Source organism: Actinobacillus lignieresii (assembly GCF_900444945.1).
Lineage (GTDB): Bacteria > Pseudomonadota > Gammaproteobacteria > Enterobacterales > Pasteurellaceae > Actinobacillus > Actinobacillus lignieresii.
Map to the genome: position 1 here is coordinate 245,514 of NZ_UFRM01000001.1, position 115,343 is coordinate 360,856.

At 40.1% G+C, this 115,343-nt stretch carries 95 protein-coding genes and 3 pseudogenes (2 of these 98 cut by a window edge); 69 read left to right on the forward strand and 29 right to left on the reverse strand.

Translation table 11 applies throughout. The annotated features are described in order from the left end of the window. From DY200_RS01125 to DY200_RS01155, 7 genes are all read left to right on the forward strand, one after another. On the forward strand, nucleotides 1-1,515 hold the 3' portion of the coding sequence (locus DY200_RS01125) for a monovalent cation:proton antiporter-2 (CPA2) family protein (RefSeq protein WP_115586588.1). It extends 351 nt beyond the left edge of the window; only the last 1,515 of its 1,866 coding nucleotides appear in the window; the start codon falls outside the window, past its left edge; its stop codon occupies nucleotides 1,513-1,515. A 170-nt stretch (nucleotides 1,516-1,685) separates the two neighbouring features. Continuing rightward, nucleotides 1,686-3,602, forward strand: coding sequence for a heme lyase NrfEFG subunit NrfE (nrfE, locus tag DY200_RS01130; RefSeq protein ID WP_115586589.1), 1,917 nt, complete (start codon nucleotides 1,686-1,688; stop codon nucleotides 3,600-3,602). 1 nt (nucleotide 3,603) lies between these two features. Then, on the forward strand, nucleotides 3,604-4,137 hold the full coding sequence (locus DY200_RS01135; protein ID WP_115586590.1) for a redoxin family protein: 534 nt from the start codon (nucleotides 3,604-3,606) through the stop codon (nucleotides 4,135-4,137). Next, complete coding sequence (gene nrfF, locus DY200_RS01140) at nucleotides 4,137-4,535, forward strand: heme lyase NrfEFG subunit NrfF (RefSeq protein ID WP_115586591.1); 399 nt, start codon at nucleotides 4,137-4,139, stop codon at nucleotides 4,533-4,535. The genes DY200_RS01135 and nrfF overlap by 1 nt, the downstream gene beginning before the upstream one ends. 14 nt (nucleotides 4,536-4,549) lie before the next feature. Continuing rightward, on the forward strand, nucleotides 4,550-5,296 hold the full coding sequence (locus DY200_RS01145; protein ID WP_115586592.1) for a TPR domain-containing protein: 747 nt from the start codon (nucleotides 4,550-4,552) through the stop codon (nucleotides 5,294-5,296). Between the two features lie 203 nt (nucleotides 5,297-5,499). After that, nucleotides 5,500-6,021, forward strand: coding sequence for a heme utilization protein HutZ (hutZ, locus tag DY200_RS01150; protein WP_005597856.1), 522 nt, complete (start codon nucleotides 5,500-5,502; stop codon nucleotides 6,019-6,021). Nucleotides 6,022-6,080: 59 nt separating this feature from the next. After that, the gene (locus tag DY200_RS01155) at nucleotides 6,081-8,927 is read left to right on the forward strand and encodes a TonB-dependent hemoglobin/transferrin/lactoferrin family receptor (protein WP_115586593.1); all 2,847 of its coding nucleotides are present in this window, start codon (nucleotides 6,081-6,083) and stop codon (nucleotides 8,925-8,927) included. A gap of 79 nt (nucleotides 8,928-9,006) precedes the next feature. Here DY200_RS01155 and DY200_RS01160 read toward each other — a convergent pair whose 3' ends face one another. Genes DY200_RS01160 through DY200_RS01175 form a run of 4 tightly spaced genes read right to left on the reverse strand, consistent with a single transcriptional unit; the run spans nucleotide 9,007 to nucleotide 12,642 of the window. Then, nucleotides 9,007-9,624 (reverse strand): LysE family translocator, encoded by a 618-nt coding sequence (locus DY200_RS01160; RefSeq protein WP_115586594.1) that lies wholly within the window; start codon nucleotides 9,622-9,624, stop codon nucleotides 9,007-9,009. Continuing rightward, nucleotides 9,621-10,487 carry an EamA family transporter RarD gene (gene rarD / locus DY200_RS01165; protein WP_115586595.1) on the reverse strand — a complete coding sequence of 289 codons (867 nt, stop codon included), beginning with the start codon at nucleotides 10,485-10,487 and terminating at the stop codon, nucleotides 9,621-9,623. Before rarD (DY200_RS01165) ends, DY200_RS01160 begins: the two co-directional genes overlap by 4 nt. Then, nucleotides 10,488-11,381, reverse strand: coding sequence for an EamA family transporter RarD (rarD, locus tag DY200_RS01170; protein ID WP_115586596.1), 894 nt, complete (start codon nucleotides 11,379-11,381; stop codon nucleotides 10,488-10,490). It abuts the gene before it with no gap. 43 nt (nucleotides 11,382-11,424) lie between these two features. Continuing rightward, nucleotides 11,425-12,642, reverse strand: a complete 1,218-nt coding sequence (locus tag DY200_RS01175; protein WP_115586597.1) for a pyridoxal phosphate-dependent aminotransferase — start codon at nucleotides 12,640-12,642, stop codon at nucleotides 11,425-11,427. Nucleotides 12,643-12,805: 163 nt separating this feature from the next. On the opposite strand from DY200_RS01175, the gene DY200_RS01180 reads away from it, so the two are divergent. Beyond that, nucleotides 12,806-14,086, forward strand: a complete 1,281-nt coding sequence (locus DY200_RS01180; protein WP_115586598.1) for an isochorismate synthase — start codon at nucleotides 12,806-12,808, stop codon at nucleotides 14,084-14,086. 38 nt (nucleotides 14,087-14,124) lie between these two features. Here DY200_RS01180 and DY200_RS01185 read toward each other — a convergent pair whose 3' ends face one another. After that, the gene (locus DY200_RS01185) at nucleotides 14,125-15,033 is read right to left on the reverse strand and encodes a LysO family transporter (RefSeq protein WP_115586599.1); all 909 of its coding nucleotides are present in this window, start codon (nucleotides 15,031-15,033) and stop codon (nucleotides 14,125-14,127) included. Between the two features lie 106 nt (nucleotides 15,034-15,139). On the opposite strand from DY200_RS01185, the gene dinB reads away from it, so the two are divergent. Then, the gene (gene dinB / locus DY200_RS01190; RefSeq protein ID WP_115587955.1) at nucleotides 15,140-16,210 is read left to right on the forward strand and encodes a DNA polymerase IV; all 1,071 of its coding nucleotides are present in this window, start codon (nucleotides 15,140-15,142) and stop codon (nucleotides 16,208-16,210) included. An 87-nt stretch (nucleotides 16,211-16,297) separates the two neighbouring features. After that, on the forward strand, nucleotides 16,298-17,167 hold the full coding sequence (htpX, locus tag DY200_RS01195) for a protease HtpX (RefSeq protein ID WP_115586600.1): 870 nt from the start codon (nucleotides 16,298-16,300) through the stop codon (nucleotides 17,165-17,167). 58 nt (nucleotides 17,168-17,225) lie between these two features. On the opposite strand, the gene DY200_RS01200 is transcribed toward htpX, so the two are convergent. Continuing rightward, a complete protein-coding gene (locus DY200_RS01200; RefSeq protein WP_115586601.1) occupies nucleotides 17,226-17,708 on the reverse strand; it encodes a YqaA family protein in 483 nt (160 codons plus the stop codon). A 205-nt stretch (nucleotides 17,709-17,913) separates the two neighbouring features. Between DY200_RS01200 and focA the strand changes: the two genes are divergently transcribed. From focA to priA, 8 genes are all read left to right on the forward strand, one after another. After that, nucleotides 17,914-18,738, forward strand: a complete 825-nt coding sequence (gene focA, locus DY200_RS01205; protein ID WP_115586602.1) for a formate transporter FocA — start codon at nucleotides 17,914-17,916, stop codon at nucleotides 18,736-18,738. Nucleotides 18,739-18,830: 92 nt separating this feature from the next. Beyond that, on the forward strand, nucleotides 18,831-21,143 hold the full coding sequence (gene pflB, locus DY200_RS01210; protein WP_115586603.1) for a formate C-acetyltransferase: 2,313 nt from the start codon (nucleotides 18,831-18,833) through the stop codon (nucleotides 21,141-21,143). Nucleotides 21,144-21,269: 126 nt separating this feature from the next. Beyond that, entirely contained in the window at nucleotides 21,270-22,007 is a 738-nt protein-coding gene (gene pflA / locus DY200_RS01215) for a pyruvate formate lyase 1-activating protein (protein ID WP_005597829.1), read from the forward strand. Between the two features lie 142 nt (nucleotides 22,008-22,149). Beyond that, complete coding sequence (prlC, locus tag DY200_RS01220) at nucleotides 22,150-24,183, forward strand: oligopeptidase A (protein WP_115586604.1); 2,034 nt, start codon at nucleotides 22,150-22,152, stop codon at nucleotides 24,181-24,183. A gap of 122 nt (nucleotides 24,184-24,305) precedes the next feature. Next, entirely contained in the window at nucleotides 24,306-25,463 is a 1,158-nt protein-coding gene (locus tag DY200_RS01225; RefSeq protein ID WP_115586605.1) for a chorismate mutase, read from the forward strand. A 67-nt stretch (nucleotides 25,464-25,530) separates the two neighbouring features. Next, on the forward strand, nucleotides 25,531-25,971 hold the full coding sequence (locus DY200_RS01230) for an HI0074 family nucleotidyltransferase substrate-binding subunit (RefSeq protein ID WP_115586606.1): 441 nt from the start codon (nucleotides 25,531-25,533) through the stop codon (nucleotides 25,969-25,971). Further along, on the forward strand, nucleotides 25,961-26,269 hold the full coding sequence (locus DY200_RS01235; RefSeq protein ID WP_115586607.1) for a nucleotidyltransferase family protein: 309 nt from the start codon (nucleotides 25,961-25,963) through the stop codon (nucleotides 26,267-26,269). The genes DY200_RS01230 and DY200_RS01235 overlap by 11 nt, the downstream gene beginning before the upstream one ends. A gap of 58 nt (nucleotides 26,270-26,327) precedes the next feature. Continuing rightward, nucleotides 26,328-28,544 (forward strand): primosomal protein N', encoded by a 2,217-nt coding sequence (priA, locus tag DY200_RS01240; protein ID WP_244924165.1) that lies wholly within the window; start codon nucleotides 26,328-26,330, stop codon nucleotides 28,542-28,544. A gap of 82 nt (nucleotides 28,545-28,626) precedes the next feature. Here the strand turns inward: priA and DY200_RS01245 are convergent, their stop codons facing one another. Beyond that, nucleotides 28,627-29,367, reverse strand: a complete 741-nt coding sequence (locus tag DY200_RS01245) for a YdcF family protein (RefSeq protein ID WP_115586609.1) — start codon at nucleotides 29,365-29,367, stop codon at nucleotides 28,627-28,629. A gap of 155 nt (nucleotides 29,368-29,522) precedes the next feature. Here DY200_RS01245 and DY200_RS01250 point away from each other — a divergent pair, with 155 nt between their 5' ends. Genes DY200_RS01250 through DY200_RS01275 form a run of 6 tightly spaced genes read left to right on the forward strand, consistent with a single transcriptional unit; the run spans nucleotide 29,523 to nucleotide 35,315 of the window. Continuing rightward, nucleotides 29,523-30,488, forward strand: a complete 966-nt coding sequence (locus DY200_RS01250) for a polysaccharide pyruvyl transferase family protein (protein WP_012263070.1) — start codon at nucleotides 29,523-29,525, stop codon at nucleotides 30,486-30,488. Then, a complete protein-coding gene (locus tag DY200_RS01255) occupies nucleotides 30,466-31,674 on the forward strand; it encodes a lipopolysaccharide biosynthesis protein (RefSeq protein ID WP_115586610.1) in 1,209 nt (402 codons plus the stop codon). Before DY200_RS01250 ends, DY200_RS01255 begins: the two co-directional genes overlap by 23 nt. Further along, nucleotides 31,671-32,441, forward strand: a complete 771-nt coding sequence (locus tag DY200_RS01260; protein ID WP_115586611.1) for a glycosyltransferase family 25 protein — start codon at nucleotides 31,671-31,673, stop codon at nucleotides 32,439-32,441. Before DY200_RS01255 ends, DY200_RS01260 begins: the two co-directional genes overlap by 4 nt. Beyond that, nucleotides 32,442-33,641, forward strand: a complete 1,200-nt coding sequence (locus tag DY200_RS01265; protein ID WP_115586612.1) for a hypothetical protein — start codon at nucleotides 32,442-32,444, stop codon at nucleotides 33,639-33,641. It begins immediately after the preceding gene. After that, complete coding sequence (locus DY200_RS01270; RefSeq protein ID WP_115586613.1) at nucleotides 33,634-34,515, forward strand: glycosyltransferase family 2 protein; 882 nt, start codon at nucleotides 33,634-33,636, stop codon at nucleotides 34,513-34,515. Before DY200_RS01265 ends, DY200_RS01270 begins: the two co-directional genes overlap by 8 nt. Continuing rightward, on the forward strand, nucleotides 34,515-35,315 hold the full coding sequence (locus DY200_RS01275; protein WP_115586614.1) for a glycosyltransferase family 2 protein: 801 nt from the start codon (nucleotides 34,515-34,517) through the stop codon (nucleotides 35,313-35,315). Before DY200_RS01270 ends, DY200_RS01275 begins: the two co-directional genes overlap by 1 nt. A 34-nt stretch (nucleotides 35,316-35,349) precedes the next feature. Here the strand turns inward: DY200_RS01275 and msrA are convergent, their stop codons facing one another. Next, a complete protein-coding gene (gene msrA, locus DY200_RS01280; RefSeq protein WP_115586615.1) occupies nucleotides 35,350-35,856 on the reverse strand; it encodes a peptide-methionine (S)-S-oxide reductase MsrA in 507 nt (168 codons plus the stop codon). A gap of 514 nt (nucleotides 35,857-36,370) precedes the next feature. Between msrA and kduI the strand changes: the two genes are divergently transcribed. From kduI to DY200_RS01300, 4 genes are read left to right on the forward strand one after another with little or no spacing between them, the layout of a single operon-like run. Further along, nucleotides 36,371-37,204 (forward strand): 5-dehydro-4-deoxy-D-glucuronate isomerase, encoded by an 834-nt coding sequence (gene kduI, locus DY200_RS01285; RefSeq protein WP_115586616.1) that lies wholly within the window; start codon nucleotides 36,371-36,373, stop codon nucleotides 37,202-37,204. Between the two features lie 22 nt (nucleotides 37,205-37,226). Further along, complete coding sequence (locus DY200_RS01290) at nucleotides 37,227-38,219, forward strand: TRAP transporter substrate-binding protein (RefSeq protein ID WP_115586617.1); 993 nt, start codon at nucleotides 37,227-37,229, stop codon at nucleotides 38,217-38,219. Between the two features lie 58 nt (nucleotides 38,220-38,277). Continuing rightward, the gene (locus DY200_RS01295) at nucleotides 38,278-38,796 is read left to right on the forward strand and encodes a TRAP transporter small permease (RefSeq protein ID WP_115586618.1); all 519 of its coding nucleotides are present in this window, start codon (nucleotides 38,278-38,280) and stop codon (nucleotides 38,794-38,796) included. A gap of 19 nt (nucleotides 38,797-38,815) precedes the next feature. Beyond that, on the forward strand, nucleotides 38,816-40,123 hold the full coding sequence (locus tag DY200_RS01300) for a TRAP transporter large permease (protein WP_115586619.1): 1,308 nt from the start codon (nucleotides 38,816-38,818) through the stop codon (nucleotides 40,121-40,123). A gap of 69 nt (nucleotides 40,124-40,192) precedes the next feature. Here DY200_RS01300 and kdgR read toward each other — a convergent pair whose 3' ends face one another. Continuing rightward, nucleotides 40,193-40,978, reverse strand: coding sequence for a DNA-binding transcriptional regulator KdgR (gene kdgR / locus DY200_RS01305; RefSeq protein ID WP_115586620.1), 786 nt, complete (start codon nucleotides 40,976-40,978; stop codon nucleotides 40,193-40,195). Between the two features lie 182 nt (nucleotides 40,979-41,160). Between kdgR and kduD the strand changes: the two genes are divergently transcribed. From kduD to DY200_RS01325, 4 genes are read left to right on the forward strand one after another with little or no spacing between them, the layout of a single operon-like run. Continuing rightward, the gene (kduD, locus tag DY200_RS01310) at nucleotides 41,161-41,916 is read left to right on the forward strand and encodes a 2-dehydro-3-deoxy-D-gluconate 5-dehydrogenase KduD (RefSeq protein ID WP_115586621.1); all 756 of its coding nucleotides are present in this window, start codon (nucleotides 41,161-41,163) and stop codon (nucleotides 41,914-41,916) included. Between the two features lie 40 nt (nucleotides 41,917-41,956). Continuing rightward, on the forward strand, nucleotides 41,957-42,598 hold the full coding sequence (locus DY200_RS01315) for an RpiB/LacA/LacB family sugar-phosphate isomerase (protein WP_115586622.1): 642 nt from the start codon (nucleotides 41,957-41,959) through the stop codon (nucleotides 42,596-42,598). A 25-nt stretch (nucleotides 42,599-42,623) separates the two neighbouring features. Then, nucleotides 42,624-43,568, forward strand: a complete 945-nt coding sequence (locus tag DY200_RS01320; RefSeq protein WP_115586623.1) for a sugar kinase — start codon at nucleotides 42,624-42,626, stop codon at nucleotides 43,566-43,568. A gap of 14 nt (nucleotides 43,569-43,582) precedes the next feature. Then, nucleotides 43,583-44,224 (forward strand): bifunctional 4-hydroxy-2-oxoglutarate aldolase/2-dehydro-3-deoxy-phosphogluconate aldolase, encoded by a 642-nt coding sequence (locus DY200_RS01325; RefSeq protein ID WP_115586624.1) that lies wholly within the window; start codon nucleotides 43,583-43,585, stop codon nucleotides 44,222-44,224. Between the two features lie 51 nt (nucleotides 44,225-44,275). Here the strand turns inward: DY200_RS01325 and yczE are convergent, their stop codons facing one another. Continuing rightward, a complete protein-coding gene (gene yczE, locus DY200_RS01330; RefSeq protein WP_115586625.1) occupies nucleotides 44,276-44,920 on the reverse strand; it encodes a membrane protein YczE in 645 nt (214 codons plus the stop codon). Nucleotides 44,921-45,132: 212 nt separating this feature from the next. Here yczE and DY200_RS01335 point away from each other — a divergent pair, with 212 nt between their 5' ends. The 5 genes from DY200_RS01335 to groL all read left to right on the forward strand — a co-directional run bounded on the left by DY200_RS01335 (nucleotide 45,133) and on the right by groL (nucleotide 50,304). Beyond that, complete coding sequence (locus DY200_RS01335; RefSeq protein WP_005610291.1) at nucleotides 45,133-46,401, forward strand: NupC/NupG family nucleoside CNT transporter; 1,269 nt, start codon at nucleotides 45,133-45,135, stop codon at nucleotides 46,399-46,401. A gap of 136 nt (nucleotides 46,402-46,537) precedes the next feature. Beyond that, a complete protein-coding gene (gene deoC / locus DY200_RS01340; protein ID WP_115586626.1) occupies nucleotides 46,538-47,314 on the forward strand; it encodes a deoxyribose-phosphate aldolase in 777 nt (258 codons plus the stop codon). Between the two features lie 58 nt (nucleotides 47,315-47,372). Continuing rightward, nucleotides 47,373-48,095 carry a purine-nucleoside phosphorylase gene (gene deoD / locus DY200_RS01345; protein WP_115586627.1) on the forward strand — a complete coding sequence of 241 codons (723 nt, stop codon included), beginning with the start codon at nucleotides 47,373-47,375 and terminating at the stop codon, nucleotides 48,093-48,095. 211 nt (nucleotides 48,096-48,306) lie between these two features. Continuing rightward, the gene (locus DY200_RS01350; RefSeq protein WP_005597793.1) at nucleotides 48,307-48,597 is read left to right on the forward strand and encodes a co-chaperone GroES; all 291 of its coding nucleotides are present in this window, start codon (nucleotides 48,307-48,309) and stop codon (nucleotides 48,595-48,597) included. A 63-nt stretch (nucleotides 48,598-48,660) separates the two neighbouring features. Beyond that, on the forward strand, nucleotides 48,661-50,304 hold the full coding sequence (gene groL / locus DY200_RS01355) for a chaperonin GroEL (protein ID WP_115586628.1): 1,644 nt from the start codon (nucleotides 48,661-48,663) through the stop codon (nucleotides 50,302-50,304). A gap of 158 nt (nucleotides 50,305-50,462) precedes the next feature. Here groL and adhE read toward each other — a convergent pair whose 3' ends face one another. Then, nucleotides 50,463-53,078, reverse strand: coding sequence for a bifunctional acetaldehyde-CoA/alcohol dehydrogenase (adhE, locus tag DY200_RS01360; RefSeq protein WP_115586629.1), 2,616 nt, complete (start codon nucleotides 53,076-53,078; stop codon nucleotides 50,463-50,465). A gap of 268 nt (nucleotides 53,079-53,346) precedes the next feature. Between adhE and hemC the strand changes: the two genes are divergently transcribed. Genes hemC through DY200_RS01380 form a run of 4 tightly spaced genes read left to right on the forward strand, consistent with a single transcriptional unit; the run spans nucleotide 53,347 to nucleotide 57,661 of the window. Beyond that, entirely contained in the window at nucleotides 53,347-54,276 is a 930-nt protein-coding gene (hemC, locus tag DY200_RS01365) for a hydroxymethylbilane synthase (protein ID WP_115587956.1), read from the forward strand. A gap of 8 nt (nucleotides 54,277-54,284) precedes the next feature. After that, nucleotides 54,285-55,049: a uroporphyrinogen-III synthase gene (locus tag DY200_RS01370; protein ID WP_115586630.1), complete on the forward strand. Its 765-nt coding sequence runs from the start codon at nucleotides 54,285-54,287 to the stop codon at nucleotides 55,047-55,049. A 9-nt stretch (nucleotides 55,050-55,058) separates the two neighbouring features. Then, nucleotides 55,059-56,399 (forward strand): uroporphyrinogen-III C-methyltransferase, encoded by a 1,341-nt coding sequence (locus tag DY200_RS01375; RefSeq protein WP_115586631.1) that lies wholly within the window; start codon nucleotides 55,059-55,061, stop codon nucleotides 56,397-56,399. An 11-nt stretch (nucleotides 56,400-56,410) separates the two neighbouring features. Continuing rightward, on the forward strand, nucleotides 56,411-57,661 hold the full coding sequence (locus DY200_RS01380) for a heme biosynthesis protein HemY (RefSeq protein ID WP_115586632.1): 1,251 nt from the start codon (nucleotides 56,411-56,413) through the stop codon (nucleotides 57,659-57,661). A gap of 57 nt (nucleotides 57,662-57,718) precedes the next feature. Here DY200_RS01380 and DY200_RS01385 read toward each other — a convergent pair whose 3' ends face one another. The 3 genes from DY200_RS01385 to DY200_RS01395 all read right to left on the reverse strand — a co-directional run bounded on the left by DY200_RS01385 (nucleotide 57,719) and on the right by DY200_RS01395 (nucleotide 60,370). Then, nucleotides 57,719-58,588, reverse strand: a complete 870-nt coding sequence (locus tag DY200_RS01385) for a DUF808 domain-containing protein (RefSeq protein ID WP_009874830.1) — start codon at nucleotides 58,586-58,588, stop codon at nucleotides 57,719-57,721. A 77-nt stretch (nucleotides 58,589-58,665) separates the two neighbouring features. Continuing rightward, nucleotides 58,666-58,935 carry a 30S ribosomal protein S15 gene (gene rpsO, locus DY200_RS01390; RefSeq protein WP_005597777.1) on the reverse strand — a complete coding sequence of 90 codons (270 nt, stop codon included), beginning with the start codon at nucleotides 58,933-58,935 and terminating at the stop codon, nucleotides 58,666-58,668. A gap of 121 nt (nucleotides 58,936-59,056) precedes the next feature. Further along, the gene (locus DY200_RS01395) at nucleotides 59,057-60,370 is read right to left on the reverse strand and encodes a cation:proton antiporter (protein WP_115586633.1); all 1,314 of its coding nucleotides are present in this window, start codon (nucleotides 60,368-60,370) and stop codon (nucleotides 59,057-59,059) included. Between the two features lie 228 nt (nucleotides 60,371-60,598). Between DY200_RS01395 and DY200_RS01400 the strand changes: the two genes are divergently transcribed. The 8 genes from DY200_RS01400 to DY200_RS10755 all read left to right on the forward strand — a co-directional run bounded on the left by DY200_RS01400 (nucleotide 60,599) and on the right by DY200_RS10755 (nucleotide 71,148). Further along, the gene (locus DY200_RS01400; RefSeq protein ID WP_115586634.1) at nucleotides 60,599-62,476 is read left to right on the forward strand and encodes a SurA N-terminal domain-containing protein; all 1,878 of its coding nucleotides are present in this window, start codon (nucleotides 60,599-60,601) and stop codon (nucleotides 62,474-62,476) included. A 121-nt stretch (nucleotides 62,477-62,597) separates the two neighbouring features. After that, nucleotides 62,598-63,251 (forward strand): YchE family NAAT transporter, encoded by a 654-nt coding sequence (locus DY200_RS01405; RefSeq protein ID WP_005597750.1) that lies wholly within the window; start codon nucleotides 62,598-62,600, stop codon nucleotides 63,249-63,251. A 14-nt stretch (nucleotides 63,252-63,265) separates the two neighbouring features. After that, nucleotides 63,266-64,816 carry a peptide ABC transporter substrate-binding protein gene (locus tag DY200_RS01410; RefSeq protein ID WP_115586635.1) on the forward strand — a complete coding sequence of 517 codons (1,551 nt, stop codon included), beginning with the start codon at nucleotides 63,266-63,268 and terminating at the stop codon, nucleotides 64,814-64,816. Nucleotides 64,817-64,819: 3 nt separating this feature from the next. Continuing rightward, nucleotides 64,820-65,917 carry an iron-sulfur cluster carrier protein ApbC gene (gene apbC / locus DY200_RS01415; protein ID WP_115586636.1) on the forward strand — a complete coding sequence of 366 codons (1,098 nt, stop codon included), beginning with the start codon at nucleotides 64,820-64,822 and terminating at the stop codon, nucleotides 65,915-65,917. A 188-nt stretch (nucleotides 65,918-66,105) separates the two neighbouring features. Next, nucleotides 66,106-66,585, forward strand: coding sequence for a hypothetical protein (locus DY200_RS01420; protein WP_115586637.1), 480 nt, complete (start codon nucleotides 66,106-66,108; stop codon nucleotides 66,583-66,585). Between the two features lie 23 nt (nucleotides 66,586-66,608). Beyond that, a complete protein-coding gene (locus DY200_RS10745; RefSeq protein ID WP_244924166.1) occupies nucleotides 66,609-68,126 on the forward strand; it encodes a hypothetical protein in 1,518 nt (505 codons plus the stop codon). Then, entirely contained in the window at nucleotides 68,068-70,854 is a 2,787-nt protein-coding gene (locus DY200_RS10750) for a calcium-binding protein (RefSeq protein WP_244924167.1), read from the forward strand. The genes DY200_RS10745 and DY200_RS10750 overlap by 59 nt, the downstream gene beginning before the upstream one ends. 54 nt (nucleotides 70,855-70,908) lie before the next feature. Beyond that, nucleotides 70,909-71,148, forward strand: coding sequence for a calcium-binding protein (locus DY200_RS10755; protein WP_244924168.1), 240 nt, complete (start codon nucleotides 70,909-70,911; stop codon nucleotides 71,146-71,148). 109 nt (nucleotides 71,149-71,257) lie between these two features. Here the strand turns inward: DY200_RS10755 and DY200_RS01430 are convergent, their stop codons facing one another. From DY200_RS01430 to DY200_RS01465, 8 genes are all read right to left on the reverse strand, one after another. Next, complete coding sequence (locus tag DY200_RS01430; RefSeq protein WP_115586638.1) at nucleotides 71,258-74,263, reverse strand: glycoside hydrolase family 2 TIM barrel-domain containing protein; 3,006 nt, start codon at nucleotides 74,261-74,263, stop codon at nucleotides 71,258-71,260. 24 nt (nucleotides 74,264-74,287) lie between these two features. Next, entirely contained in the window at nucleotides 74,288-75,256 is a 969-nt protein-coding gene (locus tag DY200_RS01435; RefSeq protein ID WP_115586639.1) for a galactose-1-epimerase, read from the reverse strand. A gap of 57 nt (nucleotides 75,257-75,313) precedes the next feature. Beyond that, nucleotides 75,314-76,468, reverse strand: coding sequence for a galactokinase (gene galK, locus DY200_RS01440; protein ID WP_115586640.1), 1,155 nt, complete (start codon nucleotides 76,466-76,468; stop codon nucleotides 75,314-75,316). Between the two features lie 27 nt (nucleotides 76,469-76,495). Next, entirely contained in the window at nucleotides 76,496-77,545 is a 1,050-nt protein-coding gene (galT, locus tag DY200_RS01445) for a galactose-1-phosphate uridylyltransferase (protein ID WP_115586641.1), read from the reverse strand. Between the two features lie 260 nt (nucleotides 77,546-77,805). Then, nucleotides 77,806-78,936: a class Ia ribonucleoside-diphosphate reductase subunit beta gene (gene nrdB / locus DY200_RS01450; protein WP_115586642.1), complete on the reverse strand. Its 1,131-nt coding sequence runs from the start codon at nucleotides 78,934-78,936 to the stop codon at nucleotides 77,806-77,808. A 200-nt stretch (nucleotides 78,937-79,136) separates the two neighbouring features. After that, nucleotides 79,137-81,407 carry a class 1a ribonucleoside-diphosphate reductase subunit alpha gene (gene nrdA / locus DY200_RS01455; RefSeq protein ID WP_115586643.1) on the reverse strand — a complete coding sequence of 757 codons (2,271 nt, stop codon included), beginning with the start codon at nucleotides 81,405-81,407 and terminating at the stop codon, nucleotides 79,137-79,139. Between the two features lie 213 nt (nucleotides 81,408-81,620). Continuing rightward, the gene (locus tag DY200_RS01460; RefSeq protein ID WP_115586644.1) at nucleotides 81,621-82,700 is read right to left on the reverse strand and encodes a metallophosphoesterase; all 1,080 of its coding nucleotides are present in this window, start codon (nucleotides 82,698-82,700) and stop codon (nucleotides 81,621-81,623) included. A 188-nt stretch (nucleotides 82,701-82,888) separates the two neighbouring features. Continuing rightward, complete coding sequence (locus DY200_RS01465; protein ID WP_115586645.1) at nucleotides 82,889-84,415, reverse strand: catalase; 1,527 nt, start codon at nucleotides 84,413-84,415, stop codon at nucleotides 82,889-82,891. Nucleotides 84,416-84,643: 228 nt separating this feature from the next. Between DY200_RS01465 and htpG the strand changes: the two genes are divergently transcribed. Continuing rightward, complete coding sequence (gene htpG, locus DY200_RS01475) at nucleotides 84,644-86,521, forward strand: molecular chaperone HtpG (RefSeq protein WP_115586647.1); 1,878 nt, start codon at nucleotides 84,644-84,646, stop codon at nucleotides 86,519-86,521. Nucleotides 86,522-86,607: 86 nt separating this feature from the next. Further along, a pseudogene (locus DY200_RS01480) lies at nucleotides 86,608-87,941 on the forward strand (IS3 family transposase). A 135-nt stretch (nucleotides 87,942-88,076) separates the two neighbouring features. Here the strand turns inward: DY200_RS01480 and tkt are convergent. Next, a complete protein-coding gene (gene tkt / locus DY200_RS01485) occupies nucleotides 88,077-90,083 on the reverse strand; it encodes a transketolase (protein ID WP_115586648.1) in 2,007 nt (668 codons plus the stop codon). Between the two features lie 379 nt (nucleotides 90,084-90,462). Here tkt and rpmE point away from each other — a divergent pair, with 379 nt between their 5' ends. Then, entirely contained in the window at nucleotides 90,463-90,675 is a 213-nt protein-coding gene (gene rpmE, locus DY200_RS01490; protein ID WP_005597698.1) for a 50S ribosomal protein L31, read from the forward strand. 61 nt (nucleotides 90,676-90,736) lie between these two features. Here the strand turns inward: rpmE and DY200_RS01495 are convergent, their stop codons facing one another. After that, nucleotides 90,737-91,798 (reverse strand): heptosyltransferase, encoded by a 1,062-nt coding sequence (locus DY200_RS01495; protein WP_115586649.1) that lies wholly within the window; start codon nucleotides 91,796-91,798, stop codon nucleotides 90,737-90,739. A gap of 108 nt (nucleotides 91,799-91,906) precedes the next feature. Between DY200_RS01495 and DY200_RS01500 the strand changes: the two genes are divergently transcribed. The 3 genes from DY200_RS01500 to ilvY are packed head-to-tail and all read left to right on the forward strand — an operon-like array spanning nucleotide 91,907 to nucleotide 94,508. Beyond that, nucleotides 91,907-92,590 (forward strand): glycosyltransferase family 25 protein, encoded by a 684-nt coding sequence (locus DY200_RS01500; RefSeq protein WP_115586650.1) that lies wholly within the window; start codon nucleotides 91,907-91,909, stop codon nucleotides 92,588-92,590. 1 nt (nucleotide 92,591) lies between these two features. Continuing rightward, a complete protein-coding gene (locus tag DY200_RS01505; protein WP_172539904.1) occupies nucleotides 92,592-93,623 on the forward strand; it encodes a glycosyltransferase family 9 protein in 1,032 nt (343 codons plus the stop codon). Then, nucleotides 93,624-94,508, forward strand: a complete 885-nt coding sequence (ilvY, locus tag DY200_RS01510) for an HTH-type transcriptional activator IlvY (protein WP_115586652.1) — start codon at nucleotides 93,624-93,626, stop codon at nucleotides 94,506-94,508. It begins immediately after the preceding gene. Nucleotides 94,509-94,573: 65 nt separating this feature from the next. On the opposite strand, the gene xthA is transcribed toward ilvY, so the two are convergent. The 4 genes from xthA to yfbV form a co-directional block, all read right to left on the reverse strand. Further along, a complete protein-coding gene (gene xthA / locus DY200_RS01515; protein ID WP_115587957.1) occupies nucleotides 94,574-95,377 on the reverse strand; it encodes an exodeoxyribonuclease III in 804 nt (267 codons plus the stop codon). Nucleotides 95,378-95,467: 90 nt separating this feature from the next. After that, the gene (locus DY200_RS01520; protein WP_115586653.1) at nucleotides 95,468-96,844 is read right to left on the reverse strand and encodes a Na+/H+ antiporter family protein; all 1,377 of its coding nucleotides are present in this window, start codon (nucleotides 96,842-96,844) and stop codon (nucleotides 95,468-95,470) included. 206 nt (nucleotides 96,845-97,050) lie between these two features. Further along, on the reverse strand, nucleotides 97,051-98,007 hold the full coding sequence (ttcA, locus tag DY200_RS01525; protein WP_115586654.1) for a tRNA 2-thiocytidine(32) synthetase TtcA: 957 nt from the start codon (nucleotides 98,005-98,007) through the stop codon (nucleotides 97,051-97,053). Between the two features lie 167 nt (nucleotides 98,008-98,174). Further along, on the reverse strand, nucleotides 98,175-98,609 hold the full coding sequence (yfbV, locus tag DY200_RS01530) for a terminus macrodomain insulation protein YfbV (protein ID WP_115586655.1): 435 nt from the start codon (nucleotides 98,607-98,609) through the stop codon (nucleotides 98,175-98,177). A gap of 158 nt (nucleotides 98,610-98,767) precedes the next feature. On the opposite strand from yfbV, the gene DY200_RS01535 reads away from it, so the two are divergent. From DY200_RS01535 to DY200_RS01560, 6 genes are all read left to right on the forward strand, one after another. Then, nucleotides 98,768-99,505, forward strand: coding sequence for a hypothetical protein (locus tag DY200_RS01535; protein WP_115586656.1), 738 nt, complete (start codon nucleotides 98,768-98,770; stop codon nucleotides 99,503-99,505). Between the two features lies 1 nt (nucleotide 99,506). Further along, the gene (locus DY200_RS01540; RefSeq protein WP_115586657.1) at nucleotides 99,507-100,058 is read left to right on the forward strand and encodes a septation protein A; all 552 of its coding nucleotides are present in this window, start codon (nucleotides 99,507-99,509) and stop codon (nucleotides 100,056-100,058) included. Continuing rightward, nucleotides 100,045-100,536, forward strand: coding sequence for an acyl-CoA thioester hydrolase YciA (yciA, locus tag DY200_RS01545; RefSeq protein ID WP_005597679.1), 492 nt, complete (start codon nucleotides 100,045-100,047; stop codon nucleotides 100,534-100,536). Before DY200_RS01540 ends, yciA begins: the two co-directional genes overlap by 14 nt. 10 nt (nucleotides 100,537-100,546) lie before the next feature. Further along, nucleotides 100,547-100,828 carry a YciI family protein gene (locus DY200_RS01550; RefSeq protein ID WP_115586658.1) on the forward strand — a complete coding sequence of 94 codons (282 nt, stop codon included), beginning with the start codon at nucleotides 100,547-100,549 and terminating at the stop codon, nucleotides 100,826-100,828. A 73-nt stretch (nucleotides 100,829-100,901) separates the two neighbouring features. Next, complete coding sequence (glnE, locus tag DY200_RS01555; protein WP_115586659.1) at nucleotides 100,902-103,781, forward strand: bifunctional [glutamate--ammonia ligase]-adenylyl-L-tyrosine phosphorylase/[glutamate--ammonia-ligase] adenylyltransferase; 2,880 nt, start codon at nucleotides 100,902-100,904, stop codon at nucleotides 103,779-103,781. A gap of 96 nt (nucleotides 103,782-103,877) precedes the next feature. Then, nucleotides 103,878-104,255 (forward strand): YacL family protein, encoded by a 378-nt coding sequence (locus tag DY200_RS01560; protein ID WP_005597676.1) that lies wholly within the window; start codon nucleotides 103,878-103,880, stop codon nucleotides 104,253-104,255. Nucleotides 104,256-104,324: 69 nt separating this feature from the next. Here the strand turns inward: DY200_RS01560 and gltS are convergent, their stop codons facing one another. Further along, a complete protein-coding gene (gene gltS / locus DY200_RS01565) occupies nucleotides 104,325-105,542 on the reverse strand; it encodes a sodium/glutamate symporter (protein ID WP_115586660.1) in 1,218 nt (405 codons plus the stop codon). Nucleotides 105,543-105,804: 262 nt separating this feature from the next. Between gltS and DY200_RS01570 the strand changes: the two genes are divergently transcribed. The 8 genes and pseudogenes from DY200_RS01570 to DY200_RS01605 form a co-directional block, all read left to right on the forward strand. Continuing rightward, nucleotides 105,805-107,463 (forward strand): putative transporter, encoded by a 1,659-nt coding sequence (locus tag DY200_RS01570; RefSeq protein ID WP_115586661.1) that lies wholly within the window; start codon nucleotides 105,805-105,807, stop codon nucleotides 107,461-107,463. 148 nt (nucleotides 107,464-107,611) lie between these two features. Beyond that, nucleotides 107,612-108,190 carry a Der GTPase-activating protein YihI gene (gene yihI, locus DY200_RS01575; protein WP_115586662.1) on the forward strand — a complete coding sequence of 193 codons (579 nt, stop codon included), beginning with the start codon at nucleotides 107,612-107,614 and terminating at the stop codon, nucleotides 108,188-108,190. 15 nt (nucleotides 108,191-108,205) lie between these two features. After that, a complete protein-coding gene (locus tag DY200_RS01580) occupies nucleotides 108,206-108,673 on the forward strand; it encodes a DUF2489 domain-containing protein (RefSeq protein ID WP_115586663.1) in 468 nt (155 codons plus the stop codon). Nucleotides 108,674-108,702: 29 nt separating this feature from the next. Then, complete coding sequence (gene hemN, locus DY200_RS01585) at nucleotides 108,703-110,070, forward strand: oxygen-independent coproporphyrinogen III oxidase (protein WP_115586664.1); 1,368 nt, start codon at nucleotides 108,703-108,705, stop codon at nucleotides 110,068-110,070. Between the two features lie 56 nt (nucleotides 110,071-110,126). Next, nucleotides 110,127-112,463 carry an LPS assembly protein LptD gene (lptD, locus tag DY200_RS01590; RefSeq protein WP_115586665.1) on the forward strand — a complete coding sequence of 779 codons (2,337 nt, stop codon included), beginning with the start codon at nucleotides 110,127-110,129 and terminating at the stop codon, nucleotides 112,461-112,463. A 188-nt stretch (nucleotides 112,464-112,651) separates the two neighbouring features. Then, nucleotides 112,652-114,419: pseudogene (locus DY200_RS01595) on the forward strand (ShlB/FhaC/HecB family hemolysin secretion/activation protein). A gap of 47 nt (nucleotides 114,420-114,466) precedes the next feature. Beyond that, nucleotides 114,467-115,114: pseudogene (locus DY200_RS01600) on the forward strand (two-partner secretion domain-containing protein); the annotation flags it as partial. A gap of 109 nt (nucleotides 115,115-115,223) precedes the next feature. Next, a protein-coding gene (locus DY200_RS01605; RefSeq protein WP_244924170.1) for a hemagglutinin repeat-containing protein crosses the window boundary here: on the forward strand, nucleotides 115,224-115,343 show its 5' end (the start). It continues 477 nt past the right edge of the window; only the first 120 of its 597 coding nucleotides appear in the window; the start codon lies at nucleotides 115,224-115,226; its stop codon lies off the right edge, out of view.

Consider the following 115,343-nt stretch of genomic DNA (forward strand, 5'->3'; position numbering starts at 1 on the left):
TTAACTAAAGAAGTGGCGTTTATCGCCAGTGCGGGTTTTACCCTGTCTTCCACCGCGATTGTGATGCAAGTGCTTGAAGATAAAGGGATTGCCAGCACGCAAAAAGGACAGCGCATCGTTTCGACTTTATTATTTGAAGATTTGGCTATCGTGCCTTTGTTGGCGACGATTGCCTTTTTGGCGCCGGAACAAGCGAATGAAGAAAAAACATCCAGCTTAACTTCTATCGGTATTGCGATTGTCGGCATTATTATTTTAGTTGTCGGCAGTAAATGGGTAATGAATCCGCTATTTAGAATGATCTCGAAAGCGAAAGTACGTGAAATGATGACGGCTGCGGCATTATTAGTGGTTCTCGGTGCGGCGTTATTGATGGAAATGAGCGGGCTTTCGATGGCAATGGGAGCGTTCGTTGCCGGAGTTGTTCTGTCCGAATCTTCTTTCCGTCACCAATTGGAAGCGGATATCGAGCCGTTCAGGGGCTTATTGCTCGGGCTGTTTTTTATGGGCGTAGGGATGTCGCTTGATCTGAATTTCGTATTTAACGATTTAATTTGGTTATTAAGTATCGTAGCGGTCTGTGTGTTAGGGAAAGCGTTCGGCGTTTATATCATCGCTTTAATTACACGATTGCCTCATCGCGAAGCCTTGATGCGTACTTCGATTATGAGCCATGGAGGCGAATTTGCATTCGTCCTGTTTTCCGCAGCGGCGGCGGCAGGCTTGTTGGATCAAGATCAACAGGCGACTTTTACCGCAGCGGTGATTGTGTCGATGTTGATTTCTCCGTTAGTGATGTTGCTGATGCAGCGTATGATTGCACGTAAAGCGAGTGCCGAAGCGCCGAATATGATGGAGATTGAAGTGGCGGAAGATCTGGAGAACAGTGTGATTGTGATTGGTTTCGGTCGTTTCAGTCAGATTGTTTGTCAAGCGTTATTGGCGAGAGGTATTACGGTAACGGTGATCGATTCGAGTACCGATCGTATTCGTGCGGCGGCTACCTTCGGCTTTAAAGTGTATTATGGGGACGGTACTCGACTGGACGTGTTGCGAGCAAGCGGATTGGAAAAAGCCGATTGTGTCGTATTGGGTATCAATAATCCGGCGCGTAGCGCATTAATTGTAGAACAAATCAAAAACGAATATCCGCTCACGCCGGTCTTTGCACGAACTTATGACCGCCATAGTGCGATTGAATTAACGAAATTACATGTAGATTTCCAAATTCGTGAAACCTTGGAATCCGCATTGGTATTGAGTAAAGCGGCAATGATGAAATTAGGGGTGGACGAAGTGGAAGCAACCGAAATTGTGGAGAATGTGCGTTTGCTGGATAGAGAGCGTTTTAAAGAAGAACTGATTTACGGCACTTCGGCGGAATTGATTCGTAAATATTTTACGCCGAAGCCGTTTGTTAAGCCGCAACAAGAAGCGGAAGCCTTAAATGAAGATGCGGCGGAAATCTTAGCGGAAGAAGCGGTCGAGTCAAATGCGGAAAGCAAAGAGAAGTAAACGTCTGAAAAATTCGTATTTGATCAAATATCTTAACAACAAAGGGCGAGTTATCGCCCTTTTCGTTTACATAAAGGTAACAAATCTTTATGATTAGCCTTAGTAAAACAAGCGGTTATTTTTAAGATTTTCTTTGTAAAATCAGATGTTATTTATTGAAGTGGGTTCTTATGCTTCCTGAGTTGGGTTATTTTGCGTTAATTTTTGCAGCGGTTGCCGCTGTTTGCCAAGTAGGGCTGTCCTTGTGGGGAGAGATCACTAAGAAAACGGATTTTCTTCGATACAATACGTTGTTGAGCAGCCTGCAAACGGTAGGTTGTTTGTCGTCGTTCGGGATATTGGCTTATGCTTTTTTGAGTGATGATTTTTCGGTGATTTATGTCGCCCAACATTCCAACAGCCAATTACCGGATTTCTTTAAATTTGCGGCGACTTGGGGCGGACACGAAGGCTCAATGCTGTTTTGGCTGACCGCACTGACACTATGGACCAGCGTTTTTTGCATTTTTTCGGATAAATCTGACCGCTTGTTTAATCAGCGAACCTTGGCGGTATTAGGCTTGATTAGCCTAGGATTTATGCTGTTTATTCTTTTGGTTTCCAATCCGTTTGAGCGTAGTTTTCCGCCTCCGCCGGAGGGCAGAGATCTTAACCCGATGTTGCAAGACGTAGGGCTTATCTTCCATCCGCCTTTACTTTATTTAGGTTATGTCGGTTTTGCGGTAAGCTTTGCAATGGTCGTGGCGGCATTAATGGAAGGTATGCTGGATGCCGCAGTAGTGCGTTGGATTCGACCTTGGACAATGATCTCTTGGGGCTTTCTTACCGCAGGGATTATTCTCGGTGCATGGTGGGCGTATTATGAACTGGGCTGGGGCGGCTGGTGGTTCTGGGATCCGGTTGAAAACGCTTCGTTAATGCCGTGGCTATTGGGAACCGCATTAGTGCATAGCTTGGTTGTGAGCGAGCAGCGCGGTATTTTTAACTATTGGACGATTTTACTGGCGATTTTTGCTTTTGCATTGAGCTTACTCGGGACTTTTATCGTGCGTTCCGGCGTACTCACTTCGGTACATGCGTTTGCAGTTGATCCGGATAGAGGAATGGCACTGCTTATTCTGTTTTTCAGTTTAAGTTTTATTGCGTTAGCCTTGTTCGCTTTTAGAGTGAATTTGTGGCAGGGCGAAGTGCGTTTCCAACCGCTATCCAAAGAAACCGCTTTATTATTAGTAAACGGCTTATTGAGCGTAGCGACTTCGGTTGTCCTACTCGGGACTTTTTACCCGATGATTTTTACGGCGATGAATTGGGGCTCGATTTCGGTTGGCGCACCTTATTTCAATAATGTTTTTGCACCGTTGGCATTATTATTAATGACGGTAATGGGATTTGCCGTCGTATTGCGTTGGAAGCAAATTCCGTCAAAACAAATTCTGATGAAATTATGGCTGTTACCGGTAGCGGTAGGATTGAGTTTCCTATTGATTCAACAAACGATTTCGCAAACAAAGTTGTATCAATTTGGCGTCTTACCGACGGTATTCGTCAGCCTTGCCGTTTGGATTATTCTGACGCATTTGCCTTATTCGGCGAAATTTCTGAAAATCCGACCGCTTGCTATGCGTTTGGCGCATATCGGTTTTGCGATTTGTGTTATCGGTGCCATGATGAACAGTTATTACGGCGATGAAATCGGCGTACGTTTAAAACCGCAGCAACAGGCGGATCTTGCCGGGTTTACCTTTAAATATGAAGATTATCAGGACGGTATCGGTGCGAACTACACGTCCGAAAATGCGCTATTTAGCATAAGCAAAGCGGGAAAAACGCTTGCGACGGTAGTGGCGGAGCGCCGCTATTACGATATTCGCACCATGACGATGTCGGAAGTCGGGCTTTATCATCACGGCTTGGACGATATTTATATTGTGATGGGCGATAAGTTCGGCAATTTGGAATATGCTTTCCGTTTGCATTATAAGCCTTATGTCGGCGCACTATGGCTTGGCGGTATTATTATGGTGATAGCTTCCATACTTGCCTTATTCGGTTATCGTCGAAAATCGGATATTACAGCGGATAAATAATATGAAAAAAACCTTTTTATTTTTACCTTTATTATTGTTGATTGCACTGGTAGCGTTTTTAACCGTGCCGTTAATGAATAAGGATGCCCTTTCGCCGACCGAAGATTGGCGAGATAAACCTTTTCCGGAATTTGTCGGTAAAAATTTACTCGATCATAATGCGCATATTAATAATAACAGTTTGCCGAAAGAGCCTTATATTTTAAACGTGTGGGCAAGTTGGTGTATTTGGTGTATTAAAGAATTTCCGATTTTACTCAAATTGAAAGAACAAGGCGTGCCGATTGTCGGGCTTACCTATTCCGATCAACCGAAGGATGCGCGCGAAGCCTTGGTTCGTTGGGGTAATCCGTTCGATTTGGTTATTGATGATTATGAAAAAGGGTTTCTAATTCAGACGCTGAAAGTTTCGTCCGCACCTTCCAGTTATTTAATTGATAAACACGGTGTGGTACGTTACCAACAAAAAGGATATAACCCGGATTTCGAGCAGGATTTTCTCCCTCGTTTAAAAGCGTTACAAGAGGAAAAATAATGACGAAACTATTGCAAAAAATCGCGTTTATTTTACCGCTTGTCTTCAGTTTGGTTGCTAAAGCGGAAATGGTGGATACTTTTCAGTTTCAGAACGAAACCGATCGTGTGCGAGCGGTCGCTTTGGCAAAATCTTTGCGTTGTCCGCAGTGCCAAAACCAAAATTTAGTCGAATCGAACGCAACCACGGCGTATAAACTGCGTTTAGAAGTGTATGAAATGGTGAATCAAGGTAAAACGGACGAAGAAATTATTAAGATAATGACCGAACGTTTCGGACACTTCGTCAATTATAAACCGCCGTTTAATGCGCAAACCTGGTTATTATGGGGAATGCCGGTCGGGTTATTTCTCATACTGTTCGGCGCAATTGTATGGCGTACCAAAAAACGTAAATAGCAATGTAAATAAAGATGAAAACAAGACAACAACTTAACCAAGATAATTATCAACAAGCGGTTAAATTTGCCGATAATTTTAGCGAGGATCTGAAAGCGGAATATCTTGCCGAAGCGCAGGAACGTTATCAATTCGAGCGGCAACAAATTTCCGAACATTTGCAAAATGTTAAACAAAAACGACCGCTTGTTTTATCTCTTTTATTATTGGTTATCTTATCGGTTTCCGGTGTGACGTATTGGCAGACGGGACGTTATCAAATCGTACAAACCGGAAATCAAATGCACCAAGCCTTTCAAGTACAAACGCAATTGGAAGACAAAGAGCAGAAAAATTATCGTTATATTACGAATCTGCAGGATCGTTTGCGAGCAACACCGAATGACGGCGATCTCTGGTATGAATTAGGGCAAGCTTATACCTTGAGTAACGAATTCGAGTCCGCATTGGTTTGTTACGACAATGCTTTAAAAGTTCTCGGTGAAAAGGCGGCAATCCTCGGAGCAATGGCTGCCGCCGAATACTACGCCAATCAGAATAAGATTTCGGCGAGAGCGCAGCAATGGATTGACAGAGCATTACGTTTAGATCAGAAAGAAAGTTCAAGTTTATTGTTATTGGCTTCGGACGCTTATGCGAAAAAGGATTACCAACAAGCGATAGATTTATGGCGTAAAGTATTGGATAGTGATAACGAGTCGATAAACCGTCGTGCAATTATTCAGAGTATGCAAGCGGCACGAGAAATGATAAATCAATAATTTTCAAGTGATGAGAGAGGGGCAATCTTAACGGATTGCTCCTTTTTTATGCTCCAAATAACGAGTAACTCCTCGATTTCTTAAATAAACGTCAAAATTTACATTTTTAGGATTGCGCAAATTAATGGGATTAATATAATTAATAATCGTTTTTATTATCAATAACTTTGATAGAAATTTGAATGAAAAATTAAGGAGATCTTATGACAGCGAAAAATCGCCAAGAAGTATTACAAAATCGTTTAGGACCGGAAATTCAAGAATTAAAAAAAAATATTCAAACTATTGTACTTTCGACGGTAGATAAAGACGGTAATCCGAACGTAAGCTACGCCCCTTTTGTGATTAATAACGGCGAATATCAAGTACTTATTTCAACCATTGCACGTCACGCCCGTAATTTAACGGAAGTACCGAAAGTATCGTTAATGCTGATTGACGATGAAACGAAAAGCCGTCAAATTTTTGCTCGCCGCCGTTTAACGTTTGATGCGACTTCACGTTTAATTGAACGTGAAGGTGAAGAGTGGGAAAGTGGTTTAAAAGCATTAAAAGCACGCCATGGTGATCTTATTGATGAGCTTTCAAAAATGAAAGATTTCAACTTATTCAGTTTTAAACCGACACAAGGCCTTTTCGTAAAAGGCTTTGGTAAAGCTTTCGAAGTAAGCTCGGATGATCTAGTGAATATCGTTCACCTAGATGAAGGTCATAAAACAGAATAATTAAACATTTACTGTGCTAGTTTTGGCTAGCACAGTTTTTTTATCTTGTCTAAAGGAGAATGATTGTGATTAAGCTTCGTTTTAATCTATCTATTGCAGCACTTTGTGTTTTGCAATACAACAGTGCATTGGCACAAGAGCAAATGCAACTCGACACCGTGATTGTAAAGGACGGTATTCAGCAACAAAAAATTTCTGAAATCAAAAAATCTGCAAAACAACTGGCAAAACAGCAAGTACAAGACTCACGAGATCTCGTACGTTATGAAACCGGTGTGACGGTAGTTGAAACCGGACGTATGGGGAGCAGCGGTTATGCGGTGCGAGGGGTAGATGAGAACCGTGTTGCAATTACAGTAGATGGTTTACATCAAGCGGAAACACTTTCATCTCAGGGTTTTAAAGAATTATTTGAAGGGTATGGCAATTTTAATAATACCCGTAACTCGGTAGAAATTGAAACACTGAAACAAGCGACGATTCGTAAAGGTGCGGATTCCGTTCGTGTCGGTAGCGGTGCTTTAGGCGGCGCAGTAATGTTTGAAACCAAAGATGCTCGTGATTTTTTAACGGAAAAAGATTACCACTTTGGTTATAAAACCGGTTATTCAAGTGCAGATAATCAAAAAGCCAACTCACTGACCTTTGCCGGTCGTTATAAAAATTTTGATATTTTAGCGTTAAAAACTTGGCGTGACGGTCATGAATTGGAAAACTATGATTACAAGACGGCTGACGGTAGTGTACAAGGGAAAGAACGAGAAAAAGCCGACCCTTATTCAATTAAGAAAGACAGTACTTTAATTAAATTCGGTTATTCACCTTCGGATAATCACCGTTTTAGTGTTGTTGCGGATTTGTATGAGAAGAAAAATAGAGGCCATGACTTTTCTTACAACTTAAAACCGACAACTTATATTAACGTTGACGAATATGAGTTACGTCATACGAATGATAAAAGTAAACGCCAGAATTATGCTTTTGTGTATGAGAATTTTAGTGCGAATCCATTATGGGATACATTAAAGCTTACCTATTCAACACAAAAAATTAAAAATCGTGCTAGGACAGATGATTATTGTGATGGTTCGCATTGTAAGGAAGCCGAGAATTTAGCCGGTTTACAGCTAAAAGATGGTAAAGTGGTTGATAGAGACGGTAATCAACCGAACTTAGGCGTGGATGAATTAGGTTTAACCACAATTACCGATTCAAAAGGCACTTATACTGAGGGAGTAAATCTCGTTAGAGCTTATTGGTTTGATTGTAGTGTTTTTGATTGTAATAAATCTGTCACAGCATATTATAAAGATTATTCAAATAATATAACCTCGGAAGAGGTTGCACTTACAAAAACGTATACGGACGAAAAAGGACGTAAGTTTGCAACTTTAGATCCAAAGAGTAAATTTAAAAGCATCCTATTACCAGGAAGTAAAGGCTATACGGAAAATATTTATACTGAAAGAGATTTAGACACGGATACGAAGCAACTTAACCTTGATCTGACAAAATCACTTTCTTTATTTGGTCAAGAACATTCGCTGGAATACGGTGGTAGTTACAACCATACTGAGAAAAAAATGGTTAACCGTAGTGGTTTCGGTGCAACGAGTAATACTCAATGGTGGGCAAAGCGTTTCCTTGGTATGAGGAATAACTTCCTTAAAGGAACGGAAGAAGTCATTACTTGTAAAAATGCGACCGGTAGCGATCAATGGAATGGCTTAATTTGCCCGAATGAAGATACGTTTTCGTTCTTAATTCCGGTTGAAGCGAAAAATGGTTCATTATATTTTGCGGATAATTTGAAAGCGAATGACTATTTAAGTTTTGATATCGGCTACCGCTATGATGATATTAGCTATAAGCCTAAATATGTTGCGGGACAAACGGCAAAGATTCCGGATGATATGTTGCAAGGCTTATTTGTGCCGTTACCGGAACGGCCGTCAAAAGAGCAGATTCGCCAAAATGCGGAAGAAAATATTAAATATTTATCACGTAATGTTAAATATCAAAAACATTCTTATTCATTAGCGGCAACAGCGGATCCGTTTAGCTTCTTGCGCGTACAAGTTAAATACGCAAATGGATTTAGAGCACCGACTTCTGATGAGCTTTATTTTACCTTTAAGCACCCGGATTTTACCGTATTGCCTAATGTGGATCTTAAATCTGAGCGTGCTGAGACGAAAGAAGCCGCATTAACTTTACATGGTGATTTAGGCTTTATCACGACCAGTTACTTTAAAACGGATTATGATAATTTTATTGATTTAAAATATCTTGGCCCTAAAAATCTAATGAATGCTTTCGGCGGCAGTGCTACGGCGAGACCTTATCAAATTTATCAAAATGTAAACCGTCAAGATGCGAAAGTGAATGGTTTGGAAATTAGTTCTAAGCTGAATTTTGGTCAATTATGGCAAGCTTTAGAAGGTTTTAACGCAAGTTATAAATACACTTATCAAAAAGGTAAGATGGAGGGGAATTTACCGCTTAACGCGATTCAGCCGAGAACATCTGTGTTTGCTCTAGGCTATGTACATCCGGAAGATAAATTCGGTGTAGATGTTTATGTTACCCGTGTAAGTGCGAAGAAGGCGGAAGATACTTACAATATGTATCACAGCGAAGAAAAAGCAAAAGACAGCTACTTAAAATGGCGCAGCGGTGCTTATACTTTATTAGATATGATTGCTTATGTTAAACCGTGGAAAAACGTCACCTTACAAGCAGGTGTTTATAATTTACAGAATCGAAAATATCTGACTTGGGAATCAGTTCGTTCAATTCGTCCGTTTGGTACGAGTAACTTGATTAACCAAGCAACAGGTAAAGGCTTAAATCGTTTCACTGCTCCGGGAAGAAACTTTAAGTTAACTGCAGAGGTAACTTTCTAATAAAAAAATCCCCGAAAGTGGACAAATTCTCGGGGATTTTTTACAAAAAAACGGAAAATTTAACCGCTTGCATATATCGCTATTCCAAGCCTATTTTAATTGCCAAGGCAATGAAGATCGCTCCGCAGATTTTATTCATCGACGCGCCTATTTTCGGATTGCTTCGTAGTAGATTACCAAGCGGATAAGCCGCCAAAACCAATATGATGACCCAAATCGTTGTGGTAGAAAGTGAAGTCAGTCCAAGTAAGAAAAAAGGTAAAAAGGTATTTTCTACATTCGTCGCAACAAACTGAGGTAATAAGGCTAAAAAGAATAAAATTACTTTCGGATTCAATAAATTAGTGATTAGACCTTGGCGATAAATTTGCCATAACGACAATTTATCCAGATTGACTTGATGGACTAAAAACGGTTGTTTCCACATTTTAATCCCGAGCCAACCTAAATATCCGGCGCCGGCATATTTTAGTACGGCAAATAGAGTCGGCGAATGTGCGATAATCTGTGCTAAGCCGACCGATACCGCTAAAATATGCACAAAAAATCCGGTTAAAATGCCGAATGAAGACATTAAACCGGCTTTTTTCCCCTCCGCAATCGTACGGGTAAGAATATAAATCGTATCGGAACCCGGAGTTAGGTTCAGTAAAATACAAGCGGTCAAAAATCCCCAATAATTGACAATATCGTTCATCTACGAGTCAGTCTAAAATTATCAATGGTTAATAAAATAATTGCCAAGGCTAAACAAATCATTAATAGATATGATTTGGAATCCAACACTTCGCCAATCATAAACGAAACGCAAAGCATTACCAGAGGTTCTACATAGCCGAGCAAACCGAGAACGTTTACCGGTAATAAATTACTGGAGGCGATATATAAAATAAAAGCTGCTCCGTTTACCAAACCGAACAGAGCAAGGAAGTAATAAATATGCTGATTGTTAGCCAAAATCGGCTGCATATCGGTTTGAGCGATAAAATAACCGGCAAACGGCATAACCAACAGTAACTCAACAAAAAAGGTGGCAAGCGTGTTAATTTCAAAATAGCGGCGCAGCGTAATGTAAAGCGGATAACCGATACCGGCAACAATTGTCGCCCATGAAAACGAACCGGTCAGCCAAATATTCGAAGCTACTCCGATTACCGCACAGCAGAGGGATAACCATTTTAATAGAGTAAAATGCTCTTTAAACACAATTTTACCTAACGCCACAGCAACAATCGGTAGTAACAAATAACCGATCGAAACTTCAATCGCTTGTCCGTTATTCGGCGCCCATAAAAACAACCAAAGCTGAATGCCGGTATTCAAAGCGAGCAATAACAACACTAAAACAAGCGGTGGATTTTGTTTGATTTTTTGCCAAAGTTGCTGAAATTTATTTGTTTGCTTAAACAGTAAAATCGCTAATAGGATAAACGGTGCTAATACTACGATACGATAGCCGAACATACTTTCGCCGTTTAGCGGTCGTAATAAAATTGCAAAGTAGTATCCTAGCCCGAATAAGAAATTCGCACTCATACAGCATATTATGCCCTTTAACATTTAGTTCTCCGTTATCATCTTTTTACGCTGTTTTCGAATGCTAAAAATACCGTCCAGAATTAAGAAAAATACCGCTATCACTAGACACATCATCAGAAAATAGGAATTAGGATCCAATCTCTCACCGATTAAAAATGAAATCATCATCATAAAAGTCGGCTCTAAGTAGCCCAATAGCCCAAGCACATTAAACGGTAATATGGTACTGGCTAACGTATAAGAAAGTAGTGCCGAACCGCTTACTACACTTAAAATCGCAATAAAGTAGTAAATATTCGGATTCTGTGCATGAATAAAATCCATATCGGTATTCCAAATAAAATACAGCGAAATTGGAATCAGGCACATAATTTCAAAGACGAAACTATAGATATTACTTAATTGGAATTTTCTGCGAATATGGAAATAAGCCGGATAACCGACAAAGACGAAAACGCCTTCCCAAGAAATACCGCCGGCAAAAATCACACTATTTAACACGCCCAATGTTGCAAAAATAATTGCTAACCACTTCACTCGAGATAAACTTTCTTTATAAACCAAACGCCCGAAAGCGACCATCACAATCGGCATCAGCAAATAACCCATAGACACTTCCAATGCCTTACCGCTGTTCGGCGCCCAAAGGAAAAGCCACATTTGCGAACCGACAATGGCGGAAGTAATCAATATGACCAAAATTAAATGCGGCTGTTGTTTTAAACGTTTGGCAAACGCAAAAAATTCGTGTTGTTTCTTTAACACGAAAATCGCAAAAAATAGGAAGGGCAGAGTGACGACCATACGAATGCCGAATAAGCTCTCGCCGGAAAGCGGGCGCAATAATGTCGCAAGATAATACATTCCGCCGAATAGTGCGGAAGCGGAAAGCGAATAAATAATACCGAGTTGCATAATAGGTAAGACGTAATCCGCCCCAACAGGGGCGGAGAAAAGATTAAGATTGTTTATAGGTTTTTAAGAAGTTGGCAAGACGCCCTAATGCTTCTTCAATTTGGTGCGCATAAGGCAAGGTTACGACACGGAAGTGATCCGGTTTGTGCCAGTTAAAGCCGGAACCTTGTACTAACAGCACTCTTTCCGCCTGTAATAAGTCATAAATAAATTTGGCATCGTCTTTGATACTGTACATTTCCGTGTCAATTTTCGGGAACATATACAGCGCACCTTTCGCTTTCACACAAGAAATTCCCGGAATTTGTACCAACAACTCATACATTTTATTACGTTGTTCGAGCAAACGACCGCCTGGCAATACGAATTCGTTGATACTTTGATAACCGCCTAATGCCGTTTGAATCGCGTGCTGCATCGGGGTTGTCGCACATAAACGCATGGAAGCGAGCATATCCAAACCTTCAATAAAACCTTTCGCTTGGTTTTTCGGACCGCTTAATACCATCCAACCTTGACGGAAACCGGCGACACGGTAGGCTTTCGATAAGCCGTTATAGGTTACGCATAATAAGTCCGGCGCAAGTGCGGCAATATGATGATGTACCGCTCCGTCATAAATAATTTTCTCGTAAATTTCGTCCGCAAAAATCATTAAATTGTGCTGGCGAGCGATTTCCGCAATCTCAAGTAACATCGAGCGGCTGTAAACCGCACCGGTCGGATTATTCGGGTTAATGACTAAAATCCCTTTGGTGCGAGGGGTAATTTTCGCTTTAATATCCTCAATATCCGGCATCCATTCATTGTTTTCATCACATAAATAATGCACCGCTTTACCGCCGGCAAGGGTTGCCGCCGCAGTCCAAAGCGGGTAATCCGGCATCGGAATTAACATTTCGTCGCCGTCATTCAGCAAGGCTTGCATCGACATTGTAATTAATTCCGATACGCCGTTACCGATATAGACATCATTGACATCGACGTTACGAATACCTTTCGATTGATAATATTGTACGACCGCTTTACGTGCCGAATATAAGCCTTTGGAGTCGCAATAACCCTGCGATTTCGGTAAATTGCGAATGACATCGACAACTATTTCGTCCGGGGCTTCAAAACCAAACGGGGCGGGATTACCGATATTCAATTTTAAAATTTTATTACCTTCTTCTTCTAAACGAAGAGCTTCTTTATGTATTGCGCCACGAATATCGTAACGAACGTTTGCGAGCTTGTCTGATTTAGGGAAACGTTCCATGGTGTTTGTCCTGTTTGGTTTGAAAGAAAATCGTTATTAGAGTGAGAAAATTGTTAAACTTTACTCTGATTTAGTAGGAATTTAAAGAGGAAATGAGCTAAAATAATGACCTTTTTTCACAATAGCTAAAATTTAGCGGTCGAATTCTTCAGAAATTTTGCAAATGTCTATTTTTAATCAATTAAAACAACAACTTAGCAAGCAATTAATAGAGTCTGGAACTCATTTCGGTTTGGTGGAGTATCAAGCCGAGGTTGTTTTGTCTGAAGAAAATATTGCGTTATTAAGTTGGTTAAAGGCACAAAATCATTATCCGCATTTTTTTTGGCAGGCGAGAGAGACTGATCAGACCATTGCAAGTATCGGTGTAGTTCGCTCGTTTTTCAGTGTTGATGAAGCGCAGCAATTTGTAAAACAAACGCAATTCGGCTTAGTCGGCGGCGTACGGTTTGAGGGCGGTTGTCAATTCATTCTGCCTCGTTTGCTATTGGTAAAAAATCAGCAAAATTTAACCGCTTATTTCTACTTGAATGAAGCTGAATTAGCCCAACAAGCGGTCATTTTTGAACGATTTTTTGCAAATTTCTGCCAAACCCTACCGCTTGAATTAACGGAAAATAATCTGCTTGCTCAGACTTCCGTTTACGATTTTGATGGCTGGCAACAAAATATTGAGCGAGCGATTAGTCATATTCAGCAAAAAGACTTTAATAAAGTGGTACTGGCTAACGCCAAAACGTTACAATTTGAAAATGAGCTATCCGCTTATGATTTACTTGCCGCCAGCCAAACCACTAATTTAGGTTGTTACCATTTTATTTGGGCGGAAAATGTCGAATCGGCATTTGTCGGCTCAAGCCCGGAACGTTTATATCACCGAAAAGGCAATCAATTTCATACGGAAGCATTAGCGGGTACCGCACCGGTAACGGAAAGTATGGTGCAGACGGAGCTAAATGCGCAGTGGTTACTTACCGATCCGAAAAATATCTATGAAAATCAGTTGGTTGTAGATGATATTCAAGCACAATTAACCGATTGCGTAACCGAATTGCAAATCAGCCAAGCAGAAATTAAACGTTTGCATAACGTGCAACATTTACGCCGTAAAATTTCCGCGGTATTAAAACCGGAGATGAGTGATGCGGATTGTCTTGCCCGTATGCATCCGACCGCAGCGGTTGCTGGCTTGCCTCGCCAAGCTGCAAAACAATTTATTGCCGAATATGAGCAGTTCACTCGTTGTTGGTATGCCGGTACATTAGGCTATTTACAACCGGATGAAGCGGAATTTTGCGTTGCTTTGCGTTCCGCGCAAATCGAACGAAACCGTATTACGCTCTATGCCGGTGCAGGTATTGTTGAAGAGTCGGAACCGCAATCGGAATGGCAGGAAATTGAACGGAAGTCGTTGGCATTAGCCAAATTACTAAAAGTGGATTAAGAAACAAAAAATGGCAGGTATAACCCTGCCATTTTGTTTTATCCGGCTAAGCCGATAAATAATGCTAATAATAACGGTGCAACCAAATTCACAATAAAGCCGAAACTGATTGCCAGCGGCACAACTTGCGTCCCACCCGATTTTTGAATTACCGGCAACATACAATCTAATGATGTCGCCCCGCCTAGTCCGACTGCGGTAGAGGGAAACGCTCGCATAAAAAACGGAATGGTAAATAAGCAGAAAATTTCACGAGAAAGATCGTTAAAGAAAGCGATACTACCGTATATCGGCCCCCAAGCGTCATTGACTAATACGCTGGATAACGAATACCAACCGAATGCCGAAGCAAAAGTAAGCCCTTGTATAATGCTTAAATCCAGTGCCAAAGCGGCAATGACCCCTCCGATAAGACTGCTGACAATCATCACTAAAGAAGTATAAATGCCTCGTTTGTTAAAAAAGACTTCTCGTAACGGAATCCCACTATTACGCAACTGAATCCCGACACCGAAAATCATTACTTCCAACACATAGGTACTGGCGTGTAGCGGGAAATCCAACGTACCTTTTGTGACAAAGCCGATTAATCCGCCGGCAATGGTAGTACCGATTAATTTAAACGAATCGAATAACATCACCCAACGAGATGGGATTTCTTGCGGATTCACTTGTTCACGAACCATCGGTTGCCATTTATCGTAAATCGCTAAACCGATAATATTCGACAATTGAATAATTAAGCTCAAACCGAGCGCAATCCCACCGATTTGCGGCAACTTGCTGCCAATATCGTCTAATTGCCCGAGCGAGATCCCCATCACAAATAAAATCAAATATAAGCAAATATTTACGACCTGATTAACAATCTGTAATTTGCCTTTGCCGACTTTAAACAAATAACCGAAAAACAGGGGGATTAGCACAATTGCCAAACCGTATAACATTTCATCTTCCTTATCATTATTTATTTTTGGGTTGAAATTTTAACGGTAACCACATAAAATGAAACTGTTTTTATATACAGTTAATTTTATTTATAAGCAATCAAAAATGGCAACGCAACGCAAAATAATTCACATTGATATGGACTGCTTTTATGCTGCGATTGAAATGCGAGAAAATCCGGCGTTAATAGGCAAGCCGGTCGCAGTCGGCGGTCCTGTTGAAGGTCGAGGCGTGCTGACCACTTGCAATTACGAAGCCAGAAAATTCGGTTTACACAGTGCAATGCCGACTGCGCAGGCGTTAAAACGCTGTCCGAATCTGATTCTAGTACCGGTAAATATGCCGTTATACAAAGCGGTTTCCGAGCAGATTCATCAAATATTCCGCCGTTATACCGATATCGTCGAACCGCTTTCATTAGATGAGGCTTATTTAGATGTGACGGATTGCCGGCAATGTTCCGGCTCAGCCACTTGGATTGCCCAAGAAATTCGAGATGCAATTTGGAACGAGCTGCATTTAACCGCTTCCGCCGGCATTGCCCCGCTCAAGTTTTTGGCAAAAATCGCTTCGGATCAAAATAAGCCTAACGGGCAATTTGTCATTTCGCCGGAAAATATGACCGCTTTTATTTATGGTTTGCCGCTCAAAAAGATCCCGAGAGTCGGTAAGGTAACCAATGAAAAATTAGCACAGCTGGGATTACATACTTGCGGCGATATTCAGCATAGCGATAAAGCTTTTATTTACAAGACGTTTGGCAAATTCGGGCAACGACTTTGGGAGTTCAGTCACGCAATTGATAATCGAAAAATCGAAGCGAATCGACCTCGTAAATCTTTAGCGGTCGAAAATACGTTACCGACTGATATTTGGCATTTAGCGGAAGCGGAGCAAATCGTTGATGAGCTGTTTAAAAAACTGGTTTTTCGGCTACAACGAAATTGGGGCGAACGTTCATTACAAGAATTTAAAAAATTAGCGATTAAACTAAAGTTCGGCGATTTCACGCAAACCACTTTGGAACGTACTACCGACGGGCTTTCGCGAGAGCGTTTTATCGAGTTGCTTCAACAGGTGTGGCAGCGGACAAATCGGCGTTCGGTGCGTTTAATCGGGCTTTCGGTGCATTACCCGACGGAAAAAGTTAAAAAACAGTTAAATTTGTGGGAATAATTATTGTCAAACGCTTGAATTCTTATAGAATTACCCCTATTTAGTGACTAGTTTTTCCTCACGATTTCTTTGGAGATTTATTTACCTATGGCAAAAAGAATTGTCTTATTTTTATTAACTAACTTAGCGATTACCTTCGTACTCGGTATTGTATTAAATATCATTTTCCAAGTGACCGGCATTCAAGGCGGTAGTACCGGCGGTATTTTATTAATGTCGCTCGTATTCGGTTTCGCCGGTTCTTTAATTTCTTTATTTATGTCAAAAAGTATGGCGTTACGTTCCGTCGGTGCGGAAGTGATTCAACAACCGCGTAATCATGCGGAACAATGGTTATTCGATACCGTACAACGTCAATCGCAACAAGCGAATATTCCGATGCCGGATATTGCGATTTATCATTCTGCCGATGTCAATGCGTTTGCAACCGGTGCGACGAAAAATAATTCGTTAGTGGCGGTAAGTACCGGTTTATTGGATAACATGACCGAAGACGAAGCCGAAGCGGTGGTTGCGCATGAAATCGCACATATTGCGAACGGCGATATGGTGACAATGACTTTACTACAAGGCGTATTGAATACCTTTGTTATCTTCTTATCTCGTATTATTTCGACAGCGGCTTCAAGCGGTAAAGACGAAAACGGTAACGCTACTCAAAACACCTTAGTTTTCTGGATCGTCGATATTGCGTTACAAATGATCTTCGGTGTCATCGCAACTATGATCACAATGTGGTTCTCACGTTATCGTGAATACCGTGCGGACGCCGGTTCGGCACAATTAGTCGGTAAAGAGAAAATGATTGCGGCGCTACAACGTTTACAGCACGTACACGAACCGCAAGAAATGCAAGGTTCTCTTGCGGCATTTATGATTAACGGCGCACGTTCTAAAGAATTGTTTATGAGCCACCCGCCACTTGAAAAACGTATCGAAGCGTTAAGAAACTTATAATCGACAAGCGGTCTGATTTTGCAAAAACTTGCAAGAACAGACCGCTTTTTTACTGGTCTTAAAACCAAGGCGAGAGAGCAAAAAGTAAAATTAAATAACGTATAAATTTTCCCAAACAGATAAAAATTAAGGATTGCCATAAGTTAAAGCGTAACCAACCGGCAATACCGCATAGCAGATCGCCGATAATCGGTAAGCTACTTAACAATAACGCAAATACACCGTATTTTTCGCATAACGCTAATGCCCATCGAGCGGATTTATTTTTTAAATCCAGCGGTTTCGGAATCAGTAAGCCCATCGCATAAGTAACGGAACTGCCAAGGCTGTTACCGAGCGTGGCGACACTCAGTAGCCAAAGCATCTGAGCGGAAAATAAATCGCTGTTTGTTAGACTGATTTGCGTTGCCAAAGTGGTAAAAATAATTTCGGAATTACCCGGTAACACCGTCGCACTTAAAAATGCGCTTAGAAACATTGTGAACATTTGATTTTCTTCCGAAAAGAATAAACTCAATAAAGAAGTTATGTAATCCGCCATACTGGTTTTTTGTAATTTTTTTGTTAAATATCCGAACTAATTATTTTAACAAAAGTTTGAGGTTTAGTTTCAATTTGATCTGTATCAAAAAGTGCTTTTGATTTACCTCAATATAATGACAATTTTGTTTTGAGGGATTGAGGTAACAGGTCTATAATTCTCAACAATTTCTGTAATTTTTCAAATTTATATTTAAGGGTTATAAATGTTTTCTCCTGCTGAAATGGCAAAAATCGCTGAAGACGGTGCAGTTTATAAAGCGACTAAACATCAATTATATTCTTTCATCTCCGCAATTTTAGCAGGCGGTTTTATCGGACTTGCATTCGTATTTTACACTACAACGCAAACCGGTTCGGCGGATATGCCGTGGGGGATGGCGAAATTGGTCGGCGGTACGGTTTTCTCATTAGGCGTTATCCTATGCGTGGTATTCGGTGCGGAATTATTTACCTCATCGACATTAACCGCAGTAGCGAAAGCGACGCATCGTATTACTTGGTTTCAAATGTTTAAAAACTGGTGCATTGTGTACGGCGGTAATTTTATCGGCGGTTTAAGCGTAGTGGTTTTGATTTGGCTTTCCGGTCAAATTATGGCGGCGAACGGTCAATGGGGCTTAACCATTCTTAAAACGGCACAACATAAAATCCATCATACTTGGATGGAGGCTTTTACCCTCGGCATTTTATGTAACATGATGGTGTGTCTTGCGGTATGGATGGCAAATGCAGGAAAAAGCCTAACGGACAAAGCGTTTATTATGATTATGCCGATTGCATTATTCGTTTCATCAGGTTTCGAACACTGCGTGGCAAATATGTTTATGATCCCGATGGGGATGATGATTGCACATTTTGCCTCACCTGAATTTTGGACGGCAATTAACGTTGATCCGGCACAATTCGCAGATTTAGATTTATATCATTTTATTGTGAAAAATTTAATTCCGGTGACATTCGGTAATATTGTCGGCGGGGTATTTTTCATCGGCTTAGTGCAGTGGTTCTTATATATCCGTAAGCACTAACATAATTTCAATTTAAGCGGTTTTATTTGGGGAATTTTTTGCAAAAACGACCGCTTGTACAGCTTAATTTACTAACAAATAGAGGACTTAAAATGACTCAACTAACTGAAGCTCAACAAAAAGCATGGGCAGGGTTTACTGGTGGCGACTGGCAAACTGAAGTAAACGTACGTGATTTTATCCAAAAAAACTATACTCCGTATGAAGGCGACGAGTCTTTCTTAGCTGGCGCAACCGCTGCGACAACTAAGTTATGGGAAGAAGTGATGGAAAAAATTAAAGTTGAGAACAAAACTCACGAACCGTACGATATTGATTGCGACATTCCATCAACGATTACTTCTCACAAAGCGGGTTATATCGATCAAGCTTTAGAGAAAATCGTAGGTCTTCAAACTGATGCGCCGTTAAAACGTGCGATCATCCCGTTCGGCGGTATCAAAATGGTTAAAGGTTCTTGCGATGTTTATCGTCGTACCTTAAACCCTGAAGTAGAAAAAATCTTTACCGAATATCGTAAAACACATAACCAAGGTGTGTTCGATGTTTATACGCCGGATATTTTACGTTGCCGTAAATCAGGTGTAATTACCGGTCTTCCGGATGCTTACGGTCGTGGTCGTATTATCGGTGACTACCGTCGTTTAGCCGTGTACGGTGCGGATTTCTTAATGAAAGACAAGCAAAAACAATTTGCTTCATTACAACCTCGTTTAGAAGCGGGTGAAGATATCCAAGCCACAATTCAATTACGTGAAGAAATCGCAGAACAACACCGTGCATTAGGTCAAATCAAACAAATGGCCGCATCATACGGTTTCGACGTTTCTCGTCCGGCGGAAACCGCACAAGAAGCGGTTCAATGGACTTACTTCGCATACCTTGCTGCGGTTAAATCACAAAACGGTGCGGCAATGTCATTCGGTCGTGTATCTTCATTCTTAGATATCTATATCGAACGTGACTTAAAAGCAGGTAAAATCACAGAAGAAGAAGCACAAGAGTTAATCGACCATTTAGTAATGAAATTACGTATGGTTCGTTTCTTACGTACACCTGAATACGATCAATTATTCTCAGGCGACCCAATGTGGGCAACTGAAACGTTAGCAGGTATGGGCTTAGACGGTCGTACATTAGTAACCAAAAACAGCTTCCGTATCTTAAATACCCTTTACACAATGGGTCCGTCACCGGAACCGAACTTAACTATCCTTTGGTCTGAACAATTACCGGACGGTTTCAAACGTTATTGTGCGAAAGTATCAATCGATACTTCATCAGTACAATACGAAAACGATGACTTAATGCGTCCTGATTTCGATAACGACGACTATGCAATCGCATGTTGCGTATCTCCGATGGTTGTCGGTAAACAAATGCAATTCTTCGGTGCGCGTGCAAACTTAGCGAAAACAATGTTATACGCAATCAACGGCGGTATCGATGAAAAATCAGGTATGCAAGTCGGTCCGAAAACAGCACCGATTACAGACGAATACTTAAACTTCGACGATGTAATGGCTCGTATGGATCACTTCATGGATTGGTTAGCGACACAATATGTGACCGCATTAAATATCATCCACTTTATGCACGATAAATACAGCTATGAAGCCGCATTAATGGCATTCCACGATCGTGACGTATTCCGTACAATGGCGTGCGGTATCGCAGGTCTTTCCGTTGCGGCTGACTCATTATCTGCAATCAAATATGCAAAAGTGAAACCGGTTCGCGGCGATATCAAAGATAAAGACGGTAACGTAGTCGCTACAAACGTCGCGTTAGACTTCGAAATCGAAGGCGAATATCCGCAATTCGGTAACAACGATAACCGTGTAGATGAAATCGCTTGTGACTTAGTTGAACGTTTCATGAAAAAAATCCAAACGCACAAAACTTACCGCAATGCGACTCCGACACAATCAGTACTTACTATCACTTCTAACGTGGTTTACGGTAAGAAAACCGGTAATACGCCTGATGGTCGTCGTGCTGGTGCGCCGTTCGGCCCGGGTGCAAACCCAATGCACGGTCGTGACCAAAAAGGTGCGGTTGCGTCATTAACTTCTGTTGCAAAACTTCCGTTTGCGTATGCGAAAGACGGTATTTCATATACCTTCTCAATCGTACCAAACGCATTAGGTAAAGATTACGAAGCACAAAAACGTAACCTTGCAGGTCTAATGGACGGTTACTTCCACCACGAAGCAACTGTTGAAGGCGGTCAGCACTTAAACGTAAACGTATTAAACCGTGAAACATTATTAGATGCGGTTGAGCATCCGGAAAAATATCCGCAATTAACCATTCGTGTATCCGGATATGCGGTACGTTTCAACTCTTTAACTAAAGAGCAACAAATGGACGTAATTACTCGTACATTTACCGAATCAATGTAATCCCTCACATTGACCTTTTAAAGCGGTCGGATTTTGCAAAAATTTTGCGGAATCCGACCGCTTCTTTATTGATATTCTGTTAAAATAATTACAACGAATTTATATTTGCTACTGAAGGAATCATATATGTCTATTGCTCGCTATCACTCATACGAATCTTGCGGCACGGTTGATGGTCCGGGAATCCGCTTTATTCTATTTTTACAAGGTTGTTTAATGCGTTGTAAATACTGCCATAATCGTGATACGTGGGATCTTGACGGCGGTAAAGAAATCAGTGTCGAAGATCTGATGAAAGAAGTGGTAACCTACAAGCATTTTATGAAAGCGACCGGCGGCGGTGTAACTGCATCCGGCGGCGAAGCCGTGTTACAAATGGAGTTTGTGCGAGATTGGTTTAGAGCCTGTAAAGCGGAAGGCATTGACACTTGTTTGGATACTAACGGTTTTGTTCGTCACTATAGCCCGGTAGTTGATGAAATGCTTGAAGTGACGGATTTAGTGATGCTCGACTTAAAACAGCTAAATGATGAAATCCACCAAGATTTAATCGGCGTATCCAATAAACGTACGCTTGATTTTGCTCGTTACCTACAAAAATTAAATAAACGCACTTGGATTCGTTATGTTGTTGTGCCGGGCTATACCGATGACGATGATTCCGCACACCGCTTAGGACAATTTATCCAAGGTATGCAAAATATTGAGAAAGTCGAGTTACTGCCATATCACCGTTTAGGCGCGCATAAATGGGAAACGCTCGGTTATAAATATGAATTGGAAGGCGTATTACCGCCGCCGAAAGAAACGATGGATCGCTTAAAAGCGATTATTGAAAGTTACGGTCATACCGTAAAATACTAATCGTACAAGCGGTCGAATTTAATCTGTTTTTTGTAAAAAATAGGCTGAATTCGACCGCTTTTTACTTGAAAGACTTGATCTTTTCCTTCCTTAACCCAATCATAAGAGAACTTTTTGACTAAACAAAAGGAATTAATAAACAATGTCTAATCCTCTTTTAAATTACACCGGTTTACCTGCATTTTCACAAATTAAACCGGAACATATCCAGCCTGCGGTAGAAGCAGTAATCAAAGAATGTCGTGATACCATTGAACAAGTTGCCCGAATCGAAAACCCGACTTGGGAAAATTTCTATATGCCGCAAGCGATTGCCGGCGATAAATTTGCGCGTGCGTGGTCGCCTGTCGGTCATTTAAACGGCGTGAAAAACTCACCGGAATTGCGTGAAGCATACCAAGCCTGCTTGCCGCTACTTTCTGAATACAGCACTTGGGCGGGACAACACCAAGGTTTGTATCAAGGTTATGTAAAACTGAAAAACTCACCGGAATTCGAGAGCTATTCGCTTGTACAGAAAAAAGCGATTGAAAACAGCCTACGTGATTTTGAGCTTTCGGGGATTTCATTACCGGCGGATAAACAAAAACGCTATGGCGAAGTGTCCGCTCGTTTATCGGAACTCAGCTCACAATTCAGTAACAATGTATTGGATGCGACCATGGGTTGGGATATCGTGATCACAGACGAAGCACAGCTCAAAGGCTTACCTGAATCCGCTTTAGAAGCGGCAAAACTTTCTGCAGAAAGCAAAGGTCAAAAAGGCTATCGTTTTACTTTGGAGTTCCCAAGTTACTATCCGGTACTCACTTACTGCGAAAACCGTGAATTACGTGCGGCAATTTATAAAGAATATGCAACTCGTGCTTCCGATCAAGGTTCAAATGCGGGTAAATGGGACAACTCGGCAAATATTGATGAAAAACTCAAATTACGCTTAGAAATGGCGCAGTTATTAGGGTTTGAAACTTACGCTGATCTTTCTCTTGCTACGAAAATGGCGGAAAATCCGCAGCAAGTGGTGGATTTCTTAGAAGATTTAGCCAAACGTTCAAAAGCACAAGGCGAAAAAGAATTAGCGGAATTACACGCTTTTGTTGAGCAGGAATACGGTGTAACCGAACTTCAGCCGTGGGATATTGCATTCTATAGCGAAAAACAAAAACAAGCGTTATATGCGATCAATGATGAAGAACTTCGCCCGTATTTCCCGGAAGATCGCGTACTTTCAGGCTTATTTGAATTAATGAAACGTATTTTCGGCTTACGTATCGAAGAAAAATTTGGGATTGATACTTGGCATGAAGACGTGCGATTCTTCCAAATTTACGATGAGCAAAACGAAGAACGCGGTTCATTCTATTTAGATTTATACGCACGTGAAAATAAACGTGGCGGTGCATGGATGGACGATTGTATCAACCAAAAACGTTTAGCGGACGGTTCGTTACAAAAACCGGTAGCATACTTAACTTGTAACTTTAATAAACCAATTGGTGATAAGCCGGCGCTGTTTACGCATGATGAAGTTACTACCTTATTCCATGAGTTTGGTCACGGTATCCACCATATGCTCACTCAAATTGATATTGGTGATGTTGCCGGAATCAACGGTGTACCGTGGGATGCAGTGGAATTACCAAGCCAATTCTTAGAAAACTGGTGTTGGGAAGCGGAAGCGCTTGAATTTATTTCGGGGCATTATCAAACCGGTGAACCGTTACCGAAAGATAAATTAACTCAGTTACTCAAAGCGAAAAACTTCCAAGCGGCAATGTTTGTACTAAGACAGCTAGAATTCGGTTTATTCGATTTCCGCTTGCATTTGGCACAGCCTCGTGAAGACCTGGTATTAGATACCTTAAAAGCAGTAAAAGCGGATGTTGCCGTGGTTCGCACACCTGAATGGGTACGTACACCGCATAGCTTTAGCCATATTTTCGCAGGTGGCTATGCAGCAGGTTATTACAGCTACTTATGGGCGGAAGTATTATCGGCGGATGCCTTTGCTAAATTTGAAGAAGACGGTATTTTCAACCGAGTTACCGGTCAATCTTATTTAGATAATATTCTGACTCGCGGCGGTTCGGAAGAACCGATGGTATTGTTTGAACGCTTCCGCGGTCGCAAGCCAACCTTAGACGCTTTATTACGCCATAAAGGTATTGCGAACTAACCCCGCTCCATTCTTACAAGCGGTCAAATTTGCAAAAAATCTTGCAAATTCGACCGCTTATCTTTTTTTTATCGACTAAATCGCTATAATCTTGATAAATCAAATAATTAAGAGAAAACACAATGTCTTTAGATTTATCCGATATCCGCCAACAAATTACCCAACTTGACCGCCATTTACTCAAATTACTTGCCGAGCGTCATCGTCTCGCTTTTGATGTGGTGCGTAGCAAAGAAATCACACAAAAGCCGTTACGTGATATCGAACGGGAAAAAGCGTTATTACAAGCATTGGTGAGCCATGCCGAAGCGGAAAATTATCAATTAGATCCGCAATATGTCACACAAATATTCCAGCGTATTATCGAAGATTCGGTGCTGACTCAGCAAAATTATCTGCAAAATAAATTAAACGCGCAAAAAGAACAAAATGTATCGATTGCCTTCCTAGGTATGCGCGGTTCTTATTCCAATATGGCGTCTCGTCAATTTGCGAAAAAATATCAAGGTTCTTTAATTGAATTGAGCTGTGATTCGTTCCAACAAGTGTTTGATAAGGTGAGTGAGGGTGAAGCCGAATTCGGTGTACTTCCGCTTGAAAACACCACATCAGGTTCAATCAATGACGTATATGATTTACTGCAACATACCGATTTGGCGGTGGTCGGTGAATTGGCTTATCCGATTAAACATTGCGTACTGGCAAACGGCAATATTGATCTTGCTGAAATTGATACTTTGTACAGTCACCCGCAAGTGATTCAACAATGCAGCCAGTTTATTCAAAGTCTGAATAAAGTCCATATCAAATATTGTGAAAGCAGCTCGCACGCCATGCAGATGGTCGCTCGTTTGAATAAGCCGAATATTGTCGCATTAGGCAATGAGGACGGCGGAAAGCTCTACGGTTTAACCAATATCAAAACCGATATTGCCAACCAACAGAATAATATCACGCGCTTTATCGTAGTGGCAAAACAAGCGATTAACGTTTCGCCGCAAGTACAAACAAAAACGTTATTACTGATGACCACATCTCAACAAGCCGGTGCATTAGCGGATGCGTTGATGGTGTTTAAACAGCATCAAATCCGCATGACCAAATTGGAATCTCGTCCGATTTACGGTAAGCCTTGGGAAGAGATGTTCTATATAGAATTACAAGCGAATATTCATTCCGAAAATACGCAACAAGCGTTAAAAGCATTGGAAAACGTAACCAGCTATATCAAAGTATTAGGCTGTTACCCGAGTGAAATTATTGAGCCGGTAAAGCTGTAACAAGCGGTTAAATTTTAAGATTTTTTTGCAAATTCTTAGCGGAATAAATGGTTAAGGAGAGATTGTTATGGTAGATCGTTTAAAGATAGATACGTTGGAAGATGCATTTTATTCATTAGAAGAAACCATTAAACAGCTTTCGGATTTAGCGTGGTTTACTCAACAAAAATGGATTGTTCAAGATACCTTAATTGCCGGTGCGATTCAGAAATTCGAATTCGTTTATGAACTCAGTTTAAAAATGATGAAACGCCAATTACAACAAGAAGCGATTAATAACGATGATGTCGGTGGATACGGTTTCAAAGATATTTTACGTGAAGCGTTACGTTTAGGAATAATCAATGATATGAGCAAGTGGGTGGAGTATCGAGATATGCACAATATCACTTCGCACACTTATGACCAGCAAAAAGCGGATGCCGTTTATAGCCGAATAAGTGATTTTCTTGAACAAAGCCGTTTTTTAGTAGAGCAATTACGCCGGAGAAACCAAGATGATAAGTGATTACAGCCTTGATATTCAGCCTGAAGAATTACGCATCGTAAAAGAAATTCTACAAAAATATGTACCGAATTTAGCGGTATGGGCGTTCGGTTCACGAGTCAAGGGCACTGCTAAAAAATATTCCGATCTTGATCTTGCCATTATTACGGATACACCCTTAACTTTTTTAGAAAGTGATCATTTGCGAGAAGCCTTTTCAAAATCGGATTTAGTGTGGAAAGTCGATATTGTCGATTGGGCAAACACAAGCGAAAGCTTCAGGAAGATTATTCAGCAACGTTATGTTGTGATTCAATAAACCCATAACCTACGAGAGTGATAGATTTTAATCTATTGCTCTCTCATTTTTTAGTTTTATGTCGAAGTTAGTTAGAGTGGCATTACCCGTGCCGTTACATCGTTATTTTGATTATTTACTGCCGCCTTTTTTGTCGGCGGTCAAAGGCGTGCGTGTTGAAGTGCCTTTCGGTAATCAAACGAAAATCGGCGTGGCGGTGGATTTCCCTGAAACAAGCGATGTGCCTGAAGATAAGCTAAAACCGATTAAAGCGGTATTAGATTTAGAACCGATCTTTGACGAAGAAATTTGGACACTGCTTCGTTGGGCGGCTCGTTATTATCATGCGCCTATCGGCGAAGTGGCGATCAATGCTTTGCCGGTTAAATTACGTAACGGCGATAGTACCGAAAGATCGCAACCGGATTACTTTACTGTTACTGAGGCAGGGCGAGCAGCATTGCTCTCGGGTGAGAACAAGCGGGCCAAAAAACAGCAAGATTTACTGGCGAAACTGGCAGAAATTGCAAATTTTTTTGAAAAACCGGCCGCTTGTAGTCAATCGGCTTGGAAAGGGCTATTGGAAAAAAACTATATCGAACCGGTTAATGTGCCGTTTGAGCCGCAACATTGGCAAAAAAAATTGCAAAATCGACCGCTTGTAAACTTACATAATCGATTAGTGTTGAATAAACAGCAAAGCTTAGTGGTGAGCCGTTTAACGGTACAAAACGGTTTCGAAGCTTTTTTATTAAATGGCGTAACCGGTTCGGGCAAAACCGAAGTGTATTTGCAAGTGATCGAAGAGGTGTTAAAGCGAGGCGAGCAAGTATTGGTGTTAGTGCCGGAAATCGGACTGACCCCGCAAACGGTACAACGATTTAAAGCCCGTTTTAATGTTGAAATTGACGTGCTGCATTCGAATATGAATGAAACCGAGCGCTTGAATGCTTGGTTGCGAGCAAAAAACGGTGAAAGTGCGATTATCATCGGCACGCGTTCGGCATTGTTCAGCCAGTTTGAGAAATTGGGTTTAATCATTATTGATGAAGAACACGATAGTTCTTTCAAACAACAAGACGGCTGGCGTTATCACGCAAGAGATTTGGCAATTTTACGGGCAAAAAATTTACATATTCCGATTATTTTAGGATCTGCAACGCCAAGCTTAGAAAGCGTGCAGAATGCTCAAAACGGCAAGTTTATCGAACTATCTTTAACTGCCCGTGCCGGTAATGCTCAACAGGCGAAACAGCAACTGATTGATTTAAAAACGCAGCGTATTACCGCCGGACTTTCCGACCGCTTATTAGCGATGATGAAACAGCATTTAGAGCAAGGCAATCAGGTGATGTTGTTTTTAAATCGCCGCGGCTTTGCGCCGGTTTTGCTCTGCCATGAGTGTGGCTGGATGTGTGAATGTAACGCTTGTGAAAAGCCTTACACTTATCATCAGAAACAGAAAATCTTGCGTTGTCATCATTGTGCTTCACAGCGAGTGATCCCTCGCCAGTGCGGGCATTGCGGCTCAACCAATCTGATTACCACCGGAGTGGGGACGGAGCAGTTGGAGCAAGTGTTAAGTGAGCAATTCCCAACTTACCAAATTAGCCGTATCGACCGAGATTCCACCACTCGTAAAGGAGCATTGGAAAATCACTTAAATGATATCCGAGAAGGTAAAAGCCAAATCCTGATCGGTACGCAAATGTTAGCGAAAGGGCATCATTTCCCGAATGTTACATTGGTGGCGATTGTAAATGTGGATTCGGCATTGTTTTCGACCGATTTCCGTGCGGAAGAACGTTTGGCACAGCTTTATGTGCAAGTGGCAGGACGTGCCGGACGGGAGGAAAAGCAGGGCGAAGTGGTGTTACAAACGCATTATCCGGAACATCCGTTGCTCAAGACTTTGTTAGAACAAGGTTATTTGGCGTTTGCACAAGAAGCGTTAAAAATGCGTAAAGTGATGGGCTTGCCGCCGTTTGCTGCGCAAGTATTGCTACGAGCAACCGGCAAAGATAATCAGCAAGTAGTAAATCTTTTGCAAAATTTGACCGCTTATTTTCAGCAAAAATGTACGGAACTCGGTTTGCAAGATATCCAGCTTCTACCGCCTTTTTCCGCCCCGATGGCAAAAAAAGCAGGGCATTATCGCTGGCTGTTATTAATTCAACATCGCTCAAGAGGCATATTACAACAGTTGATCGATCAATTTGATTTGGATAAAGCCAATTTAGGCTTACAAAATAATATTCGTTTAACCTTAGATATTGATCCGCAAGAAATCGGCTAACAACGGATTCATACAACAAGCGGTCTGATTTTCCATATTTTTTACAAAAAATAACGAAAATCAGACCGCTTAATAATGTATGTTATTTTTCTTTCCAATAGCCTAGCCATTCTTTTAAAGAAAGCATTATGCTGTCCATTGCACCGGATTGCGGAATAAAATAGGCAAAATTAATGTATTCTTTTGGGGTTACGCCGTGTCCTATACTCGCCGGAAGCACTTCAAATCCTTGTTTTTCAAATAACATTTTGGCACGTTTCATATGCCATTGATTGGTGACTAAAATAATCTTATTAATACCCTCTTTCGCTAATAGCTCACGTGAAAATTGAGCGTTTTCTTTGGTGGTTTTGGCTTTTTCTTCCAGCCATTGAGTCGGTACGCCGAAGAAATACTGAAACTCATTCGCCATGGTTTTAGCTTCGGACGTGCCGTTCGGGCTACTACCGGTAATCAGTAGCGGTAGCTGCGTTTCTTTTTGCAAATAAGCGGCGTAACGCATTCGCTCTAATGCCTGATTGCCGACGGCGATTGGGTTATAGATTTCTTTGCTATCTCGCACACCGCCGCCTAATACTACAATCGCTTGCGCTTTTTTATAATCTTCTAAAGTCAGATTGTCTTCAGTGACAAGCGAATCGGTTAATTTGGTTGCGACATAAGGGGTGCTGAACAGATAAAGCGAACCGATACCTAAAAAAGCTAAACCGTAGCTGATTTTTTTTAAATTCAACCAATAGCAAATTAATGAAAAAAGCCAAATAACCGCAATATTAAAGGGCGGAAGTGCGATAGCGGTCAGAATTTTGCCGAGATAAAACATAAGAAAGCCTCTAAAAATTTTTGCGTATTTTGCTTGATTTATTGATAGAATGCACACTTTATTTTTCTTAAGTTTTTGAGTGGAACTTGCCGCATTTTACTCTGTCCAAATGCCACATTTGCCAGTAACTCGGTCTTACTCAATAGGCTTTATTTATGAACGAAACACTTTTAGCTCTAAAACAACAATTACAAAAAATTGAAACCCTCATTTTAGATAAAAATGATGTACTGTATTTTGACTATCCTCTGCATTTAAATGTAGGGGATTTATTGATCTATGCCGGTACGGAACAGTTTTTTAAGGACTATAATCTTAATATTCGTCTTCGCCGTAGCCTACAAGGCTTTGATGTGAAAGAAGCGAAAAAATTCGTCACGCCGAATTCAACGATTCTTTGCCACGGCGGCGGTAATTTCGGCGATATTTATCCTTCTATTCAAAAAATGCGAGAAGATTTGGTTAAAGCTTTTCCGAATAATCGCATTATTTTATTACCGCAAACCGCACATTTTTCAAGTCAAGAAGCAATGCAAAAATCGGCGGCAATTTTTGCCGCACACAAAGATTGCCATTTATTTGCGCGTGATATTAAAACCTTTGAAATGATGAAGTCTCATTTCTCCGATAAAGTGCAACTTTCTCCGGATATGGCGCATCAGCTTTACGGGCATTTGCCGCAGAAAGAAATCGCTCATTCGGGTAAGACGCTGTATTTCTTGCGTAAAGATGTGGAAAAAAGCCATATTGAAGCGGAAGTTCAAGCAACATTACCAAACTTGGATCACGTAAAAGATTGGGACGATATTCTGTTACCAAGCGATATTAAATTTGAATTATGGTGCAGCCGTTTATCAAAATTGGCAACTAAATTCAATTTAGGTTTTGTGAAGAATAAAATTAACGATTTGTGGTATCGACACGCACTGGATGTGATTCGTCGCTGTCAAGACGTGTTCCTCGGTTATGATCGCATTGTGACCAGTCGTTTACACGGGCATATTTTTTCCTGCTTATTAGGGTTGCCGAACGAAGTTTGCGATAACTCCTACGGAAAAAACACCGGTTATTACAACCAATGGACAAAAGATATTGATTATGCCAAAACCTATCAACATTAGCGGTAATCTGGTTAAACTGATTGCGGTAACCGTCTTGAGTATGGGGCTTACCATGGTAAGTTCTTTTATTTTGGCGCATATGCTCTCGGTACAAGATCGCGGTACTCATCAGTTGTTTATTACCGCCGTTTCTTATGTCGTTACGATTGCAACCGGCGGGGTTGGGTTTGCATTAGCACTTTCCATGCGTAATAAACAATATTTGCATTGGAAACGTTATTTTATTGCCTTTCTTGCTTTTGCCGTGATTGTGGCGAATGTTGCAATGCTACTGTTTGATTTTACCGCTTACGATGGACTTTTTATCATTAATGTCGTGCTGACGGCAATTCTGACAATGACCTTGGAGAAAAGTAAAATTGATCCGAAGATGAAAGTTTATCGTATCTTAACTTTGCAACAACCGATTTTATTAGTGGCGATTTACGGCTCGGCTTATTGGTTGTTCGGCGAGCAGGAATTTAAGGTCGTACTTTATCTTTTAATCTTATTCAGTTCCATTCAAGCGATCGCTTGTTTGTTTTATCTGGCAAAAATCGATAAATCCTTTAAAAATAAGAATGAAGTCAGTGAAATTGATCGTAAGTTTTTCCTGAAAACTTGGGGCAAGCAAAATTTATTACAAATTTTCGGCGCTACCACTTCAAGCTTGGATAAATTTTTGATTATGGCGTTTATGGGTAATTACGTACTCGGGCTTTATACGGTATGTATCGCTTTCGATTCGCTGATGACTAAATTTATCAATATGTTGGCGGATTACTATTATTCGGGATTATTGAATAATTTAAACCGCATTAAAGCGGTATTGGCTGTTGTTGCCTTAATGAGTGTCGGCGCAATTGTGTTAGTACCGTTACTTGCCGAGCCGGTAATTAGCTTTTTCTTTAGTAGTAAATATGTTGAAGTGGCGGACGTATTGATTTGGTTTATTATCAATTCTATCTTAGCCGGGCTTTCTTGGATTCTCTCGCAAAATATGTTGCTGTTAGGCAAACAGGTCTTGCTGTTTACCCGCCAAATTTTGTCGATTGCAGTCTTTGTCGGATTATTCTATTTACTGCGTGATGAGCAGTTATATGGTGTGGCGTATGCCTTTATCGGCGGTAGCTTAACACGTCTGATAATTTCAATTATTTACTACTTTAAATACCCTGTAATACAAACTACGGTAGAACCAAAATGAAAAAATTTCTTATCTCTCTCGATAAAGACATACAACGCAGAGAGCTTTTCTTTTCCCAAGCGGATACGGCCGACTTTACGGTATTTAGTGCAATTAATACGATGAATGTCGAGCAAAGCGAACTTGAACAGCGTTTTGACTTTGCTAAATTTGAACAACGTTACGGGCGTAAAGTCACTAAAGGTGAAATCGGTTGTACGATGAGCCATTTAGGTGTGTACGAATTAATTGTCAATGACGAAATGATTAATGAAGACGATTATGCACTGGTATGTGAGGATGACTGTTTATTTGCGGTGAATTTTCAGCAAAATTTGACCGCTTTACTTAATGAAAAGCTCAATGCGGATATCGTATTAGTCGGTCAATCGAAAATTCTCAGTTTTGATGATACGGAATTAGCGATTAACTATCCGACTACTTTTCGTTTTCTGCAAAAGAAAATCGGCGAAACCGAATATCGTTATGCTTATCCGTATAAAAACTATTTTGCCGGCACGGTGGCTTATTTAATTAAAAAATCGACCGCTCGTAAGTTTTTAGCACAAAAAGCAGCGACATTACCGTTTTGGTTGGCGGACGATTACATTTTATTCGGTCAGCAATTTGCGATTAATACTTTAGTCGTTCGTCCGCTGATGGCGATTGAGAACCCGGATTTAGTCAGTAATTTGGAAAACTTACGCGGTTCGATTTCAAATAATATGTTCAAAAAAGTATTAAAATTTCCGCTTAAAAAATTGTTAGCGATTAAGAGAAACTTATAAATGACGGCATTGATTAACCTTTTTTATATTTATGATCCGTGGTTTTTCCATGTAGTCCGAATGAGCTTATTAACCGGCTTTTTAGCGTTATTATGGTTAGGCTATAAATGGTATAACAAAACCCAAAAAAGTTTCGTAGTACCGGTCGATAGCTTAATCGCTTGTATCGCATTAATCGGTTTATCGGTTATTCCTCTGCTAATTAACGGCACGCGAGAGTTAGGCGTAATCAGTATGTACGTTAAATTATTGATTGCCTTTATTTTCGGTATTGTGATTTACAACCTGCTCTATCAAACCGAACAAGGAAAATCGCATTTAATTCGAGATCTGAAAATTGGAATCGGTGTACAGGCAACCATCGGTTTCTTAGCATTATTGGGCATAGCCTTATTTATTGAATTGGCATTAAATACTAATGCCGAAATGCGCGGACATTTAAGCCGCTTTATCGGTTCGGAGCAGGAATATCGTTTATATAACTTAACGTCTTCGGCATTTTTCCCGTTAAGTATTTTCTATATGTTGTTACTGCATTTTTTATTGGCATATCATCATAAAACGGAAAAATTAAATGCGGTTTACGTATTTCTATTGTTGTTTATCGGGCTGATTGCCGGACGTACGTTCCTGACGTTTTCAATTGTGAGTTTAGTACTGTATTTTCGTCGTCATTACCTTACGGCTGTTATTGCGTTTGCTGCGGTTGTGTTGTTTTTAGCTTATAACTATCCGACTCACCCTTATGTAGAACACGCCCTCGAACCGGTAATCAACTTAATTAATGGTGGTGATCGCCTAAGTTCTTCAACCGACACGCTAATGAATAAGCATCTATTTATGCCGGAAGTGAAGCAATTAATTATGGGTGACGGTCAATATTATGTAAACGGTGGCAGTTATTACGGTGGTTCGGATTCCGGCTTTATTCGCCAAGCATTATATGGCGGTGTCGGCTATATTTTCGTGTGCTTTATCTTTACCGCATATTTTGTTAAACGAGTGGCAGATAATTGGTTAAACGGCAGCTGGAAATTTACGCTTTCCACTTTAGCATTATTGAGCGTATTGAATATTAAAGCGGATACTTACGCTTATCCGGGCATTATGTTCGTCTTGTTAATGTTCTTATCTTTGTTCGGAACAAGCGGTCGAATTAAAGTATTTTTTAACAAAAATAGCGAGGCAAAAAATGTTTAGTATTATTGTGCCTTCTTACAATCGTAACCAAGAAATCCCGGCATTATTAGAAAGCTTGACTAAACAAACGCTACAAAATTTTGAAGTGATTATCGTCGATGATTTTTCTCAACAACCGGTTACGGTAACGCAAGCGTATCCTTTTACAGTCAAAGTGATCCGTAATAATCCGAATAAAGGGGCGGCAGGTAGCCGTAATGTTGGGGCGGAACACGCAAGTTATGAATGGCTACTATTCCTTGACGACGACGACCATTTTGCCGATCAAAAATGTGAAGTCTTAGCACAAGAGATCGCACAACATCCACAGGCAAATTTTATCTACCATCCGGCAGAATGTTTGATGGTAAACGAAGGATTCAGCTATGTGACGAAGCCGCTTCCAAGTGAAAAATTGAATTTAGATGCGATATTACTTGCTAATAAAATCGGTGGTATGCCGATGTTAGGCATTAAAAAATCGTTCTTTTTTGAATTGGGCGGTTTAGCGACCGATTTAAAATCGTTGGAAGATTATGAGTTTGTATTGAAAGCATTATCCAACCCGAATTTTTCGCCCTTATTTGTCGATCAACCGCTTAGTATTTGTGGTTTTCATACCAAACGTGCCAGCGTTTCGACCAATACGACTAATACCGAATTGGCATTGGCGGCAATTCGACAAAAATATGTGCAAACGGATACTCAAGCGGCAAATTTTGCAATGAACTCGCTGTATATTTTAGCTTACCCTTATGCAATGAATCTTTCTCGTCAAGCGGCAAGTTATTATTTGCAAATGTTCAAACGTAGCCATAGCTTAAAACATTTGATTATTGCAATGGTTACATTTATTTCGCCAAAATTGGCAATTAATATGAAAAGGTTTATTTAATGAAATTCTCTGTTTTAATGTCTTTGTATATCAAAGAAAATCCGCAGTTTTTAAGAGAATGTTTTGACAGCTTAAAAGCACAAACTCGACTGGCTGATGAAATCGTGGTGTTATTTGACGGAAAAGTTACACCGGAATTAGATGCGATTGTAGTGGAATACGAACAACAGCTTCCGATTAAAGCGGTGCGTTTTGAGCAAAATCGCGGTTTAGGTAAAACCCTGAACGACGGCTTAAATTATTGCTCGCACGAATGGGTTTTTCGTATGGATACCGATGATATTTGCTTACCGGAACGTTTTGAAAAACAGGTGGCTTTTATCGAGCAAAATCCGGATACGATTATTTTTGGCGGACAAATTGCCGAATTCGGAGAGAATATTCAAGATATTGTTGCTTATCGAAATGTACCGACTAAAGCGGAAGATATTGTAAAATTTACCCGCTTGCGTTGTCCGTTTAATCATATGACGGTTGCTTATAAAAAATCCGCAGTTCAAGCGTGCGGCGGTTATCAAGATTTACAAGAAGACTATAATCTTTGGGTAAAAATGGTGGCAAACGGCAATAATGTGGCGAACTTAGCCGATTTATTAGTCTATGCTCGAGTAGGCAACGGCATGGTAAGCCGCCGTCACGGTTGGAATTATTTCAAAAGCGAATGGCGTTTAATGAAGCTGAAAAACGAATGTAAAATTCATGATCCTTTAACCGGATTCGTCATTTTCTTAATGCGAGGTTTGCCGAGAATTTTACCGCTTGCGGCTCTTAAAGCGATTTACGGTTTAATGCGAAAATAGTAAAAAGGCGTATCCAATGATACGCCTTAATTTTTTATTGATTACGTAGAATCTCGTTCATTAATTGCAAATCAATATGGCAATAACCGTTCGGATTCTTGTCTAAATAATCTTGATGATATTCTTCCGCCGGGAAATAATGTTCTAGCATCATATTTTCTACCGCAAGCGGCTCTGCATATTGTGCTTGTAAATCGGCAAGTGCTTGATTGATAACAGGTATGTCTTGCGGATCAACATAATAAATCCCGGTACGATATTGAATGCCTTTATCCGCACCTTGTTGGTTTACACTTACCGGATCAATCACTTTAAAATAGTAATCTAATAATTTTGCTAGGCTGATTTTATCCGCATCGTAAGTCACTTTTACTACTTCCGCATGACCGCTGCCGGCACACACTTCTTGATAACTCGGGTTTTCAGTATTGCCGTTCGCATAACCTGATTGTGCATCAAGCACTCCGTTAATACGTTGCATAAAGGCTTCCGTACCCCAAAAGCACCCGCCCGCCAAATAAATTTCTCGAATGTTCGCCATATTTTCTCCTGTTTGTAAAATTTTCACGGAATCAGACCGCTTGTATTAAGTTTTCATAGCATATAGTGATTTATCCGAGAGTACAAGGTGTTAGTTGCTCTTGGCTTTTTTATTTCTTAATGATTTCATTAGTATCGGAAGCAGAAGTAATCCCGAAAGGCTATATTAATTTTGTCTATTATCATTCTACAACCCAGCGCAATGGGGATAGCATAATGCTTTCCCTAAAAGAATGGTTGAGCTATTGAAAGGCTTCTATATCGTTATTTTATAAGGGCATATAACCCCCTATTTTATGTCCTTTTTCTTTGATTTATCTCTTCTAAACCTACATCATTTTTCATATCTTATTTACCTTAATTTGTTAAATAAATTAATAGTAGAATATTTAATGAAACAGTGTTTTAATTTTTTTAGTGATCTATGTCACAAATTGTGAAATATTAGATTGAAACAGATAAAGTCATAGTTATAATTGCGATTAATTCAAATTAAAAACTACTAGGAGTTAATTATGGATATTTATCAAAATTTTCACCCAAATGATGCAAAGCATTACGATACCCAACGTTTAAGAAAAGAATTTTTAAAAAGTGATCTTTTTAAAAAAGGGGAAATATCTATTTTATATAGTCATATAGATAGATTAGTTGCTATCGGAGCCTGTCCTGAATCAGTACTTAAACTAGATGATGTAATTGATAAGAAAGCATTTGGTACTAATTACTTTCTAGAACGCAGAGAATTAGGAATCGTAAATTTAGGCTCTAAAGTAAAAGTAAGCTGTTCTTCAGGAGAGTTCATTTTGGAATATCTTGACGCACTTTATTTAGGAAAGGGTACTGAGAATATTGAATTTACAGCATTAGAAGACTCCGAAGCTTATATTTATTGTTTAAGTGCTCCGGCTCATCACTCTTATCCAAATAAGCTGATTACGAAAAATGATGCTCGTAAAGTACCTTTAGGCAGTCAAGAAAATGCGAATAAAAGAGTAATTAATCAATATTTACATCCGGATGTTTTAGATACATGCCAACTATGTATGGGAATTACTCATCTAGATGAAGGAAGTATATGGAATACTATGCCGGCACATACGCATGAAAGACGTATGGAAGCTTACCTCTATTTTAATGTAAAACCATCACAAGTAGTATTTCATTTCTTGGGAGAACCTCAAGAAACAAGACATATTGTTGTAAGAGATAAACAGCTGATTATTTCTCCAAGTTGGTCAATCCATTCCGGATGTGGGACACAAAATTATAGTTTTGTATGGGGAATGATTGGTGAAAACCAAACTTTCGACGATATGGACTTTGTCGATATGAACGATATTCAATAAATTTTGGGCGAAGGAGCTTTTTATGAAAACTTTCAAATCTTTTACAAAATCAGCAACATTTCTTGCAGTATTAAGTGCAACTTTTTTAGCAAACCAGGCCTATGCGGCAACTGAATTAAAAGTTGCATTTAACCAATCCAAACAACATCCTCAATATCAAGCATTAGAGGATTTAAGCAATAAATTCGAAAGTGCAACACAGGGCAGATATAAACTAACCATTTATCCAAATGAGTTATTAGGCGATCAGCGTGCAAGTTTAGAACTGGTACAAAACGGTGCGATTCAACTTGCGGTTGTAGCAAATCCATTAGTTGAAAACTATGATAAAACTTTTTCTGTATTAGCATTACCTTATCTTTATAAAAGTACAGCACATCAGAAAAAAGTGTATAGCTCAGACATTTTAGATCCTTTATTTTCCTCAACTTCAAAATTCGGTTTTAATGTTTTAGCTGCTTATACTGCTGGTGCTAGAAGTATCTATACTAAAGATAAATCGGTTACAACTAAAGAAGAGTTAAAAGGTAAAAAAATCCGAGTTTTACAATCGGATACGATGTTAAAAACATTAGCTTGTATGGGCGGAACAGGTATGCCAATGAGCCAAGGTGAAGTATATACGGCAATTCAACAAGGTGTGTTAGATGGTGCAGAGAATAATGAAATTACTTATGCAGATCTAAAACATTATGAAGTTGCTCCATTTTTTTCTAGAACACAGCATTTACGTGTAGCCGACTTATTAGTAATTAGTGATATGGCACTTTCTACAATGTCATCGGAGGATCAAGCTACTTTACGCAAATTGGCGAAGGAAAGTATCACAACAGAATTTGATCTTTGGGATAAACAAATTCTTGAGTCTGAAAAACTTGCAAAAGACAAAGGCGCAACCTTTATTGAAGTCGATACAACAATCTTTAGAAATGCTTGTCAAGACGTTCAAAAAGATTTAATCAAATCGCCGGAGCAAAAGGAACTCTTCGATAAAATAACTAATATTTCCGAATAACTTTATATAACTCGGTTAAATTATGTTTAACCGAGTTTACTAATTAAAGGAATAAAATATGCACAATCTTGAACAGAAATCTCTACTTTATTATCTGGAAACTACAAAGAAATTTATTGACTACATTATATCATCTATATGTATTTTTATTGTTGGCTTAATGACTATCTTAGTGACATATCAAGTAGTTGCCAGATATCTGTTTAATAGCCCGAGTAATATTAGCGAAGTACTTTCTCGTTATCTATTTATTTGGTTAATTCTTTTTGGTGGAGCTTATGTGTTTGGTCTAAGAGAACATATGTCTATTGAATTTTTGAAAAATAAATTTTCGGAAAAAACACAAATTATTTTAGATATGTTTTCGGAATTTACTATTCTTACATTTGTAGTAAGTATTATGATTTATGGTGGTTTTAATGCGTCAGTAAGACAAATGTTTCAAGTAGACTCCGCATTAAATTTACCTATAGGCGTCATCTATTCAGCAATACCTATTAGTGGAGCAATCACTATTTTTTATTTTATTTACAATGAATTTAAATTATATAGCAAATTAAAAGAATTAAATAATTAAATTTTAATGAGGTAATATTATGGATACTGCAACTCTTGCTGCTCTCATAATGTTCTTAGGAACAATTTTTTTCTTAATTATAGGCACTCCTATAAGTGTTAGTATTGGCATATCTTCTTTTGCTGCAATGTTATCTATCTTACCTTATCAAGGGGCTGTGATTACTTCCGCACAAAGAATATTCGTAGGCTTAGATTCTTTTGCTTTGGTCGCGATTCCTTTCTTTATTCTTGCCGGGAATATTATGAATAGTGGAGGTATTGCGATTCGATTAGTTAATTTATCAAAGTTAGTTAGTGGATGCTTACCCGGTTCATTAGCCCAAACTAATATTGTTTCAAATATGCTATTTGGCTCAATTAGTGGTTCTGGTGTTGCATCGGCAGCCGCAGTAGGCGGTATTATGTCTCCGATACAAGCAAAAGAAGGCTATGATCCAAGATATAGTAGCGCAGTAAATATTGCTTCTGCTCCGACCGGAATGTTAATTCCACCAAGTAATACTTTAATTGTATATGCAACTATTGCCGGAAGTGTATCTGTTTCTGCTTTATTTATGGCTGGGTATGTACCGGGAATTCTATGGGGATTAGCAGTAATGCTTGTTGCCGGTTTTATGGCGAAGAAACGCGGCTATACAACTAAACAAAAAATGACGAATATGGAGCGTTTAAAAGTCATTATTGATGCATTACCTAGTTTATCGCTTGTAGTGATTGTTATCGGTGGTATTTTAGCCGGGGTGTTTACCGCTACGGAATCATCAGGTATTGCAGTAGTTTATTCATTGATATTGAGTTTATGTTATAGAACACTAGATCTTAAAGCGTTACCTAAGATCTTTTTAGATACTGCTAAAATGTCGGCAATTGTAATTTTTATGTTAGCGACATCATCAATTATGTCTTGGGTAATGGCATTTACTCAAATTCCTAACGCAATTGCTAGCGGCTTATTATCATTAACTGATAATCCTATATTAATCCTATTATTAATAAATATTATTTTATTATTTGTCGGAACATTTATGGACCCGACTCCGGCAGTATTAATTTTTACACCAATCTTCCTACCTATTTGTGTAAGTTTAGGCATGAGCCCAGTACAATTCGGTATTATACTTGTATTTAATTTATCCTTAGGTACTATTACTCCACCAGTTGGACCAATATTATTTACCGGATGTAAAGTAACAAATATTAATATTGAAAGCGTCGTTAAGATTTTAATCCCATACTTTATCGCAATATTTATTGTTCTGATGTTAGTAACTTATATTCCTAGTGTGTCAATGTTATTACCAGAATTAATGGGGCTGGTCGGATAAGAAATCTTAAAAATAAAAAACCACCTTTAAATAAGGTGATTTTTTATTTTTAAAAGCATTATTAAGTTATTATTGATAATTATGATATCCTAACTTTTCAGAAATGTTTTTCCCTGCTGTTTTTAATAAATCGACTAAATTATTCATATTATTTTCATCAAAACGCACCACAGGTATTGAAATAGATATTCCGGCAATTATTTTACCGAATCGATTATAAATAGGGGCGGCAAGACAACGTAAACCTACTTCTTGCTCTTCATTATCTTCAGCATAATTTTTTTTACGAACATCTTCTAATTGTTCTAATAGCACAGCAACATTTTCTAATGTATTAGGTGTATTTTTTTTAAATTCAACGTTTTTTAATAAAACTTGAATTTCATCATTGCTTAAAGATGATAAAAGAATTTTGCCTATTGCAGTACTATAAACAGGGTTTCTTCTACCAATTCGCGAGTACATTCGCAAGCTGTATTCAGAATCAATCTTATGCAAATAGACAATTTCATGTCCGTCTAATGCTCCTAGATGTAATGTTTCATGAGTCAAGGAAGATATATGTAACATTTCTTTATTTGCCAGTGTAATTAAATCTGTATATTCCAGTGCTTTGGAACCTATTTCAAATAGTTTCAAAGTTAGGCTATATTTTTCAGACTCATCTTCCTGAACTACGATTCCCAAAGTTTTCATCGTTTGTAAAAAACGGTAGGTTGTACTTTTTGACATCATTAATCTTTGTGCAAGTTCAGTAATCCCTATGTCTTTTTGCTCAGATAAAGCCTCAATAATACCAAAAACTTTTAAGACCGATGAAACTGCTTCTAGTTGATTATCTTTACTGTTTACCATAGTTTTCTCCGACTAAAATTTAGTGCAGTTATCATATCATAAAATTATTTATTTTAATAAAATAAATAATAAAACATTGTTTCATTATTATTGATTTAGTTATTTTAAATATGTATTATGCTCATATTAATTTAATCATATTCATGTAATGAATAATTGTTCTACATTAGAGGAGATATCATATGAAATTATTTGATTTAACTGGAAAAGTAGCCATCGTTACAGGATGTAATACCGGACTTGGGCAAGGTATGGCTTTAGGGTTGGCGGAAGCTGGTTGTAACATTATTGGAATTAATTTAACAGAACCGTTAGAGACCAAACAAAAGATTGAGACTATCGGTCGTAAATTTATCAATATTGAAGCTAATCTTATGCAACAGGATAGGCTTGCTGAAATTGTGGAAAAAGCGACCGCTATTTTTGGAAAAATAGATATTTTAGTTAATAACGCAGGTATTATTCGTCGAGAAGATGCTATCGATTTTAGCGAGCAGAATTGGGATGATGTCATTAATATTAATTTGAAAACCGTATTTTTCCTTTCACAACTTGTTGCAAAACAATTTATAGCACAGGGCCATGGCGGCAAAATTATTAACGTTGCTTCAATGTTATCTTTCCAAGGTGGTATCCGTGTTCCATCATATACGGCATCAAAAAGTGCAGTAATGGGAATCACTAAAGCTATGGCAAACGAATGGGCAAAATACAATATTAACGTTAATGCGATTGCGCCGGGATATATGGCAACCGATAATACAGCTGCATTAAGAGCTGATGAGAAGCGTAGCCAAGAGATTTTAGATCGAATTCCTGCTGGTAGATGGGGACTTCCTAGTGATTTAGCTGGTCCTTGTACATTCTTAGCATCCTCTGCTAGTGATTATGTAAATGGTTATACTATTGCAGTAGATGGCGGATGGTTAGCGAGATAATTTTATTATTTAAATTATATTTATTCATAAGGTGTTAAAAATGAAAATCGCTCTAATAATGGAAAATAGTCAAGCATCTAAAAATGCTATTATTTTAAAAGAACTAAGAGAGTGTGTGGATCCTAAAGGTCATCAAGTTTTTAATGTTGGAATGACAGACGAAAATGATCATCATCTTACCTATATTCATTTGGGTATTATGGCTAGTATTTTGATTAATTCTAAATCCGTGGATTTTATTATTACAGGTTGTGGTACAGGACAAGGTGCAATGATGTCCTTAAATATTCATCCTGGCGTTGTATGCGGATATTGTCTAGATCCAACAGATGCCTTTTTATTCACTAAAATCAATAATGGGAATGCCTTGTCGCTCGCGTTTGCAAAAGGATTTGGTTGGGGAGCTGAACTAAATGTGCGCTATATCTTTGAAAAAGCATTTACTGGTGTTCGTGGAGAAGGATATCCTTTAGAAAGAAAGAAACCCCAAATTAGAAATGCCAATATTTTAAATCAAGTTAAAAAAGCAGTTATAAAAGATGATTATCTTGAAGTATTACAATCTATCGATACAGAATTACTAAAAGTTGCAGTAGGTAGTAAACAGTTTCAAGAATGCTTCTTTGCCCATTGTCAAGTACCAGAAATCGAACTTTTTGTCCGAAAATTACTATCGAACTAAAATAGTTTACTAATCGGTGACCAAGATGAAAAAACTAGCCCTTTTAGGGGAGTGTATGATAGAGCTGAACGGGGAGCCGTTTGGGCAAATGCGCCAAACTTATGGCGGCGATACGCTTAATACGGCAACCTATTTAGCACGTGTATCTACTCCCGAACAGATTCAAGTATGCTACGTGTCTGCCTTAGGAACGGATAAGCTGAGTCAAGGTATGTTAGCTTATTGGCAGGCAGACGGCATTGATACCCAATGGGTTTTAAAAGACGAGCAGCGTTCGCCGGGGTTATATTTAATTCAATTGGATAAGAAAGGCGAACGGACTTTCTTATATTGGCGCAATCAATCGGCCGCTCGTTATTTATTGCAACATTCGAATTTCCCTCAAGTATTAAGTGAGCTGGATTCGGTGGATATGATTTATTTAAGCGGCATTTCTTTAGTAATCCTGCCTGAAAATGATCGAAAGTTGTTGATTACCTCTTTAGCGAAGTTAAAACAAGCCGGTGTGGAAATTGCCTTTGACAGTAATTTCCGTCCGAAATTATGGGAAAGTCTTGAGCAAGCACAAGCCTGTTATCGTGAGTTATTGCCTTTAGTCGATGTCGCTTTAGTCACATTCGATGATGAGGAGATGTTATGGCAAGATGAAGACGAACAGCAGACTATTGCTCGTTTATCTGCTTATGGGATCGCTAAAATCATTGTTAAACAAGGTAGCCGCGGCGCAGTCGTATGTGAGCATCTGCAACAAACTTTTGTGCCTACGACACCGGTGGAACACGTTGTGGATACCACTTCGGCAGGGGATTCTTTCAATGCCGGATTTTTAGCCGGTTATTTACAAGGCAAGCCTTTAGCGGTGTGTTGCCGTCAAGGTAATCAATTAGCAGGTATAGTGATTCAGCACAAAGGCGCAATTATAGATAAATCGGCGACCGCTCATTTATTCGCCCAATTTAATGCTATGTAGTAAGGAAAAAAATGATGAAATATACAACAGAACAAATTATTGAAAAACTTCGTCAGTTAAAAGTCGTGCCGGTAATTGCGGTAGAACAAGCGGAAGATATTTTACCGTTAGTTAAGACGTTAGCGGAGAACGGTTTACCGGTGGCGGAGATTACTTTCCGCTCGGCTGCGGCGGAAGAAGCGATTCGCTTAGTACGCCAGCATTATCCGGACGTATTGATTGCCGCCGGTACGGTATTAACCGCCGAGCAAGTGGTCAAAGCGAAAAATGCCGGTGCGGATTTTGTCGTGACACCGGGCTTTAACCCGACTATCGTGAAACTGTGCCAAGATTTAGATTTTCCGATTACGCCGGGGGTAAACAATCCGATGTCGATTGAAGCGGCATTATCGTTAGGCATTGAAGCGGTCAAATTTTTCCCAGCGGAAGCCAGCGGCGGTGTGAAAATGATTAAAGCCTTACTCGGTCCTTATGGTAATCTGCAAATTATGCCGACCGGCGGTATCAGCCCGAGCAATATCAAGGACTACCTCGCCATTCCGAATATTGTGGCTTGCGGCGGCTCTTGGTTTGTCGAGAAATCTTTGATTCAAGCGAAGAATTGGGATGAAATCGGTAGATTGGTACGAGAAGCCATAGCACTAACCCACGCTTAATTACAAGCAAGCGGTTTGATTTTCTCTGCTTTTTGCAAAAAACGTGCAAAATCAGACCGCTTGAAAATAGCGTACTAAAAAAGAAAAAGTAATTTGAATCAGCCAGCCGATACTTATCGCAAAAAGTATAGTGCTGATCCCGAAAGTACCGCCGAGCAGAATACCGACCGCACAGGCTGAAACTTCTATTAATGTCCTCACTATACTGATTTTCCAACCGTAACGTAAACAGATTCCCACCATTAACCCGTCTCTAGGGCCAGCCCCCAATCGGCAGGAAAGATAAACCGCCGTACCGATACCGTATATGAGAATTGCGACTAACATATAGCTTACTCTATGAAAGAGCGTTTCGGGCTGTTCGAGAAAACGTACGGTAAGATCGGTAAATAATGCGATTAAAGCAATATTCAGTAATGTGCCTAAACCGAAACGTAATTTAAACGGAATCCAAAGTAATAACACGACAAAACTGATCAGCGCGATAGAGGTGCCGATAGAGATATCCAGCTGTAAGGCTAAGCCTTGCGATAATACCGTCCAAGGTGTTGCACCCAAATTCGCTAAGATCAGTAATCCTTCTGCGATGCCGATAAAAATCATCGTCAATGAAATAATTAAAATGGTATCAAAGCGCAGTTCCCATTGGTGCCGGGCAGACCAACGCATGAGCGGAATCGGTGATTTTTTTGACATAAATGCTCAATTGAGAAAAAACAAGTAATCATTATATCTATTTATATGATTTTAAATAGTAATAATGTGATCAACTTCTCAATTTCGAATATTCATAAGGTAAAATTTTAGAGATTTTTTGTGTAAAAAAAGGTATAGTTATGAAACTTTTTTAGATGGTGTTTTTTTCGGAAAACGACGTATTATTACTTTTCTTTTTGAGGTTTTTTCAAATGAGTGCGTTAAATAGTATCTTAGGTATTGTCGTACTGCTACTGATTGCCTTTGTATTATCAAATAATCGTAAAGCAATCAGTTTCCGTACGGTAATCGGAGCGTTAGTTCTACAAGTCGGTATCGGTGCGATCATCCTTTATTGGGAAACGGGTCGTAAAGGTTTATTAGCGGCAGCGGAAGGTGTGAGTAAAGTTATCAGCTACGGTAACGACGGTATCAGCTTCTTATTCGGCGGCTTGGTCAGCGACAAAATGTTTGAAGTGTTCGGCGGCGGCGGTTTCGTTTTCGCATTAAAAGTGCTTCCTCCGATTATCTTCTTCTCTGCGCTTATTTCCGTTCTTTACTATTTAGGTATCATGCAGATTGTGATTCGAATCCTCGGCGGTGCGTTACAAAAAGTATTAGGCACGTCAAAATCAGAATCGATGTCTGCGGCGGCGAATATTTTCGTCGGTCAAACAGAAGCGCCTCTTTTAGTTAAACCTTACATTAAATCAATGACTAACTCCGAGTTATTCGCGGTAATGTGCGGCGGTTTAGCCTCGGTTGCCGGTGCGGTAATGATTGGTTATGCAGGTATGGGCGTACCGCTTCCGTATTTAATTGCCGCATCGTTTATGGCGGCGCCGGGCGGTTTATTATTCGCTAAAATTCTTCATCCTCAATCAGAACAATTTAAAGACGAATTAAGCGATGACGACATTGAAGAAAAACCTTCGAATGTCATTGAAGCGGCGGCAGTCGGTGCCTTCTCCGGTATGCAATTGGCAATGAACGTCGGTGCAATGTTATTAGCATTTATCGCATTGATCGCAATGCTTAACGGCTTTATCGGTGGCGTATCTTCATTTATCGGTTATGAAAACGTAACGTTACAATCATTATTCGGTTATGTATTCCAACCTTTAGCATGGCTAATCGGTGTGCCTTGGGGAGCCGAATCGCAAGTAGCCGGTTCGTTAATCGGTCAGAAATTAATTTTAAATGAATTCGTCGCTTATGCCGATTTCGTGAATTACTTAAAACCGGAAGCGGCGGTTGCGTTAAGTCCGAAAACAATCGCTATCATCACTTTCTCACTATGTGGTTTTGCAAACTTAAGCTCAATCGCAATCTTAATCGGCGGTTTAGGCGGTATGGCGCCAAGTCGTCGTAGCGACGTAGCGCGTATGGGGGTGAAAGCTGTTGTTGCAGGTACGCTCTCCAACTTAATGAGTGCGGCGATTGCCGGTTTATTTATCGGTATCGGCGGCGCGGTAATGTAATCGCAATTGATTTATAGAAACACCACTGGAAACAGTGGTGTTGTCGTTTTAGAGCTAAGTAAACGTTTGCGCGTATGTATATCGTGCAAGCGGTCTAATTTTTCTATATTTTTACAAAAGTAAGAAGGGGGCTCGTATGAGTTTAAAAGATTCGGCGAAAATCGCTTTATCCTTAATGGATTTAACCACATTGAATGACAACGATACGGATGAGAAAGTTATTGCGCTTTGCCAACAAGGTAAGACGGAATTCGGTACGCCGGCAGCGGTATGCGTTTATCCGCGTTTTGTGCCGGTTGCTCGTAAAGCATTAAAAGCACAGGGAACCGAGCAAGTTAAGATTGCCACGGTAACCAATTTCCCGCATGGTAACGATGATATTGACATTGCAGTCGCAGAAACCAAAGCGGCGGTGGCTTACGGTGCCGATGAAGTGGATGTGGTCTTCCCTTACAAAGCATTAATGGCGGGTAACGAACAAATCGGCTTTGAATTGGTACAACAATGTAAGGTGGTTTGCCAAGCGTCAAACGTATTACTAAAAGTCATTATTGAAACCGGCGAACTGAAAACTGCCGAATTAATTCGTAAAGCGAGCGAAATTTCCATTAAAGCCGGCGCGGATTTTATTAAAACTTCAACAGGTAAAGTGCCGGTAAATGCAACGCTTGAATCTGCTCGTATTATGTTAGAAACCATTCGTGATTTAAAGGTAGCGGATAGAGTCGGCTTTAAAGCGGCGGGCGGCGTGAAAACAGCGGAAGAAGCGGCGCAATATTTAGCGCTTGCGCAAGAAATTTTAGGTCATGATTGGGTGAATGCGGATCATTTCCGTTTCGGCGCTTCAAGTTTACTAACGAATTTACTGGCGGCATTAAACGGACAAGCAAACCAAAAAGTCAGTGGCTACTAAGCAAGCGGTCTAAATTTATTAATTTTTTACAAACTATATCGTAATAGAGGAAAACAAAATGGCTACTCCACACATTAACGCACCGGAAGGTGCATTTGCTGACGTTGTATTAATGCCGGGCGATCCGCTTCGTGCAAAATATATTGCGGAAACATTTTTAGAAGATGCGGTACAAGTAACGGACGTGCGTAATATGTTCGGCTACACCGGTACTTATAAAGGTCGCCGTATTTCGGTCATGGGACACGGTATGGGGATTCCTTCTTGCTCAATTTATGCAAAAGAATTGATTACCGAATACGGTGTGAAAAAGATCATTCGCGTCGGTTCTTGCGGTGCGGTACGTCAAGATGTAAAAGTGCGTGATGTAATTATCGGTTCGGGTGCTTGCACCGATTCAAAAGTAAACCGTATCCGTTTTCGTGACAACGATTTTGCGGCAATTTCCGACTTTGATATGACCTTAGCGGCGGTACAAGCGGCAAAACAAAAAGGTATTGCGGCACGTGTCGGTAACTTATTCTCTGCGGACTTATTCTATACGCCGGATGTGGAAATGTTTGACGTAATGGAAAAATACGGCATTTTAGGCGTGGAAATGGAAGCGGCGGGCATTTATGCGGTAGCGGCGGAATACGATGCAAAAGCGTTAGCGATTTGTACCGTTTCAGACCATATCCGTACCGGTGAGCAAACTTCATCGGAAGAACGCCAATTAACCTTTAATGATATGATTACGATTGCATTAGAGTCCGTGTTAATCGGCGATAAAGCGGAATAAGCGGTCGATTTTCCGTATTACTTTACAAATCCTCTGAGCTGAAAATCTCGGAGGATTTTTTTGTCTAAAAATCAGACGAAAGCGATTGCTTTTGCACAAAATTTTGTAAAACTCACTTGAAAGCTGATAATCTGCCCCAATGTTGGTTATCATTGCACGCAATTCGGCGTGCGAAATTTTTTTACAAATAAATAATAGAAGGAAACAGACAATGACTCTTCGTCCATTACACGATAAAGTAATTTTAAAACGTGAAGAAGTGGAAACACGTTCTGCAGGCGGTATCGTTTTAACCGGTTCGGCAGCGACGAAATCTACGCGCGGTAAAGTAATTGCGGTTGGTACAGGTCGTTTATTAGAAAACGGTTCCGTACAAGCATTAGCGGTAAAAGTTGGTGATGTCGTTATCTTCAACGAAGGTTATGGGGTTAAATCAGAAAAAATTGACGGCGAAGAAGTGTTAATTCTTTCTGAAAACGATATTTTAGCTATCGTAGAGTAGTGATAAGCGGTCAGTTTTCACTAATTTTTTGCAAATTGAATAAATAATTTATAGGAAGAAAAAATGGCAGCAAAAGACGTTAAATTCGGTAATGACGCACGTGTAAAAATGTTAAAAGGCGTGAATATTTTAGCGGATGCGGTAAAAGTAACTTTAGGCCCAAAAGGTCGTAATGTCGTATTAGATAAAGCATACGGCGCACCAACCATCACTAAAGACGGCGTGTCGGTTGCACGTGAAATCGAATTGGAAGATAAATTCGAAAATATGGGCGCACAAATGGTAAAAGAAGTGGCGTCAAAAGCGAACGATGCGGCAGGTGACGGTACGACAACCGCAACTGTTCTTGCGCAAGCAATCGTAAACGAAGGCTTAAAAGCAGTAGCGGCAGGTATGAACCCGATGGATTTAAAACGCGGTATCGATAAAGCGGTTGTTGCTGTAGTGGAAGAATTAAAAGCGATTTCTAAACCGTGCGAAACTTCAAAAGAAATTGAGCAAGTAGGCACTATTTCAGCAAACTCTGATGAAACTGTAGGTAAATTAATTGCGCAAGCAATGGAAAAAGTCGGTAAAGAAGGCGTTATCACTGTTGAAGACGGTACAGGTTTAGATGATGCGTTAGATGTGGTAGAAGGTATGCAATTTGACCGTGGTTACCTTTCTCCATACTTTATCAATAAACCGGAAGCCGGTACGGTTGAATTAGAAAACCCATACATTATTTTAGTCGATAAAAAAATCAGCAACATTCGTGAAATCTTACCGGTATTAGAAGCGGTAGCAAAAGCAGGTAAACCGTTATTAATCGTAGCGGAAGATATCGAAGGCGAAGCGTTAGCAACATTAGTTGTGAATACAATGCGCGGTATCGTGAAAGTGGCTGCAGTAAAAGCACCGGGCTTTGGCGATCGTCGTAAAGCAATGTTACAAGATATTGCAATCTTAACCGCAGGTACCGTGATTTCGGAAGAAATCGGTATGGAACTTGAGAAAGCGACACTTGAAGAATTAGGTCAAGCAAAACGTGTTGTGATTACTAAAGACAATACAACCATTATTGACGGTATCGGTGACGAAGCGCAAATCAAAGCACGTGTAGCACAAATTCGCCAACAAATTGAAGATTCAACATCAGATTACGATAAAGAGAAACTTCAAGAGCGTGTCGCGAAATTAGCCGGCGGTGTTGCGGTAATTAAAGTTGGTGCGGCAACCGAAGTGGCGATGAAAGAGAAAAAAGATCGTGTTGATGATGCGTTACACGCAACTCGTGCGGCAGTTGAAGAAGGTATCGTACCGGGAGGCGGTGTTGCATTAGTGCGTGCGGCTTCTAAAGTTGCGGCTACTTTAACAGGTGATAACGAAGAGCAAAATGTCGGTATCAAACTTGCGCTTCGTGCGATGGAAGCACCGCTTCGCCAAATCGTGACTAACGCAGGCGAAGAAGCGTCCGTTGTGGCTCGTAATGTGAAAGACGGTAACGGTAACTACGGTTATAATGCCGGTACGGAACAATACGGCGATATGCTTGAGATGGGTATCTTAGATCCGACAAAAGTAACTCGTTCGGCATTACAATTCGCAGCATCAATTGCAGGTTTAATGATCACGACAGAATGTATGATCACAGATTTACCGAAAGAGGAAAAATTAGATCCGGCTGCAGCAATGGGCGGCATGGGTGGTATGGGCGGAATGATGTAATTCATCCCCCATTAGTTTGTTAATTAAGACCTCCGAGAAATTTCTCGGAGGTTTTTTTATATTATATCTCATCACATATTAGGCAAAATATGAAAAAAGGGCTAACTCTCGTTAGCCCTCAGTTCGTTTCATCAATCAATCATAATAAGAGAAAAGGATTATTTGCCGTAATAAGCTTTTGTCATTATCTCTTCCATATCTTCTACCATTGCAAGACGTGGATTTGCCGGAGTACATTGGTCTTCAAAGGCATTTAGTGCAAGCTCACGACGTGCGTCTAAGAACTCTTGTTCGTCAATACCTTGTTCACGTAAAGACATTTTAACACCACAACGTACTGCTAAATCATGTACCGCTTTAGCGTAAGATTCCACCGCTTCTTCAGGCGTTGTCGCCGGTAAACCTAAAATACGTGCGATGTCTTGGAAGCGTTTATCCGCAACATAGTTTGTGTATTTCGGCCAAGTTGCCACTTTAGTCGGGCGAGTACCGTTATAACGAATTACGTGCGGTAATAAAATCGCATTGGTACGGCCGTGAATTGTGTGGAATTTACCGCCGATTTTATGCGCCATTGAGTGACAAATACCTAAGAACGCATTTGCAAACGCCATACCTGCCATAGTTGAAGCATTGTGCATTTTCTCGCGAGCGACTTCATCAAATTCTTTCACGGATTTTTCTAAATTTTCGAATACCAGTTTAATTGCCTGTAACGCTAAACCGTCGGTGTAGTCGTTGGCAAGAATTGAAGTATAAGCCTCTGTTGCGTGAGTTAATACGTCTAAACCGGTATCCGCTGCAACATGAGCCGGCACTGACATCACTAATGCAGGATCTACAATCGCAATTGTCGGCGTGAGAGAGTAGTCGGCCAACGGATATTTAATATCACCGTCAGTAATGACCGCAAACGGCGTGACTTCGGAACCGGTACCGGATGTGGTCGGGATACCGACAAATTTCGCTTTACGACCTAATTGCGGGAATTTGAACGCACGTTTACGAATATCCATAAATTTCTGAACTAAATCACGGAAATCCACTTCCGGTTGTTCATAGAATAACCACATTACTTTTGCCGCATCCATCGGCGAGCCGCCGCCTAAGGCAATAATGGTATCCGGTTGGAAGCTACGCATAAGTTCCGTCCCGCGTTGTACGGTTTGTAAACTTGGATTCGGTTCAACATCGGTAAATAACTGAATCATCACTTTATTACGACGTTGGCGTAATTGGTCGGTAATTCTATCGACAAAACCGAGATCTACCATTGAGCGGTCGGTCACGATCATCACTTTTTCCGCATCTTTCATTGATTTGAGATATTGAATTGAATCACGCTCAAAGTAGATTTTTGATGGAACTTTAAACCATTGCATATTGTTTCTCCGTCTGCCCACACGTTTAATATTAATTAAGTTCACCGCACTTACGTTGTTACTTACGGAGTTTTTACCGTAAGAACCACAACCTAATGTGAGGGACGGAAGGAATGAGTTATACACGTCACCGATACCACCGAATGTTGATGGCGAGTTCCAAATTACACGAATCGCTTTAACGCGCTCGCCGAATGTTTTTGCTAATTCGACATTTTGTGTATGGATTGCCGCCGAGTGACCTAAACCGTAGAAATTTACCATCGCTTCGGCAAGTTCTAAACCGTGTTCGGTTGAATTCGATTTCAATAATGCAAGTACCGGTGATAATTTCTCACGAGTAAGCGGTTCGCCTTCACCGACAAACGCACATTCTGCAAGTAGGATGTTTGTTTTTGGTGGCACGCTAAAACCCGCTTGTTCGGCAATCCATGCCGCCGGTTTACCTACGACCGCCGCATTTAATTTTGCGCCGGCACAGTTTTCATCTTTGGCTTTATCCACACCGAAAATGAATTTTTCTAATAGCGCTTTTTCTTTTTTATTTACCAGATATACGCCGTAAGATTGCATTTCTTTCACGAAATCGGCATAGATTTCTTTATCGACAATCGCCGCTTGTTCGGATGCACAAATCATACCGTTGTCAAAAGATTTTGACATCACAATGTCGTAAACAGCTTGTTCTAGTTTAGCAGTTTTTTCCACATAAGCCGGTACGTTACCCGCCCCTACGCCTAATGCCGGTTTACCGCAAGAATATGCCGCTTCAACCATGGCATTCCCGCCGGTGGCAAGAATGGTTGCAATACCCGGATGTTTCATTAATGCGGAAGTACCTTCCATTGACGGGGTTTTAATCCATTGCACACAATTTTTCGGTGCGCCGGCAGCAACGGCGGCATCATATACAACTTGAGCGGCATGAGCGGAAGATTGTTGTGCGGAAGGGTGGAAAGCAAAAACGATTGGGTTACGAGTTTTGAGGGCGATTAACGCTTTGAAGATAGTGGTTGAGGTTGGGTTGGTTGTCGGAGTTATGCCGCATACGACACCGACAGGATCGGCAATTTCGGTAATACCCGTGACGTCATCTTCACTAATTATCCCCGCCGTTTTTAAATGTCGCATATTATTGACGACATATTCACAAGCAAATAGATTTTTAGTCGCTTTGTCTTCAAATACGCCCCGCTCCGTTTCTTCATAAGCGTGCATTGCCAGAACGCCATGTTTATCCAGTGCCGCCACAGAGGCTTTTGCAACGATGTAATCCACTTGTTCTTGGTTAAGCTGACGAAATTCTTCGAGAGCTTTTAAACCGTTTTCAACTAGCTGATTTACTTCGGTTTGAGCATCATATGGTTGTGCATTTTTTGCATTGTTAGCCATAGTTTGGTTCCTCTAAAGTTTCAAATTTCAAATTTTTTTAACTGATAAAATTATTACCTAAATATTTGTAGATTGCATTAAATTCATAACTCTTTAGAGGTGTTTTTGATTTATGTCAAATTTTATTTGGTGTAATAATTATCATAAATAAGTAGGCGGCTATCCAATGCATAATGTATTAACTTTACACAGAAATTTTGGCAGTTACAGGTAATTAATGGTAGGATAAGAACATTTATATAAGTACAACAAAATGATGAATTTACCTATGAAAGATACCTTACGTATTGCGACTCGCCAAAGTCCTCTTGCATTGTGGCAAGCAAATTTTGTAAAAGACGAATTAGAAAAACGTTTTCCGGAACTTTCTGTCGAATTAGTGACGATGGTTACTAAAGGCGATGTGATTTTAGATACCCCGTTAGCTAAAATCGGCGGAAAAGGGTTGTTTGTAAAAGAATTGGAATTGGCGCTTTTAGAAAACCGTGCGGATATTGCGGTGCATTCGATGAAAGACGTGCCGATGACCTTTCCGGAAGGTTTAGGTTTGGCGGTAATTTGTGAGCGAGAAGATCCGCGTGATGCGTTCGTTTCAAATAAATATCAAAATTTAGACGAATTACCTGCCAGAGCCGTTGTGGGGACATCCAGCTTACGTCGTCAGTGTCAATTGATGGCAAAATATCCGCATTTGGAAGTGAAATCTTTGCGTGGTAACGTTGGCACTCGTTTATCAAAATTGGATAACGGCGAATATGATGCGATTATTTTAGCGTCTGCCGGATTAATTCGTTTAGGAATGCCTGAGCGCATTCGTAGCTTTATTTCGGTCGAACAATCTTTGCCGGCGGCAGGACAAGGTGCGGTAGGAATTGAAACTCGAGTAAATGACGAGCGAGTGTTAAATTATCTTGCGACATTAAATCATAATCCGACCGCTTGTTGTGTCATCGCGGAGCGTGCGATGAATACCCGTTTGCAAGGCGGATGCCAAGTGCCGATTGGTGGTTTTGCAACCTTAAACGGCAATGAAATAACGTTAAACGCCTTGGTCGGTGCGCTGGACGGTTCGAGCATTATTCGAGCATCAGGAGTAGCGGATAGAGAAAATGCCGAGCAATTAGGTATTTCCGTGGCCGAACAACTTCTTGCACAAGGTGCGGATAAAATCCTTGCGGAAGTATATAAAGACGAATAAGAAATAAAATGAATGTGTTAATTACTCGCCCTGATCATCGTGGGCAGGAATTAGTTGAAATGTTGAATCAGCATCAGATTTTTGCGATTCATCAGCCGTTATTTACGATTGAAGCTGGGACGGAATTACCTCAGCTTCCGTCGGTTATGTCTCGTCTGAATACGGATGATTATGTATTTGCCGTTTCTAAACATGCCATTGATTTTGCCTCGGAAACGCTCGTACAGACAGGTTTTCAGTATCGTTCCGATTTAAAATATTTTGCGGTGGGAAGACAATCCGCAGCTTATTTTTCGACAAAAACAGCGTATCCTACGTATTATCCGATCTCTTCCGAGAATAGTGAGGGATTACTGGAATTACCTGAAATGCAGTGTTTAGAAGGAAAAAATATTCTCGTTTTACGAGCGGAGAAAGGGCGGGATTTTTTTGCGGAACAAGCGAGTTTGCGAGGAGCAAATGTCCAATATTTAGAGTGTTATCGTCGTAAATATGCGGAAGATAACATTACTGAAAAAATGAGTTTGTGTAAACGAGCCGGCATTGATAGTATTATCGTGACAAGTTCGGATATTTTAACCGCTTTATACGAACAAACGGCGGAACTCGATCGTCAGTGGTTGATTGAATGTCACTTAATCGTCGTTAGCTCTCGTATCGCTCAACTGGCGTATAAATTGGGTTGGAGTAGAAATAAGGTTCTACTGTCCGAAAAAGCGGATAATAATAGTCTGCTGGAAAGCGTATTGAAATTTATCGACAAATCTAACTAAGGTGGAAATATGTCAAAAGATAAACAGAACATTGAACAAACGGAAGATGTTGTTGAAGCGGTTACTGCCGTTGAGCAAGAAACTAATTCATCTAAGCAGGAATTTGTAGAAAATTCAGAAAAAGAGACCGCTTCTCAAGCAGATAAAGAGGATACGAAAGTGGAACAAAAGGCTGAAGAAAAAACGGTCGTCGTTCAAAAATCCGGCGGCAAAGGCATTGCTCTGTTGGCATTATTAGTTGCGATTGCAGTCGGCGGTGCGGGTCATTATTTGGCAAATCAGAAATTTACCGATGTAGAGCAACAAATCGCAAAACTGGCAGGGCAACAACCTGTTTCTTCTCCTCAAATAGAAATCCCGAATTTTGATGCGGAAAAAGCGCAAATTGCAGAACTGGGTTCTTCATATCAGAAAGCGTTGGAACGTATCGGCCAATTAGAACAAGAGCAATCGAATTACCTGAATCAAATTAACGGCTTGAAAACACAATTGCAAAAAGTAAGCGGCGTGCCTCAATCTGAATCGGTTGTTTGGAAATTATCCGATGCGGATTTTTTACTCAACAACGCATTACGCAAATTGGTTTTGGATAACGATATCGATACGGCTAAGAGCTTATTATCGGAAGCGGATAGCGTATTGTCACAAGTTTCCAATACGGAAGTTGCAAATGTACGCAGTGCGATTAAAAGTGATTTGAGCCAGTTAGCAAATGTGAATAACGTAGATCAGAATAGTTTGATGCAACGTTTAACCGCACTGGCAAATCGTTTGGATGATTTACCGATGATCGCTAATGAAGCTATTGAAGATACCGTAATGGAAAGCGGAGAAGTAAGCGATTCGATTGAAGATTGGCAAAAAAATATTGAAAAAAGCGCAAGTTCTTTCTTAGATCATTTTATTCGTGTAAGCGATCGTAATAAAGCGGATGAAAAAGCGTTTGTCGCACCGAATCAGGAAGTTTATTTACGTGAGAATATTCGTTTACGTTTACAGATTGCTATTCTTGCTATCCCGCGTCAGCAAAATGAATTGTATAAGCAATCGTTAGATGCGGTCGGTACTTGGATTAGAAGTTATTTTGAAACGCAAAACGAAAGTGTGAAAAGTTTCTTGAAAGAATTGGATGATTTAAGCGAACAATCTATTTATATTGATGCGCCTGATCGTCTTAAAAGTATTGAATTATTGGAACATCTCTTAAATAAAGTGCCTCAAACGGTAGAAAAAATTGAAATTAAAGCGGAAAAAGAATTAGCTCAACCGGCTACCGAAACAAAAGAGGAGCCGGTACCGCAACAACCCGTTCAGCCCCAAACTGAACAACCGTCTTCAGTTGCACAGTAAGGAGGATAGCGATGTTTAGAGTGCTTTTTTTAATGCTTTTATTACTGGCGAGTTTAATTGTCGGCCCTTATCTTTCCGGTAATCAAGGTTACGTTCGTATTGAAACCGATACGAAGGTAATCGAAATGAGCTTGGTAATGTTAGTAGTCTTCTTTGTGATTGCAATGGCGGTGGTTTATTCGATTGAAGTCATTATTAGTCGTTTTTGTCGCTTAAGCAAAGGCTCGTATAACTGGTTCTTTAACCGTAAACATAAAAAAGCCCAGCAAGAAACCTTAGAAGGGTTAATGCGAATGAGCGAAGGCGATTATTCTAAAGCGGAAAAATTATTTAGTAAGAATGCAAAACACGCGGACGAGCCCGTTTTAAATCTGATTAAAGCGGCCGAAGCAGCACAACAAGGCGGTGATGAATTCAATGCGAATAAATATTTAATTGAAGCGGCGGAATTAGCCGGACCGAATAATGTTGCGGTGGAATTAGCCCGAACCCGTATTTTAGTTCAACAAAATAAACTGCCGGCGGCTCGTAGTGCGATTGACAGTTTAATTGAATTAGCTCCTCGTAATACGGAAGTACTGCGCTTAGCGATTAACATTTATAAAGACTCGAAAGCATATAACGCTTTAGACGGTATTTTAGAAGATATTGGACAACGTAGTTTCCTTTCTGCAGAAGAGTACAATGCATTAACGCACTTTGTTGATGACGGTTTACTTGATGAAAAAATGAATGAGGAAGGACAAGACGGTTTATTGGCATGGTGGGAAAATCAACCGAGCCGTCGCCGTAAATCCATTTATGTTCGTACCGGTTTAGTCAAACGCTTAATTGATACCGATGATCATGAGTCCGCTCAAGAGATTGCACTGGAAACCGTGAAAAAATATGAAGATGATCAGTTGGTACCGCTACTTGAACAACTTACTCGTTTACAAGTTGCTGAAGAAAGTAAATTGGTAAAACTGTTGGTTAAGCGAGCGGATAAAGCCGATGCGCAATATACTGACGATTATGCAAGAGCGTTAGGTTATATCTATACCCGAGAAGGATTATTTGAGAAAGCGAAAAATTATTTCGCTCAATTGATCGAACATCGTGAGTGTGTTGCAAACGATAGAATTATGGCGCTTCACGTTGCGGAGCAAATCGGTGATGTGGAGTTGGCGAGTAAAATCCGCGAGCTTAATTTGAAACAAGTAAGTATGGATAAGAAAAGCGAACCTGAGCCGAATGTTGTGTTAATTGAAAAATCCGTATAATTCGGACGATGAAAAAGCCGTTTATCGAAAGATAAGCGGCTTTTTTGCGGGTATGAATTAGTGCTTTTTACCGAATAGTTTCATTAACGGTAAAATAATTAGGCAGCAAATTGAACCGACGATAATACCGACCACTAAATCAACAAGGCTGGCGAACTGTGCAGGAATAGCCAAATGTTCGACAAAGTGATGAATTTCGGCAATATTATGCGAGAAAATACCGCCGCCCACTAAGAACATAGCGATTGTACCGATTACCGAAAGCGATTTCATAAACCATGGCATTACTACCAGCAACGTTTTACCGATAGATTGCGATAGCCCGCTTTTCTTTTGCATTAACCATAGACCGATATCGTCCAGTTTTACGATTAATCCGACCAAGCCGTAAACAAACACGGTAATCCCGATCCCGATACTTGAAAGAGAAAGGATTTTGATCATCGTGGATGATTCTTGTAATACGCCTAAAGCGATAATAATAATTTCCGCCGACAAAATAAAATCGGTACGAATCGCACCTTTAATTTTATCTTTTTCTGAAACTTGTTCCTCCGCAGAAACCGCATTATATTCGCCTTTTTTGTGAAGGAATTTATGTAATAATTTCTCTACGCCTTCAAAACATAAATAGGCACCGCCAATCATTAACAATGGAAGAATTGCCTGCGGTAAGTAAATTGAAAGCAACAGTGCGAGCGGAATCAAAATGACTTTATTAATAAGCGAACCTTTTGCTACGCTCCAGACGATAGGTAATTCTCGATCCGGTGAAATATGTTTACCGCTGACTTGATTCGCATTTAACGCTAAGTCGTCACCGATGACACCGGCGGTCTTTTTTGCCGCCACTTTTGTCATAACCGATACATCGTCAAGTACGGATGCAATATCATCTAATAATGTAAATAATGAGCTGAATGCCATTGAGATACTTTCCTTAAAAATAGAATTTATAAAAAAACCGAGCTAAATAGCTCGGCTCTTCTGATTTCAATTCGAAATTAGCGACGTAAACCTAAACGTGCGATAGTTTCTGAATATTTAGCAAGATCAGTACGTTTTAAGTAGTCTAATAATTTACGACGACGTGAAACCATACGTAATAAACCGCGACGACCGTGGTGATCTTTTTTGTGCTCGGCAAAGTGTGCTTGTAAGTGGTTGATTTGAGCTGTTAATAATGCGATTTGAACTTCAGATGAACCAGTGTCTTTTGCATCACGACCAAATTCAGCAACGATTTTTGCTTTTGCTTCTACGCTTAGAGACATTTTAATATCCTTTTTTCGTTAAGGGTTGATAATACATCCGTAGCCGATCTCTAACTCAGCTAGGACAGGAACTGCGAATTCTAAAGATAAAGCGGTTAAATTTCAACTAAAATTTGCAAAATTAATGCAAAGAATGACCGCTCGGTTTTAAATATTCCTCTCTATTCGGATCGACGGTTTTCGCTTTACGAATCATCGGTTCAATTGTGGAGCCTTGTACTAAGATGGAAAACATCACGACAGCATAGGTCATAACTAAAATAAGATCTTTAACATCAATATCTTCAACAAATGCGACTTTACTCGGAATAGAAAGAGCCATAGCTAAAGCCAATCCGCCGCGTAATCCGCCCCAACTCATAATTTTTAACGTGTAAGGATTATAGGTGCGGAATTGTTGCATCAATTTAAACGGAATCCATAAGCTAAAATAACGAGCGATCAGGCAAATCGGGATAGCGGCAACCATTAAAATGACCCCATAAATATTGAAATCTACCAGTAATAATGCAAAGCCGATAAGGAAAAACAATAAAGAATTTAAGAAATGATCGATCATTTCCCAGAAATGGTCCAGATAACGTTGGCTCTGTTCGGAGAACCCCGAATGACGCGTCCAGTTTCCCATCATAATGCCTGCCACTACCATTGCTAGTGCGCCGGATACATGCAATACATTACTTGCGAACATAAAACCGGCGGTCGGAATGGTTAGCGTAATCAACATTTCCATCGAACCGTCATCGGTGGAGGAAATTAAGATATGTGCGATGAAACCCAGTACGAAACCGAATAGGATACCGCCGATTGCTTCATGTAGAAAAAGCCCCATAATGTCGGAGAAACCGGTTTCTTTACCACCGAACGCAATGGTAAATACCGTAATAAAAATAACCAAACCGACGCCGTCATTAAATAAAGACTCGCCTTCCACTTGCATCGATAAGCGTTTTGGCGCACGTAAGTTTTTAATAATCGCTAATACGGCGATAGGGTCGGTCGGAGAGATTAACGCACCGAATACTATGCAGTAAATGAAGTCAATCGGTAAACCGATAAGATGGCTGACGGCATAAATTAAACCGGCGATAAAGAAAGTAGAGGCAAGCGTTGAGAAGAGCGCAAAAATGGTGATTTCCCATTTTTGATCTTTAAGAATCGGCAGTTTGACACCTAAAGAACCGGCAAACAGTAAGAACCCTAAAATGCCGTTAAGTAAGAAACTTTTGAAATCAATTTGTTCTATTACTTCTTTAGCCATCGTATCGATGTTAAATAAACCTAAAGAACCTAAAATCCAAACGAGTAGAGAACAGACCATTGCAGCAGCACTAATTGCAATAGTGGATTGCACTTTGGCACTAATTTTACTTGTAATGAAGCCGAGTAAAATAGACAGAGCGGAGAGGAAACAAATATAGGCATAAATTCCCATGGGTAATCCTGTCGAAGTAAATAAAAAGTGAAAACAGACCGCTTGCATATAGGTCTAAAGCATAGATTAAAACAAGTTTCCGAATTAATGTAAAGAATAGTTCCTGGATTTCCTTAAACTGGCGATTTGTTGCCGGATAACGCTTTCTGAAAATTACACATTTGAGAATTACTTGGTTTACAGTATAATCACGACAATTTTTTGTAATGAACTTCTAGGAATTTATCCATGATTGAGAATATGCATGAACGGACGAAAGGTCCCGTTTTTAAAATTATTTTTGCCTTGGTATCTTTATCTTTCGTAATTACCGGTATCGGTACGGGGTTAGTCGGCGGTGACACGGCGGCGGTAAAAGTCAATGGTACGGAAATTACTCAACAAGCGTTTAATGCGGCTAAAAACCGTCAGCAAAGCGTGTTAAACGCACAGATGGGAGAACGTTTTTGGGATTTGCTTGATACGCCGGAATATGCAAAACAGTTTAATCAGTCCGTGTTAAACGGCTTAGTTGATGAAGAGTTATTACGTCAATACGCTAAAGAACTGAAATTAGGTATTAGTGCGGAACAAATTAAATCGGAAATTGTAAATAGCCCGGTATTCCAGCAAGACGGTAAGTTTAGCAACGATTTGTATCAACAAACCTTAAGAAGTAACGGATTAAGCGCGGACGGCTACGCGGCAATCGTTAATGAAGGTATGCTTTTCTCTCAAATCCAAGAAGGGGTTATCGGCAGTGAGTTTAACGTACCGGAACAAGAAGCGTTATTAGCAAAACTGTTACTTCAAAAACGTCAAGTTCGTTTGGCGAATTATTCGATTGCTAAGGAAGCGACGAATCAAACGGCTTCGGCGGAAGAATTACAAAAATATTATGATGCGCATAAATCCGAATTAATCGAACCGGAAAAATTAACGGTGGAATATGTAACATTAACACCGACGGACGTAGCTAATAATGTGCAAGTTAATGACGAGCAAGTCAAAACTTATTATGAAAAAAATAAAGCGGATTACGCGACTAAAGGTGAAACTCGTTTCGCCCATATTCAGTTAGCGAATGAAACTGATGCTAAGGCTGTTGCGGAACAAGTGAAAAACGGAGTTGATTTTGCCGAATTGGCCAAAACTAAATCAACCGATAAATTATCCGCTGCGCAAGGCGGGGATTTAGGTTGGGCGAAAGCAGGTACTTTCCCGAAAGCGTTTGAAGCTGCCGCTGCGTCATTACAAGACGGTCAAGTAAGTGCGGTAGTTAATGTAGATGGTGCTTATCACATCATCAAAGTGTTGGAACGTAAGGCTGAAACGGTTATTCCGCTTGAGCAGGTAAAAGATCAAATTACTAAAACGATTCGCCAAGAATTGCTTCTAACCGAATATTCCAATATTGCGCGCGAAATGGCGAATAGAGCATTTGAGAATAGCGGCAGTTTGGAATCGGTTGCACAAGCAGGCGGTGTAAAAGTGCAAAAATCCGCACAATTTACCCAACAAAACGTGCCGGCGGAACTGAATAATGAAAAAGTATTAAAAGCATTATTTAACGGAGAGTTACGCCAAAGCGGTCAGAATTCGGATGCGATGGATATCGGAGACGAACATAACCCGAAAACAATGTTTGTACGTGTAAGCGATTATCAAGCCGAACGTGTAAAAACCTTAGAAGAAGCTAAAGCTGAGGTCACAGAGGCGATAAAACAGCAAAAAGCGGAACAAATCCTATTAGCGAAAGCGGAAGAACAAGTTAAAGCGCTTAACGAAGGTAAAGATGAGAAAGTTTCTTTCGGTAATGCTCAGACGTTAGTATTCGCACAGGCGGAAAGTGAGAATCCGTTATTAGCTCAAACGGTTTTTTCTATGCCGAAGCCTGCGGACAAAGCTGTTTATCAAGTAGCGCGTAACCAACAAGGCGATGTGATTATTGTTGCTTTAGATAAAGTGATCGACGGAAGCTTAGAGGAATTTAAACCGCTTTCGGTACAATTTGCTCAGGCGGAACAGACACTGTTACGTAATGATTTACTCAAAGACTTACGTGCCAGAGCTTCGATTGAAGTGAATCAAGATTTTATGGGACAAGCGGAATCTCAAGCCCATTAATTCGGTTTTGATTGATATTTAAAAACGCCTAAAACTGATATGTTCTAGGCGTTTTTGTTTTGTCTTATTTTTCTTACTCTATATAATAACGCATAATTCCCTCTTAGAAGGCTGGTGAGCTGTGGAAATCGATCTTAATCTTGCTATTTATCTTCAATTTTTTATTGGATTATTCGCGATTGTGAATCCGTTCGGTTCACTTCCCATTTTTTTCGGTATGACCGCTCATCAATATGAGGCGGAAAGAAATCATACGAGCTTAGTTACTTCGGTATCTATCGGTGTGATTCTATTGGTTAGTTTATTTTTCGGTAAGTTTATCTTAGACGCTTTCAGTATTTCGCTGGATTCTTTCCGAGTTGCCGGCGGTTTTCTGATTGTCAGTATCGCCATGACGATGATTAGCGGTAAACTCGGAGAACATAAACAAAATAAAGAAGAAAAGAATGCGGATGTCAGCGAATATGAAAATATCGGCGTAGTCCCGCTTGCAATGCCGATTATGGCGGGGCCGGGCGCAATCGGTTCGACGATCGTATGGGGAACTCGTTATCATCAAGTTACGGATTATATCGGATTCAGTGCGGCGATTATTTTATTTGCGGCGGTATGTTATATCTTATTCCGTTTTTCCGCACCGTTAGTGAAAAAATTAGGTAAAACGGGATCGAATGTGGTTACTCGTATTATGGGGCTGATCCTCATGGCTTTAGGTATAGAAATTATTGTAGCTGGGCTTAGTAATTTATTTCCGGGATTAACTTCCGTTCATTAGAAGGATAGAATGAGATGCACTCTGCGAAACAAGCGGTCAAATTTTTCCAAAATCTTGTCGGTTTATTAGCTTGTTTGCTTATATTATCCGCCTGTGAGCGGGATTTGCCGGTCAAGCATGTTGAGCCGGCTAAACCCGAAACACTTCCGATCATAGACCATAATATTTTAAAACGAGCGATTTACACGAATAAATTTCAATTGGATCCGCATTTTGTTTATTCGTCGGCGGAATCGGCTCCGTTACGAGATCTATTTAGCGGCTTATTGGCTTATAATGAAAAAGGTATCGTTCAACCGGCATTAGCGAAAACATGGTTTACCGAAAATAATAAAGACTGGCTGTTTATTTTAGATGAAAACGCAAAATGGTCTAACGGTGAACCTGTTACCGCAGAAGATATAGTGCTGAGCTGGCAACGTTTAGCTAATCCAAAGAATGCCTCACCGTTAGCACCGTATTTAGTTTATATGCAGTTAAAACACGCTAAAGAAATACTGAACGGAGAGAAAGCGGTCGGTGAATTGGGCGTTAAAGCGTTGAATGCGACCACATTACAAATTCGCTTGGAAAAACCGAATTTGGTTTTACCCAAAATGTTGGCACACGTTGCTTTATTGCCGAGTTATCAGGGAGAGATACCGAATCCTAATATGCTGATTACGAATGGCGATTATGCATTAGCCGCTCAAACGGACAAAAGTTTATTACTGCAAGCGGTTAAAAATGATCCTTCTTTTGCCAAAGTGGAATATCATCGTATCTCGGTTTTACAATCGATTAAACCGTTCGATATAGTGGAGAATCCGTTAGAAGGACAACAGCATAATATTTGGGAATTCCCTCGGTTATGTAATTATTATTATGAGTTTAATTTTGCCGATCCTCAGTTAAAGCATAAAGAAATTCGCCAGGCAATAAAAACTATGATTTTGTCCGCCCGTATTCCGCATCAATACGGTATTGCGAATTTTTCGGTGTTACCGAAGAGTATGTTAAATTCGACTGAGCATCAGTGGAACCCGATTATTATTGAAACTTTATTGACACAAGCGGGAATCAATTCAAATAACCCGTTACAGATTACGCTGAGTTATGACGAACAGGGCAAACATACTGAAATCGCTCAGCAAATGATTAGAACGTTAGGGCAATCGGATTTAATTAAAGTTACCCCTCAAGCACTCGATTGGTCGCAACTGTTAGCGGTAAGAGAACAAAAAAATTATCAGTTAAGCAGAGCCGGATGGTGTGCCGAATATGCCGATCCGTTACCGTTTCTATTACATTTTCATTCTAAAAGCGTTGATAACAAAAGCAATTATCATAATCCGCAAGTAGATGAAAAGTTGGAAAGGTTACAAAATCAAAATTTAACGGAAGAAGTAAGAACACAATTGATTCAGAGTGTCGTTAAACACCTTGATGACGATGTCGCCGTACTTCCGATGTTCCAATACTATCGCCGTGTTGCATTAGATCCCACCATTTTAGGTATTGATTTAAATAACGATAGTGAAGTAATTTATAGTAAACACTTATATCGACTGAAACCTAAGGATTAATTGATGAATCAACTTAACGAACAGCAATTAAGTGAAATTAAATTTGTTTTACAAAATTTCACTCACCCTACATTGCAAAAAGACTTAATCGCATTGAATGCGTTTAAAAAAGCGGAATTAGGCGCAGGTATTTTACGTTTGGAATTTACCATGCCGTTTGCTTGGAACAGCGGTTTTGAAGCGCTGAAAGCGGAAACCGAAGCGAAACTTAAGCAAATTACGGCGGCAAACGAAGTGAAATGGCTATTGAATTATCAAATCGCCACCTTAAAACGTGCCAATAGCCATCCTGCGGTAAACGGCGTAAAAAATATTATTGCGGTAACATCGGGTAAAGGTGGGGTAGGTAAATCGACTACCTCGGTAAATCTTGCATTGGCGTTAAAAGCGGAAGGTGCAAAAGTCGGGATTTTAGATGCGGATATTTACGGCCCGTCCATTCCGCATATGTTAGGTGCGCAAGATCAGCGTCCGACCTCTCCGGATAACAAACATATTACACCGATCGAAGTCTATGGTATTCAATCGAACTCAATCGGCTATTTAATGGCGGATGATAATGCGACCATTTGGCGTGGTCCGATGGCGAGTTCGGCATTAAGCCAGTTATTGAATGAAACATGGTGGACGGAATTGGATTACCTTGTAATCGATATGCCGCCGGGTACCGGCGATATCCAACTTACCCTTTCGCAACAAATTCCGGTTACCGGTGCGGTGGTGGTAACCACTCCGCAAGATATTGCGTTATTAGATGCGGTGAAAGGTATTTCAATGTTCCAAAAAGTGTCGGTACCGGTCTTAGGTATCATTGAAAATATGAGCGTGCATATCTGCCAAAATTGCGGTCACCACGAAGATATTTTCGGCACCGGCGGTGCGGAGAAAGTGGCGAAGAAATACGGTACTAAAGTATTAGGACAAATGCCGTTGCATATTCGCTTACGTCAAGATTTGGATGCCGGCACACCGACCGTCGTTGCGGCACCGGAACACGAAACCAGCCGAGCCTATATTGAATTAGCGGCAAAAGTCGCTTCGGAATTATACTGGCAAGGTTCGGTTATCCCGTCTGAAATTATGATTCGTGAAGTAAAATAAGTTTTAATAACCACGAAAACACAAAGAACACAAGCGGTAGAATTTGCAGAAAAATTTGCAAATCCTACCGCTTTTTTTATCAATATTATTCAATATTGGGCGGATATAATTTTGTTTGTCAGGATGTTATGTTATTGTAAAGATATTTATCTGTTTGGTTATTTTTATTAATTTGAAAGGAGGCAATAATGAAAATAAAAATATGCCATGTTGTGCTGTTAGCATTAAGCGGCTTCATCGGTTATAAATGGTATCAACATGAACAATGGCAACAGCTGATGGTCAGCGGTTATTGTGAGAAAGACGGCACTTATTTCGACGATAGACATACCAAGCAGGAACTAATAGATAGGGCAATCAACTATGTACTAGAACATCAACCCGAAGGAATGATTGGAGAAAAAGGAGAAAGTTGGGATATAAAACGGTATACCAGCATGGAGGAGTTTAAGAAGCTAAATCCAAATTGTTGCGAGGTTCAACCGTTAGTTGTTGATTTTCCTCCCGAATACTATGATTTTACCTTAGAAGGAAAGGCTTATAGGTATGTGATTGTAAATTATACGCGCTATTATGCCGCTAATGCTAAGAGAGAACCCGATTATTGGACGAAATATATCGCATTTGATAATTGTGGTGGTTTAAAAGATTTAAATGATTTAGATTAAAAAATAAGATAAGGAGATCAAGAATGACTAAATTAACAATACAAGATGTAACGAATTTATATTTATATAAAGAGGAGTTACTACCTAGGAATAGATTAGATGATAGTTTAATTTCTAAAACTCTGAGTAGAAATAGAAAAATTGATAAGAAAGAATTTATGTTAGATGTTGGACGTTTTGTTACTGCAAACGATTTCGATATTGTTAGATATTTTTTTACTGCAAAAGATTCATTAATTAATTTAAGTTCTCAAGCTCGTATTTTAGCAGAGTTAAAACCGGGTAAATATTCTAAAACCCAGATATTAGAAATGCTAGGTTATACCCAAAATGGTGCAAATATAAAATTTGCAGGCAAAATACAAGCTTTAGGATTCTATGATGATAATAAAAGTGACTTACTAGAACGAGCTTACCTTTGGAATACTACGGGATTTAAGATTCGGGATAATGTAGAAGGACAAGCTGGAAAAGATTTATATTTTGTCGTTGAACAATCAGGAAAACGTTATATTGAGAATTTTGGAATTGAGCCACTTAATAAAGAGGAAAATTTTGATTTTGAAGGAGGTTTTTGGTCAAATCTAGTTAATTTAGGTTTGGAAAGTATTATTGATCCGTCAGGAATTGGCAAAAAAGTAGGTATTGATTTTATTGGTGAAGTAGATACTTATACCTTAGATGAAACAAAATTTAAAGAAGAGGTAAATAGGAAGAGCCATTGGAGCTTAATTAATGCAGCTAAAGTTTATGACGGTTTAGATCAAATTATTAAGAAATTATGGGATAGCGGTTCAATTAAGCATTTATATCAAGACGAAAAAAGCGGTCGGCCTAAACCGATTATTTATGGTACAAATGAAGGCGATTCTCACATTAATGGAACAAAAATTACTCGTAAAATCGCAGGTAAACAAGTAACAATTGATATTGCTAATCAAAAAATTGACAAAGGCATATTAAGTGGAATTACAACTAGTATGCTAGGAAATATGTTATTAGGGGGGATTTCCAATGATGATCTCGGTACGCCCTTACCAAATAAACAAGATATTATTGACAGTCTCACTAAGATTGATAATCGTTTGGCATCTTATGTTAAAAATGGCGTGGTTTATGTAATGGGAAATGGAGATGATATTGTTACAGGTACGGAATATGAGGATATTTTTCATGGAGGTCAAGGGGAAGATATTTATCATGCTGGAGAAGGAGACTTAATTGAAGATTCTGATGGTAAAGGCAAAATTTATTTGATTAGAGCTAATAATTTACCTAAAGCGGATCCTGAAAGAGAGGATAATGAGGATAATTTAAAAGAAAAAGAAGAAATTAAAAAAGGTTTATTAATTGGGGCGATTTTAGAAAGTTATACACCAAGCAATAAATCTGCAACTTTTGCTTATTCGTCCAATTACATTGATGAAGCTTCTAGGGCATATACTAATTATCGCTACGAAGTTAAAGGGTTAAAACTACCTGTTGTTAAAAAGTCCATTAGTAGATTTTACTGCAGATTTATTAACCATAATTCCAATTGATGAAGAAGGAAATCCTCTTACTAAAAAAGGAATTACAATAAAAAATTTTAGAAATGGAGATTTAGGTATTGGGTTAATGGATCTTAATAGCTATTTTTATTTACTTGGCGGAGATACAGTTGGCTATGATGAGAACAGTCCGGGTTTTTATACTCCACGGAATGGAGGTGGCTCTAGAAATAATTCATCTGATACCGGAAGTAATAATGAGTGGGGTGGTAACGGACATGGAAATAATAGAAGTAATGCATCAGATTTAAATCAGCATGATAATGATGATAAAAATGGAAATACTAATACACCGAATAACCAGGGGCGTAATTATGATGTTTATGATCCTTTAGCTTTGGATTTGGATGGCGACGGATTAGAAACTATATCTATGAATGGGCATAAAGGTGCATTATTTGATCATGAAGGAATAGGTATACGTACGGCTACAGGATGGCTAGCTGCCGATGATGGTTTTTTAGTATTAGATCGTAATCAAGACGGTATGATTAATGATATAAGTGAATTATTTAGTAATAAAAATAAACTTTCTGATGGTAGTATTTCTTCACATGGCTTTGTTGCATTATCTGATCTTGATGTAAATAAAGATAAACTTATCGATCAAAATGATACGTTATTTTCTAAGCTTCAAGTTTGGAGGGATTTAAACCGAAATGGTTTTAGCGAACCGGAAGAACTTTTTAGTTTAGAAGCCTTAAATATTAAGTCGTTACATACAGCATATGAAGAACGTAATGATGTTCTTTTTGGTGATAATATACTTACTCAACTTGGAAAATATGAGAAGACAGACGGTAGTTTTTCTCAAATGGGAGATATAAATTTTAGTTTTAATCCATTCTATAGTAGATTTACCGAAGCACTAAATCTAACTGAGCATCAAAAACGCGCAATTAATTTAGCTGGTACAGGTAGAGTTAGAGATTTACGTGAAGCTGCTACTCTTTCGGTAGAGTTGGAAACATTATTACAGAAATATACTGTTGCTTCGGATTATAAAGAACAAAGATCATTGTTACCGGTTATTTTAGATAAATGGGCTACAACGGATCTACAATATAAACCTTACGAAAAAGAATTACTTAAAACAGTAGAAAGTACTGATAATAGTGCTGCAGTCGTTCGAGTGACACCAACCCAACTAAATAATATCCGTAATGGCAAAAATGATCCTGTAGTTATGCAGAATTTTGAGAAAACTAAAGCGAGAATATCGACGCTAAATTCGCTCTATGGATTAAATATTAATCAGCTTTATTACACAACGGATGAAGATATTCGCTATATTACCGATAAAGTGAATAATATGTATCAAACTACAGTGGATCTTGCTTATCGTTCTCTCCTTTTACAAACACGTTTGAAAAAATATTTATATAGCATTAATGTAAAGCAAGTTGGAGGCAAATGGACAAATGACTATTCTCGAACAAAAGCTTTATTTAATGCTACTTTCTATAAATCTCCAGAAAATGCGTTATATGATCTAAGTGAATATCTTTCATTCTTTGAACATCATTTAAAGTGGAAAGAAGGTCTACTATTGCTAAGTTATTATATAGATTATGCTAAAGAACAAGGTTTTTATGAAAATTGGGTAACATCTTCGAATGTTACTATTACACATTTAAAGTCTGCCGGTATACTTTTTGCCGAGTCAATAAATTTAAAGGCTAATCAAGAGAATAATATTTTACTTGGAAATAAAAATGATAATCAATTGGTTGGTGATTTAGGTGATGATTTATTAATTGGCGGACTGGGCAATGATACTTTAAAAGGCGGTTACGGTTCGGATACTTATATTTTTAGCAAAGGACATGGACAAGATGTTATTTACGAAGATTCGGATACTCAACATCGTGAACGTGATATTGATATATTAGAATTTACAGATGTGAATTATGCAGAGGTGAAATTCCGTCGAGAGGATAATGATTTAGTGATGTTTGGTTATCACGATAATGATTCAGTGAAGATGAAGTATTTTTATAGTCATGAAGATTATCAATTTGATCAGTTAGTATTTGCGGATCGAAGCTTGTCTAGAAATGAGTTAAGAGAACAAGGTATGGCATTATTTGGTACGGCAGGGAATGATAATATTATTGATTGGGGTTATAACTCGGTAATTAATGCTGATATAGGTGACGATATTATAGAGGCTGGTAAAGGAGATGATACTCTTATAGGTGGCGCAGGTAACGATACTCTAAAAGGTGGTTATGGTTCGGACACTTATATTTTTAGTAAGGGACATGGGCAAGACGTTATTTACGAAGATTCGGATACTCAACATCGTGAACATGATATTGATATATTAGAATTTACAGATGTGAATTATGCAGAGGTGAAATTCCGTCGAGAGGATAATGATTTAGTGATATTTGGTTATCACGATAATGATTCAGTGAAGATAAAGTACTTTTATAGTCATGAAGATTATCGATTTGACCAACTTGTATTTTCTGATAGAACATTGTCCCGTAGTGAATTAATTAAAGAAGGAATACATTTGTATGGTACGGATAGCGATGATGAGATTAATGATTATGCTGATTGGAGTAGCACCCTACAAGGAGGAACGGGCAATGATACTTTAAAAGGTGGTTACGGTGCGGACACTTATATTTTTAGTAAAGGACATGGGCAAGATGTTATTTATGAAGATTCTGATAGTGTAAATCGTACTCGAGATATTGATACAATTTAATTTACTGATATTGATCATATATCTGAATTATGGTTTAGTCGAGAGCAGAATCATTTGATTATAAAATCATTACTTAGCGAAGATAGTGTTACTATACAGAATTGGTATTCTCATCAAGATTATAAAGTAGAAAATATACGCTTGTCAGATAATAGAACATTGGTTATACCTGAAGTAGAAAGGCTGGTTGATGCAATGGCTAGTTTTTCTCAACAGAATGGAGGAAATATTTCTCTTATACCTCAGGGGAGTATTAGACATTATATTGATAGTATAATCACTAACTTATCATAAACTTAGAATAAACCGGCACAATTTTAATCGATTATGCCGGTTTATTTTTTCTAAAGAATTTATTATGTAGAAAATCTATATATGAATAATATAGATGGAATGAAATATTCTAACCCACCACCAAATCAAATCTCACGTTAAATTTATCTTCCATTAAGCGGTATTGATCTTTTAAGTTCGGACCGCAAGAGTTGGAGCCGATGCCACTCATTTTGTAATCGATACAAAGCACGCTGTAATCGGATTCTTGTAGCTCGTAGCAATGTTTTTTCGCCGTTAATTCCTCTTGCGTATAGGGAGAGAGATTAAAGCTAAACGGTTGGCTTGCACTCACAAACAGATTTTCCGATTTGAGATATTCGCAACCGTAATGGCTGCCGTTCTCCTGCGGTTTAACATAATCGGTATGATTTTGTTTTGCCGTGGTACGGTAGATGCCTAACTTCGCTAAATGGTGTTTATCCACATAGCTTTCTTGTTCGCCGTAACCGAAATATTCGACCGCATTTTCCGCTTTAGCAAGCCAGAAACGTAAACCGAAACGAGGTAAATACGGTAATTCGGTTGGGCGGATTGCGTTGATTTCCACCGAAATTTGCCCGTCATTGAAAATACGATAACCAATATCTAGCATTAAAATGCGACCACGAGAAATTGACACTATGGCAGATTTTACTGAAAATTCGACCGCTTGTTCGCTTTGCTGCCACTGAATTTCATAAGCTCTGGTATAGGCTTTATCGTAGCCGGCATTTTGCCATGCTTCACGAATGAGACGATCATTATCGGTCGGCGCACGCCAAATATTAAAATCTAACGGTTGCTGAATAATCGCTTTACCGGCTTTTTCAATACGGCTGAAAATCCCTTTCTGTTTATCTAATTGATAACTAAATTGACCGTTTTGTACGTTAATGTGGAAGCGATCTTTCTGTACTTCAAATGTACTGTTTTCAATCGTGAATTGTGGCAATCCTAATTTATTTTCGCTAAATAAATTGAGCTGCTCGAAGCCAAGTGAATGCGCTTCGTCTAATAATTCGACCGCGGTATTTAAGCGATAATTTAAATTCAATAGCCATAAATGCCCGTTATTTTTTGGTAACTCAATCGGCAATATTACGCTGCTGTGCGGTTTGCAAGAAACGGATAAATTTCCACCGCTTGTGACTACGCCGTTTTCGACAAATTCATAATCAATTATCAGATAATCGGCGAGATCGGTGAAATCCAAATAGTTGTGGATCACAATTTGGTTATCGATTAATTCGGCACGTGCAGGGCGATTCACATTTTTAAGCTCTAATAAGTTACTGTGCGGAATACGATCCGGTGAAACTAAACCGTCCATACAGAAATTACCGTCGTGCGGACTTTCGCCGAAATCACCGCCGTAACCGAATTGTCCGTTAGCACGGTAAGGGGCGTGATCACACCATTCCCACACAAAACCGCCGCACGATTGCGGATGACGATGGAATGCTTGCCAATAATCTTCCGCATCGCCGTTTGAGTTACCCATTGCGTGGCTGTATTCACACAATACGAAAGGTTTAGCCTGAACGGTAGCACAATAGCGGTCGATATCTTCGGTTGAACCGTACATTTCACTATAAAAATCTAAATTCGATAGATCATTATTATCGGCGGAATGTTGATAAATCGAGCTTTCGTAATGAACTAAACGAGATTTATCGCGTTGTTTAATCCATGCTGCCGCTGCTTCAAAGTTTGCACCGTAGCCGGCTTCATTCCCCAACGACCAAATAATAATCGAAGTACGATTTTTATCTCGTTCCACATTGGCTTGTTGGCGATCTAAAATCGCTTTTTTGAACAGCGGATCACGGGCAAAGTAACAGTAATTATCAATCATATCTTGGCGGATACGCTCAGTTTGCAAATCATTTTGGTGATTTAAGAGAATACTCGGTTCCGGCGTTTTGACGGTCAGCATTGAAGCGCCGTGCGATTCGACATCGCTTTCGCCAATCAAATAAAAACCGTATTGATCGCATAGCTCGCTAAACCAAGGCGCATTCGGATAATGGGCGGTGCGGATTGCATTGATATTATGTTGCTTCATCAGCTGTAAATCTTTATGCGCTTGTGCGTAGCTAATCGCATAACCGGTTTTCGGATCGCTATCGTGGCGGTTTACTCCTTTAAATTTAATCGGTTGCTGATTAAATAATAAAATGCCGTCTTTGATTTCCACTTTTCTAAAACCGATTTTTTGCACAATCACTTCTTCCGCAGTATGCAAAATTAAGGTGTAAAGTTGCGGCTTTTCTGCATTCCATAACTGAATATCTTCTACCTCAATATTGAGATGCGTATCGGTTTGATTGAAAACGGTAAAGCCGTTCGGGTTGAGTAATTGATATTCAATCGCTTGCGGCTGACGGCTAAACAGCGTTTCCACTTTCAGATTTGCGTGACGTAATTCGTCATCCAATTCATATTGAATAAAGAAATCTTGCAGATAATTTTGTTCACGCTCAAGCAAATAGACATCACGGAAAATGCCTGACATTCTGAATTTGTCTTGGTCTTCTAAATAGCTACCGTCACACCATTTCAGTACCACGACGGTTAAATGGTTGGTGCCGGCTTGTAAATAATCGCTAACATCAAATTCTGAGGTGTTGTGGCTAATTTGACTATAGCCGACAAACTGTTTATTCACGTAAACAAATAAACAAGAATCCACGCCTTCAAAATTGAGCAAATAACGCTTATTGCTTTTCGGAGTAAGTTGTACGGTACGATGATACACGCCGCATGGATTTTGATGCGGTACAAACGGTGGTTCAAACGGAAACGGGTAGTTAATATTCGTATAGTGATGATGATCAAAACCGTGATTTTGCCAATTTGCCGGCACCGGAATTTTATGTTCAAACGCAACATCAAGGAAATTATCCGGTAGGTCATGATAGCTTTGGAAGTAATTAAAATCCCATTGTCCGTTAAGCAAAGTAAAGTAATCGGATTGTTCGCGCTTACCGCTTAAAGCGGTTTCATTCTGTTGATGCGGAATAAAATAAGCGTGATGCTCAACGGTATTTACGTGGAGCGTATTGGGATCTTGGAAGTAATTCGGCAGTATCATGATAATTTCCTCGATGTTTACAAATTAAAAGTGAAAGGTGTAACGAATATCGTGTTTATAGCGTTCGCTCGCTTTGGTAATGCCGCCGAATTTTGCCAGTTCGGCTTGGTTTGGCGAATCGGGGAAAAACTCCGGTTCTAAAGCAACACCGGCGTAATCTTGATAAGTTGAACCGCTCAGATTCGGTTGCCCGCCAAGCCAATTCCCTGAATAACATTGCAACGCCGGCATTGAGGTATTGAGTTCAAGTGCAAGATCTTCAACCGTTAAACAAGCGGTCGGTTTTGCAGAGTTTTTTACCAATTTGAAAGCGTGATCGTAGCCTTTTACCAGCTGTTGATCGGTATCTTTCAGCAAGTCTTGCCCGATAAGTTTAGGCGTTGAAAAATCAAAACCGGTATGCGCAACCGCTTTAAACGGTAAAATCGGGATACCGTCTGCACCGACCGGTAAATATTCGTCTGCGTTAATCATCAATTGATGCGAAAGTACATCACCTGCGCCGAGTAAATTGAAATAAGCGTGATTGGTAAAGCAGAGCGGGGTATCTTGATTGGCGGTTGCTTCAAATGCAATTTCGACTTCTTTTCCATTCAAACGATAAGTCACAATGGCATTCACTTCACCGCCGAAACCTTGTTCGCCGTCTGCAAAAGTTCGGCTGAATTTGACCGCTTGCGGATCAAGCTGCTCCGCTTGCCAAATTTGTTTATCCGCCCCGTTAGCACCGCCGTGTAAAGTGTTTTTACCGTCATTTTTAACCAAAGTATAGGTTTTGCCGTTAAGCTGATATTCGGCATTAGCGATACGGTTGGCATAACGTCCGCAAGTTGCTCCAAAGTAAGCGGTCTGATTTTGCCAATTTTCTACAGAGGTAGTGACTAACACTTCACGTTCGCCCTTCGGATGTTTTACTACACAAGAAAGCCAAGCGGCACCGAAGTCGGATAACGTAATTTTGAGAAATGAGTTTTCTAGGGTAAAGGTTTTCATAACTTGCTCCGAAAGTAAGAAATCACGGAAATTTCCGTGATTTCTGCATATGAACGATTAAATAAGATGGACGCCGTCACAAGCGGTACAAAGATGGAAAGTTTCTTTAATACCGGTTTGTTTTTCGTAATTTTCCGCAATGACTTGGCGTAAATGTTCTACTTTCTCATCCGGAACTAAGCAAACGATACAACCGCCGAAACCGCCGCCGGTCATACGTGCGCCGCCGTTTTTACCGATTGCCACTTGTGCCAATTCGACTAAGTAATCAATTTCCGGAATGGTAATTTCAAAATCATCGCGCATAGAGTCGTGCGAACCAGCCATTAATTGACCGAGTTTGACCATATCCTTCGCTTGTAACGCTTCAACCGCTTCTAATACACGCTGATTTTCGCTGATGATATGTTTTGCACGTTTATAGGCAAGCTCATTTTCGGCTTGTAACTCTGCCGCTCGCTCGATAAATCGTTCCGGTGTAACATCACGCAATGCTTTTACCCCAAAGAATTGAGCGGCAAATTCACACTCTTGACGGCGACTGTTGTATTCACCGGTGACTAAATCGTGTTTCACGTTAGAGTTGATAATCGCAATCGAATAGCCGTGCGGTACCGGTGTCGGGGTAATGTCTAACGAACGGCAATCAATCATAATCACTTGATCTTTTTGTCCGAGCGCAGAGGTAAGTTGATCCATATTGCCGCAATTAGCACCGACGAATTTATTCTCGGCTTGTTGCCCGATCAAGGCGATTTCAGCTAAACCGAGCGGTAAATCACCTAACACTTGCGCAGTTTTACCGATTGAAACTTCTAATGCGGCGGACGAACTTAAACCGGAAGACATCGGTACGTCGCTAGTCATCGCTAAATCCGCACCTTGTTTAAATTCAGGACATTTCTCCTGAATATATTTCACCACGCCACGTACGTAATTCGCCCATTTATGTTCGGACGGTTCAATCGGTCGGTTAAGATCAAATTCATCTTGCTCGTCGATATCAATCGCATACACTCGCCAAACCGAATCTTCACGTTTACTAAAGCTGACCGCCATTCCGTAGTTAATCGCACACGGCATTACGAAGCCGTCGTTATAATCGGTATGTTCGCCGATAATATTGACCCGCCCCGGAGCAAATACGGTTTGAGCTGCCGAGTAGCCGTAATGTTCGCTAAATTTTTGTGTCGCAAGCTGTTGTGGTTTCATTCTATCTTTCTCTCTCGCTATTTCTTTCTATTGATCTTTATAGTGAACGCTGTCGCTCACAGCATTTAATCTTTCCGCCGCTTGTTCCGGTGTCAGATCACGTTGGCTTTCCGCCATCATCTCGTAGCCGACCATAAATTTACGTACGGTTGCCGAACGTAATAACGGCGGATAGAAATGGGCGTGTAGCTGCCAATGTTGATTGTCACTTTCGTTAAACGGAGCGAAATGGAAGCCCATCGAATATGGGAAACTGATATTAAATAAGTTATCGTAGCGAGTGGTTAGCTTTTTAAGTGCGAGAGCTAAATCCGCTCGTTCCGCTTCGTTTAAATCGGTAATGCGTTTAAAGTGCTTGTGTTTCGGCAACAGTAAAGTTTCAAACGGCCAGCCAGCCCAGTAAGGCACCACTGCAATCCAGTCTTCGGTTTCGACGACGATACGTTCTTTTTTAGTTAATTCACGCTCGGCATAATCAAGAAGCAATGGACGACCGTATTGAGCAAAGTAATTTGCCTGACATTCGTCTTCAATCGAGATTTCGTTCGGTAAGAAATTACTTGCCCAAATTTGACCGTGCGGGTGCGGATTGGAACACCCCATCATAGCACCTTTGTTTTCAAAAATTTGTACCCATTGATAGCGATCTTTTAATTCGTTGGCTTGCTCCTGCCAAACCTGTACCACTTGCTCAATTTCAGCCACCGAAAGTTGCGGTAAGGTTTTACTGTGATCAGGCGAGAAGCAAATTACACGGCTTTCGCCTTGAGTATGTGAAATTTGGAACAACGGATCTGTGCCGGCTTCCGGTGCCGGTGTATCCGGCAGTAGTGCGGAGAAATCGTTTTTAAAGACGAAAGGTTTGCTATAAACGGGATTTTGTTCGCCGGTAATCCGTTTATTTCCTGGGCAGAGATAACAAGTCGGATCATAACTCGGTTTATTGTCCGCAACGGTTTCTTCCTGCTGACCTTGCCACGGGCGTTTTGCTCGATGCGGCGATACTAAAATCCATTGATTTTTTAACGGATTAAAACGACGATGAGGGTGGTCGTTTAGGATAAATTGTTGGCTCATTGTAGAACTTCTCCATTTGAGTTTTTAGAATTGGAGTATAGCCGACATTGATTTTTTTGTGTGTGATAATGATCACAGAAGTGAGCGCAGTCCGATGGTTTTGCTGTAATTTTAGCTAATTGAACGATATAAACAGTTTGTCGAGGAAAGAAAATAAGTGATAGAAATCAATAGAATTTTTATGGATTTCGATTTAAGTAAGCGGTCGAATTTTCCCTCTTTTTTGCAAAAATAATGGAAAAGCGACCGCTTGTTTTTCTTTAAAGTTCAAAGCTGTCGAAATCGTTAGTATCGACTTTGGCATCAATTTGCCCGACTAGATAGGAGCTGACTTCAACTTCTTGCGGCGCAACTTGTACGTTATCAGACACCAACCAAGCGTTAATCCAAGGAATCGGATTGGAAGAGGTTGTAAAAGGGCGGGGTAATCCGACCGCTTGCATCCGAATATTGGTAATATATTCGACATATTTCACCAAAATATCTTCATTCAAACCAATCATTGAACCGTCTTTAAATAAATACGCCGCCCATTCTTTTTCTTGTTCCGCCGCCGCTACAAACAGATCATAAGCTTCTTGCTTACATTCTTCGGCAATTTGTGCCATTTCCGGATCATCTTGTCCGGATGCCATAATGTTCAACATATTTTGTGTGCCGGTTAAATGTAGGTATTCATCACGTGCGATGAATTTAATAATTTTAGCGTTACCTTCCATTAGCTGCCGCTCGGCAAATGCAAAAGAACAAGCGAACGACACGTAAAAACGAATCGCTTCCAGCACGTTCACACTCATTAAGCATAAATAAAGTTGGCGTTTTAAGTTGCGTAAGGTCACTTGGTATTGCTTGCCGTCCACCGTATAGCAACCTTCTCCGTAGAGCGTATAAAGTTGCGAATCTCGAATTAAATCATCGTAGTAGCAAGAAATATCTTTCGCGCGTTTAATAATTTCTTCGTTGGTCACGATATCGTCAAACACAATCGACGGATCATTGACGATATTGCGGATAATATGCGTATAAGAACGTGAATGGATCGTTTCGGAAAACGTCCAAGTTTCGATCCAAGTTTCTAGTTCCGGAATCGAGACTAACGGCAAAAATGCTACGTTCGGGCTGCGCCCTTGAATAGAATCAAGTAATGTTTGATATTTTAGGTTACTGATAAAAATATGTTTTTCGTGTTCCGGTAATGATTGGTAGTCGATACGGTCTTGCGAGACATCAACTTCTTCCGGGCGCCAGAAAAATGAGAGTTGTTTTTCGATTAACTTTTCAAATAATTCATATTTTTGTTGGTCATAACGGGCAACATTGACGTTTTGCCCGAAAAACATCGGTTCTTTTAATTGATCATTTTTATTTTGTGAGAAAGTGGTGTATGCCATGTTATCTCCTTTTTAAATAATTACCCTCGCCCCTTGTGGGAGAGGGACAGATTTTTCTTCGTACAGAAGAAAAATGAGGGAGAGGGGAAAAATGTTAATAAGTTTGCTGTGTAACGACTTTGCAAAATTTTTCACAAATTCGACTGCTTGTAGCCCACGTGCGGCAAGCCGTACGTGGTTATTTAAATTCGAACTAGCCACTAAATTTTGCAAGCACCACCGGCACAACCGTCATTTAAATCTTGTTGGGAATCTTCTGCTCCATCTCTGGTATTTTGGTAATAGAGCGTTTTTAATCCGTATTTATAAGCGGTCAGTAAATCGGCAAGTAAGCGTTTCATCGGTACTTTGCCGTCTTCAAATTTTTGCGGGTCATAATTGGTATTTGCCGAAATCGCCTGATCAATGAATTTCTGCATAATACCGACCAGCTGTAAGTAACCGCTCATATCCGGAATATCCCACAATAACTCGTATTGTGAACGGAGCTTTTCATATTCCGGCACAACTTGTTTTAAGATACCGTCTTTTGAGGCTTTAACACTCACGTAGCCACGCGGCGGCTCAATCCCGTTGGTTGCATTGGAAATTTGCGAGGAAGTTTCTGACGGCATTAATGAGCTTAACGTTGAGTTACGTAAACCGAATTGCTTAATTTCTGCACGCAAGCTTTCCCAATCATAATGTAGAGGTTCTGTTGTCAGGTTATCCAATTCTTTTTTATAGCTATCAATCGGCAGAATACCTTGGGCATAGCTCGTCTCGCCGAATAACTTACAAGCACCTTGTTCTTTGGCTAAATTAAGCGAGGCTTTCAGTAAATAATATTGCATCGCTTCAAAGGTTCTGTGCGTAAGCGCATTGGCAGAACCGTCCGAATAACGCACGCCGTTTTTCGCTAAGTAATAAGCGTAGTTGATGACCCCGATGCCAAGCGAACGGCGAGCTAATGCGGCGTGTTTTGCCGCTTTCACCGGATAATCTTGATAATCTAACAAGGCATCTAGCGCGCGTACGACTAAGTCGGCAAGCGGTTCAAATTCATCTAAATTTTGCAAAGTGCCTAAGTTAAACGCAGAAAGCGTGCAGAGGGCAATTTCTCCGTTTTCATCATTAATATCGTTTAGCGGTTTGGTCGGCAATGCGATTTCTAAACATAAATTGGATTGTTTAATCGGTGCGACTTGCGGATTAAACGGCGAGTGCGTATTGCAGTGATCGACATTCTGAATATAAATACGACCGGTTGAGGCACGTTCTTGCATGAGCAATGAAAATAACTCAACCGCTTTCACACTACGTTTACGAAGGCTTGGGTCTTGTTCATATTGCAGATAAAGTTGTTCAAATTTTTCCTGATCGGCAAAAAACGCTTCATACAAGCCATCGACATCAGACGGGCTGAATAAGGTGATTTCGCCCCCCTTAATTAAGCGTTGATACATTAGCTTGTTGAGCTGTACCCCGTAGTCCATATGACGACAGCGGTTGTCTTCCACACCTCGATTGTTTTTTAACACCAATAAACTTTCCGCTTCCAAGTGCCATAACGGGTAGAAAACCGTTGCGGCACCGCCACGTACACCGCCTTGCGAGCAAGATTTCACAGCCGTTTGGAAATGTTTATAGAACGGAATACAACCGGTGTGGAAGGCTTCGCCTTGACGAATCGGGCTACCCAAGGCTCGGATTGCACCGGCGTTAATGCCAATGCCCGCACGTTGCGACACATATTTAATAATTGCAGCAGAAGTGGCATTGATTGAATCCAAACTATCGCCGCATTCGATCAATACGCAAGAACTAAACTGACGAGTCGGTGTTCTTACCCCTGACATAATCGGGGTCGGTAATGAAATTTTAAAAGTTGAAGTCGCATCGTAAAAACGTTTTACATAATCCAAACGCGTGGCTTTCGGATATTTCGAAAACAAGCAGGCAGCCACTAAAAGATATAAGAATTGTGCCGACTCATAGATCTCTCCGGTCACTCGATTTTGGACTAAATATTTTCCTTCGAGTTGTTTGACCGCTGCATAAGAGAAATCCATATCTCGGCTGTGTACAAGAAATTCATTCATGAGTTGCCATTCTTGTTCATTATAGTCGGTTAAGAGCGCTTTATCGTATTTACCGAGTGCCACCAGCTTTTTAATATGAGTGAATAAATGAGGTGGGGTGAAGTCTCCATAGGCTTTTTTACGCAGATGGAACACGGCTAAACGCGCGGCAAGATATTGATAATCCGGCGTTTCGGTACTGATTAAATCGGCGGCGGCTTTGATAATGGTTTCGTGAATATCGGCGGTACGAATACCTTGATAAAACTGAATATGTGCGCTCAGTTCCACTTGTGATACCGATACATTATGTAAACCTTCGGCCGCCCAAGTGATGACGCGATGAATTTTATCCAAATCAAACGGCTCTTGTTTACCATTGCGTTTGGTTACCATCAATGTTTTTTGCATAAAATATGTCTCCTTTTATCTTATTATTTGATCACTATATCTTGTGGTTTTTAAATGTTTATATACAAGATATTGTTTTGTAGAAATAGGTGCAAGCGGAAAGTTTTGTAAAGGGATATTGACAAAAGGTAAGTGATTGAAGATAGGGAGATTCGAGAAATGTAAAAAATAAACCCCTGAAAATAGATTCAAGGGTTAGATTAAAAATTAAGATTATTTTCCTTTCACATCGATAATCAAGACTTCCGATTGGGTGCCAAGTCGCATCGGTATGCCCCAGAAGCCATAACCGGAGGTAACAAAATAATGTCCTAAGCCGATTTTTTCATAGCCGTAGTGCAGTCGATAAATCACGTTAGTCATTAAATTTGCCGGAAAAATTTGCCCTTTATGCGTGTGTCCGGACACCTGTAAATCAATCGGTAATTGCGAGTGTTGTTCGATTTGTGTCGGACGATGGTCAAGTAAAAACACCGGTAAATCCGAATTGACCGCCGTTAATAATTGAGCGGCGCTCGGTCGATTTTTTACTAAGTCGTCATTACGTCCGATAACGGTAAATTTTCCGTTAATTTCGACCGCTTGATCCCATAGAACTTGGATACCGGCTTTTTGAATTTCAGTGGCAATCGCTTGCTGCTTGCCGAAGAAATCGTGATTACCCAATGTGGCATAGACCCCTAAAGGCGCTTTGAGTTTAGCAAAATGCGGTTGCATATTTTCGGCGACATAAGCATCGGTATTATCGTCCATAATATCGCCGGGTAATAAAATCAGATCGACATTTTGCTGATTAAAGATCTCCGCTAATTTATCTAATTGTTTCGCACCAAACCATTGCCCTAAGTGCAGATCACTTGCTACCCCAATACGTAGCGGTTGAGCTAGCGGTTTATCCAATTGCACGGAATAATGCACCACTTTCGGCGTATAAGCGTTATATAAGGCAAGCCCTACAATGCCGAAAAAGGCAAAAGGATAGGCAATTTTTAAGGCAAAATTGACCGCTTGTTTGCCTTTAAATAGGCGGTAAATTGCCGCACAAGCAAGGCTAGCGAATAATGCAAACAGCAGTAAAGCGAGCATTAGCGCGGTGATTCTAAAGCCGTTAAACGTGCGAGTAACGGTAAGAATCGCTAAGCTGTTTGCAGCTAAATAGCTAATAAATGTCACGATCTTGCGTGACTTGGCGGATAAGTTGAATAACCAACCTACGGTACGAGAAAAGTTGAAAACAAGGCATTGTAAAACAAGAACGGCAATACCTGTAGTAATATAATAACGATATTCCAACGGCTTTCCTTATGTGAGCAATAAAATGAAAAGTGATTGTAGCTTAGATTGATGTGTCGTACAAAGGAAAAGCCCTATCGTAAAGATAGGGCTTTAATAGAGCAAATGCCATTATGTAGGAGGACTATTTTACGATTTCTCGTGTTGGTTTTTGAAACAGCCGCATTTGCTAATTCAGTGACTTCCGATTAGAAGTTAGGTTTGATTAAACCCGGCTGACCCATTGCCGGATCCGTATTGTATGCTTCCATTGCATCGGCAACCGTCATTCCTAACGCTTTCGCTACGCCTTCACCGTATGCAGGGTCACAGAAGTAGCAGTTACGAATATGACGATATTTGATGAAATCTAACGCATCACCCATACCTTCGGCAGTATTTTTGAACAGAGATTGTTTTTCTTTCTCCGTCATTAAGTTAAATAACGCACGCGGTTGGCTGAAGTAATCAGAATCGTCTTGACGATAATCCCAGAATGCCGCATCGCCGTTAATTTTAAGTGGCGGCTCGGCAAATTGCGCCTGTTCTTGCCATTGGCCGAAGCTGTTCGGTTCATAATGTAAGGTTGAACCGTAGTTACCGTCCACACGACCTTGACCGTCACGTGCATTACTGTGAACCGGACAACGAGGTGCGTTTACCGGAATTTGGTGGTGGTTTACACCTAAACGGTAACGTTGTGCGTCCGCATAGTTAAATAAACGCGCTTGTAACATACGATCCGGCGATACGCTGATACCCGGAACCAAGTTGCTCGGTGCAAAAGCGGATTGTTCAACGTCTGCGAAGAAGTTTGCCGGGTTACGGTTTAATTCCATTACGCCCACTTCGATTAACGGATAGTCTTTTTTCGACCAGATTTTGGTTAAATCGAACGGGTGGAAATCCACTTGTTCCGCTTCCGCTTCAGGCATTACTTGAATATAAAGTTTCCATTTCGGGAAATCGCCTTTTTCGATTGACTCGTATAAATCGCGTTGGTGCGATTCACGGTCGTTAGCGATAATTGCCGCCGCTTCTTCGTTAGTTAAGTTTTTAATGCCTTGTTCGGTACGGAAGTGGAATTTCACCCAGAAACGTTCGTTGTTCGCATTAATTAAGCTATAAGTGTGCGAGCCGTAACCGTGCATATGACGATATGAAGCCGGGATACCGCGCTCTGACATTACGATCGTTACTTGGTGGAACGCTTCAGGTAATAATGTCCAGAAGTCCCAGTTGTTTGTCGCACTACGCATATTTGTGCGAGGGTCACGTTTAACCGCTTTGTTTAAATCCGGGAATTTACGCGGATCACGTAAGAAGAATACCGGTGTATTGTTACCTACGAAGTCCCAGTTACCTTGTTCGGTATAGAATTTAACTGCAAAACCACGAATATCACGCTCAGCATCCGCCGCTCCGCGTTCACCGGCTACGGTAGTAAAACGTGCGAATAATTCGGTTTCTTTACCCACTTCACTAAAGATTGCCGCTTTAGTATATTGAGTAATATCGTGCGTTACGGTAAATTTACCGAATGCACCGGAGCCTTTCGCGTGCATACGACGCTCAGGGATAACTTCACGTACGAAGTTGGCTAATTTTTCGTTTAACCATAAGTCTTGAGCAAGTAACGGACCACGAGGACCCGCAGTCATGCTGTTTTGGTTATCAACAACGGGCGCACCGTTGTTCATTGTTAATGATGTATGATGAAATGGACATTTTGACATAATAATTTACCTTTTATTGTTAATAGGTTTTGTTTATGAATTTATTATTATTGATTGTAGTTTATTTGTAAAACTATCAAATTGATAAAGATTAACGATTGAATTAGATTTTTTAATAGAAATTAACTTTGATTTTATAGCTTGAAAAGTCATTGTCCTTTCCCCATTTACTAAAGCGTTTGAAAGCGGTGAAATTCCGCTTATTTTTTGTAAATTAAAGAGGATAAAATGAGTACAAATCAAGAAACGAGAGGTTTTCAATCGGAAGTTAAACAATTACTTCAATTAATGATCCATTCACTTTATTCAAACAAAGAAATTTTCTTACGTGAATTAATCTCCAATGTGTCCGATGCGGCGGATAAATTGCGTTTTAAAGCGCTTTCGAATCCTGCGTTATATGAAGGGGACGGCGAATTACGTGTACGAGTGAGCTTTGATGAAACTTTAGGTACATTAACGATCAGCGATAACGGTATCGGAATGAATCGTGAGCAAGTGATCGATCACTTAGGTACGATTGCTAAATCAGGTACCAAAGAATTTTTAAATTCGTTAGGTACGGATCAAGCGAAAGACAGCCAATTAATCGGTCAATTCGGGGTTGGTTTTTATTCGGCATTTATTGTTGCGGACAAAGTGACAGTGAAAACTCGTGTAGCAGGCGAAACACAAGCCGTACTTTGGGAATCTGCCGGTGAAGGCGATTACACGGTAGCGGATATTGAGAAATCGACACGCGGTACGGATGTCATTTTACATTTGCGTGAAGCAGAAAAAGAATTTTTAAGCGAATGGCGTTTACGTGAAATTATCGGTAAATATTCGGATCACATCGGCTTACCGGTTGAAATCCAAACCACCGAATACGATGAAGAAGGCAAAGCAAGCGGTCAAAAATGGGAAAAAATTAACAAAGCGCAAGCACTTTGGACTCGCTCGAAAACCGAAATTTCAGACGAGGAATACCAAGAGTTTTATAAACATTTAAGCCACGATTATAATGACTCGCTCATTTGGGCACATAATAAAGTAGAGGGTAAACAAGACTATACCAGCTTGCTTTATGTACCGGCGAAAGCACCATGGGATTTGTTCAATCGTGATCAAAAACACGGCTTAAAACTTTATGTACAGCGTGTATTTATTATGGACGATGCCGAAGTGTTTATGCCGAATTACCTACGTTTTATGCGAGGTTTATTAGACACGAATGACTTGCCGCTCAACGTTTCACGTGAGATTTTACAAGAGAATAAAGTTACTGCTTCACTACGTGCGGCATTAACTAAACGCGCATTGCAATTATTGGAAAAATTAGCGAAGGACGATCAAGCTAAATACCAAACCTTCTGGAATGAATTCGGTTTAGTGTTAAAAGAAGGTGTAGGCGAAGATTTTGCCAATAAACAACAAATTGCGTCATTATTCCGCTTTGCTTCAACCCAAACTGATTCTAGCGAGCAAACGGTAAGCTTGGCGGATTATGTTGGCAGAATGAAAGAAGGGCAGAAAGCAATTTATTTCTTAACTGCTGATAGCTATGTAGCAGCAAAAAATAGTCCGCACCTTGAACTGTTCAATAAGAAAGGCATTGAAGTGCTGTTATTATCTGATCGTATTGACGAATGGGTAGTAGGACATTTAACCGAATTTGACGGCAAACCGTTGCAAAGTATCACTAAATCGGATTTGGATTTAGGCGATCTTGCCGATAAGGAACAAGAAGAAAGCCAAAAAGCGCAACAAGCGGAATTCGGATCTTTCCTTGAGCGTGCGCAAAGCTATTTTGGTGAGCGTGTGAAAAAAGTGGTATTAACGCATCGCTTAACCGACACGCCGGCAGTGGTTTCTACCGACAATGATGAAATGACGACACAGATGGCAAAACTGTTTGCCGCAATGGGTCAAAAAGCACCGGAAGTGAAATATACGTTTGAGCTAAATCCGGATCATCGTATGGTTAAGAAAATAGCAGATCTTACTGATGAAACGGAATTCAATGACTGGATTGAATTATTGTTTGAACAAGCATTGCTTGCAGAACGTGGATCATTAGAAAACCCGGCAGCATTTATCAAACGTATGAATAAATTGCTTGGTTAACAAATAAAAGAAGAAAAAAGCTATCGAAATGATCTGCCCCCCAAAAGTTGGACTAAACCTCCAACGGATTAAGGTGCAGATTTTTTATGACTAAATATAACTCGCTATTCAAACAACAAGTCATCGAGTTTTATCTTCAAAATGACAAAAACCGTTTATTCACTCAACGACATTTTCAATTATCCAAGAAAACCTTAACTCGATGGATTGCTCAATTTAATCATAACGGAATCAATGGGCTAACGGTGATAGGTAAGAAGCGAAAATATTCCCCCGAATTCAAATTAACCGTCATACAAGCGGTCAAAAAAGGGCAATTTTCTGCGGAAAGCGCCTCCCTTCATTTTGGTATTGCTAATTCAGGTTCGATTAGCCAATGGTTGCACATCTTTGAAGAACAAGGTATAAACGGCTTATTACCCAAACCAAAAGGTCGTCCGACAATGAAACCGAAATACCCGAAAATGCCTCCTCCACCTAAAACTGAAGAAGAACGCTTACGTTATCGTATTTTAGAGCTGGAAGCGGAGGTAGCTTACCTAAAAAAGCTGCGGGAGTTCAACCAACAAAAAATGCGGCAAAAGCAGCCATCGTAAAAACGTTGCGAGTGGATTTTCCCTTAGAAATCCTCCTCCCTTTGACGGGTTTAAAACGTAGTACGTTCTTTTATCACTTACCGCCTAAAATCGATAAAAATGCAGTGATGAGGCAGAAAGTGATTGAGATTTATTAGGATAATGATGGCAATTATGGCTATCGTCGTATTACGTTAAAGTTACGTGATTTTTTTGGTGCGATTAACCATAAGCGTATTCAAAGGATAATGCAACAGCTTGATTTAAAAGGGAAATGTAAGCAGAGGAAATATCGTTCTTATCAAGGTGAAGTGGGTAAAATTGCCGAGAATGTATTGCAACAGGATTTTCACGCAGACTCGCCAAATGAAAAGCTCGTAACGGATATCACTGAGTTTAAATGTGCGGAAGGCAAGCTCTATTTATCCCCCATTAAAGACTTATTTAATAGTGAAATTCTTGCTTATGATTTAGCAAGAAGCCCTAACTTTGAGCAAGTGATGCGGATGCTAAAGCAAGCGGTCGCAAAACTGCCTAAGGACGCTAAACCGATTTTACATTCCGACCAAGGCTGGCAATACCAGATGGCAGACTATCAAGAAATGCTGAGAAAACATCATATTAAACAAAGTATGTCGAGAAAAGGGAATTGTTTGGATAATGGGGCAATGGAAAGTTTTTTTGGGCGATTGAAAACGGAATGTTACTTTGGTAAGCGATTTGACACTTTCGAACAACTTGAGAAAGTGATTCACGAGTACATTCATTATTACAACAATGAGCGTATTCAAGTGAAATTAAAAGGACTGAGCCCTGTACAATACAGAACTCAGTCCTTAAATTAAAATAGTCTAACTTTTTGGGGGCAGATCAAAAGATAGCTTTTTTGTTTTGTTAAGCGGTCAAATTTGCGGATTTCTTTGCAAAAGATTAAAAAGGCGAGAAATGTTCTCGCCTTTATCTTTAATCAATCATTGAAATTATAAGATTTCTTTCGCTTTCGCTACGACGTTTTCCACCGTAAAGCCGAACAGTTTGAATAATTGATCCGCAGGTGCAGACTCACCAAAGCTATTCATACCCACGATACGGCCTTCAAAGCCGACGTATTTGTACCAGAAATCAGATAATTGCGCTTCGATAGCGACACGTTTGGTTACTGAACGTGGTAACACAGATTCACGATACGCTTCGTCTTGTTTATCAAACACGTTTGTGCTTGGCATTGAAACAACGCGTACTTTCGTACCTTCCGCATCTAATACTTCAGCCGCTTTCATCGCTAAATCCACTTCTGAGCCGGTTGCGATGAGGATTAAATCCGGACAACCGCCTTTTTCGCAACATTCACGTAAGATATAACCGCCGCGAGCAACGTTCGCTAATTGTTCAGGCGTACGAGTTTGTTGAGCAAGGTTTTGGCGAGTAAAGATTAACGCACTTGGGCCGTCTTTACGTTCAACCGCCGCTTTCCACGCTACAGCCGATTCCACTTGGTCTGCCGGACGCCATGTTTCTAAGTTCGGAATAAAGCGTAATGAGGCAGTTTGTTCTACCGGTTGGTGAGTCGGACCGTCTTCGCCTAAACCGATAGAATCGTGCGTATAAACGAATAATGAACGTTGTTTCATTAATGCCGCCATGCGCACCGCATTGTGAGCGTATTCATAGAACATTAAGAATGTCGCACCGTAAGGAATAAAGCCACCGTGTAATGCAATACCGTTCATAATTGCAGACATACCGAATTCACGTACACCGTAGTTGATGTAGTTACCGTCCACATTGTGATCCGCACGGATTGGTTTTGAACCGGACCATAAGGTTAAGTTAGAACTTGCTAAGTCTGCGGAACCGCCTAAGAATTCCGGTAAGATATGCGCATAGGCTTCAATCGCATTTTGTGATGCTTTACGGCTTGCGATTGCCGCCGGATTCGCTTGTAATTTTTCGATAAACGCTTTGCTTTCCGCTTCCCAGTTTGCCGGTAAATCGCCTGCCATACGACGTTTAAATTCCGCCGCTAATTCAGGATACGCCGCTTCATAAGCCGCAAATTTAGCATTCCATTCTTTTTCTACAACCGCACCTTGCGCTTTGGCATCCCATTCCGCATAGATTTCAGCCGGAATTTCAAACGGCGCATATTCCCAGTTGAGTGCTTTACGGGTTAATGCGATTTCATCATTACCTAACGGCGCACCGTGGCAGTCATGCGATGCCGATTTATTTGGCGAACCGTAACCGATAATGGTTTTACAGATAATTAATGTCGGACGCTCGGTCTCCGCTTTTGCATTTTCAATGGCAAATTTGATTTGTTCCGCATCGTGACCGTCCACGTTACGGATAACTTGCCAACCGTATGCTTCAAAGCGTTGTGCGGTATCGTCAGAGAACCAACCGTCCACATGACCGTCGATTGAAATGTTATTATCATCATAGAAAGCGATTAATTTACCTAAGCCTAAAGTACCGGCTAATGAACAGGCTTCGTGTGAAATACCTTCCATTAAGCAGCCGTCACCTAAAAATGCGTAAGTATAGTGATCAACGATTTTATGACCTTCACGGTTAAATTGTCCGGCTAAGGTTTTTTCCGCAATCGCCATACCGACCGCATTGGTAATACCTTGGCCTAACGGACCGGTTGTGGTTTCAACACCCGGTGCGTAACCGTATTCCGGATGGCCCGGTGTTTTAGAATGTAATTGACGGAATTGTTTTAAATCTTCAATTGAAAGATCATAGCCCGTTAAGTGTAATAAGCTATAAATTAACATTGAACCATGGCCGTTTGAAAGTACGAAACGGTCGCGATCAGCCCACTTAGGATTGGTTGGGTTATGTTTTAAAAAGTCGCGCCATAATACCTCTGCGATATCCGCCATACCCATTGGGGCACCCGGGTGACCGGAATTAGCTTTTTGTACCGCATCCATACTTAGAAAGCGAATTGCATTCGCTAATACTTTACGTTCTGCCATGTGTTTACTCCTAGACAAGAAAATGACAAATACTCTAATAAACTAGATTAGTTGATAAATGGATTCTACACTATTTTTGAAGTAATACTCAAAAAATCTCGAGTAAAAATTGTGATCTTCTTCACAAAAAAGATGAGAAAACTTTGATGTTAAATGATTGTTTTTGATTAAATAAAAGTGGTGTGGATATTTTGTGGAAAATAATATGAACGGCATAGATTAATTATTGATCTTTGTTGCCAAATGCCGTAGAATACGCACTCTTTTTTGGCGTCGAGTAAATGCTCGGCATATGATTTATTCACATATGGTACTTATCAGCGGATATACGAAAGTATAACAAGATAAGTGGCGATATGGCTTCATTAGAGGTTTTCCAATGAAACAAGGTATTCACCCAGAATATACAGAAATTACTGCAACATGTTCATGCGGTAACGTAATTAAAACTCGCTCAACAGTGGGTAAAAACTTAAATCTTGATGTGTGCGGCAACTGCCACCCATTCTATACTGGTAAACAACGTGTTGTTGATACTGGTGGTCGTGTAGAACGTTTCAACAAACGTTTCTCAATCCCAAGCACAAAATAATTTCCGAATTATTAATAAAACCCCGCCAATGCGGGGTTTTGTTGTTTTAAATGTCCTGGATTCAAGCGGTCTGATTTTTAAGCTTTTTTGCAAGTTGCTGATTTAACCATTTACTTGCGTCTAGCAAATTAAATCCCTTGGTTTCATTATTATCATTCGTGACTTTCGTTGTAACAACCATAAAAGAATCAACTTGTGGTTTTGGTCTCGGATGCCAGCGAGCTAAGTTCGTTAAGTGATTGGCATAGAATGATAATAATGGCTTGCCATAAGCGCAAGCCATGTGAACACCACCGCCATCTACGGCAACCACTATATCTGAAGCATTGACCAATGCGCAATAATTTAAGGTATTTGTTTGCGGGGAGATTTCCACAGGTACTTTTGTGGCGTTGTTTAGTGCTTGAAGATACTGTTCGCTTGATTTGGTATAAGTGAGTAAAAAAGCAATCTTATCCAAATATTTAGGATCAATATTATTTAATAGGCTTGCTAACTCAATAGCCGGAACCTCTCGCATACTTCCTTGCGGATTTAATAGCACTCTAATTTTGTCTGTGTTATGCCAATAGGTATCAGCAAGTTCTCTGTATTCGGATGATACCGCTAAAGTATAATCATTAGGCTCTCTGATGAGATATGGAGCTAGTACAGAATGATGTAAGTAATCTGCAATATGTGTATTATTCGGAATTAGCGTAGTAAAGTCATAGTTTTTTACGGTTTCTAATGAATAATGTTTTTTCTTATCCTTACCAAAATTAATAAGAATTTTAGGGTTGAGTAACGAATCTAAAATAATTGATTTAGAGGTAAAGGTAGGCTGAAAATCGAGGTATAAATCCCATTTGCCTCGTTGTATTAAATAATTCAGTGGGCGTTCATCAATTAATTGATCAACAGAATCAGCTTGTGCAAAGAGTTGCTTATTACGCTCCGTAACCAATACGGCTGTTTTTACGTTAGGAAAGGCTTGCTTGATTTGCGCTAAATGGGCAATGTGTACAATAGCATCACCAATGGCATCTCCGATTGGTTTCAGTAGTACACTTTCAATCTCGTTTAATTTCGTTTCATTCGATGCAACTCGTTTGCCAAATAGCGATATGATCAATTTCTTCATTCGTCAATTTCTCCTTTATATGACGAATATAACATATTTCAAAGCTTGAATAATTAGCTTTTTTCCGTAAAATCCATGCGCACATTAATGGATGTATAAGAGAACTCTATGATAGATGATAAAATGCCTATTCCGCCTATTTTTGTTATTAGCTTAGCTAATTCTGTTAGGCGTAAAATAATTTCTGCTCGACTTAACAGTTTAGGATTAGCGTTTGAGTTTATTGATGCAGTAAATGGGCGAGATTTAACAGAAGAACAACTTTCTCAAGTTGATTATGATTTTTACCCTCAGCGTTTTGGAGGGAAACATAGACTGAAGCTGGGTGAAATTGGTTGTGCGATGAGTCATATTAGGGCTTATCAGCACCTTGTGGATAATAATATTAAAGAAGCAATCATTTTAGAAGATGATGCGATAGTTTCTCACTATTTCAGACGTATTGTTGCAGATGTATTACGTAAAGTACCAAGTAGAAAACAGATTATATTTTTTGACCACGGAAAAGCCAAATATTGGCCGATAACACGCCCACTTAAAGAAAGTTATAAATTAGTACGTTATCGCTACCCGTCAAAAAATTCTAAACGCATTATTATGATTGCCACAGGATATTATTTAACATTAGAGGGGGCGAAACTATTACTTAATCATGCTTATCCCCTACGAATGCCAGCTGATTTTTTAACCGGTGCAATTCAAATGACAGGAATTAAAGCGTATGGCGTTGAGCCTCCTTGTATTTTTATTAGTCCCGGCTCGGAAATCGATGAAATAGAAAAGCGTGGTTAGTATGACACTAAAACAACAGCTTCGAAGCACTAGAATTAAATTAGGCAAGTTTTTTCTAGATAAAAAGAGTGTAACGAATACTTTAGACGGTTTACCTAAAAAAATCCTATTTCTCCGTCAAGATGGAAAAATTGGTGATTATATCGTCAGTTCATTTGTGTTTCGAGAAATAAAAAAGCAATCTCCCGAAACGCATATAGGGGTGGTTTGTTCTCGTAATAATGCTTATTTATTTGAGCACAGTCCTTATATTGACCAATTGTATTTTGTACGCACCAAAAATATTGGTGATTATTTAGCTTGCGGTAAGCAACTGGCAAAAGAACAATATGATGTCGTTATTGACCCGACTGTAACGCTACGTAATCGAGATTTACTTTTCTTACGTACGATGAATGCGAAAGCTTATATCGGATATGACAAATCGGACTATAAGATTTTTACTGCGAGCGTACAGAATGAGCGACAACATTTCGCTCAAATATATAAACAGGCACTGGAACTTGCCGGTTTTACAGATATTGATACGCAATATGATGTGCCGAAAGATGAAAACAGTGCGAGAGCGATAAAAAACTATTTATCGGAAAACCGGATTAGACACTTTATTGCTCTAAATTTATTTGGAGCAGGATCGGCGCGACGTTTTTGCGACGAGAAAGTAACGGAGTTACTCACATATTTAAATAAGATAAGTGTGAAGCCAATTCTATTACTCACATTTCCGGAGGTTACACCAAAGTTAAAGCAAATCGCTAGTCGGTTTGAGAATGTCTTTGTATACGAAAATACGCAAACCGTATTTGATACGATTGAGCTTATTCGTCATTCGGACGTATTGATTTCGCCGGATACTTCAACGGTGCATATTGCTTCAGGCTTATCCAAGAATATCATTGGATTTTATAGCTCGGATGAGCAGAATTTTATTCACTGGCATCCGAATAATAAGGCGGAAACCCATATTCTACGCTTTAAGCAGAGTGTGAATGATCTTGATTTTAATCAGATACAACCGGAATGGTTAAACTAAATGGAATTCCAATCCCTTAAACTATTTTTAGATATTGTACAAACTCGTAGCTTTATCCGTTCGGCTGAAAATAATTATATGAGTGCCTCATCACTTACTAGGCATATTCAGCGTATTGAGCAAGAGCTAGGGCAGCCGTTATTTATCCGAGATAACCGGCAAGTGCATTTAACGGAAGCGGGCGAAAAATTTTTACTTTTTGCAAAACAAAGTTGGTCTGATTGGCAACAATTACAGCAGCAGTTGTCGCCGGTGCAAGGTCAGCTGGAAGGCGAATTGAAAGTCTTCTGTTCGGTAACGGCGGCGTATAGCCATTTACCGCAAATTCTGGAACAGTTTCGTCAGGCTCACCCGAAAGTGGAGATAAAACTAAGCACCGGCGATCCGGCGCAGGCGGTACATACGGTGCATTCTTTCGAAGCGGATATTTCCTTAACCGGTAAACCCGAACATCTGCCGCATAATATCGCTTTTTACTATATTGATGATATTCATCTGTCGATTATTGCCCCTCGAGTGGCGTGTGCAGCGACGCAATGTTTACAGCGGCAACCGATTGACTGGCAAAATATTCCGTTTATTTTGCCGGTGGACGGTCCGGTACGGAAGCGAATTGATCGTTGGTTTAAAGAGCAGAAGATTAAAGAACCGAAGATTTATGCAACGGTTGCAGGACATGAGGCGATTGTGCCGATGGTGGCTTTAGGTTTCGGGGTGGCATTGTTACCGGATGTGGTAATTAAACATAGCCCGATGAATGATCAAGTTTCCTATTTGAAATTACCCGAGCCGATCTCTCCGTTTGAATTGGGAATCTGCGTACAAGAGAAAAGGTTACAAGAACCGATTATTAAAGCATTTTGGGACTTGTTACCGAAAGATTAAAAACAACAAGCGGTCGAATTTTGAGAATTTTTGTAAATTCTTAACTAAATTCAACCGCTTGCTTTTTATTTAAATACCGCCCAAACCGGAGAGTGATCAGAAGGTTTTTCCATTGCTCGGATTTCTAAATCAATGCCGGTTTCGATACAACGTTCCGCCAGCCCTTTTGAGGCCAATACTAAATCGATACGTAAACCTCGATTGTCATCAAACCCTTTCGAACGGTAATCAAACCACGAGAATTTGTCATCTGCATTTGGATTCATTGCTCGGAAAGTATCGACTAATCCGTAGTTATATAAACGGTCCAGCCATTCACGTTCTTCCGGTAGGAATGAACATTTACCGTCACGTAACCAGCGTTTACGATTCGGTTCGCCGATACCGATGTCTAAATCGGTCGGGCTGATGTTCATATCGCCCATAATCACAATCGGATTTTCCGGCGACAGTTCGCTTTCTAAGTAATGTTGTAAATCGGCGTAGAATTTTTCTTTAGCCGGGAATTTGGTTTCATGCGTACGGTTTTCGCCTTGCGGAAAATAACCGTTTAACACGGTAAGTACGCCGAATTCGGTTTCGATATCCGCCATAATCATACGTTTTTGTGCATCGGCATTATCGGTCGGAAAGCCTTTACGCACGGCAAGCGGTTCTTTTTTGGTTAAAAGCGCCACGCCGTAATGCCCTTTTTGACCGTGATGAAACACGTGGTAACCTAAATGATTGACTAAGTCCCAAGGGAAATCTTCATCAGCGACTTTGATTTCTTGTAAGCCGAGTACATCCGGTTGATGTTTTTCAATAATCGCTTCCAATTGATGAGGACGTGCGCGTAAGCCGTTAATATTAAAAGAAATAAATTTCATACGTAAAATCCAAATAGAAACCACGGATAAAGCAAACAAGCGGTTATATTTCCGAAAAAATTTGCATTATCCGTGGTATAAGCAAAAAGACTAAAGCGTCATTGCCGCAATCCAACCGAACACTAATAGAGGAATATTAAAATGTAAGAAGGTTGGTACGACCGAATCCCAAATATGATCGTGTTTACCGTCGGCATTTAAACCGGATGTCGGACCTAATGTTGAGTCGGATGCCGGAGAACCCGCGTCACCTAAAGCGGCTGCTACACCCACGATAGCCATCGTTGCTAACGGAGAGAAACCGAATGATACACATAGCGGTACATAAATAGAGGTAATAATCGGCACGGTTGAGAATGATGAACCGATACCCATTGTAATAAATAAGCCGACAATTAACATCAATAACGCAGCCATTTCTTTCGTTTGAATCGAATCGCGTAAGGCTTCAACCAATTCCGGCACGCCGCCGGTTGCGTTTACTACGCTGGCAAAACCGGATGCGGCAATCATTACGAAACCAATCATCGCCATTAAACGTAAGCCGTCTTGGAATAAATCGTTAGTTTGTTTTAATTTGAATACGCCGCCTAAAGCGAAAATAATTAAGCCGGCTAAACCGCCGATAACAGTGGAATTGGTTGCTAATTGCACGGAACATGTCGCAAGGATTGCGATAATGCTTACACCGATATGAAACGGTTTAACTTTTGCCACACGTGCGGCAATTTCATCGGCGGTCGCTTCTTTTACGTTTTCTACGTAAGTTCTCGGTTTACGATAGGAAACGAAGAAAGCGAATAGTAAACCTAAAATCATACCGGCAACCGGTACCGCCATCGCTTTAGTCATCTCCGCCGTTGTCGCGACAAGATTAAAAGGTTGTCCCGCTTGGTTAATATTTTTAACTAAGATACTTTCAATAAAGATTTGTCCGAAACCGGCAGGGATTAACATATAAGTAGCGGTTAAACCGAATGTTAAAGCACAAGCTACCGCACGGCGGTCGATTTTTAGCTGATTCATCACGCTTAATAACGGCGGAACCACAATCGGAATAAAGGCGATATGAATCGGAATAAGGTTTTGTGATGAAATCGCAAATGCGGTTAATACGAAGAGTACAAGATATTTAAACCAAAACACCGAACGACCGGAAGGGCGTTTCCCGAATGAAGAAATAACTTTATATGCCAATAAATCGGTAACACCCGATTTAGATAAGGCTACGGCAAATGCGCCGAGTACGGCGTAGTTCATCGCGGTTTCCGCGCCACCGCCTAAACCGCCGGTAAATTTTTCGATGGTTTTCGTTAGAGCATCAAACATACTCATATCATCGACTCCATAGAAGCCGATTACGCCACAGGTCAATGCTGCAATAATTAGCGCAATTACCACATTAATTCTGAGTAAACTCAGGGCAAGTAATACGATAATTGAGATAACAACTTCGTTAGATAACATTGTGTTTTCCCTTTTTGTAATAACAAATTAAATAAGAGTTTAATGTAACGTAAAAAACGGAGTTGTCGAGCATTTTTTTATAGAATAAAGAAAATAATGGAACTCATCGCTATAAATCTTGTCGTTTTAGCTTTTTTACTGAAGATTTTATGTTTCAGCTACAAGTTATAGAAAAAAGAGCAAACTTAAAAGTTTGCTCTTTAGGATTATTGAACCTGTTTAAATTGAATCATACCGTTTTCGCCGTAGTCGGTGGTTTGTTCGTCTTCATCTTGGATTAACGGTTGATTTGGGATTTCCGCTTTATCGAAAGCAATATCGCCTTCCACGCCGTCCAATACCTGACCGCGTTTTAATCCTTTAAAATCGAACAGACTCGGATCACAAAGATGTGAAAGCGTAATGTTTTGCATTGCGCTAAACATCGTTTCGATTCGTCCCGGATATTGGCGATCCCATGTCTGGAGCATTTCTTTAACCACTTGGCGCTGTAGATTCGGCTGAGAACCGCATAAGTTACACGGAATAATCGGGAATTGTTTTGCCTGCGAATATTTTTCGATATCTTTTTCTTTACAATAAGCCAACGGACGAATCACGATTTGTTTGCCATCATCGGAAATCAATTTAGGCGGCATAGATTTTAATTTACCGCCGTAAAACATATTTAAGAATAACGTTTCCAACATATCGTCACGGTGGTGGCCAAGTGCAATTTTTGTTGCACCGAGTTCGGTAGCGGTGCGGTATAAAATGCCGCGACGTAAACGCGAGCAAAGCGAGCAAGTGGTTTTCCCTTCCGGAATTTTCTCTTTTACGATGCCGTAGGTATTTTCTTCGACGATTTTATATTCAACGCCGATAGACTTCAGATATTCAGGCAAAATATGTTCCGGAAAGCCCGGTTGTTTTTGGTCTAAATTAACCGCTACGATATCGAAGTGAATCGGTGCGCTGAGTTTGAGATTAAGTAGAATATCTAATAATGTGTAGCTGTCTTTACCGCCGGACAAGCACACCATCACTTTATCGCCGTCTTCAATCATATTGAAATCGGCAATCGCATTACCGACATTACGGCGTAAACGTTTTTGTAATTTGTTGAAATTATAGGCAATCTTTTTTTCTTGTTGAGTATTCGCTGATTGAGTATCTTGATTCATAATCGTGAATTTTTAAATAAATGTTCGGTTCGGTATATGAGATAAAAAATGAAGTCCGTCATACTAAAGACTTCCGTATTTTTTGCAAGCGTTTCATTAGATGTTTTGTCGCTAGATAAGCGTTTATCGGCAAACAAGCGGTCTAATTTTAGCATTTTTTTGCAATTTTAAAGTTTATCAAAATACTCATTACCCCAAGTTTGTTCGGCAAGTTGCAATAAGTTGGCAAAATCCTGATAAGAAGGCATTGCCTGATCTTCTACTTTTTTATTCTCATTAATCAGTTTTTGTTTTAATTCTTGATACCAGCCTAACAGCGAAAGCGGTAAAGGCGAGGCGGCTCGTTTACCTAGCCAATATAAGCCTTGATACGGTAAACTTAATGCAAATAATGAAGTGATAATCGCATTGGCTAAAATGGATTGGCTCGGGTCGGCAAAGAAGTACTGCCATAAAATCGCAAAGCAAGAGAAAGCGGGCATAAAGCGGGAAGCTAATTTTACTAAGCGAATCAATCGATAATCGGGCATAAACAGCCCTAACTTTTTTTGGTTCGGGTAGGTGGCGAGATAACGTTGTCCGGCTTGAAGAGTCGCATTCATAACGATAATGTTTTATAAGATTTATAAGAAAAATAATAAAAATAGCATAACATAAGTTTTATCCGCCGAAAATGCGCAGATTTTAATGCAGTAATGATCAACAATTGCTATACTTTGCAACAATTTTGTTACACGATTAGATATAGAAGGATAGATTAATGCCAATTAAGTTTCCAGATTTGTTACAAGATAGTTGGAACTTTATTCGTAATCAACATACATTTTCGTTATTGGCGGTTATTTTGCTAAGTGCATTGCAGTTCGTGAATTTATTTCTAGTGCCTCGCATCGCGAATATGGATGCCGAAAATGTTGAGATGACGTTATCCGACTTATTTCCGTTATTAATTATGGGGGTTGCCAATATTTTTATTACGACCTTATTAATTTTGAATATTAAAGAGATTAATCGCGGTAGCTTTAAACATTTTTTTCAAAACCTTTCTGGCGCTTTGGCGAAACTGTTTCCGGTGATTTTACTTAACATTATTATGGTTCTGCCGCTGTCTATCGGAATGGCTTCTCAAGTATTCGGCGCGAAAGCTGGTGGCGGTTTATCGATGATCGCTTTTCCATTGATTATCGGCGGCGCATTTTTGTTTATTAAATTATGTTTATCCGTTTACGCTTATTTAATCGAAGAGCTGAATAGCGTGAACGATGCGATTCGTTTTACTTGGCAATTAAGCCGCGGTCGAAGTATCGCTTTAGTATTATTCTGCGTGATTTCTTATTTTGTACCGCAGATTTTAATGTTTTTTTTAAGCGGTTTAAGCGGCAATACTGTCGGTCTGATCGTGAGCGTATTAGTCAGCTCGTTTTTCTCATTGTTTATTACCGTATTCAGTTTCCGTTTTTATCAGGCATACAGCCAAAATAGCGTAGTAAGAGGGTAGTATGAAACAGTTACTTGAATTTATTCCGCTCATTCTATTTTTTACGGTATATAAATTATACGGCGTACAGCAAGCGGCAATTACTTTAGTGATCGCTACCGTCATACAATTAATCGTCTTAAAAGTGTTGTATAAGAAGATCGAAAAATCCCAATGGGTTATGGGCATTTTTGTGGTTTTCTTCGGGATTTTGACCGCTTATTTTAACGATTTAAATTTCTTAAAATGGAAAGTGACTATCATTAACGGTTTATTCGCCGCCGTATTATTAGTCAGCCAATTTGTTTTCAAAAAGCCGATTATTCAAATGTTGTTAGGCAAGGAATTAAAATTACCGACCAATGTCTGGAATCGTCTCAATTTAGGTTGGGCGGGCTTTTTTATTATCTGTATGTTACTCAATATCGTGATCAGCTATTATTTTTCGGATGACGTATGGGCAACATTTAAAACCTTCGGATTTACCGGATTGAGTTTAATCGCCGCGATTGCAACCGGCGTTTATCTCTATCCGCATCTTAAAAACGTGGAGAATACCAATGAGCAAGCATAAACCTTATGACAGAAATCCTAACGGTAAATTATTATTAAGAACGCTCGCGATGCCGTCGGATACCAATGCAAACGGTGATATTTTCGGTGGTTGGATTATGTCGCAAATGGATTTAGGCGGTGCGATTCTTGCCAAAGAATTGGCAAAAGGCAGAGTCGTGACGGTTACCGTAGATAAAATGGTTTTCCATATGCCGATTTCGGTCGGGGATGTGGTATGTTGCTACGGCACTTTAGTGAGAGTCGGCCGCTCTTCAATGCAAGTCAAAGTGGAAGTATTTATTAAACAAGTTTATCAGGGGTCAAGAGAGCGTTTTCGTGTAACAGAAGCACTGTTTACTTATGTTGCAGTAAACAATGAAGGTAGGCCGAGAGAAATTCCTCGTGAAAATAATCCTGAGCTTGATGAAGCGTTATCATTAATGGAGCAGGCTTTAGCATTTGAAGCGGAGCTTGCAAATCAACAACAAACTGCATAAGAGGTAAAAAATGTATTACGTTATTTTTGCACAAGATAATCCGAATATGCTTGAGAAGCGTTTGGAAGTACGCCCGGCTCATTTGGCTCGTTTAGAAAAATTGCAGGCGGAAGGTCGCTTATTAACGTCCGGTCCTAATCCGACGGAAGACGGCACAAGTATCACCGGTTCTACCGTGATTGCCGAATTCGATTCGTTAGCCGATGCTCAAATCTGGGCTTCGGAAGACCCTTATGTAGAAGCCGGCGTTTACGGTGATGTAATTATCAAGCCGTTTAAAAAAGTGTTCTAATCTTTTTTCTTAAAACAGGCACAAGCGGTTTCGCTTGTGCCTTTTTCTCGTCCGATTTTTGAAAGAGGCATATATGTTCGCTCAAACCGATCTTTCCGAGCTGCTGAAGGAATCCGATTTACAAAATGCTGATAAAATCCGACCGCTTGCTATTGCGGTAGGAATGTCGAATTTTGTGAAACAGATGCTACATAAGCAACCGCAGTTATTACAGGCGTGGTTAGCTGAATATCCGTCTATCGCAAAGGTCGGTAATTATGCCGAACATTTAGCCGCCGTTTTAGCGCAGGTGCAAGATGAAACTCAATTAGCGCGAGAATTACGTCTGTTTCGTCATCGTGAAATGGCAACATTAAGTTTTCTGCAATCGAATAAACTTGCCGGCGTAGAGTTTGTATTCGAGCATTTATCCGATTTGGCGGAAACGCTGATTATCGGCGCAAGAGATTGGCTGTTCAAGCGTTGCTGTGAAGAATACGGCACGCCGATGAATTCATTAGGTGAGCAACAAGAATTACTGATTTTAGGCATGGGTAAATTAGGCGGACGAGAACTGAATTTTTCCTCGGATATTGATCTAATTTTTACTTATCCGGATGCCGGTGAAACGGTAGGTGGTAGAAAACCGATTGAAAACAGCAAATTCTTTATTCGCTTAGGACAGCGTTTAATTAAAGCGTTAGATGAAATCACGTTAGACGGCTTTGTATATCGTACCGATATGCGTTTACGTCCGTTCGGCGACAGCGGAGCGTTAGTGCTGAGTTTTGCCGCCATGGAAGATTACTATCAGGAACAAGGGCGAGATTGGGAACGCTATGCGATGATCAAAGCCAAAATTTTAGGCGAAGATCCGCAGAATATTAACCATCGTTATTTGCGCCAAATGCTACGCCCGTTTATGTATCGCCGTTATTTGGATTTCAGTGCGATTCAATCGTTGCGAGAGATGAAACAGAAAATCAGCCGAGAAGTGCTACGTCGTAATTTGACCGATAATATTAAATTAGGCGCCGGCGGTATTCGAGAGATTGAATTTATTGTACAAACGTTCCAAATGGTGCGAGGCGGGCGGGATAAAATCCTACAAGAACGCAGCTTATTGCGTGTTCTGCCTCGCCTTGCCGAATTGAAATTGCTCACCGAACAGCAAATTCAGCAATTATATGATGCGTATATCTTCCATCGTCAGGTTGAAAACGTGCTACAAGCGATTGATGATAAACAAACGCAAACGTTGCCGACCGATGAGCAAGACCGAGCGAGAATAATGTTTGCTTGCCGGTCTTATTTGCAAAAAAATGCGCAAAATCAACCGCTTGTCATAGAAAATAACATTCACACTTGGCAAGACTTTTTACAGGCGTTGGAACAACATCAGCAAAACGTACGAGCGGTATTTAACCAAATTATCGGTGAAGAAGAGGACGATGAAGCATCGCCGCTTAATGAGAAATTAGCGGTTTGGCAGGATATTTTACATTATCAAATCAGCGAAGAAGATTTAGCGGCGGTTTTAAATGATTATCCGATAGATAGCAACGATTATCATGAGATTTTCCGCCAGCTCTCCAATACGTTACAGGATTGGAGTAAGCGTCCGATTGGTGTGCGGGGGCGAAATGTCTTACAACGATTAATGCCGAAAATTTTAGATATGGTGTGCAATAGAGAAGATTATTTAGTGGTGTTGCCTCGTTTGCTTAACATCGTAGATAAAATTACCTTGCGAACTACTTATCTGGAGCTTTTACAAGAAAGAGAACAAATTCTACCGCTTCTGATTACCTTGTGCAGTCAGTCGATTATGATTGCCGAGCAGATTGCTCGTTACCCGATGTTGTTAGACGAACTGATTATTCAAAATAGTCTTACGCAAGTGTTGGCATTAGATCAGTATAAAACGGTATTAAATGACTATTTAATTCGGATTCCGGAAGAAGATGAAGAGGCATTGATTGATGCCTTGCGCCAATTTAAGCAGAGCCAAATTTTGCATATTGCGGCGGCGGATATTTTAGGCGTATTGCCGGTAATGAAAATTAGCGATCATCTTACCTATTTGGCGGAAGCGATTATCGGTGCGGTAGTGAATATGGCGTGGAAATCACTGTCGCAGCGTTTTGGCGTGCCGGATCATTTAACTGATACGGAACAAGGTTTTGCCGTGATCGCTTATGGTAAATTGGGCGGTATTGAGCTTGGCTATAATTCGGATTTAGATTTGGTTTTTCTGCATAACGCACCGCAGGATAGTGAAACGATCGGTGCGAGAAAATCGATTTCAAGCCATCAGTTCTATTTAAAATTAGCGCAAAAAATTAATTCGATTTTTAATTTAAATACCAGTGCCGGTGTGCTTTACGAAGTGGATATGCGCTTGCGACCGTCAGGCGAAGCCGGTTTATTAGTCAGCACGGTAAGTGCTTATGAAACTTATCAACAAAATGAGGCGTGGACATGGGAATCACAAGCGTTAGTTCGTACTCGTTGCGTTTATGGTTCGCCCGATCTGGCGCAAGCCTTTGAGCAAATTCGTCGAGCAACTTTGGCAATGCCTCGAACAAGCGGTCAATTACGCCAAGAAATTTGTGAAATGCGTTACAAAATGTATCAACATTTAAGCACAAGCGATCATACGCATTTTGATTTGAAAAAAGATAAAGGCGGTATTACCGATATAGAATTTATCGCACAATGTTTGGTATTGGAGTACGCTCATCAGTATCCTCAAATGGCGATTTGGTCGGATAACGTTCGTATTTTCGATTCGGCGGTAGAATGCGGCATTTTATCGCTTACTGACGGAGAAATGTTGAAACATTGCTATACGGCGATTCGCAATCGTATTCACCATTTAAATTTATTGCGTAGCCCGAGTGTGGTGAGCGCAGACGAATTTGTTGAAGAACGTGCTTTTGTGGCGCAAATTTGGCAACGAATTTTCGGCTAAGATCAGAGAAGCGGTTAAATTTGCAAAAAATTTTGTCAATTTAACCGCTTGTTTTCCGCTATAATAAGGCAAATTTACCCATTCAAGGAGTTTGCAATGGAATATCAATTTACACATTCAATTCACGGTGTAGTCGCTAAATGTTCAATGGATCACGAAGCTTTTGCCCGTTGGTTAAATACCGAGATAACGGAAAATCCTAAAGAGTTGATCAATATCTTTGCTGAAATTGAAAAATGTCGGGCGGCGTATCCTAATCATTATGAATGTGTCTTCGAGGGAAAAGAATACAGTTTATTTCTTGATTGCGATGAAGTGATGGTGAAAGCGAATAATCTGGACGACGCGTTTGACGAATCGCAAATGGAAGACGGTTTTCAGTTTTATGATCAAGAAAGTATCGCATTTTGCGGCTTAGAGGATTTTGAAAATTTCTTAAAAGCCTATCAGAAATTTAGTAAAACCTATCACTAATGATTTAAGTAATAAAACAAAGAAGGGGCAACCGTAACGGTTGCCCCTTTGCTTTATTTGTTTAAACGATTAACGTAAGAACTCAACAAACCAAGTGATAACACCTAAGTTTAAAATATCTACGAAGAATGCACCGACTAACGGTACGATTAAGAACGCTTTATGTGACGGACCGAACGTTTCGGTGACCGATTGCATATTGGCAACCGCAGTCGGTGTCGCACCCAAGCCGAAACCGCAGTGACCAGCAGTTAAAATCGCCGCATCATAGTCTTTACCCATTACACGGAAAGTCACGAAGTAACCGTATAAGATCATAACGATAGTTTGAACGACTAAAATAATTAACATCGGACCGGCTAAGCCTGCTAATTCCCATAATTTAATGCTCATTAACGCCATTGCTAAGAATAAACTTAATGAAGCGTTACCGAATACGTCAATCGCACGGTCGAACATATCGAATTTGAATACTTTGGTTAATACGTTACGTAAAATTACACCGAAACCTAATGCCCATACGAATTGCGGTAAACCTAAATCCGGGAATGCGTTAGCCATTACCGATGAGAAAGCTAAACAGGCTGCGAATAACGCCATCGTTTCGATTGTGGAACTCGCCGTAATGAAACGAATGCTGTCAGCCGATTCAAAAGTGCTGTCGTCATACTGTTCGGCAGAAGTATCCATTTTTTTGCTATATTGTTTACGGTCTTTTTTCATTTTATTGACTAAACGGCGTGCAACCGGACCACCGATTAAACCGCCGGCAACTAAACCGAATGTAGCGGACGCCATTGCCATTTCCATAATACCGGTAATGCCGTATTGTTCAGAGAAGATTTTCGCCCATGCCGCACCGGTACCGTGACCGCCGGTTAAGGTAATTGGACCAGTTACTAAACCGACTAAAGGATCTAAACCTAATGCTGTGGCAAGTCCGACACCGACGCCGTTTTGGATAATAATGAATATACCGACAACGGCAAGGAAGATCACTAAAGGCATACCGCCCTGTTTTAAGCGAGAAAAATCGGCGGATAAACCGACGGATGAGAAGAAGGCTAACATAAAGGCATTTTGTAAGCTTTTCTCGAATTGGAAAGAAAGTCCCATCCAATGGTATAAGCAGAGAATCACGATTGCAGCCACTAAACCGCCGGCAACCGCTTCGGGAATATTAAAATCCTGTAAGAATTTAATTTTGCTTACAAAAAAGCGTCCGATCAAAAGAACGAGTGTCGCAGCAATTAATGTGTGGTAACCGTTCAGTATTATTGGTTCCATAGGTGCTCCTCTAAAATGAAAATGTTAAATGAATGTTTAAAAATAAGGATTGTTCGATACTAGACCAATAAAAAACATTTGTCAAAGGTATGTATAAATAAATTTATCATTAGAATTAGAAAAACTTATCATATAAGTTAAAAATTTTTTGAGGGAGATCATATTATCCGCTTCGCAATTGCGAATTTCTTGAATCAGTTCTCATTTTTTTAAATATGCATTTGTTAAAATTTAAGAAGTAATTTTTTTATTGGAGGCGAAAATGAGCGATATAGCCATTATTGTAAGCCTATTATCATTAGTTGCGGTATTAGGTTTATGGATTGGTCATATAAAAATCAAAGGGGTCGGTCTCGGTATCGGCGGAGTATTATTCGGTGGGATCATTATTTCTCATTGTACTCATTTGTACGGTATCGAATTGGATGCGCACACGTTACATTTTATTCAAGAGTTCGGATTAATTCTGTTTGTTTACTCAATCGGTATTCAGGTCGGTCCGGGCTTTTTTGCGTCATTGCGTCAATCGGGTTTAAAACTGAACGGCTTTGCGGTGATGATTGTCGGGCTAAGCGGAATACTTGTTGCGCTCATTCATAAGTTATTCGACGTTCCTTTACCGGTTATTTTAGGGATTTTCTCCGGTGCGGTAACCAATACGCCGTCTTTAGGGGCGGGGCAACAAGTATTAACCGAGCTTGGCGGAGACAATATTACGGCGGTAATGGGGATGAGTTATGCGATTGCTTATCCGTTCGGGATTATCGGTATTTTACTTTCTATGTGGTTGATTCGTATCATTTTTAAAGTGAATATCGATAAAGAAGCGCAAGAGTTCGATAACAATCAAAATCAGCAGAAAGAAGGATTGGATACGCTTAACGTACGTTTAACCAACCCTAATTTAGGCGGTTTAAAATTAAAGGAAATCCCTGATTTTGAATCGCATACGGTTATTTATTCCCGTTTGAAACGGAATGACCAATTGATTGTGCCGAATGTCGATACGGTATTAAATGTCGGCGATGTGCTTCATCTGGTCGGAGAAAAAGCGACGTTACATAAGATGCAGCTTATTTTAGGAGAAGAAGCGGACGTATCCGTTTCGACCAGAGGTACGATTTTCCGTTCCGAGCGGGCGGTAGTTACCAATGAAAACGTATTTGGTAAAAAAATTCGTCATTTAATGCTGAAAGGGAAATATGAAGTTGTGATTTCTCGTTTAAACCGTGCGGGGGTCGAATTAATTCCGAACGGTGAAATGGCATTACAATTCGGGGACGTACTGAATTTAGTCGGACGTCAGGAAGATATTGAAACGGTACGAGCGATTATCGGCGATGCTCACCAAAAATTACAACAGGTACAAATGTTACCGATTTTTTTAGGTATCGGTTTAGGTGTATTACTCGGTTCTCTACCGCTTTATATTCCGGGATTCCCCGTGGCGTTAAAATTAGGTTTAGCCGGCGGTCCGTTGGTGGTAGCTTTAATTCTTGCAAGAATCGGCAGTATCGGTAAACTCTATTGGTTTATGCCGCCGAGTGCCAACTTGGCATTGCGAGAAATCGGTATCGTATTATTCCTTTCCGTAGTCGGTTTAAAAGCCGGGGCGAATTTCCTCGATACTTTACTCAGTCCGGAAGGGCTTGCATGGATGGGATACGGTGCGATCATCACCTTTATTCCATTGATTGTGACCGGATTTGTTGCTCGTATTTACGGAAAAATGAATTATTTATCGCTATGCGGTTTGTTATCCGGTGCGATGACCGATCCGCCGGCATTAGCTTTTGCCAATGAAATTAAAGACGGACACGGTGCGGCGGCACTTTCCTATGCAACGGTCTATCCGCTTGTGATGTTCTTACGTATCATCTTACCGCAATTACTTGCCATTTTGCTTTGGACGGCAAGCTAAATCCGTCATCATCGATAGCGGTCGAATTTAACGAGATTTTTGCAAAATTCTCAGCGAATCCGACCGCTATTTTCATTTCTTCTCTGTTCAGCAAATCAGATTCCTTGTAGAATAATCGTTTAATTTTTTATAGCAAAGAATAGATAGTATGAGTCGCACTAAAAAAACACGTCGTATTACCGACATTATGCCTGCGCGAAAAGCAGATAAAAAACCGGAACAGCCTAAATTAAGCGGCGGTAAAAATCGTAAGCCTACCCGTTACGAACTGGATGCAAAAGCCCGTGAAGAAAAGAAAAAACGTAAACACAAAGGCTTGCCGACCGGTTCGCGTAATGTTGATCCGGCGGAGCAGAAAAAAGCGGCGGTAAAAGAAGTGAAAGATCCGCGTATCGGTAGCCGTAAAAAAATTCCTTTAATGCTGGAGTTTGTCAATAAACCGGAAAAAGGACAAATTATTAAACCGGTTGCCGTGGAAGAATATAAACCGCATTTATCGCCGGAATTAGAACTGGAACAGTTGGAAAATAATGAGATCTTAAACCAATTATTAGACGAAATCGAAGCGGGTAAAACCTTATCGGCGAAAGATCAAAAATTCGTAGACGAATGTTTGGATCGTATCGATGAGTTAATGACCGAATTAGGTATTCAAGATGAAGACGAAGATAACGGGGATGCGTTGCTTCGCCAATTTGAAACCATGGACATTAATCAATTTAGATAAGACGATTAAAAAACTATGATTCGATTTTTTCTCCTTATCCTTGCGATCTTAGTCGTGCTTTCGATGGCGGGTTACGCTGTCTATTTAATGTTGAAATTACGCAAACAAAATGCCCAAAATAAAGCATTATTGGAACAAGCTGAACAGGCGAAGAAAGCACGTTTCGAACGTATTATTGACAGTATTGATGTCATTACAAGAGCAATGCTTTCCGAACAATGTGATTTTTCGGAAGGCGTACTTCGTTTAAAACCGTTACTTGATGTGTTAGCTAAACCGTTAAGTCAATATTCGGCAATGTGGGAATTGTATCAAGTTGTAGAAGATATGCCGATTTTAGACGAACGTAAGGCATTGAAACGTAATGAGCGAATGAAGCAGGATCTGCATCGACAGTCGAAAGAAGTCGAGTTGGAAGAGCAGATTAAAGCGGAGTGCCATCAGTTACTGATTGATATAGCACAGTTAAAACTTACATTATAGTAAGTAATGCCTATTTTGAAGGAAAGTCAATGTCAGAAATTATTTGGGATTTAGCCCTTATCCAAAAATATAACCAATCCGGTCCTCGTTATACTTCTTATCCTACCGCATTAGAATTTAACGAAAATTACAACGATGACGATTTTAAAGCGGCGGCGGCACGTTATCCGAATCGCCCGTTATCGCTTTACGTACATATCCCGTTTTGCCATAAACTATGTTATTTCTGTGCGTGTAATAAAATTATTACCCGTCACCGTCATAAAGTGGATATTTATTTGGATTATCTTGAAAAAGAAATCAAAACGCGCGTACCGCTGTTCACTAATCGTGTCGTTACTCAAATTCACTGGGGCGGTGGTACGCCGACTTATTTGGATGAAGCGCAATCGGCACGCTTAATGAGTATGTTGCGTCAGCATTTTAACGTCAGTGCAGAAGCGGAAATCAGTATTGAAATGGATCCGCGCGAAATCGAATTAAATATGTTGGATCACCTTAAATCCATCGGTTTTAACCGTATCAGTATGGGGATTCAGGACTTCAATAAAGAAGTACAAAAATTAGTTAATCGCGAGCAAGACGAAGAATTTATTTTTGCTTTGATGAAACGCGCGAAGGAACTCGGTTTCACTTCAACCAATATCGATTTGATTTACGGCTTACCGAAACAAAATGTCGAAAGTTTTATGTACACGCTTGAACGAGTGATCGAGTTGAATCCGGATCGGATGAGTGTGTTTAACTATGCGCACTTACCAAGCCGTTTTGCCGCACAAATTAAAATTAAAGACGATATGTTACCGGCTCCGGAAACTAAATTAACCATTCTGCAGAAGACCATCGAGTTTTTAGGCGGTAACGGCTATAAATTTATCGGTATGGATCACTTTGCCAAACCGGATGACGAATTGGCGATTGCTCAGCAACAGGGCGTATTACATCGTAATTTCCAGGGTTATACCACTCAAGAAGAATGCGATTTATTAGGTATGGGCGTGTCGGCAATCAGCTTACTTGGCGATACCTACGCACAAAACCATAAAGAATTACAACAATATTATGCCAATGTCGAAGAACGCGGTATCGCGTTACATAAAGGTTTGGCGCTTACTCAAGACGATTGTATTCGTCGTGACGTAATCAAAGCGTTGATTTGCAACTTTAAGTTGGAATTCGACCGCTTACAAGCCGAATATCAAATAGATTTTAAACAGTATTTTGCAGAGGATTTGGCGTTACTTGAGCCGTTGGCGAAAGACGGTTTATTAGAAATTCACGAAAACGGTATTGTGGTTTCGCCTAGAGGTCGTCTGCTCATTCGTAATATTTGTTTATGTTTTGACGTATATTCAAGACAATTGGCGAAAAGACAACAATTTTCGAGAATTATTTAATAGCAAGCGGTCATATTTTCGAACCATTTATAGCTTTCTATTGACAAGGAATCATTATGAAAACACGTTATAGTGTTCTTTCTGTTGCAATGACGGCAGCATTTTACACTCAATATGCGCAAGCGGATTTGAGAGAACAATGCCTATTGGGCGTACCGCATTTTCAGGGCGAAGAGGTAACGGGCGATCAAACTATGATGCCGATTGAAATTGAAGCGGATAATGCGGTTATCAATCAGCCTAAAGATGCGACCTATACCGGTGATGTAGCGATTAAACAAGGTAATCGTTCTCTTTTTGCGGATGAAGTAAGGGTTGAGCAAAACGGCGAGCAAGAACGCCGAGCGTTTCTGAAAGGCAGTTACCGATATCAAGATAATCTGATTCAAGCGCACGGACGAGATGCGGCAATGGATCTCAGTTCTGAAACCGCCGAGTTACAAAATACCGAATTCCAATTAGTCGGTCGTCAAGGACGAGGTACGGCGGAAAGCGGTTCGTTTAATCACAATAAACGCATTTTAAAAAATGCGACCTTTACCGCCTGTTTACCGAATGACAATGCGTGGTCAATTGAAGGAAATGAAATGATTCAGCATATCGATGAAGAGTATGCTGAAATTTGGCATGCGCGTTTTAAAGTATTGGGTATGCCGGTATTTTATTCGCCTTATTTACAATTTCCGATTGGCGATCGCCGCCGTTCGGGGTTATTGATTCCGAATTTTCATCGTTCAAGTAAGGACGGTTTTGCTTATTCTCAGCCGTTTTATTGGAATATCGCACCGAATATGGATGCGACAATTACACCGACTTATTATTCGCGCCGAGGTTGGCAAATTAGCCCTGAATACCGTTATTTAACCAAATTGGGAGAAGGTATTGTTGCCGGTGAATATATCGGAAAAGATCGTCTAGACGAATATAAACCGGATGACAATGATCGCAAACGCTATCTAATACACTGGCGCCATAATATGAGTTTCTTAACCGACTGGCGTTTGTATGTGGATTATACCAAAGTCAGCGACAAGCGTTATTTCTCCGATTTCGATTCGGAATACGGTAGCAGTACCGACGGTTATGCCACTCAACAATTTAAATTAGGTTACTATCAACCGAATTATAATTTATCGATTTCCGGTAAGAAATTCCAAACCTTTGACGAATTGGATGTCGGTCCGTATCGCGTATTACCGCAAATAGATTTTAACTACTATAACGATGAGTTGGTAAAAGGCGGAGATTTTAAACTCTTTGCTCAGACGGCTCGTTTTGAGAATGACAGTAAGTTAATGCCGAAAGCGTGGCGTTTTCACGTAGAACCGACGCTTAATTTCCCTCTTGCGAATCGCTACGGCAGCTTGAATTTTGAGACGAAATTGTATGCGACTCACTATCTTCAAGAAAAAGGCAGTAGTAAGCAAGCGGATAATATGGACAAGAACGTTACTCGGGTTATTCCGCAAGTAAAAGTGGATTTACAAACGGTACTGGAAGCGGATAAGCAATTATTTAAAGGTTTTAATCAAACCTTTGAGCCGAGAGTACAATACGTTTATCGTCCGTATAAAGATCAAAGTAATATCGGCTCAGGCTTAAATCAAAGCGTAAGTTTCGGTTATGATTCGGCATTATTGCAAAGCGATTATTTTTCTCTATTTAATGATCGTCGATATAGTGGTTTAGACCGTATTTCTTCTGCTAATTTAATTACTGCTGGTGGCACGAATCGTTTCTTCAATGAAAAAACAGGGGTGGAAGTATTTAACTTTAGTATAGGACAGACTTATTACTTATCTCCATCTAAAATTGATGATTTATCGCAGAATAGTACAACAAAACGTTCGTCTTCATGGGCATTGGAATCTAACTGGAAATTCCACCGTAAGTGGAATTGGCACGGTGCTTATCAGTATGATACGCGCTTAAATCAAACTTCGTTGGCTAATACGTCATTACAATACAAGCCGAGCCAAGATAAACTTGTCCAATTAAGTTATCGTTTTGCAAGTAAAGATTATATTAATCAAAACTTACGTAGTAATGTGTATGGGCAGGATATTAAGCAAGTCGGGGCGATTGTAGGTTGGGAACTAACGGATCGTGTCGCATTTATGGCAAGTCATTATCATGATATCGCACTTAAAAAGCCGGTAGAAAGCCAACTTTCCGTAAACTATAACACTTGCTGCTGGAGTGCTAACGTATATGTGGCGCGTAAACTGACCGCAACGCCAATCGGATCGCCGGATACGATCAATGATTTATATTATGATAATAAATTCGGGGTGAATTTTGAATTACGCTTCGGTACGAACTACAGTAGCGGCGTACGTAAAATGCTGAAAAAAGGTATGATTCCTTATACGGAGCAATATGGAATTAATTAATTTTTGATTAGTTTTGCAATAAGGATTTTATTTTATGTATTAAGAGTCGATCCTAGAATGATAGTGATCGACTCTTTTATTTTATATATATTAGTATATAAAAAAGGATGTTATGTAAATTTTATTTACTTAATTTAAAAACTTTACTATTTTAAGCGGCGTTTTAAACCGATGAATTTAAATTGTTTATGCGTTACTTACATCTCTATTTATTCTCCGCATTACTTATATATTCCCATACGGGAAATACGGCTCCGCCGCCTTTCAAAGAAACGCAATTAAAGCGTAATATTCAAATTGATAGTGAAATTCAACAACGCCATCGACAGCAAACCGTTCAGCAAGAAGCACAATTTATACCTCAAACCGATATCCGAATGGACACTCGCTAAGAAAGAAATTTACAAATTCCGTCGGCGGAGTCTCCCTGCTACCTCATTCATCATCTTTCCTTAATCGATTATCCGTCCGAAAGATTAAATCAAACCGAGCAATTCCAATGGGCTTTAGATAAAGCGGTTGCAGATTTACAACTGAGATTACCGCATTGTTTAGGCGGAGAAGGTTTGAGCATTTTAATGAAGCAAATACAAAATAATATTATCGAGAAAGGCTATGTAACTACACGAGTGGTAGCACAAGAGCAGGATTTAGGTTCCGGTAATTTAGTGCTAAGCGTGATTGTCGGAAAAATAGGTAATACGGTCGTGATGGATAACGGTCGTGTACCTCGTTTTACCCCTTTACACGCTCTGACCGCTTTTACCTTTGAAAAAGGCGATATTTTAAATGTGCGCAATATTGAACAGTCACTTGAGAATTTAAAGCGAGTGCCTACAGCGGATGCCAATATTGAAATTCTTCCGAGCGAGGGAGAAGGCGGTCAAATAGGCGAAAGCGATTTAAAAATCAGCTACGCCCAAGCGATTCCGTTTCGGCTGAATCTCGGTTTAGAAGATTCGGGTTCCACCTCCACCGGTAAATGGCAAGCCTCGGCGACTTTATCTTGGGATAATATTTTTTCAGCAAACGATCTGTTCTATACCAGTTTCACTCATAGCATCAAACGTCATTCCGACGATAAAGGCAAGCGTGCCAGTCGGAATCTTTCCTTCTATTATTCGGTTCCTTTCGGTTATTGGCAATTGACCGCAAACCACACCGTTTATCGTTATTATCAACAAGTGTTCGGCGCCTTTGAAAATTATCTGTATGCCGGAGAGAGTGAAACGGACAAGTTAAATCTATCACGCGTGTTATATCGAGATGCGGTTCGAAAAACTACGCTTTCCGGCGGTTTTTGGTCACGCCATTCTAAAAATTTTGTCGATAATACGGAAGTCGAGGTTCAGCGTCGGCGTATGGCGGGCTGGGAAGCCGGTATTGCGCATAAAGAATATTTAGGTAATGCCACTTTAGCGTTGGATATGAATTTTAAACGGGGAACAGGGGTAAGAGGCGCAATCGGCGCACCGGAGGAAGCTTATAACGAAGGTACTTCCCGCTTAAAAATTATTACGCTCTCTATCGATTATAAAAAGCCGTTTGAATTAGCAGGACAAGTTTGGCAATTTCAAACCGGTTTCAATGCGCAATGGAATAAAACACCGCTCATTCCTCAATGATCGTCTCAGTATCGGCAGTCGTTACACGGTACGAGGTTTTAACGGGGAACTTTCGCTTTCGGGCGAGAGAGGTTGGTATTGGCGTAATGAATTGAGTTGGAATGTCGGTAATAAAGGACACTGGTTTTATTGGGGATTGGACGGCGGGAGAGTTTCCGGTTTAGGCGGTAATGCGAGATTAGGTCATCATTTAATGGGAACGGTTATAGGATTACGAGGCGGTTGGAAAGGTTTTTATTATGACTATTTTATCGGCAGACCGATACGTTATCCCGAAGGATTTAGCGCATCAAAACATGTGTTAGGTTTTAATCTGAATTACGCTTTTTAACGTACTTCTGTCATTAAAGGAATTAATTAAGTAAAAGGAATTACATTATGAATAAGAAATCTTTCCGTGTCATTTTCAGTAAAACATTACAGTGTCTTGTAGTGGTATCCGAATTAGCTAGAACAACAGGCAAAGCAAATGAAGCGGGTATGACAAGCGGTGTGATTTCGCAGAAAATTTGCAAAATTAGACCGCTTACCTTTAGCTTATTTTGCGCATTAGGCTTTGTCGGTTTTTCAGAAAATGCGTTGGCGGAACTTCTTATTCAAGCGGATAAAAATGCGCCGAAGCATGAACAACCTATCGTATTCAAAACACCGAACGGCTTGCCGCAAGTGAATATTCAAACTCCGAATGACAAAGGACTTTCGCATAATAAATACAGCCGATTTGACGTAGATAGCAAAGGAGCGATTTTAAATAACAGCCGCTCACAAACCCAAACGCAACTGGCGGGTATGGTTCAAGGCAATCCTAATTTAGCCCGTGGCGAAGCGAGGGTGATTTTAAATGAAGTTAATTCGAGCGATCCGAGTATCTTAAAGGGTTATATTGAAGTCGCGGGTAAAAAAGCGGATGTAATTATCGCCAACCCGAGCGGCTTACATTGCGAAGGCTGCGGCGTCATTAATGCCGATCGCGCTACTTTCACTACCGCTAACGGCAGAACAAGTGCAAGGTATTGCGAAAGCGGCTTCAGAAGGCTCTGTTACGGGCGGGGCCGTAGGAGTGAGTGTCACTTACGGACAACAAAAATCCGAGCAGACCCAACACAGCAAAGGCAATACGGCAGAGAAAAGCCAAGTGAATGCAGGGGGTAAAGTCAATATTCTTACTACGGGTAAAGGAGAAAAATCGCAGATTACGATTTCCGGAGCGGATTTGTCGGGGCAAGTGGGTACACACTTAAAAGCGGACGGCAAA

Excerpts from the sequence above, each read along its gene's own strand:
- DY200_RS01260 (WP_115586611.1), top strand. The coding sequence starts at position 31,671 with ATGAAAAAATTTCTTATCTCTCTCGATAAAGACATACAACGCAGAGAG.
- DY200_RS01230 (WP_115586606.1), top strand. The coding sequence starts at position 25,531 with ATGGTAGATCGTTTAAAGATAGATACGTTGGAAGATGCATTTTATTCA.
- yfbV (WP_115586655.1), bottom strand. The coding sequence starts at position 98,609 with ATGAATGCGACTCTTCAAGCCGGACAACGTTATCTCGCCACCTACCCG.
- kduI (WP_115586616.1), top strand. The coding sequence starts at position 36,371 with ATGGATATTTATCAAAATTTTCACCCAAATGATGCAAAGCATTACGAT.
- DY200_RS01335 (WP_005610291.1), top strand. The coding sequence starts at position 45,133 with ATGAGTGCGTTAAATAGTATCTTAGGTATTGTCGTACTGCTACTGATT.
- DY200_RS01380 (WP_115586632.1), top strand. The coding sequence starts at position 56,411 with ATGTTTAGAGTGCTTTTTTTAATGCTTTTATTACTGGCGAGTTTAATT.
- DY200_RS01370 (WP_115586630.1), top strand. The coding sequence starts at position 54,285 with ATGAATGTGTTAATTACTCGCCCTGATCATCGTGGGCAGGAATTAGTT.
- lptD (WP_115586665.1), top strand. The coding sequence starts at position 110,127 with ATGAAAACACGTTATAGTGTTCTTTCTGTTGCAATGACGGCAGCATTT.
- DY200_RS01430 (WP_115586638.1), bottom strand. The coding sequence starts at position 74,263 with ATGATACTGCCGAATTACTTCCAAGATCCCAATACGCTCCACGTAAAT.
- DY200_RS01200 (WP_115586601.1), bottom strand. The coding sequence starts at position 17,708 with ATGGCGGATTACATAACTTCTTTATTGAGTTTATTCTTTTCGGAAGAA.
- nrfF (WP_115586591.1), top strand. The coding sequence starts at position 4,137 with ATGACGAAACTATTGCAAAAAATCGCGTTTATTTTACCGCTTGTCTTC.
- prlC (WP_115586604.1), top strand. The coding sequence starts at position 22,150 with ATGTCTAATCCTCTTTTAAATTACACCGGTTTACCTGCATTTTCACAA.
- DY200_RS01245 (WP_115586609.1), bottom strand. The coding sequence starts at position 29,367 with ATGTTTTATCTCGGCAAAATTCTGACCGCTATCGCACTTCCGCCCTTT.
- DY200_RS01505 (WP_172539904.1), top strand. The coding sequence starts at position 92,592 with ATGACACTAAAACAACAGCTTCGAAGCACTAGAATTAAATTAGGCAAG.
- DY200_RS01495 (WP_115586649.1), bottom strand. The coding sequence starts at position 91,798 with ATGAAGAAATTGATCATATCGCTATTTGGCAAACGAGTTGCATCGAAT.
- DY200_RS01535 (WP_115586656.1), top strand. The coding sequence starts at position 98,768 with ATGCCAATTAAGTTTCCAGATTTGTTACAAGATAGTTGGAACTTTATT.
- DY200_RS01375 (WP_115586631.1), top strand. The coding sequence starts at position 55,059 with ATGTCAAAAGATAAACAGAACATTGAACAAACGGAAGATGTTGTTGAA.
- yihI (WP_115586662.1), top strand. The coding sequence starts at position 107,612 with ATGAGTCGCACTAAAAAAACACGTCGTATTACCGACATTATGCCTGCG.
- ttcA (WP_115586654.1), bottom strand. The coding sequence starts at position 98,007 with ATGAATCAAGATACTCAATCAGCGAATACTCAACAAGAAAAAAAGATT.
- DY200_RS01180 (WP_115586598.1), top strand. The coding sequence starts at position 12,806 with ATGTCTATTTTTAATCAATTAAAACAACAACTTAGCAAGCAATTAATA.
- nrfE (WP_115586589.1), top strand. The coding sequence starts at position 1,686 with ATGCTTCCTGAGTTGGGTTATTTTGCGTTAATTTTTGCAGCGGTTGCC.
- DY200_RS01465 (WP_115586645.1), bottom strand. The coding sequence starts at position 84,415 with ATGTCAAAATGTCCATTTCATCATACATCATTAACAATGAACAACGGT.
- deoD (WP_115586627.1), top strand. The coding sequence starts at position 47,373 with ATGGCTACTCCACACATTAACGCACCGGAAGGTGCATTTGCTGACGTT.
- hutZ (WP_005597856.1), top strand. The coding sequence starts at position 5,500 with ATGACAGCGAAAAATCGCCAAGAAGTATTACAAAATCGTTTAGGACCG.
- yciA (WP_005597679.1), top strand. The coding sequence starts at position 100,045 with ATGAGCAAGCATAAACCTTATGACAGAAATCCTAACGGTAAATTATTA.
- DY200_RS01320 (WP_115586623.1), top strand. The coding sequence starts at position 42,624 with ATGAAAAAACTAGCCCTTTTAGGGGAGTGTATGATAGAGCTGAACGGG.
- DY200_RS01300 (WP_115586619.1), top strand. The coding sequence starts at position 38,816 with ATGGATACTGCAACTCTTGCTGCTCTCATAATGTTCTTAGGAACAATT.
- ilvY (WP_115586652.1), top strand. The coding sequence starts at position 93,624 with ATGGAATTCCAATCCCTTAAACTATTTTTAGATATTGTACAAACTCGT.
- rarD (WP_115586595.1), bottom strand. The coding sequence starts at position 10,487 with ATGTTAAAGGGCATAATATGCTGTATGAGTGCGAATTTCTTATTCGGG.
- DY200_RS01420 (WP_115586637.1), top strand. The coding sequence starts at position 66,106 with ATGAAAATAAAAATATGCCATGTTGTGCTGTTAGCATTAAGCGGCTTC.
- deoC (WP_115586626.1), top strand. The coding sequence starts at position 46,538 with ATGAGTTTAAAAGATTCGGCGAAAATCGCTTTATCCTTAATGGATTTA.
- DY200_RS01410 (WP_115586635.1), top strand. The coding sequence starts at position 63,266 with ATGCACTCTGCGAAACAAGCGGTCAAATTTTTCCAAAATCTTGTCGGT.
- yczE (WP_115586625.1), bottom strand. The coding sequence starts at position 44,920 with ATGTCAAAAAAATCACCGATTCCGCTCATGCGTTGGTCTGCCCGGCAC.
- DY200_RS01385 (WP_009874830.1), bottom strand. The coding sequence starts at position 58,588 with ATGGCATTCAGCTCATTATTTACATTATTAGATGATATTGCATCCGTA.
- DY200_RS10745 (WP_244924166.1), top strand. The coding sequence starts at position 66,609 with ATGACTAAATTAACAATACAAGATGTAACGAATTTATATTTATATAAA.
- kdgR (WP_115586620.1), bottom strand. The coding sequence starts at position 40,978 with ATGGTAAACAGTAAAGATAATCAACTAGAAGCAGTTTCATCGGTCTTA.
- DY200_RS01175 (WP_115586597.1), bottom strand. The coding sequence starts at position 12,642 with ATGGAACGTTTCCCTAAATCAGACAAGCTCGCAAACGTTCGTTACGAT.
- DY200_RS01580 (WP_115586663.1), top strand. The coding sequence starts at position 108,206 with ATGATTCGATTTTTTCTCCTTATCCTTGCGATCTTAGTCGTGCTTTCG.
- rpsO (WP_005597777.1), bottom strand. The coding sequence starts at position 58,935 with ATGTCTCTAAGCGTAGAAGCAAAAGCAAAAATCGTTGCTGAATTTGGT.
- hemN (WP_115586664.1), top strand. The coding sequence starts at position 108,703 with ATGTCAGAAATTATTTGGGATTTAGCCCTTATCCAAAAATATAACCAA.
- htpX (WP_115586600.1), top strand. The coding sequence starts at position 16,298 with ATGGCAAAAAGAATTGTCTTATTTTTATTAACTAACTTAGCGATTACC.
- DY200_RS01235 (WP_115586607.1), top strand. The coding sequence starts at position 25,961 with ATGATAAGTGATTACAGCCTTGATATTCAGCCTGAAGAATTACGCATC.
- DY200_RS01265 (WP_115586612.1), top strand. The coding sequence starts at position 32,442 with ATGACGGCATTGATTAACCTTTTTTATATTTATGATCCGTGGTTTTTC.
- xthA (WP_115587957.1), bottom strand. The coding sequence starts at position 95,377 with ATGAAATTTATTTCTTTTAATATTAACGGCTTACGCGCACGTCCTCAT.
- glnE (WP_115586659.1), top strand. The coding sequence starts at position 100,902 with ATGTTCGCTCAAACCGATCTTTCCGAGCTGCTGAAGGAATCCGATTTA.
- DY200_RS01290 (WP_115586617.1), top strand. The coding sequence starts at position 37,227 with ATGAAAACTTTCAAATCTTTTACAAAATCAGCAACATTTCTTGCAGTA.
- rarD (WP_115586596.1), bottom strand. The coding sequence starts at position 11,381 with ATGCAACTCGGTATTATTTATTCGCTTTCCGCTTCCGCACTATTCGGC.
- DY200_RS01255 (WP_115586610.1), top strand. The coding sequence starts at position 30,466 with ATGCCAAAACCTATCAACATTAGCGGTAATCTGGTTAAACTGATTGCG.
- DY200_RS01135 (WP_115586590.1), top strand. The coding sequence starts at position 3,604 with ATGAAAAAAACCTTTTTATTTTTACCTTTATTATTGTTGATTGCACTG.
- focA (WP_115586602.1), top strand. The coding sequence starts at position 17,914 with ATGTTTTCTCCTGCTGAAATGGCAAAAATCGCTGAAGACGGTGCAGTT.
- gltS (WP_115586660.1), bottom strand. The coding sequence starts at position 105,542 with ATGGAACCAATAATACTGAACGGTTACCACACATTAATTGCTGCGACA.
- DY200_RS01570 (WP_115586661.1), top strand. The coding sequence starts at position 105,805 with ATGAGCGATATAGCCATTATTGTAAGCCTATTATCATTAGTTGCGGTA.
- pflB (WP_115586603.1), top strand. The coding sequence starts at position 18,831 with ATGACTCAACTAACTGAAGCTCAACAAAAAGCATGGGCAGGGTTTACT.
- DY200_RS01270 (WP_115586613.1), top strand. The coding sequence starts at position 33,634 with ATGTTTAGTATTATTGTGCCTTCTTACAATCGTAACCAAGAAATCCCG.
- DY200_RS01520 (WP_115586653.1), bottom strand. The coding sequence starts at position 96,844 with ATGTTATCTAACGAAGTTGTTATCTCAATTATCGTATTACTTGCCCTG.
- tkt (WP_115586648.1), bottom strand. The coding sequence starts at position 90,083 with ATGGCAGAACGTAAAGTATTAGCGAATGCAATTCGCTTTCTAAGTATG.
- kduD (WP_115586621.1), top strand. The coding sequence starts at position 41,161 with ATGAAATTATTTGATTTAACTGGAAAAGTAGCCATCGTTACAGGATGT.
- apbC (WP_115586636.1), top strand. The coding sequence starts at position 64,820 with ATGAATCAACTTAACGAACAGCAATTAAGTGAAATTAAATTTGTTTTA.
- DY200_RS01275 (WP_115586614.1), top strand. The coding sequence starts at position 34,515 with ATGAAATTCTCTGTTTTAATGTCTTTGTATATCAAAGAAAATCCGCAG.
- DY200_RS01400 (WP_115586634.1), top strand. The coding sequence starts at position 60,599 with ATGATTGAGAATATGCATGAACGGACGAAAGGTCCCGTTTTTAAAATT.
- rpmE (WP_005597698.1), top strand. The coding sequence starts at position 90,463 with ATGAAACAAGGTATTCACCCAGAATATACAGAAATTACTGCAACATGT.
- DY200_RS01155 (WP_115586593.1), top strand. The coding sequence starts at position 6,081 with ATGATTGTGATTAAGCTTCGTTTTAATCTATCTATTGCAGCACTTTGT.
- pflA (WP_005597829.1), top strand. The coding sequence starts at position 21,270 with ATGTCTATTGCTCGCTATCACTCATACGAATCTTGCGGCACGGTTGAT.
- DY200_RS01395 (WP_115586633.1), bottom strand. The coding sequence starts at position 60,370 with ATGGGAATTTATGCCTATATTTGTTTCCTCTCCGCTCTGTCTATTTTA.
- msrA (WP_115586615.1), bottom strand. The coding sequence starts at position 35,856 with ATGGCGAACATTCGAGAAATTTATTTGGCGGGCGGGTGCTTTTGGGGT.
- DY200_RS01145 (WP_115586592.1), top strand. The coding sequence starts at position 4,550 with ATGAAAACAAGACAACAACTTAACCAAGATAATTATCAACAAGCGGTT.
- DY200_RS01325 (WP_115586624.1), top strand. The coding sequence starts at position 43,583 with ATGAAATATACAACAGAACAAATTATTGAAAAACTTCGTCAGTTAAAA.
- DY200_RS01435 (WP_115586639.1), bottom strand. The coding sequence starts at position 75,256 with ATGAAAACCTTTACCCTAGAAAACTCATTTCTCAAAATTACGTTATCC.
- DY200_RS01550 (WP_115586658.1), top strand. The coding sequence starts at position 100,547 with ATGTATTACGTTATTTTTGCACAAGATAATCCGAATATGCTTGAGAAG.
- DY200_RS01315 (WP_115586622.1), top strand. The coding sequence starts at position 41,957 with ATGAAAATCGCTCTAATAATGGAAAATAGTCAAGCATCTAAAAATGCT.
- DY200_RS01540 (WP_115586657.1), top strand. The coding sequence starts at position 99,507 with ATGAAACAGTTACTTGAATTTATTCCGCTCATTCTATTTTTTACGGTA.
- DY200_RS01350 (WP_005597793.1), top strand. The coding sequence starts at position 48,307 with ATGACTCTTCGTCCATTACACGATAAAGTAATTTTAAAACGTGAAGAA.
- nrdB (WP_115586642.1), bottom strand. The coding sequence starts at position 78,936 with ATGGCATACACCACTTTCTCACAAAATAAAAATGATCAATTAAAAGAA.
- galK (WP_115586640.1), bottom strand. The coding sequence starts at position 76,468 with ATGAAACCACAACAGCTTGCGACACAAAAATTTAGCGAACATTACGGC.
- priA (WP_244924165.1), top strand. The coding sequence starts at position 26,328 with ATGTCGAAGTTAGTTAGAGTGGCATTACCCGTGCCGTTACATCGTTAT.
- DY200_RS01250 (WP_012263070.1), top strand. The coding sequence starts at position 29,523 with ATGAACGAAACACTTTTAGCTCTAAAACAACAATTACAAAAAATTGAA.
- DY200_RS01160 (WP_115586594.1), bottom strand. The coding sequence starts at position 9,624 with ATGAACGATATTGTCAATTATTGGGGATTTTTGACCGCTTGTATTTTA.
- DY200_RS01500 (WP_115586650.1), top strand. The coding sequence starts at position 91,907 with ATGATAGATGATAAAATGCCTATTCCGCCTATTTTTGTTATTAGCTTA.
- DY200_RS01295 (WP_115586618.1), top strand. The coding sequence starts at position 38,278 with ATGCACAATCTTGAACAGAAATCTCTACTTTATTATCTGGAAACTACA.
- htpG (WP_115586647.1), top strand. The coding sequence starts at position 84,644 with ATGAGTACAAATCAAGAAACGAGAGGTTTTCAATCGGAAGTTAAACAA.
- adhE (WP_115586629.1), bottom strand. The coding sequence starts at position 53,078 with ATGGCTAACAATGCAAAAAATGCACAACCATATGATGCTCAAACCGAA.
- hemC (WP_115587956.1), top strand. The coding sequence starts at position 53,347 with ATGAAAGATACCTTACGTATTGCGACTCGCCAAAGTCCTCTTGCATTG.
- DY200_RS01560 (WP_005597676.1), top strand. The coding sequence starts at position 103,878 with ATGGAATATCAATTTACACATTCAATTCACGGTGTAGTCGCTAAATGT.
- dinB (WP_115587955.1), top strand. The coding sequence starts at position 15,140 with ATGGCAACGCAACGCAAAATAATTCACATTGATATGGACTGCTTTTAT.
- nrdA (WP_115586643.1), bottom strand. The coding sequence starts at position 81,407 with ATGCAAAAAACATTGATGGTAACCAAACGCAATGGTAAACAAGAGCCG.
- DY200_RS01185 (WP_115586599.1), bottom strand. The coding sequence starts at position 15,033 with ATGTTATACGGTTTGGCAATTGTGCTAATCCCCCTGTTTTTCGGTTAT.
- DY200_RS01225 (WP_115586605.1), top strand. The coding sequence starts at position 24,306 with ATGTCTTTAGATTTATCCGATATCCGCCAACAAATTACCCAACTTGAC.
- groL (WP_115586628.1), top strand. The coding sequence starts at position 48,661 with ATGGCAGCAAAAGACGTTAAATTCGGTAATGACGCACGTGTAAAAATG.
- galT (WP_115586641.1), bottom strand. The coding sequence starts at position 77,545 with ATGAGCCAACAATTTATCCTAAACGACCACCCTCATCGTCGTTTTAAT.